109 protein-coding genes and 2 tRNA genes (2 of these 111 running past the window's edge) are annotated in these 109981 nt (G+C 65.7%); 49 read left to right on the top strand and 62 right to left on the bottom strand.

Features of this window, described 5'->3' with window-relative positions:
* Window positions 1-463, bottom strand: partial view of a Tim44/TimA family putative adaptor protein gene (locus RPPS3_RS01595; protein WP_107342546.1) — the 5' portion only. The gene continues 245 nt to the left of window position 1, outside the view; only the first 463 of its 708 coding nucleotides appear in the window; its start codon is at window positions 461-463; the stop codon falls past the left edge of the window.
* A 464-nt stretch (window positions 464-927) separates the two neighbouring features.
* Between RPPS3_RS01595 and secB the strand changes: the two genes are divergently transcribed.
* Window positions 928-1401: a protein-export chaperone SecB gene (gene secB / locus RPPS3_RS01590; protein ID WP_011155870.1), complete on the top strand. Its 474-nt coding sequence runs from the start codon at window positions 928-930 to the stop codon at window positions 1399-1401.
* Between the two features lie 79 nt (window positions 1402-1480).
* On the opposite strand, the gene dnaQ is transcribed toward secB, so the two are convergent.
* The 4 genes from dnaQ to RPPS3_RS01570 all read right to left on the bottom strand — a co-directional run bounded on the left by dnaQ (window position 1481) and on the right by RPPS3_RS01570 (window position 4355).
* A complete protein-coding gene (gene dnaQ, locus RPPS3_RS01585; RefSeq protein ID WP_107342545.1) occupies window positions 1481-2179 on the bottom strand; it encodes a DNA polymerase III subunit epsilon in 699 nt (232 codons plus the stop codon).
* Between the two features lie 35 nt (window positions 2180-2214).
* Window positions 2215-2814, bottom strand: coding sequence for a dephospho-CoA kinase (coaE, locus tag RPPS3_RS01580; protein ID WP_107342544.1), 600 nt, complete (start codon window positions 2812-2814; stop codon window positions 2215-2217).
* 96 nt (window positions 2815-2910) lie between these two features.
* Complete coding sequence (locus tag RPPS3_RS01575) at window positions 2911-3519, bottom strand: Maf family protein (protein ID WP_107342543.1); 609 nt, start codon at window positions 3517-3519, stop codon at window positions 2911-2913.
* Window positions 3516-4355: a pyruvate, water dikinase regulatory protein gene (locus RPPS3_RS01570; RefSeq protein WP_107342542.1), complete on the bottom strand. Its 840-nt coding sequence runs from the start codon at window positions 4353-4355 to the stop codon at window positions 3516-3518. The genes RPPS3_RS01575 and RPPS3_RS01570 overlap by 4 nt, the downstream gene beginning before the upstream one ends.
* A gap of 454 nt (window positions 4356-4809) precedes the next feature.
* On the opposite strand from RPPS3_RS01570, the gene hemJ reads away from it, so the two are divergent.
* The 7 genes from hemJ (at window position 4810) to RPPS3_RS01535 (ending at window position 13006) form a co-directional block, all read left to right on the top strand.
* The gene (gene hemJ, locus RPPS3_RS01565; RefSeq protein ID WP_107346380.1) at window positions 4810-5250 is read left to right on the top strand and encodes a protoporphyrinogen oxidase HemJ; all 441 of its coding nucleotides are present in this window, start codon (window positions 4810-4812) and stop codon (window positions 5248-5250) included.
* 261 nt (window positions 5251-5511) lie between these two features.
* The gene (gene rho / locus RPPS3_RS01560) at window positions 5512-6777 is read left to right on the top strand and encodes a transcription termination factor Rho (protein WP_011155864.1); all 1266 of its coding nucleotides are present in this window, start codon (window positions 5512-5514) and stop codon (window positions 6775-6777) included.
* A gap of 86 nt (window positions 6778-6863) precedes the next feature.
* Window positions 6864-8186 carry a tRNA uridine-5-carboxymethylaminomethyl(34) synthesis GTPase MnmE gene (gene mnmE, locus RPPS3_RS01555; RefSeq protein WP_107342541.1) on the top strand — a complete coding sequence of 441 codons (1323 nt, stop codon included), beginning with the start codon at window positions 6864-6866 and terminating at the stop codon, window positions 8184-8186.
* Window positions 8187-8349: 163 nt separating this feature from the next.
* On the top strand, window positions 8350-10218 hold the full coding sequence (gene mnmG / locus RPPS3_RS01550; protein ID WP_107342540.1) for a tRNA uridine-5-carboxymethylaminomethyl(34) synthesis enzyme MnmG: 1869 nt from the start codon (window positions 8350-8352) through the stop codon (window positions 10216-10218).
* A gap of 171 nt (window positions 10219-10389) precedes the next feature.
* Window positions 10390-11061 carry a 16S rRNA (guanine(527)-N(7))-methyltransferase RsmG gene (rsmG, locus tag RPPS3_RS01545; protein WP_107342539.1) on the top strand — a complete coding sequence of 224 codons (672 nt, stop codon included), beginning with the start codon at window positions 10390-10392 and terminating at the stop codon, window positions 11059-11061.
* A 28-nt stretch (window positions 11062-11089) separates the two neighbouring features.
* Window positions 11090-11944 carry a ParA family protein gene (locus tag RPPS3_RS01540; RefSeq protein WP_107342538.1) on the top strand — a complete coding sequence of 285 codons (855 nt, stop codon included), beginning with the start codon at window positions 11090-11092 and terminating at the stop codon, window positions 11942-11944.
* A gap of 171 nt (window positions 11945-12115) precedes the next feature.
* Window positions 12116-13006, top strand: coding sequence for a ParB/RepB/Spo0J family partition protein (locus tag RPPS3_RS01535; RefSeq protein ID WP_107342537.1), 891 nt, complete (start codon window positions 12116-12118; stop codon window positions 13004-13006).
* A 396-nt stretch (window positions 13007-13402) separates the two neighbouring features.
* On the opposite strand, the gene holA is transcribed toward RPPS3_RS01535, so the two are convergent.
* From holA to RPPS3_RS01510, 4 genes are all read right to left on the bottom strand, one after another.
* Window positions 13403-14434: a DNA polymerase III subunit delta gene (gene holA, locus RPPS3_RS01525; protein ID WP_107342535.1), complete on the bottom strand. Its 1032-nt coding sequence runs from the start codon at window positions 14432-14434 to the stop codon at window positions 13403-13405.
* Window positions 14435-14490: 56 nt separating this feature from the next.
* The gene (lptE, locus tag RPPS3_RS01520; RefSeq protein WP_107342534.1) at window positions 14491-15054 is read right to left on the bottom strand and encodes an LPS assembly lipoprotein LptE; all 564 of its coding nucleotides are present in this window, start codon (window positions 15052-15054) and stop codon (window positions 14491-14493) included.
* The gene (gene leuS / locus RPPS3_RS01515; protein ID WP_107342533.1) at window positions 15041-17671 is read right to left on the bottom strand and encodes a leucine--tRNA ligase; all 2631 of its coding nucleotides are present in this window, start codon (window positions 17669-17671) and stop codon (window positions 15041-15043) included. Before leuS ends, lptE begins: the two co-directional genes overlap by 14 nt.
* Window positions 17672-17877: 206 nt before the next feature.
* Window positions 17878-19551, bottom strand: coding sequence for a diguanylate cyclase domain-containing protein (locus tag RPPS3_RS01510; RefSeq protein WP_107342532.1), 1674 nt, complete (start codon window positions 19549-19551; stop codon window positions 17878-17880).
* A 170-nt stretch (window positions 19552-19721) separates the two neighbouring features.
* Between RPPS3_RS01510 and RPPS3_RS01505 the strand changes: the two genes are divergently transcribed.
* Entirely contained in the window at window positions 19722-20381 is a 660-nt protein-coding gene (locus RPPS3_RS01505; protein ID WP_107342531.1) for a YggS family pyridoxal phosphate-dependent enzyme, read from the top strand.
* 74 nt (window positions 20382-20455) lie between these two features.
* Here RPPS3_RS01505 and RPPS3_RS01500 read toward each other — a convergent pair whose 3' ends face one another.
* On the bottom strand, window positions 20456-21025 hold the full coding sequence (locus RPPS3_RS01500; RefSeq protein ID WP_107342530.1) for a L,D-transpeptidase family protein: 570 nt from the start codon (window positions 21023-21025) through the stop codon (window positions 20456-20458).
* 164 nt (window positions 21026-21189) lie between these two features.
* Here RPPS3_RS01500 and RPPS3_RS01495 point away from each other — a divergent pair, with 164 nt between their 5' ends.
* Both RPPS3_RS01495 and RPPS3_RS01490 read left to right on the top strand, forming a co-directional pair.
* Window positions 21190-21876 carry a response regulator transcription factor gene (locus tag RPPS3_RS01495; RefSeq protein WP_011155851.1) on the top strand — a complete coding sequence of 229 codons (687 nt, stop codon included), beginning with the start codon at window positions 21190-21192 and terminating at the stop codon, window positions 21874-21876.
* A gap of 39 nt (window positions 21877-21915) precedes the next feature.
* Window positions 21916-22365, top strand: a complete 450-nt coding sequence (locus RPPS3_RS01490) for a cyclic nucleotide-binding domain-containing protein (protein ID WP_107342529.1) — start codon at window positions 21916-21918, stop codon at window positions 22363-22365.
* A gap of 60 nt (window positions 22366-22425) precedes the next feature.
* Here RPPS3_RS01490 and RPPS3_RS01485 read toward each other — a convergent pair whose 3' ends face one another.
* The 11 genes from RPPS3_RS01485 to tesB form a co-directional block, all read right to left on the bottom strand.
* Window positions 22426-23238 (bottom strand): exodeoxyribonuclease III, encoded by an 813-nt coding sequence (locus tag RPPS3_RS01485; RefSeq protein ID WP_107342528.1) that lies wholly within the window; start codon window positions 23236-23238, stop codon window positions 22426-22428.
* A gap of 205 nt (window positions 23239-23443) precedes the next feature.
* A complete protein-coding gene (locus tag RPPS3_RS01480) occupies window positions 23444-24388 on the bottom strand; it encodes an outer membrane lipoprotein carrier protein LolA (protein WP_107346379.1) in 945 nt (314 codons plus the stop codon).
* A 17-nt stretch (window positions 24389-24405) separates the two neighbouring features.
* Window positions 24406-26877, bottom strand: a complete 2472-nt coding sequence (locus tag RPPS3_RS01475; RefSeq protein ID WP_107342527.1) for a DNA translocase FtsK — start codon at window positions 26875-26877, stop codon at window positions 24406-24408.
* A gap of 13 nt (window positions 26878-26890) precedes the next feature.
* Window positions 26891-28117, bottom strand: coding sequence for an aminotransferase class I/II-fold pyridoxal phosphate-dependent enzyme (locus tag RPPS3_RS01470; RefSeq protein ID WP_107342526.1), 1227 nt, complete (start codon window positions 28115-28117; stop codon window positions 26891-26893).
* Window positions 28118-28239: 122 nt separating this feature from the next.
* Window positions 28240-28629 carry a HepT-like ribonuclease domain-containing protein gene (locus RPPS3_RS01465; RefSeq protein ID WP_349626918.1) on the bottom strand — a complete coding sequence of 130 codons (390 nt, stop codon included), beginning with the start codon at window positions 28627-28629 and terminating at the stop codon, window positions 28240-28242.
* Window positions 28589-28885 carry a nucleotidyltransferase family protein gene (locus RPPS3_RS01460; protein ID WP_107342524.1) on the bottom strand — a complete coding sequence of 99 codons (297 nt, stop codon included), beginning with the start codon at window positions 28883-28885 and terminating at the stop codon, window positions 28589-28591. Before RPPS3_RS01460 ends, RPPS3_RS01465 begins: the two co-directional genes overlap by 41 nt.
* Before the next feature lie 168 nt (window positions 28886-29053).
* Complete coding sequence (locus tag RPPS3_RS01455; protein WP_107342523.1) at window positions 29054-30496, bottom strand: ammonium transporter; 1443 nt, start codon at window positions 30494-30496, stop codon at window positions 29054-29056.
* A gap of 37 nt (window positions 30497-30533) precedes the next feature.
* Complete coding sequence (locus RPPS3_RS01450) at window positions 30534-30872, bottom strand: P-II family nitrogen regulator (RefSeq protein WP_011155842.1); 339 nt, start codon at window positions 30870-30872, stop codon at window positions 30534-30536.
* Window positions 30873-31181: 309 nt separating this feature from the next.
* Entirely contained in the window at window positions 31182-32513 is a 1332-nt protein-coding gene (locus RPPS3_RS01445; RefSeq protein WP_107342522.1) for an ammonium transporter, read from the bottom strand.
* Between the two features lie 75 nt (window positions 32514-32588).
* The gene (locus RPPS3_RS01440) at window positions 32589-32927 is read right to left on the bottom strand and encodes a P-II family nitrogen regulator (RefSeq protein ID WP_011155840.1); all 339 of its coding nucleotides are present in this window, start codon (window positions 32925-32927) and stop codon (window positions 32589-32591) included.
* A 184-nt stretch (window positions 32928-33111) separates the two neighbouring features.
* Window positions 33112-33987 (bottom strand): acyl-CoA thioesterase II, encoded by an 876-nt coding sequence (gene tesB / locus RPPS3_RS01435; protein WP_107342521.1) that lies wholly within the window; start codon window positions 33985-33987, stop codon window positions 33112-33114.
* Between the two features lie 98 nt (window positions 33988-34085).
* Between tesB and RPPS3_RS01430 the strand changes: the two genes are divergently transcribed.
* Both RPPS3_RS01430 and RPPS3_RS01425 read left to right on the top strand, forming a co-directional pair.
* Window positions 34086-35447 carry a ubiquinone biosynthesis hydroxylase gene (locus RPPS3_RS01430; protein ID WP_283812321.1) on the top strand — a complete coding sequence of 454 codons (1362 nt, stop codon included), beginning with the start codon at window positions 34086-34088 and terminating at the stop codon, window positions 35445-35447.
* A gap of 133 nt (window positions 35448-35580) precedes the next feature.
* Window positions 35581-36114: a DinB family protein gene (locus tag RPPS3_RS01425; RefSeq protein WP_107342519.1), complete on the top strand. Its 534-nt coding sequence runs from the start codon at window positions 35581-35583 to the stop codon at window positions 36112-36114.
* On the opposite strand, the gene RPPS3_RS01420 is transcribed toward RPPS3_RS01425, so the two are convergent.
* The 3 genes from RPPS3_RS01420 to trxA all read right to left on the bottom strand — a co-directional run bounded on the left by RPPS3_RS01420 (window position 36111) and on the right by trxA (window position 38019).
* Complete coding sequence (locus RPPS3_RS01420) at window positions 36111-36308, bottom strand: Trm112 family protein (RefSeq protein WP_107342518.1); 198 nt, start codon at window positions 36306-36308, stop codon at window positions 36111-36113. The two genes, RPPS3_RS01425 and RPPS3_RS01420, sit on opposite strands and share 4 nt — an antisense overlap.
* A gap of 90 nt (window positions 36309-36398) precedes the next feature.
* A complete protein-coding gene (locus tag RPPS3_RS01415; protein ID WP_107342517.1) occupies window positions 36399-37076 on the bottom strand; it encodes an LON peptidase substrate-binding domain-containing protein in 678 nt (225 codons plus the stop codon).
* Between the two features lie 25 nt (window positions 37077-37101).
* Window positions 37102-38019: a thioredoxin gene (gene trxA / locus RPPS3_RS01410; protein ID WP_107342516.1), complete on the bottom strand. Its 918-nt coding sequence runs from the start codon at window positions 38017-38019 to the stop codon at window positions 37102-37104.
* Between the two features lie 310 nt (window positions 38020-38329).
* Here trxA and RPPS3_RS01405 point away from each other — a divergent pair.
* A tRNA-Gly gene (locus RPPS3_RS01405) sits at window positions 38330-38404 on the top strand.
* A 242-nt stretch (window positions 38405-38646) separates the two neighbouring features.
* Here the strand turns inward: RPPS3_RS01405 and RPPS3_RS01400 are convergent.
* The 6 genes from RPPS3_RS01400 to RPPS3_RS01375 form a co-directional block, all read right to left on the bottom strand.
* A complete protein-coding gene (locus RPPS3_RS01400) occupies window positions 38647-39483 on the bottom strand; it encodes an ABC transporter permease (protein WP_107342515.1) in 837 nt (278 codons plus the stop codon).
* The gene (locus tag RPPS3_RS01395; RefSeq protein WP_107342514.1) at window positions 39480-40718 is read right to left on the bottom strand and encodes an ABC transporter substrate-binding protein; all 1239 of its coding nucleotides are present in this window, start codon (window positions 40716-40718) and stop codon (window positions 39480-39482) included. Before RPPS3_RS01395 ends, RPPS3_RS01400 begins: the two co-directional genes overlap by 4 nt.
* Window positions 40719-40730: 12 nt before the next feature.
* Complete coding sequence (locus RPPS3_RS01390; protein ID WP_107342513.1) at window positions 40731-41594, bottom strand: ABC transporter ATP-binding protein; 864 nt, start codon at window positions 41592-41594, stop codon at window positions 40731-40733.
* A 71-nt stretch (window positions 41595-41665) separates the two neighbouring features.
* Window positions 41666-42547: a sulfurtransferase gene (locus RPPS3_RS01385; RefSeq protein ID WP_107342512.1), complete on the bottom strand. Its 882-nt coding sequence runs from the start codon at window positions 42545-42547 to the stop codon at window positions 41666-41668.
* Between the two features lie 129 nt (window positions 42548-42676).
* The gene (locus tag RPPS3_RS01380; protein WP_107342511.1) at window positions 42677-43807 is read right to left on the bottom strand and encodes an acyl-CoA dehydrogenase family protein; all 1131 of its coding nucleotides are present in this window, start codon (window positions 43805-43807) and stop codon (window positions 42677-42679) included.
* A 33-nt stretch (window positions 43808-43840) separates the two neighbouring features.
* Window positions 43841-44413 (bottom strand): OsmC family protein, encoded by a 573-nt coding sequence (locus tag RPPS3_RS01375; protein WP_107342510.1) that lies wholly within the window; start codon window positions 44411-44413, stop codon window positions 43841-43843.
* 269 nt (window positions 44414-44682) lie between these two features.
* Between RPPS3_RS01375 and RPPS3_RS01370 the strand changes: the two genes are divergently transcribed.
* A complete protein-coding gene (locus tag RPPS3_RS01370) occupies window positions 44683-45279 on the top strand; it encodes a TetR/AcrR family transcriptional regulator (RefSeq protein ID WP_234820063.1) in 597 nt (198 codons plus the stop codon).
* A gap of 8 nt (window positions 45280-45287) precedes the next feature.
* Here the strand turns inward: RPPS3_RS01370 and RPPS3_RS01365 are convergent, their stop codons facing one another.
* Window positions 45288-47225, bottom strand: a complete 1938-nt coding sequence (locus tag RPPS3_RS01365) for an acyltransferase family protein (protein WP_107342508.1) — start codon at window positions 47223-47225, stop codon at window positions 45288-45290.
* Window positions 47226-47450: 225 nt separating this feature from the next.
* On the opposite strand from RPPS3_RS01365, the gene RPPS3_RS01360 reads away from it, so the two are divergent.
* Together RPPS3_RS01360 and RPPS3_RS01355 are read left to right on the top strand one after the other, a co-directional pair.
* Window positions 47451-47873: a secondary thiamine-phosphate synthase enzyme YjbQ gene (locus RPPS3_RS01360; RefSeq protein WP_107342507.1), complete on the top strand. Its 423-nt coding sequence runs from the start codon at window positions 47451-47453 to the stop codon at window positions 47871-47873.
* A 112-nt stretch (window positions 47874-47985) separates the two neighbouring features.
* The gene (locus RPPS3_RS01355) at window positions 47986-49284 is read left to right on the top strand and encodes a RuBisCO large subunit C-terminal-like domain-containing protein (RefSeq protein WP_107342506.1); all 1299 of its coding nucleotides are present in this window, start codon (window positions 47986-47988) and stop codon (window positions 49282-49284) included.
* A 27-nt stretch (window positions 49285-49311) separates the two neighbouring features.
* Here the strand turns inward: RPPS3_RS01355 and RPPS3_RS01350 are convergent, their stop codons facing one another.
* Both RPPS3_RS01350 and RPPS3_RS01345 read right to left on the bottom strand, forming a co-directional pair.
* Window positions 49312-50397 (bottom strand): hypothetical protein, encoded by a 1086-nt coding sequence (locus RPPS3_RS01350; protein WP_107342505.1) that lies wholly within the window; start codon window positions 50395-50397, stop codon window positions 49312-49314.
* Between the two features lie 175 nt (window positions 50398-50572).
* A complete protein-coding gene (locus tag RPPS3_RS01345) occupies window positions 50573-51355 on the bottom strand; it encodes a cobalamin B12-binding domain-containing protein (protein WP_234820061.1) in 783 nt (260 codons plus the stop codon).
* Between the two features lie 851 nt (window positions 51356-52206).
* Between RPPS3_RS01345 and RPPS3_RS01335 the strand changes: the two genes are divergently transcribed.
* Complete coding sequence (locus RPPS3_RS01335; protein WP_107342502.1) at window positions 52207-52989, top strand: HAMP domain-containing protein; 783 nt, start codon at window positions 52207-52209, stop codon at window positions 52987-52989.
* Between the two features lie 500 nt (window positions 52990-53489).
* On the opposite strand, the gene RPPS3_RS01330 is transcribed toward RPPS3_RS01335, so the two are convergent.
* The 4 genes from RPPS3_RS01330 to RPPS3_RS01315 all read right to left on the bottom strand — a co-directional run bounded on the left by RPPS3_RS01330 (window position 53490) and on the right by RPPS3_RS01315 (window position 57639).
* Window positions 53490-53565: transfer RNA gene (locus RPPS3_RS01330), tRNA-Thr, on the bottom strand.
* 157 nt (window positions 53566-53722) lie between these two features.
* Window positions 53723-55423, bottom strand: coding sequence for a heme biosynthesis protein HemY (locus RPPS3_RS01325; RefSeq protein ID WP_107342501.1), 1701 nt, complete (start codon window positions 55421-55423; stop codon window positions 53723-53725).
* Window positions 55424-55431: 8 nt separating this feature from the next.
* Entirely contained in the window at window positions 55432-56841 is a 1410-nt protein-coding gene (locus tag RPPS3_RS01320) for a COG4223 family protein (RefSeq protein WP_107342500.1), read from the bottom strand.
* Between the two features lie 51 nt (window positions 56842-56892).
* Window positions 56893-57639, bottom strand: a complete 747-nt coding sequence (locus RPPS3_RS01315; protein ID WP_107342499.1) for a uroporphyrinogen-III synthase — start codon at window positions 57637-57639, stop codon at window positions 56893-56895.
* A gap of 242 nt (window positions 57640-57881) precedes the next feature.
* Between RPPS3_RS01315 and tsaD the strand changes: the two genes are divergently transcribed.
* The 4 genes from tsaD (at window position 57882) to RPPS3_RS01295 (ending at window position 61237) form a co-directional block, all read left to right on the top strand.
* On the top strand, window positions 57882-58955 hold the full coding sequence (gene tsaD / locus RPPS3_RS01310; protein ID WP_107342498.1) for a tRNA (adenosine(37)-N6)-threonylcarbamoyltransferase complex transferase subunit TsaD: 1074 nt from the start codon (window positions 57882-57884) through the stop codon (window positions 58953-58955).
* A 36-nt stretch (window positions 58956-58991) separates the two neighbouring features.
* Entirely contained in the window at window positions 58992-59981 is a 990-nt protein-coding gene (locus tag RPPS3_RS01305; protein ID WP_107346378.1) for an NAD(P)H-dependent glycerol-3-phosphate dehydrogenase, read from the top strand.
* A 2-nt stretch (window positions 59982-59983) separates the two neighbouring features.
* Window positions 59984-60397: an EVE domain-containing protein gene (locus RPPS3_RS01300; RefSeq protein ID WP_107342497.1), complete on the top strand. Its 414-nt coding sequence runs from the start codon at window positions 59984-59986 to the stop codon at window positions 60395-60397.
* 177 nt (window positions 60398-60574) lie between these two features.
* Window positions 60575-61237 (top strand): class I SAM-dependent methyltransferase, encoded by a 663-nt coding sequence (locus tag RPPS3_RS01295; RefSeq protein WP_107342496.1) that lies wholly within the window; start codon window positions 60575-60577, stop codon window positions 61235-61237.
* A 9-nt stretch (window positions 61238-61246) separates the two neighbouring features.
* Here RPPS3_RS01295 and mtaB read toward each other — a convergent pair whose 3' ends face one another.
* Window positions 61247-62518 carry a tRNA (N(6)-L-threonylcarbamoyladenosine(37)-C(2))-methylthiotransferase MtaB gene (mtaB, locus tag RPPS3_RS01290; RefSeq protein WP_107342495.1) on the bottom strand — a complete coding sequence of 424 codons (1272 nt, stop codon included), beginning with the start codon at window positions 62516-62518 and terminating at the stop codon, window positions 61247-61249.
* Complete coding sequence (dapF, locus tag RPPS3_RS01285; protein ID WP_107342494.1) at window positions 62518-63399, bottom strand: diaminopimelate epimerase; 882 nt, start codon at window positions 63397-63399, stop codon at window positions 62518-62520. Before dapF ends, mtaB begins: the two co-directional genes overlap by 1 nt.
* A 235-nt stretch (window positions 63400-63634) precedes the next feature.
* On the opposite strand from dapF, the gene RPPS3_RS01280 reads away from it, so the two are divergent.
* Entirely contained in the window at window positions 63635-64456 is an 822-nt protein-coding gene (locus RPPS3_RS01280) for a GyrI-like domain-containing protein (protein ID WP_107342493.1), read from the top strand.
* Window positions 64453-65148 carry an SIMPL domain-containing protein gene (locus RPPS3_RS01275; RefSeq protein ID WP_107342492.1) on the top strand — a complete coding sequence of 232 codons (696 nt, stop codon included), beginning with the start codon at window positions 64453-64455 and terminating at the stop codon, window positions 65146-65148. The genes RPPS3_RS01280 and RPPS3_RS01275 overlap by 4 nt, the downstream gene beginning before the upstream one ends.
* 9 nt (window positions 65149-65157) lie before the next feature.
* Here RPPS3_RS01275 and RPPS3_RS01270 read toward each other — a convergent pair whose 3' ends face one another.
* Window positions 65158-66219, bottom strand: a complete 1062-nt coding sequence (locus RPPS3_RS01270; protein WP_107342491.1) for an MBL fold metallo-hydrolase — start codon at window positions 66217-66219, stop codon at window positions 65158-65160.
* Window positions 66220-66334: 115 nt separating this feature from the next.
* On the opposite strand from RPPS3_RS01270, the gene RPPS3_RS24870 reads away from it, so the two are divergent.
* The 7 genes from RPPS3_RS24870 to leuC all read left to right on the top strand — a co-directional run bounded on the left by RPPS3_RS24870 (window position 66335) and on the right by leuC (window position 72855).
* Window positions 66335-66757, top strand: coding sequence for a hypothetical protein (locus tag RPPS3_RS24870; RefSeq protein ID WP_434006766.1), 423 nt, complete (start codon window positions 66335-66337; stop codon window positions 66755-66757).
* Window positions 66758-67162: 405 nt separating this feature from the next.
* Window positions 67163-68707, top strand: a complete 1545-nt coding sequence (gene ffh, locus RPPS3_RS01260) for a signal recognition particle protein (RefSeq protein ID WP_107342490.1) — start codon at window positions 67163-67165, stop codon at window positions 68705-68707.
* A gap of 173 nt (window positions 68708-68880) precedes the next feature.
* The gene (gene rpsP, locus RPPS3_RS01255; protein ID WP_011155812.1) at window positions 68881-69201 is read left to right on the top strand and encodes a 30S ribosomal protein S16; all 321 of its coding nucleotides are present in this window, start codon (window positions 68881-68883) and stop codon (window positions 69199-69201) included.
* Between the two features lie 12 nt (window positions 69202-69213).
* A complete protein-coding gene (gene rimM / locus RPPS3_RS01250) occupies window positions 69214-69744 on the top strand; it encodes a ribosome maturation factor RimM (RefSeq protein ID WP_107342489.1) in 531 nt (176 codons plus the stop codon).
* Between the two features lie 142 nt (window positions 69745-69886).
* Window positions 69887-70633: a tRNA (guanosine(37)-N1)-methyltransferase TrmD gene (trmD, locus tag RPPS3_RS01245; protein WP_107342488.1), complete on the top strand. Its 747-nt coding sequence runs from the start codon at window positions 69887-69889 to the stop codon at window positions 70631-70633.
* A 113-nt stretch (window positions 70634-70746) separates the two neighbouring features.
* Window positions 70747-71136 carry a 50S ribosomal protein L19 gene (gene rplS / locus RPPS3_RS01240; RefSeq protein ID WP_107346377.1) on the top strand — a complete coding sequence of 130 codons (390 nt, stop codon included), beginning with the start codon at window positions 70747-70749 and terminating at the stop codon, window positions 71134-71136.
* A gap of 309 nt (window positions 71137-71445) precedes the next feature.
* Window positions 71446-72855, top strand: a complete 1410-nt coding sequence (leuC, locus tag RPPS3_RS01235; protein WP_107342487.1) for a 3-isopropylmalate dehydratase large subunit — start codon at window positions 71446-71448, stop codon at window positions 72853-72855.
* A gap of 64 nt (window positions 72856-72919) precedes the next feature.
* On the opposite strand, the gene RPPS3_RS01230 is transcribed toward leuC, so the two are convergent.
* The 4 genes from RPPS3_RS01230 to RPPS3_RS01215 all read right to left on the bottom strand — a co-directional run bounded on the left by RPPS3_RS01230 (window position 72920) and on the right by RPPS3_RS01215 (window position 75033).
* Window positions 72920-73609 (bottom strand): hypothetical protein, encoded by a 690-nt coding sequence (locus tag RPPS3_RS01230; RefSeq protein ID WP_107342486.1) that lies wholly within the window; start codon window positions 73607-73609, stop codon window positions 72920-72922.
* Between the two features lie 123 nt (window positions 73610-73732).
* Window positions 73733-74059: a hypothetical protein gene (locus tag RPPS3_RS01225; protein ID WP_199852180.1), complete on the bottom strand. Its 327-nt coding sequence runs from the start codon at window positions 74057-74059 to the stop codon at window positions 73733-73735.
* A 111-nt stretch (window positions 74060-74170) separates the two neighbouring features.
* Window positions 74171-74452, bottom strand: coding sequence for a hypothetical protein (locus RPPS3_RS01220; RefSeq protein WP_107342484.1), 282 nt, complete (start codon window positions 74450-74452; stop codon window positions 74171-74173).
* A gap of 236 nt (window positions 74453-74688) precedes the next feature.
* A complete protein-coding gene (locus RPPS3_RS01215; protein ID WP_107342483.1) occupies window positions 74689-75033 on the bottom strand; it encodes a hypothetical protein in 345 nt (114 codons plus the stop codon).
* 103 nt (window positions 75034-75136) lie between these two features.
* Here RPPS3_RS01215 and RPPS3_RS01210 point away from each other — a divergent pair, with 103 nt between their 5' ends.
* From RPPS3_RS01210 to RPPS3_RS01200, 3 genes are all read left to right on the top strand, one after another.
* Window positions 75137-75550, top strand: coding sequence for a metallopeptidase family protein (locus RPPS3_RS01210; RefSeq protein WP_107342482.1), 414 nt, complete (start codon window positions 75137-75139; stop codon window positions 75548-75550).
* An 85-nt stretch (window positions 75551-75635) separates the two neighbouring features.
* Window positions 75636-76241, top strand: a complete 606-nt coding sequence (gene leuD, locus RPPS3_RS01205) for a 3-isopropylmalate dehydratase small subunit (protein WP_107342481.1) — start codon at window positions 75636-75638, stop codon at window positions 76239-76241.
* Window positions 76242-76962: 721 nt separating this feature from the next.
* Window positions 76963-78654, top strand: coding sequence for a methyl-accepting chemotaxis protein (locus tag RPPS3_RS01200; protein WP_107342480.1), 1692 nt, complete (start codon window positions 76963-76965; stop codon window positions 78652-78654).
* A gap of 168 nt (window positions 78655-78822) precedes the next feature.
* On the opposite strand, the gene RPPS3_RS01195 is transcribed toward RPPS3_RS01200, so the two are convergent.
* Window positions 78823-79701 (bottom strand): HpcH/HpaI aldolase/citrate lyase family protein, encoded by an 879-nt coding sequence (locus RPPS3_RS01195; RefSeq protein WP_107342479.1) that lies wholly within the window; start codon window positions 79699-79701, stop codon window positions 78823-78825.
* A 181-nt stretch (window positions 79702-79882) separates the two neighbouring features.
* On the opposite strand from RPPS3_RS01195, the gene RPPS3_RS01190 reads away from it, so the two are divergent.
* Window positions 79883-80527, top strand: coding sequence for a carbonic anhydrase (locus RPPS3_RS01190; RefSeq protein WP_107342478.1), 645 nt, complete (start codon window positions 79883-79885; stop codon window positions 80525-80527).
* A 149-nt stretch (window positions 80528-80676) separates the two neighbouring features.
* Here RPPS3_RS01190 and RPPS3_RS01185 read toward each other — a convergent pair whose 3' ends face one another.
* Both RPPS3_RS01185 and RPPS3_RS01180 read right to left on the bottom strand, forming a co-directional pair.
* Window positions 80677-81234, bottom strand: coding sequence for a TIGR00645 family protein (locus RPPS3_RS01185; protein ID WP_107342477.1), 558 nt, complete (start codon window positions 81232-81234; stop codon window positions 80677-80679).
* Window positions 81235-81393: 159 nt separating this feature from the next.
* Window positions 81394-82428: an aspartate-semialdehyde dehydrogenase gene (locus RPPS3_RS01180; RefSeq protein WP_107342476.1), complete on the bottom strand. Its 1035-nt coding sequence runs from the start codon at window positions 82426-82428 to the stop codon at window positions 81394-81396.
* Window positions 82429-82542: 114 nt separating this feature from the next.
* Here RPPS3_RS01180 and RPPS3_RS01175 point away from each other — a divergent pair, with 114 nt between their 5' ends.
* Both RPPS3_RS01175 and RPPS3_RS01170 read left to right on the top strand, forming a co-directional pair.
* A complete protein-coding gene (locus tag RPPS3_RS01175; RefSeq protein WP_107342475.1) occupies window positions 82543-83352 on the top strand; it encodes a hypothetical protein in 810 nt (269 codons plus the stop codon).
* Between the two features lie 142 nt (window positions 83353-83494).
* Complete coding sequence (locus tag RPPS3_RS01170; protein ID WP_012493995.1) at window positions 83495-83896, top strand: hypothetical protein; 402 nt, start codon at window positions 83495-83497, stop codon at window positions 83894-83896.
* Window positions 83897-84065: 169 nt separating this feature from the next.
* Here RPPS3_RS01170 and leuB read toward each other — a convergent pair whose 3' ends face one another.
* Window positions 84066-85178, bottom strand: a complete 1113-nt coding sequence (gene leuB / locus RPPS3_RS01165; protein WP_107346376.1) for a 3-isopropylmalate dehydrogenase — start codon at window positions 85176-85178, stop codon at window positions 84066-84068.
* 218 nt (window positions 85179-85396) lie between these two features.
* Between leuB and RPPS3_RS01160 the strand changes: the two genes are divergently transcribed.
* A complete protein-coding gene (locus RPPS3_RS01160; protein WP_107342474.1) occupies window positions 85397-86590 on the top strand; it encodes a YbfB/YjiJ family MFS transporter in 1194 nt (397 codons plus the stop codon).
* Between the two features lie 127 nt (window positions 86591-86717).
* Here the strand turns inward: RPPS3_RS01160 and RPPS3_RS01155 are convergent, their stop codons facing one another.
* The 4 genes from RPPS3_RS01155 to RPPS3_RS01140 all read right to left on the bottom strand — a co-directional run bounded on the left by RPPS3_RS01155 (window position 86718) and on the right by RPPS3_RS01140 (window position 89803).
* Entirely contained in the window at window positions 86718-87230 is a 513-nt protein-coding gene (locus tag RPPS3_RS01155) for a superoxide dismutase family protein (RefSeq protein WP_107346375.1), read from the bottom strand.
* A 269-nt stretch (window positions 87231-87499) separates the two neighbouring features.
* A complete protein-coding gene (locus RPPS3_RS01150; RefSeq protein ID WP_107342473.1) occupies window positions 87500-88279 on the bottom strand; it encodes a molybdopterin-dependent oxidoreductase in 780 nt (259 codons plus the stop codon).
* 94 nt (window positions 88280-88373) lie between these two features.
* Window positions 88374-89015 carry a cytochrome b/b6 domain-containing protein gene (locus RPPS3_RS01145; RefSeq protein WP_107342472.1) on the bottom strand — a complete coding sequence of 214 codons (642 nt, stop codon included), beginning with the start codon at window positions 89013-89015 and terminating at the stop codon, window positions 88374-88376.
* 212 nt (window positions 89016-89227) lie between these two features.
* A complete protein-coding gene (locus RPPS3_RS01140) occupies window positions 89228-89803 on the bottom strand; it encodes a fasciclin domain-containing protein (RefSeq protein ID WP_107342471.1) in 576 nt (191 codons plus the stop codon).
* Window positions 89804-90075: 272 nt separating this feature from the next.
* Between RPPS3_RS01140 and RPPS3_RS01135 the strand changes: the two genes are divergently transcribed.
* Window positions 90076-91587, top strand: a complete 1512-nt coding sequence (locus RPPS3_RS01135; RefSeq protein WP_107342470.1) for a malonate--CoA ligase — start codon at window positions 90076-90078, stop codon at window positions 91585-91587.
* Between the two features lie 252 nt (window positions 91588-91839).
* Here RPPS3_RS01135 and RPPS3_RS01130 read toward each other — a convergent pair whose 3' ends face one another.
* Window positions 91840-92784 carry a cation diffusion facilitator family transporter gene (locus RPPS3_RS01130; RefSeq protein ID WP_107342469.1) on the bottom strand — a complete coding sequence of 315 codons (945 nt, stop codon included), beginning with the start codon at window positions 92782-92784 and terminating at the stop codon, window positions 91840-91842.
* 371 nt (window positions 92785-93155) lie between these two features.
* Between RPPS3_RS01130 and sdhC the strand changes: the two genes are divergently transcribed.
* The 7 genes from sdhC (at window position 93156) to RPPS3_RS01095 (ending at window position 100008) form a co-directional block, all read left to right on the top strand.
* Window positions 93156-93554 (top strand): succinate dehydrogenase, cytochrome b556 subunit, encoded by a 399-nt coding sequence (sdhC, locus tag RPPS3_RS01125; protein WP_107342468.1) that lies wholly within the window; start codon window positions 93156-93158, stop codon window positions 93552-93554.
* Window positions 93551-93964 (top strand): succinate dehydrogenase, hydrophobic membrane anchor protein, encoded by a 414-nt coding sequence (gene sdhD / locus RPPS3_RS01120; RefSeq protein ID WP_107342467.1) that lies wholly within the window; start codon window positions 93551-93553, stop codon window positions 93962-93964. The genes sdhC and sdhD overlap by 4 nt, the downstream gene beginning before the upstream one ends.
* A 3-nt stretch (window positions 93965-93967) precedes the next feature.
* On the top strand, window positions 93968-95791 hold the full coding sequence (gene sdhA / locus RPPS3_RS01115; RefSeq protein ID WP_107342466.1) for a succinate dehydrogenase flavoprotein subunit: 1824 nt from the start codon (window positions 93968-93970) through the stop codon (window positions 95789-95791).
* 114 nt (window positions 95792-95905) lie between these two features.
* Window positions 95906-96688 carry a succinate dehydrogenase iron-sulfur subunit gene (locus RPPS3_RS01110; protein WP_011155784.1) on the top strand — a complete coding sequence of 261 codons (783 nt, stop codon included), beginning with the start codon at window positions 95906-95908 and terminating at the stop codon, window positions 96686-96688.
* Between the two features lie 238 nt (window positions 96689-96926).
* Entirely contained in the window at window positions 96927-97415 is a 489-nt protein-coding gene (locus RPPS3_RS01105) for a pyridoxamine 5'-phosphate oxidase family protein (protein ID WP_107342465.1), read from the top strand.
* Window positions 97416-97676 carry a hypothetical protein gene (locus RPPS3_RS24710; protein ID WP_107342464.1) on the top strand — a complete coding sequence of 87 codons (261 nt, stop codon included), beginning with the start codon at window positions 97416-97418 and terminating at the stop codon, window positions 97674-97676.
* A 268-nt stretch (window positions 97677-97944) separates the two neighbouring features.
* Window positions 97945-100008 carry an OmpA family protein gene (locus RPPS3_RS01095; protein ID WP_107342463.1) on the top strand — a complete coding sequence of 688 codons (2064 nt, stop codon included), beginning with the start codon at window positions 97945-97947 and terminating at the stop codon, window positions 100006-100008.
* A gap of 78 nt (window positions 100009-100086) precedes the next feature.
* On the opposite strand, the gene RPPS3_RS01090 is transcribed toward RPPS3_RS01095, so the two are convergent.
* Entirely contained in the window at window positions 100087-100614 is a 528-nt protein-coding gene (locus RPPS3_RS01090; protein WP_107342462.1) for a L,D-transpeptidase, read from the bottom strand.
* 386 nt (window positions 100615-101000) lie between these two features.
* Complete coding sequence (gene acs, locus RPPS3_RS01085) at window positions 101001-102944, bottom strand: acetate--CoA ligase (protein WP_164573511.1); 1944 nt, start codon at window positions 102942-102944, stop codon at window positions 101001-101003.
* A 385-nt stretch (window positions 102945-103329) separates the two neighbouring features.
* Here acs and RPPS3_RS01080 point away from each other — a divergent pair, with 385 nt between their 5' ends.
* Complete coding sequence (locus RPPS3_RS01080) at window positions 103330-104421, top strand: DNA topoisomerase IB (RefSeq protein WP_107342460.1); 1092 nt, start codon at window positions 103330-103332, stop codon at window positions 104419-104421.
* A 9-nt stretch (window positions 104422-104430) separates the two neighbouring features.
* Here the strand turns inward: RPPS3_RS01080 and RPPS3_RS01075 are convergent, their stop codons facing one another.
* Complete coding sequence (locus RPPS3_RS01075) at window positions 104431-105399, bottom strand: RluA family pseudouridine synthase (protein ID WP_107342459.1); 969 nt, start codon at window positions 105397-105399, stop codon at window positions 104431-104433.
* 28 nt (window positions 105400-105427) lie between these two features.
* Here RPPS3_RS01075 and ftsY point away from each other — a divergent pair, with 28 nt between their 5' ends.
* Together ftsY and RPPS3_RS01065 are read left to right on the top strand one after the other, a co-directional pair.
* Entirely contained in the window at window positions 105428-106375 is a 948-nt protein-coding gene (gene ftsY / locus RPPS3_RS01070) for a signal recognition particle-docking protein FtsY (RefSeq protein WP_107342458.1), read from the top strand.
* Window positions 106372-106989, top strand: a complete 618-nt coding sequence (locus RPPS3_RS01065; protein WP_164572158.1) for a septation protein A — start codon at window positions 106372-106374, stop codon at window positions 106987-106989. The genes ftsY and RPPS3_RS01065 overlap by 4 nt, the downstream gene beginning before the upstream one ends.
* A gap of 128 nt (window positions 106990-107117) precedes the next feature.
* Here RPPS3_RS01065 and RPPS3_RS01060 read toward each other — a convergent pair whose 3' ends face one another.
* The 6 genes from RPPS3_RS01060 to ccmA form a co-directional block, all read right to left on the bottom strand.
* Window positions 107118-107501, bottom strand: coding sequence for a ComEA family DNA-binding protein (locus tag RPPS3_RS01060; protein ID WP_107342457.1), 384 nt, complete (start codon window positions 107499-107501; stop codon window positions 107118-107120).
* Between the two features lie 140 nt (window positions 107502-107641).
* Complete coding sequence (locus RPPS3_RS01055; protein ID WP_107342456.1) at window positions 107642-108238, bottom strand: DsbE family thiol:disulfide interchange protein; 597 nt, start codon at window positions 108236-108238, stop codon at window positions 107642-107644.
* A gap of 16 nt (window positions 108239-108254) precedes the next feature.
* A complete protein-coding gene (gene ccmD, locus RPPS3_RS01050) occupies window positions 108255-108428 on the bottom strand; it encodes a heme exporter protein CcmD (RefSeq protein ID WP_107342455.1) in 174 nt (57 codons plus the stop codon).
* A complete protein-coding gene (locus RPPS3_RS01045; protein WP_107342454.1) occupies window positions 108428-109162 on the bottom strand; it encodes a heme ABC transporter permease in 735 nt (244 codons plus the stop codon). Before RPPS3_RS01045 ends, ccmD begins: the two co-directional genes overlap by 1 nt.
* A gap of 92 nt (window positions 109163-109254) precedes the next feature.
* Window positions 109255-109923: a heme exporter protein CcmB gene (ccmB, locus tag RPPS3_RS01040; RefSeq protein ID WP_107342453.1), complete on the bottom strand. Its 669-nt coding sequence runs from the start codon at window positions 109921-109923 to the stop codon at window positions 109255-109257.
* Window positions 109920-109981, bottom strand: the 3' portion of a protein-coding gene (gene ccmA, locus RPPS3_RS01035) for a heme ABC exporter ATP-binding protein CcmA (protein ID WP_107342452.1). Its footprint extends 541 nt past the window's final position; 62 of the gene's 603 nt are visible here — the last part of the coding sequence; the start codon falls outside the window, past its right edge; its stop codon occupies window positions 109920-109922. The genes ccmB and ccmA overlap by 4 nt, the downstream gene beginning before the upstream one ends.

The raw sequence follows: 109981 nt of genomic DNA, 5'->3' as shown, positions 1-109981 counted from the left end.
CCTTCAGGTCGTTCTTCTCGCGATCCTTGATCGCGGCATCGAAGCTCTCATAGACCTCGCTCGACAGCAGATCCCGCAGCGAGCGGCGGTCGCCATTGGCGAACGCCATCACGATCATCTCATAGGCGCTCTTGGCGCCGGCGATGAAGTGTTGCGCGTCGAACGAGGAATCGTTCTGGGCGATGGCGTTGAGGCCGTGCTCAAGTTGGGAGTCCGGCTCGGCGATGCCCTTCCAGCGATCGGAGGGCGGCACCACGTCCGCGTTCGGCGCCATCGGCGCCTGGTCGATCACGGTGCCGGGCATCGAGATCACGTTGGTGTCCTGCTTGCCGGGAATCATGTCCCGCGCGGCAGCGCGATCGAACGGCGGCCGTTCGCTGCCGGTGCGCTGGCCGAGCACGTTGCGCAGACGCAGGAAGATGAACACCGCGAGCGCCAGGAAGATGATGGTGTAAATATCCACGTCGCATTCACTTTCTGATCGGGCCGGGGCCTGCCGGCGCGCTTTGGTCTCCGGCCTCGCGACGCCAACGCGGCAGAGAGCCGGTTTGCACCATGTAGGCATCAACCGCGGCGCGCCAATGGCGCGTTTTGGCACAGCCGGTGGGGTTGGCAACCCCCACACAGCGATCTTTGGAGCTGTGGCCCGGCGAGCTTACGCGCTTCGCGCCCCGCCGGAAACCGGTGAGAGGCCCGAAAACCTGGCCGGTGGGCGGTTAAGGAGAGGTTTCGGCGGGCCGTCCCGGGACCTTTAGGCTGTGGGCGCGGTATCCGGCACCCGCCTGCCAGGCTGCGGCCGCAGCCTCTGTCTACCTTGTGGAACGCCGGGGGCGTATGATAGCCACTCGCCAAAGCACCTGCCCATTGTTGCGACGCCCTCTGCAAGTCGGCGGCCGCCATCCAAATCCGCTTCCAGGAGAACCATCGATGACCAACGGTAACGGCACGCCTCCCGAGGGTGCTCCTCCGCAACTCAATGTGCTGGCGCAGTACACCAAGGATCTGTCGTTCGAGAACCCGAACGCCCCGGCGTCGCTCGCCCCGCAGCAGCAGCAGCCGGCGATCAACATCCAGATCAACGTCGGCGCCAACAACGTCGGCGAGAACGAATATGAAGTGACGCTGTCGATCGAAGGCAAGGCCGAATCCGGCAGCAGCGTGCTGTTCAGCTTCGAGCTGGCCTATGCGGGCGTGTTCCGGGTGCTGAACGTGCCGCAGGAGAACCTGCATCCGCTGATCATGATCGAATGCCCGCGGCTGCTGTTCCCGTTTGCGCGCGAGATCATCGCCAGCGCCGTGCGCGACGGCGGGTTCCCGCCGCTGATGCTCGATCCGGTCGATTTCATCGGCCTGTATCGCCAGAACCTCGAGCGCGCCCAGCAGCAGGGCCAGCCGAGCTGATCCGCTCGCCGCTCACGTTCATGACTTCTGCAATGCCCGGCCGGCGTGCCGGGCATTGTCGTTTCGGGGAAACAAACGCTCAGGCGCCAGCGGCCAGATAGTCCGGCCAGATCGCCTTGTCGCCCATGGTGGCGATGAAGGCGCGGTGGGCTTCGAGGTCGGCGTCGGTCAGCCGGTTCGGCAGCGGCGCTGGTCGCTGGCGGCGACGGTTCTCGCTGGCAGCTCCGACCACCTCGGCCGGCACGTCGGCCAGGATGAGCTGCGACTGCCGGGCACCGATCAGGTCGATATAGACTTCGGCCAACAGCTCGGCGTCGAGCAACGCGCCGTGCTTGGTCCGGCGCGAATTGTCGATCGCGTAACGCGAGCACAGATCGTCGAGCCGATTCGACACGCCCGGATGCTTACGGCGGGCGAGCAGCAGGGTGTCGACCAGGCGATCGCGCGGCACCGGCGCACGCGACAGCCGCGACAGCTCCGCATTGATGAAGCCGATGTCGAACGAGGCGTTGTGAATCACCAGCGGCGCATCGCCGATGAATTCGAGAAACTCGTCCGCCACATGCGCGAACAGCGGCTTGTCGGCGAGAAACTCGCTCGACAGCCCATGCACCGCAAAGGCCTCGGCCGGCATATCGCGTTCGGGATTGAGATAGCGATGATAGGTGCGACCGGTCGGCATCCGGTTGAAAATCTCGACGCAGCCGATTTCGACCAGTCGATCGCCGCGCAGCGGATCGAGGCCGGTGGTTTCGGTATCGAGGACGATCTCACGCATCGCTTTTGATCAGACCGTGTTGGTCGCCGCGCGAATCAGTCGCGCCGGCGCGGCATTTTAGCAGCGGCCTCGAGGATTTCGCGGATCTGAAGCCGCACCGGGTCGAGTCCGTTGGAGGTATCCACCACGAAATCCGCGCGCTTGCGCTTCTCGGCATCGGGCATCTGCCGGGCTAGAATCGCATCGAGTTTTTCAGGGGTCATGTTGTCGCGCGCGAGAATCCGTTCGCGCTGCACCTCCGGCGAGGTCGTCACCACCACCACCGCATCGACACGCTTTTCGCCGCCGGTCTCGAACAGCAGCGGGACATCGACCACCGCGACCGGCGCGCCGGATGATTCGGCATCGTCGAGAAACTGCTGGTGATGAGCGCGCAGCATCGGGTGCACGATTGCTTCGAGCCGCTTCATCGCGGCCGGATCATGCACCACCTTTGCCGACAACAGCGCGCGATCGACCTTGCCGCCGACCGTGGTGCCGGGAAATGCCGCTTCGATCGCCGGCACGGCTTCGTTCTCGTAGATCTTATGCACGGTGGCGTCGGCGTCGTAGACCGGCACGCCGGCTTCCGCGAACAGCTTGGCGGTGGTCGATTTGCCCATCCCAATCGAACCGGTCAGTCCGAGCACCAGCATTCCGTCGCCTCCGTCTTTTTCTTCCCCGCGAGACGTTTCAGATCCGATCCCGATCAGTTCTGCGTCTCGCTTGTTGTTTGGTTCGTCGCCCGCGCGTCAGACCGCCAGCAGGTTCTGGCTACGCAGAAAACCGAGCAGCGGCAACAGCGGCAGACCCAGGATGGTGAAATGATCGCCGTGGATGCCGTCGAACAGGTGCACGCCGAGGCCTTCGATCTGATAGGCGCCGACGCTGGTGGTGGCCTTGTCGCCGACCACGTCGAGATAGGCGTCGATCTCCGCCTCGGTGAGCGGCCGCATCGTCATCCGCGCGATCGACACATCGGCAAACAACGTGATGCCGTTGCGGACGATAGCAATCGCCGAGTGCAATTCATGACGGCGGCCGGCGAGTTCGCGGAGCTGCTTGGCAGCGGCGGTGCGATCAGCGGGCTTGTTGAAACCACGCGCGCCGAGCGCCAGCGTCTGATCAGCGCCCAGCACTAGGCGGCCGGGATGATGGTTGCTGACGAACGCCGCCTTCTGCTGCGCCAGCAGCCCGGCGATCTCACCCGGCGCACTGAGGCCAGATGCGTCCGCGATGCCGCGCTCATCGATGTCGGCCGGAATCGCATCGAACGGAATTCCGGCGTTGCTAAGCACCGTCTGGCGGGCGCGGCTCTGCGAAGCCAGCACCAGCGGCTGCGGCCCAAGCCACAGCGTCATTCCGGCACCTTCTGGCGCTGCCGATCGGCAAGCAGTTTCATGATCGCCGCGGCAGTCTCTTCGATCGAGCGGCGGGTAACGTCGAGCAGAGACCAGCCATATTTGGCGCTGAGCTTGCGCGCCAGCAGCACTTCGTCGGTCACGGCCTGGCGATCAATATAAGAGTCATTGCCCGTGCCGGCGCCGAGACTGAGAAGCCGGTTCTGCCGCACCTGGATCAAACGCTCCGGCGACGCATGCAGGCTGACCACCAGCGGCTTCTTCAGCGTCTCGAGCTGATGCGGAATCGGAATGCCGGCGACCAGCGGCACATTCGCGGTGCGGATGCCGCGATTGGCCAAGTAGATCGAGGTCGGCGTCTTCGATGTGCGCGACACACCGACCAGCACCACGTCGGCTTCTTCAAGCCCTTCGACGTGCTGGCCGTCGTCGTGCATCATCGAATAGTTCAACGCATCGATGCGCTGAAAATATTCGGCATTGAGCGTGTGCTGCGCACCGACGCGGCCCATCGTCGACGCGCCGAGATACGCTTCGAACAATTGCATCACCGGACCGATGATCGACAGGCTCGGGCTGTTGATCTCCTGGCACTTCGCCTCGAGCCGGGTGACCAGCTCGGTCTCCAGCAGCGTGAACAGGACGATGCCGGGCGCTTCCTCGATCTCCTGCAGCACGCGATCAAGCTGCTTCTGGCTGCGCACCAGCGGATAGACATGCTCGACCGGGGTGACGTTGGCGTATTGCGCCGTCACCGCACGCGACACCGTGATCAGAGTTTCGCCGGTCGAGTCCGAGACCAGATGAAGGTGAAAGTAGCTGCCGTCGGTCAGCATCGTAGCCCTGTGTAACCTGTGAACAACGGGGCGAGAATCGCACCAAAGCTGACCCCCGGCCGTCGTGGTCGGGATAACCCGGCTTTTTCTTCACAGGTGTCGGGTGAGAGAAGCATTTCGGGATGGCAGTGAGGTTAGCGGGTGAATGTGGATTTGTCTCTCGGTAATGCGGCCACGATCCGGCGCAACCCTCTGATCCTGCAAGAGCCCGACGAACAGACGAGCAGTTGGGGATGGCTGTGAAGATGTGGGTCGATGCGGAAGAACTCTGGAATGCCGTTGGGTGAGTCAAATCCACGGCCACTTAGACTCAAACCTTAAGAATCTATAAATATTGATAAGAACGCGGGCGCTTGCGGAAATCTCCGCATTCGAGCATTCGATCAACGCGCGATGCGGGTCCTGCGTTCCGGATCGTCTGGCAGCCTCGCGGCACAGCGGAATGGAAGATCGAATGATCGACTGGGTGGATGTCTATCCGTGGGTGAAGACCCTGCACGTGGTGGCGGTGATCTCCTGGATGGCCGGCATGCTGTATATGCCGCGATTGTTCGTCTACCACTGCACGGCTGAAGTCGGATCGACGCAGTCCGAGACTTTCAAGATCATGGAACGCCGGCTGTACCGGGCGATCATGAATCCGGCCATGATGGTCGCGTGGGTCGCAGGTTTGGCGATCGCCTGGGAGCAGGGATATTTCACCTCGGGCTGGTTTCACGCCAAGCTCGCCGCGGTGGTGCTGATGACCGTGATTCATCTGCTGCTCGGCCGCTACGTGCGCGACTTCGCCGCTGACCGGAATACTCGGTCTCATAAATTCTATCGCGTTATCAATGAGTTACCGACGCTTCTGATGATCGCGGCGGTGCTGTTCGTGATCGTCAAGCCGTTCTGACGGCACTGGATGACGGTACGGCGTCGATCGTCTTGCGTGGACGCAACGGATTTTCTATACTGGCATTCGTCCCACCTAAAGCAGGCGAATGTGGTTGCGATCAGGTTCCTTTCTGAACCGGCCGCCGCATCGGGTCTGAAACCTCCCGCACCTTCCTTGCTCAAGACACCGTCGACCTGAAGACCTGCGGACTCCGGTTATTTCCTCCCGCTTTTTCTTCCGCTGACGAATCCCCAGTCTCGTTTCCACAGGACCACCCCCATGCGGGAAATCAAACTTCAAGACCTGAAGGCCAAGACGCCGGCCGAACTCGTTTCGTTTTCGGAAGAGCTCGGGGTCGAGAACGCCAGCACGATGCGCAAGCAGGAGCTGATGTTCGCCTGCCTGAAGCAGCTGTCGGCCAAAGAGACCGACATCATCGGCGAGGGCGTCGTCGAGGTGCTGTCCGACGGTTTCGGCTTTCTGCGATCGCCGGATGCCAATTACCTTCCCGGCCCGGACGACATCTACGTTTCGCCTTCGCAAATCCGCCGCTTCGGCCTGCGCACCGGTGACACCATCGAAGGCCACATCCGCAGCCCGAAGGAAGGCGAACGCTACTTCGCGCTGCTCAAGGTCAACTCGCTGAACTTCGAAGATCCTGAGAAGTCCAAGCACAAGGTCAATTTCGACAATCTGACGCCGCTGTTTCCGGATGAACGCTTCCGACTCGAGATCGACGATCCCACCCGCAAGGATCTGTCGGCGCGCGTCATCGACATCGTCGCCCCGATCGGTAAGGGCCAGCGCGCGCTGATCGTCGCGCCGCCACGCACCGGTAAAACCGTGCTGATGCAGAACATCGCGCACTCGATCACGGCGAATCATCCCGAGTGCTACCTGATCGTGCTGCTGATCGACGAGCGGCCCGAAGAAGTCACCGACATGCAGCGCTCGGTGAAGGGCGAGGTGATCTCCTCGACCTTCGACGAACCGGCAGTCCGCCACGTCCAGGTCGCCGAGATGGTGATCGAAAAGGCCAAGCGCCTGGTCGAACACGGCCGCGACGTTGTCATTCTGCTCGACTCGATCACCCGCCTCGGCCGCGCCTACAACACGGTGGTGCCGTCTTCGGGTAAGGTGCTGACCGGCGGTGTCGACGCCAACGCGCTGCAGCGGCCGAAGCGGTTCTTCGGCGCCGCGCGTAACATCGAAGAGGGTGGGTCGCTCACCATTATCGCCACCGCGCTGGTCGATACCGGCTCGCGCATGGACGAAGTGATCTTCGAAGAGTTCAAGGGCACCGGCAACTCGGAGCTGATCCTCGACCGCAAGGTCGCCGACAAGCGCACCTTCCCGGCGATCGACATCTCGCGGTCCGGCACCCGCAAGGAAGAGCTGATCACCGATCCGCAGCTGTTGAAGAAGATGTACGTGCTGCGCCGTATCCTCAACCCGATGGGGACGATGGACGCGATCGAGTTCCTGCTCGACAAGCTGCGCAACACCAAGAACAACTCGGAATTCTTCGACTCGATGAACACCTGAGCGAGTTGGATATCCGGCCATCAAGGGCGCCCCAGCGGGCGCCCTTTTTGTTTGCGTTCGGAACAGTGCCTCGGCAAGACAGCGCCATGCATCCGAGCGACCAGACCATCTTTGCCCTTGCGACCGGACCGCTGCCGTCGGCAATCGCCATCGTGCGTGTCTCCGGATCGCGAGCGGGCAACGTGCTGACAGCGCTGACCGGATCTCTGCCGCCGCCGCGGCGCGCCGTGCGCTGTGATCTTCGGACCCGTGACGACGAGTTGATCGACGACGGTGTGGCGTTGTGGTTTCCGGCCCCTGCGTCCGCGACCGGCGAAGACGTCGCCGAATTGCACATCCACGGCAGCCGCGCGGTGGCGGCGGCGCTGATCAAAACCCTCTCGGCGTTCGAAGGTGTGCGGCCGGCGGAGCCGGGCGAGTTCACCCGGCGGGGATTCGAAAACGGCAAGCTCGACCTGACCGAAGCCGAAGGTCTCGACGATCTGATCCATGCGGATACCGACGCGCAGCGTCGTCAGGCGCTTCGCCAGCTCGGCGGCGTGCTTGGCGACCGGGCGCGGAGATGGCGCGACCAGATCATCGAAGCGCTGGCGCTGGTCGAAGCGGGGATCGATTTTTCCGACGAGGGCGACGTTGCCGATGAGCTGATGGGGCCGGCGCGGGCGAAGATCGCGGAGCTGTCGGCAGAGATCGCCGAGGTCTTGGCCGAGCAGGCCCGGGGAGAGAAGCTTCGCGACGGGATGGTGGTAGCGATCGCCGGGCCGCCGAATGTCGGCAAGTCCACTTTGATCAATCGCCTGGCGCGCCGCGAGGTGGCGATCGTGTCGCCGCATGCCGGCACCACCCGGGATGTGATCGAGGTCCAACTCGATCTCGACGGCTATCCGGTGACGGTGATCGATACCGCGGGATTGCGGGACAGCGACGATCCAGTCGAGCAGGAGGGAGTGCGCCGCGCCCGCGCGCGAGCCGCGGCGGCGGACCTGGTGCTGTGGCTGAGCACGGCCAAGGATGCTTCTGATCCGGATGTGAGCGGTCCGGAAGTCTGGCGGGTCCGGAATAAGATCGATCTAGCGGACGGCAAGGCGGAATCCCGCCCTTCACATTCGGCTTTCAGGATTTCGGCGGCGACGGGCGAGGGGTTTGCGGAGTTGCTGCGCCAGCTGACGCGATTTGCTGCGCAATATTTTGGGTCTGCAGAAGCCGGATTGATCACGCGGGATCGCCATCGGCTGTTGCTTGCCGAAGCTTCGGCATCGCTGGAGCGGAGTCTGGTGTCGGGACTGGCCGAAGAGATCGTCGCCGAAGAACTCCGTGCTTCCGCTCACAGTCTTGGCCGATTGCTGGGGCGGGTCGACGTCGAGGACGTCCTCGGTGAGATCTTCAGCCGGTTCTGCATCGGCAAATAGGCTCACCGGGTCGCCGATCAGCGGCGGTGGTTACGATTGGTTAACCACGATACTGGGATTTCGGCACCGCTGTTTCACGTGAAACAGTCCGGTGAGGTTTAGCCGGTATCAAGGTCGGCGGACTCGCCTTCAAAGCTCCCCGGAGCTGAGCTACAACCCCACCATGCGCACCTCTTTCGACGTCATCGTCATCGGCGGCGGCCACGCCGGCTGCGAAGCTGCGGCTGCGGCGGCCCGGATCGGCGCGGCTACCGCTCTGGTCACCCATCGGTTTGCCACCGTGGGCGCAATGTCCTGTAACCCGGCGATCGGAGGACTGGGCAAAGGCCATCTGGTCCGCGAAGTTGATGCTTTGGACGGCCTGATGGGCCGGGTCGCCGACGCTGGCGGCATTCAGTTTCGGATGCTGAACCGCCGTAAAGGCCCCGCTGTTCGTGGTCCCCGCGCCCAAGCCGATCGCAAACTATATGCGGCCGCGATGCAGACCGCGATCCAGGCCATTCCGAACTTGTCGGTCATCGAAGGAGAGGCCGACGCACTTCTCTGGCAGAATGGCCGCGTGACCGGCATTCGACTCGGCGACGGCCGGGAGTTTGCGGCCGCAGCGGTTGTGATCACCACCGGGACCTTCCTCCGGGGCCTCATTCACCTCGGCGAGCGAAGCTGGCCGGCAGGCCGGATCGACGAGGCGCCGGCGATGGGGCTCTCTGGATCGTTCGAAGCGCTCGGTTTTGCCCTCGGCCGGCTCAAAACCGGCACTCCGCCACGGCTGGACGGCCGGACGATCGACTGGCGCGCTGTCGAAATGCAGCCCGGTGATGATCCGCCGGAGCCGTTCTCGGTTCTGACGCCCGCGATCACCACGCCGCAGATCGAATGCGGTATCACCCGGACGACGACAGCCACCCACGAGGTGATCCGCGCCAATGTGCATCGCTCGCCGATGTATTCCGGGCAGATTCAGTCCACCGGACCGCGCTACTGCCCGTCGATCGAGGACAAGATCGTCAAATTCGGCGACCGCGACGGCCACCAGATCTTCCTTGAGCCCGAAGGTCTCGACGATCCAACAGTCTATCCCAACGGGATTTCGACCTCGCTGCCCGAAGACGTGCAGCGTGCGATCCTGAAGACGATCCCTGGCCTGGAGCGGACCGAGATGTTCCGCCCGGGCTACGCGATCGAATACGACCATGTCGATCCGCGAGAACTGGAACCGACGCTGCAGACCAAGCGACTGCGCGGGCTGTTTCTGGCCGGGCAGATCAACGGTACGACCGGATATGAAGAGGCCGCGGCTCAGGGCTTGGTCGCGGGTATCAACGCGGCTTTGGCCGCCGGGGGAGGCGATCTGGCGGTGTTCGATCGCGCCGACGGATATCTCGGCGTGATGATCGACGATCTGGTGACCCGTGGCATCACCGAGCCGTACCGGATGTTCACCTCACGGGCCGAATATCGCCTGACCCTTCGGGCCGACAATGCGGACCGGCGCCTCACCGACAAAGGGCTAGCGATCGGCTGTGTCGGCACGGAGCGGGCGGCCTTCCATCAGGACAAAATGGCGGCGCTGTCTGCGGCGAAAGCGCTCGCCCAGTCGCTATCGATCACCCCGAACGAAGCCGCCAAGCATGGACTGGCGCTGAACCGCGATGGCCAGCGCCGCTCGGCGTTCGATCTGTTGTCCTATCCGGAGATCGAGTGGGCTCAGGTCCGTGCGATCTGGCCGGAGCTCGGCAAGGTCGATCCGGCGATCGCGGTGCATGTCGAGATCGACGCCAAATATCATGTCTATCTGGAGCGGCAGACTGCGGACGTCGAGGCGTTTCGTCGGGATGAGAGTCTGCGGCTCACCGATGTCGATTACGCAGCGGTCCCGGGTCTGTCGAACGAGGCTCGCACGCGGCTGGAACGGCATCGGCCACACACCGTTGGGCAGGCGGGTCGGCTGGACGGGATCACGCCGGCGGCCCTCGGAATTCTGGCCGCCTATCTCAGGCGTGAACAACGAAAGCGGAAATCGACGGGGTAAGCGCAGCGACCAGTGTTTCACGTGAAACACACCATCTCTAAGTTCCGTCGTGTTTCACGTGAAACTTGAGCCGTCAATTGCAGAGCGGTGCCGTATTCGATGGCCGGAATCGGTTTGCAAGAATATAATTAAAACAGGCCCGCAGCGGCCGTCTCCCCGCAGTGAAGTTCCATGCAGCGCGCTGCCAAACCTCTCGTTTCTCTCTCCGATCTCGACGCCGACAAAGCGGCGGCGCTCAAGCTCGTCCCGATCTCATCGGCGCTTGAAGCGCGGCTCGATGCTTATGTCGCCTTACTGCAGCAATGGCAGGCTAAGACTAATCTGATCGCTCCATCGACCCTGCCGCAGCTTTGGACCCGCCACGTCGCGGATTCGCTGCAGCTCGTCAGCCTCATGCCCCATGCCCGGCGATGGCTCGACTTTGGATCTGGAGGCGGGTTCCCCGGCGTGGTGCTCGCTTGCGCGATGGCGGATGTCGGTGGGCACGTCACATTGGTGGAGAGGATCGCCAAGAAGGCGGCGTTCCTGCGCGAGGCGCTCCGCGTGGCGGCCGCGCCGGGCACAGTGATGCTCGCGGACATCGGGGATAACGTGGATAGATTCCCACAGGCGCTCGATTGCATCACCGCCCGTGCGGTTGCTCCGCTACACCAACTCATCGGTTTTGCCGAACCTCTGATGATCTCCGGAACCACGAAGGCGTTGTTTCTGAAAGGTCAAGATGTAGATGCAGAATTGACGGAAGCTACTAAATATTGGAAATTCCAGCCTAAGCTGCATGCCAGCGTGACCGGTGGCCAAGGCTGGATCGTCGAAATCGACCACATCGAACGACGCACATAACCGCCACCAACCAGCCGAAGAACCTGCCATGACCGTAATTGACGAGATTTATCAAGGGGATAGGGCGAATTCAGAGCCCGGGCGTCCGCGCATCATCGCGCTCGCCAACCAGAAGGGCGGGGTCGGCAAGACCACCACCGCGATCAATCTCGGCACGGCGCTGGCCGCGATCGGCGAACGGGTGCTGATCGTCGATCTCGATCCACAGGGCAACGCCTCGACCGGGCTCGGCATCGATCGCCGCGATCGCAACACCTCGACTTACGACGTGTTGGCCGGCGAAGCGCCGCTCCGCGACGCGGTGGTCGCCACCGCGGTGCCGCGGCTGCACATTGCCGCTTCGACCATGGATCTGTCCGGCCTCGAGCTCGAGCTCGGTCATCGCGGCGACCGCGCATTCCGACTGCGCGATGCCATCGGCGTGCTCAACAAGGACATCGATCCGCCGCTCGACTACACCTACGTGCTGATCGACTGCCCGCCGTCCCTGAACCTGCTGACTGTGAATGCGATGGCGGCCGCGGATGCGATCCTGGTGCCGCTGCAGTGCGAGTTCTTCGCCCTCGAAGGTCTGTCGCAATTGCTGCAGACGGTCGAGCAGGTCCGCGCCAACCTCAATCCGAACCTGACGATCCACGGCATCGTGCTGACGATGTTCGACAGCCGCAACAATCTGTCGAGCCAGGTCGTCGCCGACGTGCGCCAGTTCATGGGCAAGAAGGTCTACGACACCATGATCCCGCGTAACGTGCGGATCTCGGAAGCGCCGAGCTACGGCAAGCCGGTGCTGGTTTACGATCTGAAATGCGTCGGCAGCGAAGCCTATCTGAAGCTCGCCACCGAAGTGATTCAGCGCGAGCGCGAACTCCGCACCACGCATTGAGGTGCGTGGCCGGCGGCGCCGACCAGGCCTCGTCATTGCGGGCGAAACAACGCGATCCAGAGCCGGGCAGGGTGCCGGCTTGCTTGCGATGCCGCTTTTCAGTGACGAAGTGAACTAACAACTTTCATTCCATCAGTGCGGAGTAGCGACGTGAATCCAAGGGAGCTGGCGATGGCCGATGAGCACCGTTCGCGACTGGGGCGCGGCTTGGCGAGTCTGATCGGCGATGTCGGCGGCGAGGCCACGCAGGCCGAACGGCCGCGGGCGCAGCGCAAGGTGCCGATCGAATTCATCAAGGCGAACCCGCGCAACCCGCGCCGCACCTTCACCGACGCCGAGCTTGGTGAACTGTCCGACTCGATCAAGCAGCACGGCGTGATCCAGCCGATCGTGGTCCGCCCGGTGAAGGGCTCCGCTGATCGCTACGAGATCATCGCCGGCGAACGGCGCTGGCGCGCGGCGCAGCGCGCCGGTCTGCACGAAGTGCCGATCGTTCCGGTCGACGTGTCGGACGCGCTGGCGCTCGAAATTGCCATCGTCGAAAACGTTCAGCGCGAAGATCTCAATCCGCTCGAAGAGGCGCTTGGCTATCAGGCACTGGCGGCCGAGTTCAATCGCAGCCAGGAAGAGATCGCCAAGATCGTCGGCAAGAGCCGCAGCCATGTCGCTAACATGATGCGGCTGATCAAGCTGCCCGACGACGTCAAGTCGCTGATCGCCTCGGGCGAACTGACCGCTGGCCATGCGCGTGCGCTGATCGGTCTGCCCGATCCGTCGGCGATCGCCAAGCGGATCGTCGCCGAAGGTCTCAACGTCCGTCAGACCGAGGCGTTGGCGCATGAAGAAGGCGTGCCGGAGCGCAAGCCGCAGAAGGCCCGCGCCGCCTCGGGTCCCAAGGCGGTGAAGGACGCCGACACCGTGGCGCTGGAAAAACGCCTGAGCGACGCGCTCGGCATGAAGGTGACCATCGACGACCACGAAGGCACCGGCGCGGTCCAGATCCGCTACGCCGATCTCGATCAGCTCGATGACATCATCCGCCGGCTCGAGGCCGGCGGTTAGTTCGCGTTGTTCGTTGATTGAAGCGGATTTGGCCCTTGCCATGGGTCCTGGAGTCCTCATCCTGAGGAGCCCGGCAAAGCCGGGCGTCTCGAAGGATGAGGGGCCCTTGGCTTGCGGCACATGGTTCGAGACGGCGCTTCGCGCCTCCTCACCATGAGGTTGTGCTTGTCGTAAGTACTCCGACGCGATGTCCCGACTCTATCTAACGCGGAACTGCTCTAGTTCGCGTTGTTCTTGGTCGCTTGAGGCGACTATCTCTCCCCGCCGAGGGCGCAGGGTTATGGATTCCGGGCTCGCGCTCCGCGCGCCCCGGAATGACGAACGAGAAGGTAGTTGTGCCGCGAGGTGCGCGTGACCTGCGCTACGCGAAGTTCCCCGCGGATCGCAACAACGAGACTAACTCCGCCGCCGCGCACTGACCGCGATCGACAGCAGCGTGCGCTGTGCGATCGCAGCGCCGAGTGTGGCTTGGCGACGGGTTTCGAGCGCGGCGCTGGCGAGTTGCTCGATGATCTGCCCGAGGCGGGTCGTTGAGAGATTGCGAAGTGCCGTCTCGGCTGCAGCCTTGCGCGAGAAATGCAGCCGCGGAAATCCGGAATCGAGAACCACGGCGGCTGGCGTGCCGCCTTCGACCACGAGGCTGGTCTTGTGCAGAAACGCCGCGTGGCGCTGTGCCGCGAGGATGATCTGACCCGGATAAGTGCCGGCAACCATCGCCTTGGCGAATTCAGTCTCGACCACGATCGGCTTACCGGAAAATGCAGCATCGACGATCGCGTCGAGCTTGAGATCGGATGCGTCCGACACGCAGGTGATCACGTCGTCGAGCGTGACCTCGCCCTTGCCGTGCGCGTACAGCGCCAGCTTCCGCAGTTCATTACGTGAGGCCTGGCGATCGCCACCGAGCAGGGTCGTCAGCACCGCCTTTGCATCCTTGGCGATCTGCAGATTCGAGCCGCGCAGTTCGTCGTCGATCAGCCGGGCGATGTCGGCTTCCGCATCCGGATAACAGCCGATCGCGACCGCGCCAGTCGTCGCCTTTTCGCAGGCCTTGCGCAGCGCATTGTCCGGCTTGATGTCGCCGGCTTCGATGACGACCCGGCATTCTTTCGGCGGCGAGGAGATCAGCGCTTCGACGCCGGCGACGAAGCTGCGCGAACCGGCGCGAACGCGGATCGCGCGGCGTCCGCCGAACATTGGAATGGCGAGGGCTTCGTCGACCAGCCGCGACGGCTCTGCGGCGAGCTCGTCGCCGTCGAGGCGAACCAATGCGAATGGATCTTTGGGGTCGTCGAGTGAGGCGGCGATCAGCGCATCTGCGCGTTCGCGCACGAGCCCCGCATCAGGGCCGTACAGCAACACGATCGGCCGGCCGGGATCGGGCCGGGCCAGAAACGAGGTGGCATCTTTGCCGCGAAGCGCAACCATCACTCAGCGCCAGAGCCGAATGTGAACCAACACCGCGTGCTCGGCGGAATCGCGGATCACATCCCGGCGTAGAAGAACGAGGCGAGCCGAGTGTTGATGTTCTCGGCGATCTCCTGCACGGCGCGATCTTCCGCATCGCGGCCGGCGCGGGTGCGGGCGAAGCGCTGCGACTGGCCGGGCACGTCGTATTCGACGCGCGAGAAGGTGTTGCCGCTCATCACCGTTTTGCCGGTGGCGATGTCCTTGAGCTGATAGCTGGCATCGATCGCGTAGTTTTCGATCGTCGGCAGCTGCGTGCTGGGATCGACGATCAGCGACGACCGCGAAGTCGAGATCGAGATCTTCAGCGTGTACAGCGGCGGCGCGCCGGTGGCGCTGCCGTACAGCTTGAACATCAGCTTATTGCGCAGCTCGACGCCGAGGCGGGAGTTGCGCGACCCGTTCGGAATATCGAGCGGCGGGACTTCGATGGCGTTCAACTTATCGCGTAGCGTCGGCGAACCGTCGCCGCGATCGGCGTACATCGGTTGGAAGCAGCCGGCGACCGGGGCGGCCAGCGCAACCGCCAGCGCCAACCGGACGACGAACTTCTTGAGCTCCGCGGGCTTAGCCGACGACATTCACGATCCTCTGCGGGACGACGATCACCTTGCGAACGGGCTTGTCACCCAGGGCCTGTTTTACCGCATCGAGCGCCAAAACGGCAGCCTCAATTTCGCTGGTCGGAGCGTCGCGCGGTACCGTCACCTCGCCGCGCTTCTTGCCGTTGACCTGAACCGGCAGGGTGATGCTGTCCTCGACCAACAGATCCGGTTCGATCTGCGGCCACAGCGCCTCGGAGACCAGGCCGGTCTGGCCGAGCACGGTCCAGCATTCCTCGGCGAGGTGCGGCATCATCGGGTGGAAGAGCTGCACCAGGATCACGGTCGATTCGCGGATCGCCCAGGCGAGATCGGGCGAGGGCGTCTGCGAACGGGCCAGCACATCACCGAGGGTATTCGAGAACTCTCGGATATGCGCCAGGCTGACGTTGAAGGCGAGCCGCTCGATGCCGGACAGCACCTTGTCGAGCGCACCATGTGCGGCCTTGCGCAAGGTGAGCGCGTCGGCGCTGAAGCTCGCCGGCCGTTCGGCCGGAGCCGACGCGGCGATCGGGGCCGCATCGTTCACCATCCGCCACAGCCGCTGCACGAAGCGCGACGCGCCCTTGACGCCTTCCTCGCTCCAGATCACGTCGCGATCCGGCGGCGAGTCCGACAGCATGAACCAGCGCGCTGTGTCGGCTCCGTAGGTCCCGATGATGTCATCGGGATCGACGGTGTTGCGCTTGGACTTCGACATCTTCTCGATTGGCCCGATCTCGACCGGGCTGCCGCCGTCGATCAACGTGGCGCGGCGCTGATCGCCATCGACCACGATCGACACTTCGGCGGGCGAGGCGAAGTGGCCGTCGACCTTCCGATAGGTCTCGTGCACCACCATGCCCTGCGTGAACAGGCCGGCGAACGGCTCGTCATGCTTGATGTCGATATGACCCGCCGCCTTCATCGCCCGGGTAAAGAACCGGCTGTACAGCAGATGCAGGATCGCGTGCTCGACGCCGCCGATGTACTGATCAACCGGCATCATCCGGTTGACGACGTCCGGCGTGGTCGGCGCCTCGGTGTTCCACGGATCGGTGAAGCGCGCGAAGTACCAGGACGAATCCACGAAGGTGTCCATGGTGTCGGTCTCGCGCACGGCCTTGCCGCCGCACTTCGGACAGGTGACGTGCTTCCAGGTCGGGTGATGGTCGAGCGCATTGCCCGGCTTGTCGAACGACACGTCCTCCGGCAGCACCACCGGCAGCTCCGCGTCCGGCACCGGCACCACGTCGCAAGTCGGGCAGTGGATGATCGGGATCGGACAACCCCAATAGCGCTGACGTGAGATACCCCAGTCGCGCAGGCGGAAATTGACCTTGCGTTCGCCGACGGGTGCGCCGCCGAGCTGCGTGGTCTCCAACCGCTTGGCAACTTCTTCCTTCGCCTCGGCGATCGTCTTGCCGTCGAGGAAGCGCGAATTGATCATCCGGCCGTCGCCGTCATAGGCGATGTCGGTGATGACGAAGCTCGCCGGGTCCTGGCCTTCGGGACAGACCACCGGCGTATTGCCGAGCTGGTACTTGTTCACGAAGTCGAGGTCGCGCTGGTCGTGCGCGGGGCAGCCGAAGATCGCGCCGGTGCCGTATTCCATCAGCACGAAGTTGGCGACATAGACCGGCAGCTTCCAGCTCGGATCGAACGGATGCACGGCGCGGATGCCGGTGTCGATGCCCTGCTTCTCGGCGGTGTCGATCTCGGCCTGCGCGGTGCCGCGCTTCTTGCAGTCCTCGATGAACGCCGCGACCTTCGGGTCCTTCGCCGCCGCGGCTTGCGCCAGCGGGTGATCGGCCGCGATCGCCATGAACTTGGCGCCGAATAGCGTATCGGGGCGGGTGGTGAAGATCTTCAGCTCGGTCTCGCCGGCCGGCGTCGTCGCACTATCGAGCGCGAACCGCACCATCAGGCCTTCGGAGCGGCCGATCCAGTTGCGCTGCATCAGCCGCACCTTGTCGGGCCAGCGATCCAGCGTATCCAGCGCGTCGAGCAGCTCCTGGGCGTATTTGGTGATCTTGAACACCCACTGGTTCATCTCGCGCAGCTCGACCACTGCGCCCGAGCGCCAGCCGCGGCCGTCGATCACCTGCTCGTTGGCCAGCACGGTCATGTCGACCGGGTCCCAGTTCAGCTTGCGCTTCTCGCGCTCGACCAGCCCGACCTTCAGGAAGTCGAGGAACATCTTCTGCTGGTGCTTGTAGTAGGACGGATCGCAAGTCGCGAATTCACGCGCCCAGTCGAGCGACAGCCCCATGGTCTGGAGCTGCTTCTTCATCGCCGCGATGTTGTCGTAGGTCCAAGCCTTCGGGGCGACCTTGCGTTCGATCGCGGCGTTCTCGGCGGGCAGACCGAATGCGTCCCACCCCATCGGGTGCAGCACATTGTAGCCGCGTGCCCGCATCGTCCGCGCCACCACGTCGCCCATGGTGTAGTTGCGGACGTGACCCATGTGGATCCGCCCCGACGGATACGGGAACATCTCCAGCACGTAATACTTCTTGCGCAGGTCGTCGTTGCGGGTGGCGAAGATCTTCGCCTCGTCCCATTTCGCCTGCCACTTCGGCTCGGATTCGCGGGCGTTGTATCGTTCGTTGCTCATGAGATCAGGATTCGAAAGATCAGAAGACGGCCGGCCGGTTCGAGCGCGGATCAGGGCGGAAAAACGGGGCGCGGCCGAGGTCGCCAACCGGTGCGGGGGCTCGGGTCAAATCGCGCGCGAAGCGCGCGGACTAGGCCATGAAACATGGTGTCGGGTCAATGGGATGGCGCAAGCCCGGCAGCTCGCCGGGCGGCCCTTGGGCGGCCTCAGCTCGCCATGGCCACCGGGCCGTCGCTGGCCCGGATGAAGCCGTGCTCGACCACGTTGTTGCGGCCGCGGTGTTTGGCCGCGTACAGCGCCGCGTCGGCCGCTTCGATCAACTCGGCAGGTGTGGCGTGTTCGCTCGGCAGCGTACAGGCGACGCCGATGCTGACGGTCACGCGTTCGAAGGCGCTGGTCCGATGCGGCAGATCGAGCTGTTCGACGGCGGTACGAACCAGCTCGCCGACCTGCAGGGCGCGGCCCATGCCGGTTTCCGGCAGCAACAGGCAGAACTCCTCACCGCCATAACGTGCCGCGAACCCGCTGGTCTGGTCGGCCACCGCCGCCAGCGTCTCGCCGATCCGGCTGAGGCAGGCGTCGCCTTCGGGATGGCCATAGGAATCGTTGAACAGCTTGAAATGGTCGACGTCGATCATCATCAGCGCCAGGCGATGCCCGGTCTGCTGGCCCTTCATCCATTCGAAATCGAGCCGGCTCTGCAAGCCGCGACGGTTGGCGAGGCCGGATAGCAGGTCCATCGAGGCCATCACGGTCAGGCGGCTGTTGCTGGCGACAAGCTCGCGTTCGCGCTGGCCGAGCTGCGCCGCCATGGCGTTAAATGCCCGCGCCAGCGGCACAAATTCCGACGGCAGGCGCTTGCGCGCGACCCGGGCCGACCAGTTGCCTTCGGCGAATTTCTTGGCGACTCCGGTCAGCACCGAGATCGGCTGCACGATCAGCCGTTCGGCCGCGATCAGCGCGCCGAGCAGCACGAACAGGCAGACCAGCGCCAGCTGTAGATAGGCGGTGCGGATGTCGCGATTGATGCCGGCCGAGACCTTGTTCTCGTCGACGGTCACCACCAGCCGCGCGCTGGTGCCGGGAATCCGGCTCACGGTCATCAGCCGCCCGGCATCGTCGTGCATGGTGATGCTGCCGCGGCCCTGCGGCGTCTCCGCCATCGCCGGCAGCAGCGACAGACGGTCGAGCTTTTTGCCGATCAGGCTGCGCTCGTCCGGCGGCGCCGCCAGTACGGTGCCTTCGCCGTCGATCAGGGCGGCGTTGACGCCGACGCGGCCGGCTAGGCTGCTCATCATGTCGGACAGCCAGTCCAGATTCATGCCGGCGACGATCACTGCCTCTTCGCCGGTATCGATCGCCGACACCGGGTAGGCGGCCAGAATGGTACCCTTCTGGGTCTGCCGGCCGACCAGGAAGTCGCTGACGACGAAATCGTGTGTTTCCAAAGCTTTACGGAAATAGGGGCGGTCGCTGATGTTGCTGCCGACGAACATCGAAGAGGTCGAACAGTGCACTACGCCGTCGGGGCCGGCGACCAGCAGCATCCGGATCGAGGGCAGATCGACACGCAGGCTGGCGCGCAGAATGCTGCAGCTTCGCCCCGCCTGGGCGGCGGCGGCGTGCACATAGGCGGCCGATTTCAGCACCGCTTCGACCGACGAAATCACCTCGCGCTCGGCGTCCGCGGTGCGTTGCGCCAGCGTCGAAAGCTCATTGGCCATCGCGGCGAGCTGAGCGGTGCGCGTCTCTTCGAGCAGACGCACCCGGTCCAGCATCAGCGGACACACCAGGATGAGCGCCAGCACCACGAGTCTGGCCCGGATGCCGAGCAAGGCCCTCAGTTTGGCTTTCTTGCGGACGATTGCGATGCGTGACATCGTTGCCCCTCGACCCCCCGCAATCATCCTAGGTGGAAGGCTTCAAGAAGCCTTTCCTCGATTCATTACAATTTGAGCGAAGCCGGAACCGTGCACAAACTCGCAGCGTTGAGCGCGCCGCCAAGGTCGCCTTTCACCCGCCGCCCACTGTCATCTGGGGCTTCGAGCCGATGAGCGCCGCCGACAATCTGGCCGCGGTCGAGGCCGAAATCGTCAATGCTTGCAAGGATGCACGGCGCGAGCGCAGCGAGGTGACGCTGATCGCGGTGTCGAAGACCTTCGAGGCGGAGGCGATCCGCCCGGTGCTGTCGGCGGGCCAGCGGGTGTTCGGTGAAAATCGTGTCCAGGAAGCCAAGGGCAAATGGCCGGCGCTGGTCGAAGAGTATCCCGGCACCGAACTGCACCTGATCGGACCGCTGCAGTCCAACAAGGCCAAGGACGCGGTCGCGCTGTTCGATGCGATCCACTCGGTCGACCGCGACAGCCTGTGCGAAGCCCTGAGCAAAGTGCTGCCGCAGGCCGGACGCAACGTCGAGTTGTTCGTGCAGATCAACACCGGGGAAGAGCCGCAAAAGGCCGGCATCGCACCGCAAGATGCCGATGCCTTTCTGGTCGCGTGCCGCGAGCGTTGGGGGCTGGCGATCGGCGGACTTATGTGCATCCCGCCGGTCGATGAAGCTCCGGCACCGCATTTCGCGCTGTGCGCCAAGATCGCCAAGCGCAATGGACTTGCGAAGCTGTCGATGGGGATGAGCGCCGACTTCGCCACCGCGATCCAGTTCGGCGCCACCCATGTGCGGGTAGGATCGGCGATCTTCGGGCATCGCTGAACCGGCGAGGGCGGGGTGCCTCGATCAGATCGAAGCTCCCGCGCTTCGCGCACGATGACGGCAGGAAACCTCGGCTACCCGATCACGATCTTCGTGTTGAGGCCGAGCCGGGCCAGCAGGCGGGCGAGGTTCGGCCGGGTCATCGCCACACAGCCGGCGGTCGGGCCGAAATTATCGCGGGCCAGATGCAGAAACACCGCGCTGCCGCGGCCCGCGACGCGCGGCCGGGTGTTGTGGTCGATCTCGACGATCAGGTCGTAGAGATGATCGTCACGCATCAGGCGGTCGCCTTCGCCGGCCGGCGACCGGTGGATCGGCCGGTTGTAGTGCCGGCTTTGCGGGTCTTCGCACCAGGCATCGTCAGGACCGATGATGCGGATCGGCAGATGGGTGCGGGGGCGTGGGCCCCGGTCGGCACGCCACCACAGCCGCAGCGGCCGAAACGTGCCGCGCGGGGTGCCGCCGTCGCCTTCGCGCTTATTGGCCAGAATGCCGCCGCGCCCCAGCGCCACCGGGATGGTTAGCCCACCGGCGACCAGCCAGCCGCGGCTGCGCTCGCCGGCAGCCCTGCACACGATCAGCCGAAGCAGTGGCCCGGTCTGCGGCGACTTTCGCGAAGGTGCTGATCTGGCTATCTTTTTCATGCGTCGAGGAAGTTTGCCGCAGGCATCATGGCGGCAAATTTAGGTCGCCGCAGTTAAATTCCGCGGAATCGCTCCCTATCTGCTGATCTGCGATACAATCGCGCGTGATTTGCGTGCGCGCCCCCACGAGAGCCGCGCCGCCAGACGACGGAAGGACAGCGCCGATGCCGAACGCCCGCAAGATCCTGATCGTGGACGACGACAATGATCTGCGCGACGCGCTGGTCGAGCAGCTGTCGCTGCACGAAGAGTTCGAGGCTTCCGCGGTCGACACCGGTGCCAAGGGCGTGCAGACCGCCAAGGCGCTGTCGCCCGATCTGGTGCTGATGGATGTCGGCTTGCCCGACACCGATGGCCGCGAAGTGGTGCGCAGCTTGCGCAAGGGCGGCTTCAAGGCGCCGATCATCATGCTGACGGGCCACGACACCGACTCGGACACCATTCTGGGCCTGGAAAGCGGCGCCAATGACTACGTGGCCAAGCCGTTCCGGTTCGCGGTGCTGCTGGCGCGGATCCGCGCCCAGCTTCGCCAGCACGAAGCCAGCGAGGACGCGGTGTTCACGGTCGGGCCGTATTCATTCCGCCCCGGCTCGAAGATGCTGACCGGCGCCAACGCCAAGAAGGTCCGGTTGACCGAGAAGGAAACCGCGATCCTGCGCTTCCTGTACCGCGCCGGTCAGGCGCCGGTGTCGCGCGAGACCTTGCTGCAAGAGGTGTGGGGCTACAATTCCGGCGTCACCACCCACACGCTCGAGACCCACATCTACCGGCTCCGCCAAAAGATCGAGCGTGACGCGGCGAATCCGGAGATTCTGGTCACCGAGGCCGGTGGCTACAAACTCGTGCCGTGATACCAATAAGGGGCCGATTCACTCGTTTCCCGGTCCCGCATGTCGATCGAAGATGATGTTGCCCTGCTCGCGCGCGTTCCGACGCTGCGTCTGCTCGGCGAGCAGGCGCTGCGGATGCTGGCGATCGGCTCCGAACAGCGCGACTTCGCGCGCGGCGACGTGATGTTCAATGCCGGCGAGCCGGCCGACGCCGGCTATGTGGTTCAGCGCGGCGCGTTTCAGATCACGATGGAAGACGGCGGCTTGCACGAGATGGTGGCGCGGCCGGGCGACCTGATCGGCGAACTTGCGCTGGTGATGCCGATGCGGCGACCGACGACTGCGGTGGCGCTGGAATATTCCTCGGCGATCCGGATCGCCCGCAGCCTGTTTCAGCGGGTGCTCGAAAGCGATCCCGGCGCAGCGCTGCGGCTGCGCGACGAATTCGCCGCCCGCACCACCCAGGTTGCCAACGACATCGTCATGGTGGGCAGTAAGCTGACGTCGTAGCGACTTCGCTGCGACCTGGATTGCCGGGGTCGCGCGACGGCCGCGCGGCGAAGCAACTAACTACAGCTCCATCGTCATCGTTACTGGGACGTGGTCGCTCGGCCGCTCCCAGCTGCGCGCGTCGCGCAGGATTTTGAAGTCGATGACGCGGTTCTTCAGCGCTTCGGACACCCAGATGTGGTCGAGCCGCCGTCCACGGTCGCCGACCGTCCAATCGGCAGCCCGATAGCTCCACCACGTATAGACCTTCTGATCGAGCGGGATGCGGTCGCGCGCGACGTCGACCCAGTTGCCGGCGCGCAGCACCCCGAGCAGCTTGTCGCATTCGACCGGCGTGTGCGACACCACTTTCAAAAGCTGTTTGTGCGACCAGACGTCGTGCTCGTGCGGCGCGACGTTGAGGTCGCCGACCAGGATGTGCCGCTGATCGCCGGACGGATGCAGCGGCTCGCAGGCTTTCATCTCGTCGAGAAACGACAGCTTGTGCTTGAACTTCGGATTGACGGCTGGATCGGGAATGTCACCGCCAGCCGGAACGTAGAAATTGTGCAGCACCAGCGGCGGTGCGGTCTCGTCGGTCTTCACCGAAACCGAGATGTGGCGGCTGTCGATGATGTCGCAGAAGGTGCGGATGTCGGTGGCGACAAACGGCAGCTTCGAAATCACCGCGACGCCGTGGTAGCCCTTCTGTCCGTTCAGCGCGATGTGCTCGTAGCCGAGGCGCTTGAACCGCTTCAGCGGAAACGCGTCGTCCGGACACTTCGTCTCCTGCAGGCACAGGATGTCCGGGCGCTGGGCTTTGAGGAATTTCGCCACCAGCTCGATGCGAAGCCGCACCGAGTTGATGTTCCAAGTCGTAAGCGTGAGACGCATGGTAGCTCGGTCGCAGGAGGGCAGGACGGCGCCGAAAGACGTATGACGCATCGTTGTTGCGCGGCATGAGGTCGGACGCAAGTCGACGGTGTGAACAACCGACAGAGCATTCAGGCCGCGCTTTCACCTACGCGTCATGCGCGGGCTCGACCCGCGCATCCACCGTCCGCGCAGCGACCATCGAGAACGGCCCGATGGAGAGTCTCTAGCCCGGCGGGGTGCCGTAATTGGTGTAGTCGATCTTGAACATCGACGGATCAGGGCGCCTCGTGGTGTCAAGATTGTACACTGCCACGGTGGTGTCGTAGCCCTGCGGGTCGGTGACGGTCCATTGCTTGAGCTGGCCGTCCTTGGTGCCGAACATCAGCAGCAAGCGGCTGGTGCCGATGACGGCGTTCTTCTCTTCGATGATGATGTTCGAATACAGGTCGTCGGAAGTGATGCTGACGACGTTGGTGTCGCGGAGCAGATCGAGCCGGTCGCTGAGCAGATAGCGCAGCGGCGTCTGCGACAGCGGATAGACATCCTGGGTCGCCAGCTTGCGATCACGCACCACCACCGACTGGCCGTCGGCGATCATCGAGATCGGGCTCGGGTCGTCATACTCGAACCGCACCCGGCCGGGCTTCATGATGTAGAAGTCGCCGGTGAGCTTGCTGCCGTCCGGCCCGACCTGGACGAACTGACCGACCAATGTCTGCAGCGACGACAGATACGCGCTGGCCTTGGCGGCCTCCGCCTTTTGAGCGGCATCGAAGGTGGTGAAGATCGAGGCCGGCACGTTGCGCCGCGGATCGGGAATCACCGGCTCGGGCGGCGTGGTCAGCTTTGCGACCGGCGGCTGGGCGGGAGTTTGCGGCGAGCGCTGCTTCGGTTCGGCGGCACTGAGCTGGGTCGCGCGCGGGGACGGCTTCGGAGCCGGCACCGGGTCGGCGGTCGCCGGCTGGACCGCGGCGCTGACGAGGGTGGCCGCAGCGGCGGCGACGCAGAGCTGCCGCAGCCCGATCCCGGTCACCCAATTCGGCATCAAGTCGTTGAATTGTTTGATCAAGCTCATGTCCTGCACGGCCGCGACGGCGTCGTCGCGGTGCCGGTCTGCCGCTACAGGGGCGCTGTGGCGATTTCGCGACCCCGCCCCGGCCGCCTGCATGACCCTGATCGCGCGCTTCAAAAGTTCGAATCCTCTTCCGCCACCAGGATCTCGCGTTTGCCGGCGTGGTTGGCTTGGCCGACGATGCCTTCGAGCTCCATCCGCTCCATCAGCGACGCGGCGCGGTTGTAGCCGATCTGCAGCCGACGCTGAATATAGCTGGTCGAGGCCTTGCGGTCGCGTTTGACGATCGCCACCGCCTGCTGGAACAGATCGCCGCCGCCGTCGCCCCCCATGCCGGTGGCGTCGAACACCGCGCCGTCTTCTTCGCTCGGCTCTTCGGCCGTGACCGCCTCGAGATATTCGGGCGCGCCCTGCGCCTTGAGGTGTTTGACGACCTTCTCGACTTCTTCGTCGGAGACGAATGGGCCGTGGACGCGGCTGATGCGGCCGCCACCCGCCATGTACAGCATGTCGCCCTGGCCGAGCAGCTGCTCGGCGCCCATCTCGCCCAGGATGGTGCGGCTGTCGATCTTCGACGTCACCTGGAAGGAAATGCGGGTCGGGAAGTTGGCCTTGATGGTGCCGGTGATGACGTCGACCGACGGGCGCTGCGTGGCGAGGATCACGTGCAGGCCGGCGGCGCGCGCCATCTGGGCAAGGCGCTGCACCGCGCCTTCGATATCCTTGCCGGCCACCATCATCAGGTCGGCCATTTCGTCGACGATGATGACGATGTAGGGCAGCGGTTCGAGGTCGAGCTTCTCTTCCTCGTAGATCGCTTTGCCGCTTTCCTTGTCGAAGCCGGTATGCACCGTTCGAGTCAGCTCTTCGCCCTTGGCCTTGGCTTCGCCGAGGCGGGTGTTGTAGCCGTCGATGTTGCGGACGCCGAGCTTGGCCATGCGCTTGTAGCGCTCTTCCATCTCGCGCACCGCCCACTTCAGCGCCACCACCGCCTTCTTCGGATCGGTGACGACGGGCGTCAGCAGATGCGGGATGCCGTCATAGACGGAGAGTTCGAGCATCTTCGGATCGACCATGATCAGCCGGCACTGATCCGGCCGCAGCCGGTACACCAGGCTGAGGATCATGGTGTTGATCGCGACCGACTTACCCGAGCCGGTGGTACCTGCGATCAGCAGATGCGGCATCCGGGCGAGGTCGACGATGATCGACTCGCCGCCGATGTTCTTGCCGAGGCACAGCGGCAGCTTGTGCACCGTCTCGTTGGTGTCCTTCACGCTGAGAAGTTCGCGCAGATACACCTTCTCGCGATGCGCGTTGGGCAGTTCGATGCCGATCGCGTTGCGGCCGGGCACCACCGCGACGCGCGCCGACAGCGCGCTCATCGAGCGGGCGATATCGTCGGCAAGGCCGATCACGCGCGACGATTTGATGCCGGGCGCCGGCTCCAGCTCGTACAGCGTGACCACCGGGCCCGGGCTTGCCTTGATGATCTCGCCGCGCACGCCGAAATCCTGCAGCACGCCTTCCAGCGCGCGCGAATTGGCTTCGAGTTCGGACTTGCTGAGCGGCTGCCGATCCGAGGCTTTCGGGGCAGATAGAACGTTGACCGAGGGCAGGTCGAACCGCGCCTTCTTGGCGGCCGGTTTCGGCGCCGCCTTCTTGCGCGGCGCGCGGGCGACCGGAGGAGCTTCCTCCTCTTCGTCGTCCTCGTCTTCGATCTCGTCGACCGGCTCGGGTTCGTAGTCGTCGTGGTGATCGACGTCCGGCGCGATCGGCGGTGCGGAGCGGCCGCCGAGCCGCGGCTCCTGCCGTTCGAAACCCTGCTTGCCGGCCGCGGGTGCACTGCTGACGAGGCCCTGATAGGACAGCTTCGCCAGCCGCCACAGCCGGGCCTTTGCACTCAGCATCGCGTGCACCAGCCAGCCGAGCGACACCGAGCCGCGGTCGGACTCTTCTTCGTCTTCGAGCGGCAGATCCTCATCGGACGTTGCCTCGTCGGGTTCGCGCTCACGCGATCCGAAACCGCCTGCGATCAGGAATGTCGCCAGCACCGCGGCGCCGAGGATGAAGCTGAGGATGACACGGAAGATCAGGCCGGGACCGAACACCAGCGACGGCGCCCGCACCAGCGCGTCGCCGACCACGCCGCCGAGTCCGGTCGGCAGCGGCCACGCGGTGTCATGCGGAAACGATGAGGCGAAGCCGGCGGCGAAGATCGTGCACAGGAACCACGCGCCCATCCGTAGCGCGGTGCGGTCGAAGGGGCGGTGATTGAGCATCCGCCAGCCCCACACCGCGACCGGCATCAACAGTCCGATCGCACCGAGGCCGAGGATCTGCATCGCCAGATCGGCGCCGATCGCGCCGGGATAGCCGAGCAGATTATGGATGCGCCGCGAGGTGGCGTGGCTGAGGCTGGGGTCCTGCACCGACCAGGTCGCGAGCGCAGCCGCGGCCACCGCCGCGAGGGCGATCAGGCTGAAGCCGGCGAGCTCGCGCAGCCGACGCGTCAGCACCTCGCGCACCGAGGGCGGCAGGTGTCCGACCAGAGGAAAGGCTCGTTCGATCGCCGGCATGCTCATGGGGCCCTGCGCATCATCCGAGAATCCGCACCAGGCGATGCAGCGCCTCTGCGGTGGTTTCGCTGTCCTGCACCATCGCGACGCGGATATAGCCGGCGCCTGGATTGCTGCCGTCGTTCTGCTGCCGGGCCAGATAGCTGCCCGGCACCACGCGGACGCCGCCGTCCTTGAACAGGCTCACCGCCGCGGCCTCGTCGCCGCCATGGGCGGAGACGTCGAGCCACAGGCAGAAGCCGCCGGCGGGCCGCTGATAACCGTAACGGGCGCCGAGGATCTGATCGGCGAGATCGAACTTCAGCCCATACAGCCGCCGGTTCTCCTCGACATGCGCTTCATCCGAATAGGTGGCGACCGCGACATGCTGCAGCGGGATCGGCACCTGCGGACCCGCGACGTTGCGCAGCTCGTGATAGGCTTTGAGAAAGTCCTTATCGCCGGCGACGAAGCCGACCCGCATGCCGGCCAAATTCGATCGCTTCGACAGCGATTGGAACACGACGACGTTGCGGAAATCGGGACCTGCGACCTGCAGCGCGCTGCCGGGCGCGACCTGGGTGTAGATCTCCGAGTAGCACTCGTCGCTGAGGATCATGAAGCCGTAGCGATCGGCGAGCTGCTTCAGATGCACGAAGTAATCGCGCGAGGCGACCGAGCCTTGCGGGTTCGCCGGCGAAGCCAGATAGATTGCCACCGTGCGTTTCAGCGTGGCCTCGTCGAGCCGATCGAGATCCGGCAGGAAACCGTTGGCGAGCGTGGTTGGAAGGAACACCGCCTCGCAGCCAGCGGCGCGCGCGCCGGCCGCATAGGCCGGATAGAACGGGTTGGGCATCAGGATCGCCGGCGTGCCGTCGCGCTTCGGCACGTAGCGCGCGGCAGCGATCGCAGCGAGGAACAGCCCTTCGCGGCTGCCGTTCAGCACCAATATTTCGGTTTCGGGATCAGGCGCGCGACCGAGCGCAAAGCGCTTGGTCAGCCAAGCGGATGCGGCTTTGCGGAACGGCTCGATGCCTTTGGCCAGCGGATAGCGGCCGAACTCGCCGGTATGCCGCGCCAACACGGCGCCGACGAAATCCGGGACCGGATGCTGCGGTTCCCCGACCGACAGATTGATCAGGCTTTGGCCCGGCTGATACGGCGCCAGCAGTTCGGTCAGCCGCGCGAACGGCGAGCGCTCGCTCTGCCCGGTAGCGTCGACGCTGCCGGCCGCACGCGCCGGTGTGGTGGAAGCGGACAAAGCCATTCGAAATACGCCAGTTTTCACCGCACCCGATCGCCGTGGTGGATCGAGCGGAAACAGATCAGCCACCATAGATACGGCGAGGTTAAGACGCGATTAACCATCGACCGGCGGCGACACAGCCTTCACTGCGGCCGCTGCTCGTCGCGGCGGGCAAGTTCTTCTGCCACCATGGCTTTCAGCGCCGGCAGAGCGCGTTGGACGGTGTCCCAGATCATCTGCGCGGCGACGTCCTCGTAATCGTGCCGGTAGACATTGCCGGATCCTGCAATCTGCTTCCAAGGGATCGAGCTGTGCCGGTTCTTGATGTCTTCGGACACGCGGCGGGACGCCTCGGAGATGATCTCGAGGCAGCGCGTGACCGCGTACACGGTTCGCAGATCGTTTTTGAATTCCGTCTCGGTCAGGCCGCGGGTGAATACGATTGCGAGTTCGATATGATGCTGGATGTCGCTTAGTGCGGTCGCCGATGCGTCAGAACGCATAGATGGCATCTTGCGCGGCGCTCGGCGCAACGGACGGCTTGAGCTGGTCGCGGTTCACGACGTCGACCGGATGGTCGAACAGGCCTGCGATGTAGTCCTTTAGCTCCACGTAGTCGAACACGGTGATGCGAGCCGTCGGATCGATCTCGATCAGCACATCGATATCGCTGTCCGGAAGGTTAGTACCACGCGCCACCGATCCAAACAGGGCAGCCCGCCGGACACCGCGCGCACGTAGCGGGGCCTCCGAATTCTTCAAGATCTCAAGTGCGGTGCGGCGGTCCATGGACGCAGTATAGCAGGTTTCGGGTTCGGAGCCTTGCGGCCGCGGGCCATAAAGAAAGGGGCCCCAGCTTGCGCTGGGACCCCTCGACGGTTCGGACATTGCCGGGTAGTTGCCCGAACCGTAGGTCTGGGCGCGGCGGTCTGGAGAACGCCGCGCCCTCGGGAGAACTTACATGTTGTAAGCGCGCTCGGTGTGCTCGACGAGGTCGAGGCCTTCGCGTTCGACTTCCACCGGGGCCCGCAGACCGACGATCACGTCGACGACCTTGTAGAGGATCGCCGAGCCGATGCCGGACAGCAGCACGGTGGTGCCGACGCCCCAGCACTGCGAGATCAGCTGGGTGGTCATGTCGTAGTCGCCGACCTTGCCGGCCACGTAGTCGTACACGCCGGTGCCGCCGAGAGCCGGGTTCACCAGGATGCCGGTGCCGATCGCGCCGACGATACCGCCGACCGCGTGGACGCCGAACACGTCGAGCGAGTCGTCATACTTCAGCGCGTTCTTCACCACGGTGCAGAAGAACAGGCAGACCACGCCGACCACCAGGCCGAGCACGATCGCGCCCATCGGGCCGGAGAAGCCGGCGGCCGGAGTGACTGCGACCAGACCGGCGACGGCGCCCGACAGCGCACCGAGCACCGACGGATGACCCTTGAAGATCCACTCGGCGAACATCCACGACAGCGCCGCCGCCGCAGTCGCGACGAAGGAGTTGGTCATGGCGAGCGCAGCGCCGCCCGAAGCTTCGAGGTTCGAACCGGCGTTGAAGCCGAACCAGCCGACCCAGAGCAGCGAGGCGCCGATCATGGTCATGGTCAGCGAGTGCGGAGCCATCAGCTCCTTGCCGTAGCCGGTGCGACGGCCGACCAGCAGGGCGCCCACCAGACCGGCGATGCCGGCGTTGATGTGCACCACGGTGCCGCCCGCGAAGTCGATCGCGCCCTTCTTGAACAGGAAGCCGGCGTCGGCGTTGACTTCGTCGAGCTTGGCCTGCGCGGCGGTCTTGGCGGCTTCGTCGGCAGCGGCAGCGAGCGCCTTGGCGGCGTCGTTGATCGCGTCCGGACCGGCCCAGTACCAGACCATGTGGGCCATCGGCAGGTAGATCAGGGTGATCCACAGCGGGATGAACAGCGCCACGGCGGCGAACCGGGTACGTTCAGCGAAGGCGCCGACGATCAGCGCGGGAGTGATCGCGCAGAAGGTCATCTGGAAGCAGACGTACACCAGCTCCGAGATGTTGGCGTCGACCGAGAAGGTTGCGGCCTTGGAGTCGGTGGTCACGCCGGCGAGGAACGCCTTGGAGAAGCCGCCGATGAAGTCCGAACCGCCGGTGAAGGCGAGGCTGTAGCCGTACAGGGCCCAGATGATGCAGGCGATACACACGGTGTAGAACACCTGCGCCAGCACCGAGAGCATGTTCTTGGAACGGACCAGACCGCCGTAGAACAGCGCCAGGCCCGGGATGGTCATCAACAGCACCAGCACCGTCGAGGTGAGCATCCAGGCGTTGTCGCCCTTGTTGACCGTTGGCTCGGCGTAGGCCGCGGTTGCGGCGAACATGCCGGCCGCAAGGACCGCCAGTCCCGCGCCGTAGGGACGTTTGAACGTCATTTGTCGTCTCCTGAGTGAAGCAATGAAGGTGAGGGGATCAGAGGGCGGCCGCGTCGGCCTCGCCGGTGCGGATGCGCACGGCGTGGTCGAGGCCGATGACGAAGATCTTGCCGTCGCCGATCTGGCCGGTCTTGGCGGCGCTGGTGATCGCCTCGATGGTCTTCTCGACCTGCTCGTTGGCAATCGCGACCTCGATCTTGATCTTGGGCAGGAAGCTCACCGCGTATTCAGCGCCGCGGTAGATCTCCGTGTGGCCTTTCTGGCGGCCGTATCCCTTCACTTCCGTCACCGTCAAACCGTGAACGCCGATGGCGGTCAGGGCGTCACGGACTTCTTCGAGTTTGAATGGCTTAATGATCGCCATAACAATTTTCATGGGTCCTATCCCCGCTAGGTCCCGACCGAACTGGCCGGGAAATGATCTCGACTGAAAATCCCCACGCGGAGCATCACTACGCGGGCACAGCCGGCCCCTTAGAATCAAATGCCGTGCCAGTCGGGCGGGGCTTTGGAATCGTTTCGGAATCAGCGCCTTTTTCGCGGTGTGGCACTGGAGCACCAGCTGCGCTATTCGGTCGCGCTCAACAGGTGGGCATGCCTGATCAAAAATCAGGCATGCCAGCTTGCGGACACAATGATTGCCCAACCGAAGGGCATAACGCTTAGTCTAAAGTCGGGCGCTGGCTTACTGCAGCGCCTCTCCATGCTGCGAAATATCCAGGCCTTCGATCTCGTGCTCGCGGGAGACGCGGAGCGCCACGAACAGGCTGACGGCTTTCAGCAGCACATAGGTGGCCACGCCGGACCAGACGAAGGTGACTAAGATACCGGCAAGCTGGGTCAGCGGCTGCATCCAGGAGCCCTCGAGCGCGCCTGAGACGCCGCCGATCGAGGCGGTAGCGAAGATGCCGGCCAGGAACGTCCCGGTGAGACCGCCGATGCCGTGGACGCCGAATACGTCGAGCGAGTCGTCGTAGCGCAGCTTGTGCTTCAGCCAGGTGCAGGCCCAGTAGCAGATCAGGCCGGCGACGATACCGATCACCACGCCATGCCAGGGTTCGACATAGCCCGACGCCGGCGTAATGGTGCCGAGACCGGCGACGGCGCCGGAGATCATGCCGAGCACCGACGGCTTGCGCCGCGCCATCCATTCGATCGCGCCCCAGGTCAGCGCGCCGGAGCAGGCGGCGAGGTGGGTGGCGGTGATGGCGAACACCGCGCGGGAATCCGCCGCCAGCGCGGAGCCGCCATTGAAGCCGAACCAGCCGACCCACAACAGGCCGGTGCCGATGACGGCGAGCGACAGGTCGAACGGCGACAGGTTTTCCATGCCGTAGCCGTGGCGGCGGCCGATCACGATCGCCGCCACCAGGCCGCCGGTGCCGGCCGACAGGTGCACCACCAGGCCGCCGGCGAAATCGAGCACGCCCATCGCGCCCAAAAAGCCGCCGCCCCAGATCCAATGCGCCAGCGGCACATAGACGAAGATGAACCAGCCGATCGAGAACAACAGGTAGGCGGAAAACCGCATCCGGTCGGCGACCGAGCCGGCCACCAGGGCCACCGTGATGACCGCAAACGTCATCTGGTAGAGCATGAACAGCGCTTCCGGGATGGTCTTGGCCGCCGGATTGACGCTGTCCATGGTCATGCCGGCCAGGAAGATTCGGTCGAACGAGCCGATCAGGCTGCCGCTGCCGGTGAAGGCGAGCGAATAGCCGAACGCCACCCACAGGATCGAAATCAACGCCACGGCCGCGAGGCTCTGGGCCATCGTGGCCAGCACGTTCTTCTTGCGCACCATGCCGGAGTAGAACAGCGCCAGACCGGGGATGGTCATCATCAGCACGAAGGCGGTCGCGACCGTCATCCAGGCGGTGTCGGCCGGGCTGATGCCGGGCGTCCCCGTGGCCGTCCCCTGCGCCAGAGCCGGCGTCACGCCGGCTGCCGCAAGGCCGAATGTTGCAAGGATGTAGCCCGTCGCGGCCGACGCCGCGCGGCGTAGCAACAAGGTCATGATGCCCGTCCTGTTGGAACTGTGCGCGGCGCCCCCCGGCTCCGCGGGGTTGGGAAATGGCTGTCGAAGGCCGGCTTACAGCGCGTCGACGTCGGTCTCGCCGGTGCGGATCCGCAACGCGCGGTCGATCGGCGTGACGAAAATCTTGCCGTCACCGATTTGACCGGTGCGGGCGCCGCGGGTGATGACTTCGACCGCCTTGTCGGCGAGGGCGGAATCGACCGCAATCTCGATCCGCAGCTTGGGCAGGAAATTCACGATGTACTCGGCACCACGATAGATCTCGGTATGGCCGCGCTGGCGGCCGTAGCCCTTGACCTCGGTGACGGTCATGCCGTGAACGCCGATCTCGGTCAGCGCCTGGCGGACCTCGTCCAGCTTGAAAGGTTTGATGATGGCGACGACCAGTTTCATGCGTTAGCCCCTCATTCGCGCAAAGCCTTTTGACACCGCCGCGGCGGTGCTCCGGTCCCGTGTATATGCCGGGTTTAGCGGCAAGGCGCGCAGAAAATAAGCTGATTGACTGCTCAGCGAGAAGGCTGAGCCAGAGGTCGTCATTGCTGGCAGCCGAGGGGGGGCCGCAGCGCCGGAGCGACGGTCAGCCCTTGGGCGCCTCGCGGCGTTCGCGCACTGAGCCTTCCTGGGCGACGGAGGCCACCAGGGTGCCGTCGGTCTTGAAGATCTGGCCGCGGGTCAGGCCGCGGCCGCCCTGCGCCGACGGCGAGTCCTGCGCGTACAGCAGCCATTCGTCGGCGCGGAACGGGCGGTGAAACCACATCGCGTGGTCGAGGCTCGCCGGCATCATCCGCTTGTCGAACAGAGTGCGGCCGTAGCGTGCCATCACCGCGTCCAGCAGCGAGAAGTCCGACGCATAGGCCAGCGCGCACATGTGCAGCGCCGGATCGTCGGGCAGCTTGGCGGCGGTCTTGATCCAGACGTGGATCCGGCCGTCATCGATTTTCTGGCCGAAATAGCGAGACAGCTCGACCGGGCGCAGCTCGATCGGCCGGTCGCTCTCGTAATAGCGCTTGATGAAGTCCGGCATCTCTTTGAAGAACGGCTGCTTGATGATCTCCTCGGCCGACAGCGCTTCGGGCGGCGGCACGTCGGGCATCTTGTCCTGGTGGTCGAAATTGGTCGGCTCGTCGTCGTGGAACGACATCATCAGCGAGAAGATCGCGTTGCCGTGCTGGATCGCTGTGACCCGGCGGGTGGTGTAGCTGCGGCCGTCGCGCAGCCGCTCGACCTGGTAGATGATCGGCACCTGCGGGTCGCCCGGCAGGATGAAGTAGCAATGCAGCGAATGCGGCAGCCGGTTCTCGACGGTGCGGCAGCCGGCGACCATCGCCTGGCCGATCACCTGGCCGCCGAACACCCGCTGCCAGCTGGTCTTCGGGCTTGTGCCGCGGAACAGATTCACCTCGAGCGGTTCGAGATCGAGAATCGAGATCAGATCGATCAGGCTCTTGGACACCGGTCGAGCTCCTTCACGGCGGTTCAGGCAGGGCGGGATAACGCGCAACAAAGCGTCGAAACAACAAGTTGGCCCGTCGCAACAGCGACCAGGGCGGAATGCCGCGCGGCCACGCAGGTGATTTCCCACCGCCGGCGTTGTCTGTTAGAAACCGCCCCAGCAACAGCGGGTTGGTCCTTGAAACCTGTTTCGCCCAGCTCCGATCCGGGCGCAAGGATCATGGCGCGAGAGTGAGAAATATGACGGCACCGCGAAGCATTGTGATTGGGGGCGGGGCGTTCGCCGGCTTGGCGCTGGCACTGGCGCTGCGCCAGGGGCTCGGGCCCGAGGTGCAGGTGATCGTCGCCGATCCGGCGCTCGCGCTGCGACCGAGCCGCGACCCGCGCGCCACCGCGATCGTGGCGGCGTGCCGGCGGCTGTTCGAGGCGCTCGGAGTCTGGGACGAGGTGGCGCCGACCGCCCAGCCGATCATCGACATGATCGTCACCGACAGCCATCTCGAAGATGCGACCCGGCCGGTGTTCCTGACGTTCGCGGGCGAAGTGCAGCCTGGCGAGCCGTTCGCCCACATGGTCGAGAACAAATATCTGGTCGAGGCGCTGGCCAAGCGCGCCGAGGCCGAAGGCGTCGAGCTGCGCGCCACCCCGGTCACCTCCTATGACGCCCGCACCGAAGCGATCGGCGTCACGCTCGGCGACGGCAGCGTGATTGATGCCAGCCTGCTGGTCGCCGCCGATGGCGCCAAGTCTCGACTGCGCCAGCGTGCCGGCATCGCCACCTATGGCTGGGATTACGACCAGTCGGGCATCGTCGTCACGGTCGAGCACGAGCGCGACCACAATGGCTGCGCCGAAGAACACTTCCTGCCAGCCGGACCGTTCGCGATCCTGCCGCTCACCGGCCGGCGCTCGTCGCTGGTGTGGAGCGAGAGCCGCCGCGATGCCGAGCGGATCGTCGCGCTGCCGGAGAAGGAATTCCAGCGAGAGCTGGAAAAACGGTTCGGGCTGCGGCTCGGCGACGTCAAGCCGCTGGACAAGCCGAAGTCGTTTCCGCTCGGCTATTTCGTCGCTCAGTCGTTCATCGCGCCGCGGCTCGCGCTGATCGGCGACGCTGCGCACGTGATCCATCCGATCGCCGGGCAGGGCCTCAATATGGGCCTGCGCGACGTCGCGGCTCTGGCCGAGGTGGTGGTCGATGCAGCGCGGCTCGGAATCGATCCCGGTCAGGTCGACGTGTTGGAGGGCTATCAGCGCTGGCGGCGGTTCGACACCATGGCGATGGGCGTCGCGACCAACGGGCTCAACTTCCTGTTTTCCAACAACTCGCCGCTGCTGCGCGGGATACGCGACATCGGCCTCGGTCTGGTCGACCGCTTGCCGCCGCTGAAGGGTGCCTTCATCCGTCAGGCCGCCGGCCTCACCGGCGAGACGCCGCGGCTGCTGAAGGGCGAGGCGCTGTAACGCGGCGCCCTTCCCAGGTTCACCGGACGGCTCAGGCCACGCGGCGCCCCTCGCGCGTTGCAAAAAGCTGAGAATATCTCAGCCGTGTCGCACGAGCTTCCTGGCTACGGTGCTGCCGCGAGGGAATCAGGGCATGGATGGACGCCATTTCGCACAACTCGCTGCCTACAACCGCTGGGCCAACGCCCGGCTCTATCAGGCCGCGTTGGCGCTGCCCGATGACGTATACCGCCGCAGCGTCGGTGTGTTCTTCGGCAGCCTGCACGGCACGCTGAATCATGTGCTGGTGGCCGACCGAATCTGGCTGAAGCGACTGACCGGCGCGGGCGAGGCGCCAACCCGCCTCGATGAGATCTTGTTCGAAGATCTTCGTGCGCTGGCTCGGGCGCGTGCCGCGGAGGACGAGCGCATCATCGAGATGATCGACGGCCACGACGCTGCGGCGTTGGCCGGAATGGTCGAGTACGCGACGACCTCAGGCAAGTCCTTCCATCAGCCGCGCGCCGAGATTCTCAGTCACGTCTTCAATCACCAGACGCACCACCGCGGCCAAGCCCACGCTTGCCTGTCGATCCTGACCGGAGCCGAGCCGCCGACGCTGGATCTGCTGGCATTTCAGCGCGGGGTGCCGGCGCCGGATCTCGCCGCACTCGCGGCGGGTCGTTAGTCGAGTCGACGTGCCTCTTCTGGAAGCATGATCGGAATACCGTCTCGAATCGGGTAGGCCAGCTTGGCGCCTCGCGAGATCAGCTCCTGGCGGGCGGCATCGAACTCAAGCGGTCCCTTGGTGACCGGACAGACCAGGATGTCGAGCAGCTTGCGGTCAACGGTGTCGGGCCGCTCGGACGGCGAAATGGTCATAGCTTCAGGCTCCAGAACAACGGGCTCGCGTCGGGCTTGATCGGACAGCAGCGCGGCGCCGTCAACGCGCCGGCGCAAATTGCTGTGTCGTCACTGCAGCGGCGGGTCGCCGCTGGTGCGCTTCTTGGCGAGGTCCATCTCGGTGACGGCGATCAGGATTTCGGCGCGGGTCTTGAGGTCGGGGGCTTCCAAGAGCGCCTGCTTCTCCGCCGGCCCATAGGGCGACATCATCGCCAGTGCGTTGACCAGGGCTTCGTTCGGCGCGCTTTCGACGCCGTCCCAATCGACCTTGAGGTTGTTAGCCTTGAGGAAGTCGGTCAGTACCGACAGCAGGGTCTCCCGATCCACCTCATCCTCGCCCTTGCGAGCGGTAAAATCGTCGACGAACGGGAAATAGTCGACCTTGCACTGCCGGTACGGCGTCAGCACCTCCAGCTCCTCGACCACCTTGAAGCGCGAGACGCCGGTCAGTTCGAGAATGTAGCGGCCATCGCCGGATTCGGCGAGCTGGGTGATTCGCCCGACGCAGCCGACGTTGAACAGCGACGGCTTCTCGGCGGTCTCGGATGAATGCGCCGTATCCGGCTGAATCATGCCGATCAGCCGATGGCCGTCGCGCAGCGCATCGTCGATCATCGCCAGATAGCGTGGCTCGAAGATATTCAGCGGCATCTGGCCGCGCGGCAGCAGCAGCGCTCCCGCTAGCGGAAACACCGGAATCACTTCGGGAAGATCGGCTGGCCCGCGATAGGCGGCATTGATCGGCATCGCCGGCTCCGCGCTTTGAATTCGATTACGAGAACAGAATCGTCGACAGCCGCTTGCGGCCTTCGACGGTGGCGTCGTCGGTCGGTCCCCAGGCGTCGAAGAACTGCACCAACTGCTTGCGGGCGCCGTCGTCGTTCCATTTACGGTCGCGCTTGACGATGTCGAGCAGGTGCGTGGTCGCATCCTCGCGCCGGTCGGCGGCATTCAGCGCGATCGCCAGATCAAATCGCGCCTGATGATCGAGCGGATCGGCCGCGACCTTCTGTTCGAGTTCGGCAATCGGGCCGAGCGACTGTGCCTGTTCGGCAAGATCGATCATCGCCTGCACGGCCTTGACGGAGGCATCCTCGCGCTTGGCCTCGGGCACCAGCCCGAGCGTCTTCTTGGCCTGTTCGGTGGCGCCGGTCTGCATATAGCAGCGGGCCAGCCCGGCGATCGCCTGGATATTGGTGCCGTCGGCCCGCAGCACTTCGGCATAGATCGAGGCCGCGGTCTGGACATCACCCTCCGCCAGCACCGCCTCGGCTTCCTGCAGCAGCTCGGCGGCGGTCGGCGCACCGCCCGGCATGCCGGCGGTCAGTTTCTCGATGAAGGCGTTGACCTGGCTCTCCGGCACCGCGCCCATGAAGCCGTCGGCCGGACGGCCGTCCACGAAGGCAATGACCGCCGGAATCGACTGAATGCCCATCTGGCCGGGAATCGACGGATGCTCGTCGATATTCATCTTGACCAGCTTGACCTTGCCGTTCGCAGCCCGAACCGCCTTTTCCAGGATCGGGGTGAGCTGCTTGCACGGGCCGCACCACTGCGCCCAGAAGTCGATCAGAACCGGCTGGCGCTTGGATTCCTCGATCACATCGCGGACGAAGGTCTGGGTCGTGGTGTCCTTGATCAGATCGGCGGCCTGAGGCGCCGCACCGCTGCCCTGCTCCAAAATCGTCACGTCGTCCTCGCTGTTGTCCGTCGGGTTCGCCGTTTTAGCACGGCCCCCGCTCTAGATGGCGCCAGAAGTTCAATTTGCAACGGGAACCGGTGCTCCGCCGGCGTTCGCCAGCGAGCCGGCCGGATCGTTTTATGCGGTGGCTGTCGGCGCCGTACGCCGCGCGCTTGGTCGCATTTGAGGCAAAATCTCTCAGGCGGTCATCGATCCGCAAAAAGCCGGCACATGAAATGTCGAACGGCTGTTGCAATCGCTCGCGGCATTTGGCATACGACTGCCCACGGTCGTGCCCACGGCGCGCCGTTTCTCGGATGCGGGTGTAGCTCAGGGGTAGAGCACAACCTTGCCAAGGTTGGGGTCGAGGGTTCGAATCCCTTCGCCCGCTCCAGAGATCCGCCAGACTAGGCGATTGCTTTTTCAGTCTATTGAGCCACTTGCCGTGACGGTAGTTGTTCGCGCGCGCAATGCGCCGGGCAGACTTCTGATTCGCTCGACGCTCGCCTGAACTTTAGATCGCCGCAACGAAATCGGGCCCCGAACGGGATGACACCGCGCGGAGCCCGCTGCATCGCCGGCGCAGGGGCCCGGCGATAAACGGTGGCCGGGCGTGTGCCGCTCGGCCGATCCGAATTACTCCTCTCGCGCCCAACTGGCGCGGCGGACGGCACGTTCGCAGAGAAAGTCGAGCGTGAAGCCGATCAGGCCGATGATCACCACGGTGGCGGCGAGCCGGTCGTATTCCAGCGTGTCGCGGGCGTCGTTGATGGCGTAGCCGAGCCCCGAGGTGACGCCGAGGAATTCGGCCGGCACCAGCACGATCCAGGCGACGCCGACGGCGAGCCGGATGCCGGCAAGTGCGTCCTGCAGGATTGCCGGCACGATGATGGTGAACAACATGTGCCAGGGCTGGGCGCCAAGATTACGGGCGACCTTGAACCAGGCCGGATCGATTCGCCGGAAGCCGTGCGCGGTCGAGAACAGGATCGGCCAGATCGCCGCGACGCCGATCAGGAATACGATCGCGCCGTTCCAGCTCGAAAATGCCATCACGGCGATCGGCATCCAGGCGAGCGGCGAGATCATCCGCAGAAACTGGAACGGCACCGAACTGGCTTGGCGCATTCCTTTGAACCGCCCGACCAGGATGCCGAGCGGCACGCCGAGCACGATCGCCCAAGCCAGCCCGCCGCCGATCCGCGCCAAGCTCGGCAGCGCCATCTTGGCTGCTTCGCCCGACGCCAGCATCGACCACAGCCTTTGAAAGGTCGGGAGCGGCGCAAAGTCGGCAAAGCTGGCGGTGCGAGGATTGGCGGCGATGAGCGCCCCACCGATCCACCATACCGCGAGCAGCGCGGCGATGCCGAGCAGCACATAGCCGAAGCTGCGTGCATGGCCGGCGAGGTGTTCGCCGGTTCGCCGCGATGGCTCAATCGCGGCGGTGTCGTCGAGGGTCAGGTCGAGACTCACAGCGCCAGCACCTCGGTTCGGGTGAACGGGTCGGCCGGATCGACGCTCGGCGAGTTCTTCCAGTCCGGATGTTTGGTCATCGCCTGCTTGACGAACGCATAGTCGACCAGATCCTTGGTGACGAAATCCGGATCGAGCTTTTTCAGGAACGTCTTATCACCGGCCACGACGGTGTCGTTCATCGCCTCGACAATCAGCCGAGTGGCCGATGGATACGGCCACGGCTGAAAGTCGATGCGGCCGAGCTTCCACTCGGGGTGAGTGATGGCGTTGGTCTCGCCATAAGCCTTGTCGTCGTAATAGGTTATCGCCCGCTCGATCACCTCGGCCGGCAGCGGCAGATAGCCGGCGCCGTCCTTCGACAGCAGCTTGGCGACCTCCTTTTTATTGGCGCTTGCGTAGATCTCGGCGCGGACCAGCGCGTTCATCACCTTCTGGGTCCATTCCGGTTTCTTCTTCGTCACCTCCTCGTTCATGCACAGCACGCAGCAGGGGTGATTCTTCCAGATGTCGCCGGTGAAGCGCAGCATCCGGCCGCCGGCCTTGGTTTCGCCGAGCGCGTTGAACGGTTCGGCGACGATGTAGGCGTCGATCTTCTTGGCGGCGAGCGCCGGCGGCATGTCGGACGGTGCCATCACCTGGAGATTGCATTCGTCGGCGGCGAGCGGCTCGCTCTGGCCCTTGATCACCGGCTTGATGCCGGATTTGCGCAGCGCGTATTGCAGCACGATGTTGTGCATCGAGTACCAGAACGGCACCGCGACCTGCTTGCCGCCGAGGTCCTTGAACGACTCGATCCCGGTCTCCTTGCCGACCACGACGCCGGAGCCGTTGGTATGAGCCCAAGCCATGATCTTGACCGGGAAATTGTTGTTATATCGCATCCACACCGGGATCGGCTTGAGCAGATGCACCAGATTGAACTTGCCGGCCGCGAAGCTCTCCACCAGCGGCGACCAGCCGCGGATCAGGGTCGGGCGCTCGGCTTCCAGCCCTTCGTCCTTGAAGTAATCCATGCCGTGCGCGACCAGGAGTGCGGTGGCGTCGGTGATCGGCAGATAGCCGATCCGCACCACTTCATCGTCGGCCGCACGCGCGGCCTGGCCGAAACCACCGAGCATCGTGCCGAGCGCGGCGAGCCCGCCCGCGGCCAGCATGTCGAGCGTCTGCCGGCGGGTGATCCGAAAGCGGTTGTCTTCGGGATGGACGATGTCATCTCCGCAATTGATGCACATGGAGGTCTCCTGTTAGCGGGCGCCGGCGGCGACGATCTTGAGCGGGGCGGATTCAGCGAGGGCCGGGCTTGGGCCGCCGTGTAGCGCGCGGCCGGTTGCGCGCTCGAAGGCGACCTGCAGCTTCGCCTGCGCGGCGGCGACGCTGGTGGCGCGGCGCTCCGGATCAGGATCGCGGCGGTCAATCTCGATTGCCACCGTCTCGGCGATCCGTCCGGGATCGGACGCCATCACCACCGCGCGGTCGGCCATCGCCACAGCTTCCGGGATGTCGTGGGTGACGATCACCAGCGTGATCTTCATGTCTTCGGCGATGCGGCGGACGTCGCGCTGCAATGCGCGGCGCGTGACGGCGTCGAGTGCGGAAAACGGCTCGTCGAGCAGCAGCACTTCGGGTTCGACAGCGAGGGATCGTGCCAGTGCAACGCGCTGCTGCTGCCCGCCGGACAGATCCTGCGCGTTGCGGCTGCCGTAGCCGTCGAGTTCGACGAGGTGCAGCAACTCTTCGACGCGGGCGGCAATCTCTTTCTTCGGGCGGCCGGCGAATTTCAAGCCGAGCCCGATGTTCTGCGCCACGCTCATCCACGGATACAGGTTGGGCTGCTGGAACATCACGATCCAGTGCGGTGACGGGCCTTCGACCAGCGCGCCGTCGATACGGACCTCGCCGGTCGTCGGTTTGGTCAGGCCGGCGATGATGTGCAGCAATGTCGACTTGCCGCAGCCGGAACGGCCGACCAGCGCGAGCTGCTCGCACGGCTTGATCTCGAGATCGATGGTGGTGAGCACCTTGTTGCTGGAGCGGCGATAGCGATGGCTGACTCCCTGAATCGTGATGTGTGCGCCGGGCCAAGACTTCTTCGACTGATATGCCGGCATGCGGCCGCCGCTCCTTCGTATCGTGGAGATCGGGAAGGGACGGCACCGGCCACGGCCGGTGCCGGGGGCGATTACTCCGCTGCCATCAGCGGCTGTGCCGCGTAGGGCAGACCCTGTTCGATCGGCAGCGACGGATCGCGCGACCATTCATTCCAGGAGCCGAAGTACAGGCTGACGTCCTTGATGCCGGCCTCCTTCAAGGCGACCAGGGTGTTGGAGGCGCGCGCCCCTTTGAAGCAGTACAGAACCACTGGTGTGTCCGGCGTGATGCCGACCGTGGCGCATTCGGCGAGGATCTCGTTCGGTGATTTGAACATCGGACCGGCTGCCGACGGCTTCATCATTCGGTACCACTCGATCCACACCGCGCCGGGGATGCGGCCTTTGCGCGGGCAGAAATCCTTGCCGTAGGGCGAAGAGCTTTCGCCGACCCATTCGTCGACGTCGCGGGTATCGAGCTTCACCTTGCTGGAATCGCCGACCGCCGCCTTCATGCCTTCGAGATCGACCAGGATCGATGCGGCGGCCGGGTCGACCTTGAAGGTCTTCGGCGCCGGTGTCGGCACGTCCGTGGTGGTCGGCAGACCGGCGGCGACCCAGGCGCTAGTGCCGCCGTGCAGGATCTTGACCTTGGGATAGCCGAGGTAGCTCAGCAGCACATAGCCGCGGCACGACTGGCCGAAGCCGGTGTTCATCGACTGCTCCGCGATCACCGCGGTCTCTTCGCCGGACAGGCCTGCGGCGCCGAAGATCGCCGCGAACTTGTCGCGCATCTCGGCAATGCCTTCTGGGGTCGAAGTGGCGAGATAGGTGAAGATGTCGTGGACATTGACGGCGCCGGGAATGTGTCCTGCCGCGTAAGTTGCCGGGTCGCGGGTGTCGATCACCACGGTGCCGCCGGCGGCGATCATCTCGGAGAGTTCGGCGGGCGATACAAGAACCTTGTCAGTCATCAGTCGCTCCAGTGCTCGTTGTTGGGTCAAGACGTCGTTGTCTGAGTGCTCTCCAGGGCGGTTCCCTGGAGCCGAGCGTTGAAGGTGCAGCCCGCGCCTGGCGCGGGCCGCGCGATGGCGTCTCGCGGGCTAGTGCGCCATGTCCGCGAGCATCTTGCGGAGTTGCTTGGTGGCCGGGGTGACGATGGCGACGAAGTAAGCCTCGCGCAGCCGGCGCTGTGCGACGGCACCGGCCACATAGCCGCGCGCCCCACAATGCAGCATCGCCGCATGCGCCGCCGCGACCGAGGCATCGCCGGCGGCGAGCCGGGCCTCGATCACTGCGCGCCAATAGCCGAGGTCGTCCTCGAACGGGGTCGCGGCGAGGCGCGCGACCTCGACCTCCATTGCTTCGAGCTGTTCGGCAATCGGCTCGGGCTGCACGTCGAGGTATTTGTTGACGTGGCCGAGCGGCGCCTTGGTCTGCTGCATCAGCCGCAGACAGTCCCGGATCAGGCCGAACGCCATACCCGCCTGCAGCAGGATGAACCCGGCGCGGATCCGCTTGATGAACGGATCAACCGGATCGGCTAGCACCCAAGCTTCGGGCACCACCACGTCGCGCATCTGCACCGCGAAGGTGCGGGTGCCGTCGAGCGCGGTGAACTTCGCATTGTCGGCAAGGCTCACACCTTCCGCGTTGCAAGGAATCACCGCCATCACGTTGCGCGTGTTGCCGCCGTCCTCGACTTCGAAGATCGCGCCGAAGTAATGGTCGGCGCCGAGGTTGGAGACATAAGGCAACAAGCCCTTGACGATGTAGCCGCCGTCGCCGCGGCGGCCCTTCAGCCGCATCGGCTCGATCCCGAATAGCGACTTCATCGGGTTCGACAGCGCGGTGCCGCCGAGTGCTGCGCCGCTGGCGATCTGCGGGCCGACACTGGTCCGCAGATGCTGGTTGTCGGACGCATAGATGTACCAACCCAGCGCGTCCTGGCACCACATGCAGAACGACGTCGACAGGCAGTGCTCGCCGGCCGCCGCCATCGCGTTGATCGCGGTCATCAGATCGACGCTCGGGCTCATTCCCGGCAGATGATGCGCGTAGGCGCCGAGACGCCCGAAGGCGCGCATCTGAGCTTCCGGATAATGGCCGTCGACGTCGATGGTGTTGACCAGCGGCGGCAGTTCGCGCGCCGCCAGCGCGCGCACCGCCTCGACGACTTCGGCGCCGGGCAGCACCGTGGCGTCGCCTTTACTCACTGACTGGACATCCAACATCGTTGTTCTCGTCCGTTTGGTGGGGCTGCTTGGTCAGGCCATCGCAACGTCGAGATTGACCGGGCGGGAGAAGGTGTTGGCCACCGGCGACCACAGCCGCGCATGCGCGACCAGCGCTTCCAGTTCTTCGCGCGGACGGTCGGCTTCGAAGCTCACCTTGGCGCGCACATCGGTGAAGCCGACTGGCTTGTCGGACAGGTCGCCGGTGCCCCACACCGCGGTGATGTTGAGGTCGCCTTCGAGCTCGATCTCGAGCTTGTAGACGGTGATGCCCTTAGCGACGGCGTTGGCGTGGATGCCGACTGCGAGGCACGAGCCGAGCGCGGCGAGCGAGGCTTCGGACGGGTTCGGCGCGGTGTCGTCGCCGAGCAGGCCCGGCGGCTCATCGACTACGTAGGGCGGCAGCGAGCGGATGAAATTGAGGTGTCGGAAGCGGCCTTCGGCGATGGTCTTGCACTTCAGCGTCTTGATCACCGTCGGGTCGGCCTTGCCCTTGGCGATCAGATCGTCGAGGCCGGCCTTGTCGATCGGCGTAAGGCAGCCGGTCAGGGCGGTCGGGCTGTCGGGGGTCAGGCAGGCGGTCACGGCGGTGGCGGCTTTTGTCATGGGATCTCCTCTGCTGCCAATCGGCTGACAGCGCTTTTGGATACAGACCGTTCTGTATCAGCACGAAGCGTGCCAAAGTCCCGCACTGCAAAAACCACAGCGGAATCAGGGGAGGAGGCGTTAATGCCACGTGCCCATTCTAGAGGCGGGGCGCATTTGCGATCACATGGCGCGGCAAATGCCTGCTTCAGCGGCAAATCCTGGGCTGTGAACAGACCATTCGGTTTCCTCGATTGCGCAGTCCGAAATGTCGCGGTATGTGCCGAACCATGGCAGACGCTGCGCACCTCGTGATCGATCCCGCCGTCGAGGCGAAGCTGTCGCCGCGCGAGCGGCTGATCGACAGCGCCCGCAGTCTGTTCTGCCGCTACGGCATCAATTCGGTCGGCGTCGACGCGATCATCGAACAAGCCGGCACCGCTAAGACCACCCTCTACAAGCTGTTCGGCTCGAAGGATGGCCTCGTCGAAGCTGTGCTGGAGCGCGAGGGCCAGAGCTGGCGTAGCTGGTTCTTGGAGTCGATCGATGGGCCAGGCGGAACCGCGCGCGAGCGGCTCGGACGGATCGGCCCGGCGCTGAAAGAATGGTTTACCCGCGGCGACTTCTACGGCTGCCCCTTCATCAATGCGGTCGGCGAATCCGACAAGAACGACGATCGGATGCGGAGTCTGGCGATCGCGCACAAGACGATCGTGCTGGATCGTCTCACCGCTCTGTGTGCCGAAGCCGGGATCGAACAGCCGACCGAAGTCGCCCACACGCTCGGTCTGGTCATCGACGGCGCGATCGTGATGGCGCTGGTGACGCGCGATCCGTCGGCGGCCGATGTCGCGGGCCGCGCCTGCGCGGCGGTCCTGCCCGCCTGAGGATTAGACTAGCGGCCGAGCAGCTCTTTCGCGAACTGCCTGACGAAGAATTGCGACGACGCAATCGTCAGGTGGCTGCCGTCGAACGTCACCGGCGTGCCGCTGCCGGGCACGGCGAGCAGACAGCCCTGATCGTTGCAATAGACCGGCGTCGGCGAAATGAACTCGACGCCTAGCGCGGCGAAGAAAGCGCGCAGCTGTTCATTGGCTTCGGCTTCCGAGCGATCCAGCCGGGGCGGGCCGTCGCGCGTCGGGATCTCGGATGCGGAGATCAGGCCGGCGGCCTCGGACCGGTAGGCCTGCGCCAAAATCCGCTTCGGCGGCGTTCGCCAGCTCGGAAATTTCCCCACCACGACGATCCGCCGGACGCGGATGCTGCGCAGTTCAGCGAGCGTCGCCTTGATCATCGCGTCGATCGCCGCGGGATCGCGGTCGGCGCCGTCGTAATCGTGCCACTGCCGCGCCACCAGGATCACCGTGTCAGGCTTGATCGCGTTCAGCCGCTCGCGCGCATTGGCGTTGGCGGCGGTGCAGCCCGGTGTCTGAGCACTGACGTAGCCGAAGATCGGCGGACAGCCCGCGGTGGTGTATTGCGATAGCACAAAGCCGCCTTCGCTCTCCTGCAAGGCGCGCAGCCCAGGATAGAGATGGGCGGCGTGGGAATCGCCCCACAGTGTGATTCTCGGCACACCGGGCAATGCGGCGTCATCGCACTCGCGCGCGAAGGTCGAGCCCGAGCCGAGGAAGCAGCTCTTCAGCCGATATGCCAGCATCGCCTCGGCCTGGTGATCGCGGGTGACGATCTGCACGCTCGGGCTGAAGCGTGCCGGAAAGCCGCTTGCCAAGTAGATACCCGCGCCGAGAAGCCCAACAAGCGCGACGCCGGCGAAAGCGGCGGCGGTCTTGGCGCGGGTCGCCCGATAGCGAATCTTCGGCTCGACGAACCGGTAAGTGAAATCGGCGAGCCCGAACGCCACCACGACCGCGATCAGCTTCATCAGCGGCGGCGGCTCCTCGCCGAGCCGCACGATCCTGATCGCGGCGAGCACCGGCCAGTGCCACAGATACAGCGGGTAGCTGATCAGCCCGACATAAACCATGGCGCGATTGCCGAGCAGCCGCCGCCCGACCCAGGTGCTAGGGCCTGTGCCAATTAGCAGCGCGGCGCCGAGCACGGGCAGCACCGCCCACCAACCCGGAAAAGCGCGGCTGCGGTCGATCAAGGCAGCACCGGTAGCAATCAGCGCGAGACCGGCGATCGCCCCGATGTTGCGCAGCGTGACGGCGTGCTGCGCAAATGGCGCCGCGCGGTTCGCCGTGGCGATCGCCAGAAGGCAGCCGGTCATCAGCTCCCAGAACCGGGTCACCGGCAGATAGAACGCGGCTGATTGATGAGCCGGTGTCAGCAGCAGATTGGTGACGAACGAAGCCAGCAGAATCGCCACTGCGGCCACCACTGCGCCGTTCCTCCAGCGCCACGCCAGAATGATCACCGGCGGCCACAGCAGATAGAACTGCTCCTCGACGCCGAGCGACCAGAGATGCAGCAGCGGGTTCAGCTCGGAGGCGGTGTCGAAGTAGCCGGCGTCATGCAGCAGCGCGATGTTGGCGAGGAATGCAGCGCCGAAGCCGATCGCCTTGCCGGCGTCGCGATAATCGACGGGAAACAGCAGGAACCAGCCGCCGATCGCGCAGGCCGCCAGCACCAGCAGCAGTGCGGGGAAGATGCGGTTGATGCGGCGGGCGTAGAACGTGGCGAAGCTGAAGTCGCCGCGGTCGAGCGCCTGGCAGATGATCGACGTGATCAGAAAGCCCGAGATGACGAAGAAGACGTCGACGCCGATGAAGCCGCCGCGGATCTCGGCCGGAAAGGCGTGGAACCCAACCACCAGCAGCACTGCGATCGCGCGCAGGCCATCGATATCGCTGCGATAGGCCGGTCTCATCGGGAATCGTGGTCCTGGCGGGGCAAGAAGATCGAACTGGGCGCTGCGGGCTCCGTCAACACGCAGGGATGCAAACAGCGCGTCATCGCGAAGCCCTCCCGCACTGTCAAGTTACGGTCGTGCCAGGTTGCGAGCGGATCGCATGTCGCGCATGCGGCAACGGCTTGCGTTGCCCCGACGTGGGCACCGGGCTAACACTCGGGTGGTTCCAGTCAGGACGTCGCCATGCAGATTCAACGTCACCGTATCGAACTCGCCACCACCGCGCCGATCCAGCTGATCGACATCACCGATCAGGTCCGCCGCTTCGTCACATCGAGCGGCATCAAGGATGGTCTGGTTACGGTGAGCTGCCTGCACACCACCGCGCGGATCAACGTCAACGAGCGCGAGGAAAAGCTCGAGCGCGACATGCTGACGTTTCTGAAGCGGTTCGCACCGCGCGACGGCGACTATCTGCACAATCTCGATCCGGTCGACGGCCGCGACAACGCGCACTCGCATCTGATCGGGCTGTTCATGAATTCGTCGGAGACGATTCCGGTCGCCAAAGGCGCCATGGTGCTCGGCGAATGGCAGTCGGTGTTCTTCATCGAGCTCGATGGTCCGCGCGAGCGCCGCGGCGTCGAGCTGCAGATCATCGGTTAAGCTAGGCGCTTCGCGCGCCTGCGCCTCCACCGAAAGAACGGGGTATTCCGGATAGATACGCGGGCCGTGCCCGCGTATGACCGCAGCGGTATCACCAGACAGGTCATCAGCCATGACGCCGGACGACATCGCAGGCTTCCACGCCAAGCGCACGGATCTCGACCTCGACCAATACATCGAGCTGGATTTCGATTTCGAATGCGCCGGCGATCCGCGCGAGGCCGCGGCGCATCTGTGCAGCGAGCAGTCGACGGCGCAGTGGCGCCGGGTGGGCTTCGACGAAGATTTCCGTCCGCGCTTCGCCGCCAAGGTGCTGGAGCTGTCGGCGGAGCCGCGTCCGTCGGGCTTCAGCATTCCGGTCGAGTGCGCAGCGCGCGGCGAGGTGCATGCCTGCCGCGTCACCATTGCGCATCCGCACGGCAATTTCGGCGCAAAGATTCCCAACCTGTTGTCGGCCGTGTGCGGCGAGGGCGTGTTCTTCTCGCCGGGCATTCCGCTGATCCGGCTGCAGGACATCCGCTTCCCCGAATCGTATCTCGCAGCGTTCGATGGTCCGCGCTTCGGCATCGCAGGCTTACGCGAGCGACTGCAGGCGTTCGATCGTCCGATCTTTTTCGGCGTGATCAAGCCGAATATCGGCCTGCCGCCGCAGCCGTTCGCCGAGCTCGGCTATCAGAGCTGGACCGGCGGTCTCGATATCGCCAAGGACGATGAGATGCTGGCGGATGTCGATTGGTGTCCGCTGGCCGAGCGCGCCGCACTGCTGGGCGATGCCTGCCGTCGGGCCGCTGACGAAACCGGTGTGCCGAAAATCTATCTCGCCAATATCACTGACGAGGTTGATCGGCTGACCGAGCTGCACGATGTCGCGGTCGCCAAGGGAGCCGGCGCGCTGCTGGTCAATGCAATGCCTGTCGGGCTGTCCGCAGTGCGGATGCTGCGTAAGCACGCGACCGTGCCGCTGATGGCACATTTCCCGTTCATCGCCGCGTTCAGCCGGCTGGCGAATTACGGCATTCATTCGCGGGTAATGACGCGACTGCAGCGCTTGGCTGGCTTCGACGTCGTGATCATGCCGGGCTTCGGTCCGCGGATGATGACGCCGGAGCGCGAGGTGCTCGACTGCATCCGCGCCTGCCTGGAGCCGATGGGACCGATCAAGCCGTGTCTGCCGGTGCCAGGCGGCAGCGATTCAGCGGCGACGCTGGAGACTGTGTATCGCAAGGTCGGCAGCGCCGATTTCGGCTTCGTGCCCGGCCGCGGCGTGTTCGGCCACCCGATGGGACCGGCCGCGGGGGCGGCATCGATCCGGCAGGCTTGGGACGCGATCGCTGCGGGCATCCCGGTAGCTGATCACGCCGCCAGCCATCCTGAATTGGCGGCGGCGCTGAAAGCTTTCGGCGGGCGCTGATCAGCACCCGCCGCGTTGGTCCGCGCCTTAGCGCGGCAGTTCGGTGAAGGTGACGATCACGGCGCTGCGCCGGCCCTGGCTCGGCGCGCCGTCGCGGTGGATGCCGGCCGGATCGTAGAGCACCGCGTTGCCCTGGCTGCTGGTCACCGCAACTTGGTTCTCGGCGATGGCCGCCGTGAAGTTGCTGTCGGCGACGAGATCGGTGCCGAACGTCGCCTTGCGCTGCAGGCCGGCCGGCAGCGCGTAGAACGTCTCGCGCGCGGCCGGCAGCGTCGACGACAGACCGCACAGATCATTGGCGCGGCGGATCATCGCGTCCCAGAACCGGCGGCCGGCACGATTGCTGCCTGCCACATAGGTGAGCGGGCCGTTCGCGGCGCCGGTCTCGCCGAGATACACCACCATCTTCAGCACGTTGTAGCCGGTGTCGACCTTGAAGCCGTCGCACGGCGAGGCGTCGACGCTGACATCGGCGAATGGGCTCGACAGTGCGCCGCTCGATGCTTCGGTCACCTCGGCGGCGATCCGGCCGATGCCGACCGGCCGCTTCAGATAGCCGCTGGCCGCCTCGGTCAGACCGGCGTCGGCGGCGATCTGGTTGAGCCATTTGTAAAGGTCGGGAGCAGCAGCCGGATCGATCGCCACGCGGGTCGAATCCGGATCGCCCGGAATCGCCACGCGATGTTCGAGTGTCTTGAACGCGGCGTCGAGCTGGTTGCGCAGTTCGACGATCTTGTCGGGACCGAGCTGCACGGCGGCAAAGCCGTCGCGGGCGAGCGGGACGAACACCGCGGTGCCGCGCTCGGTCTTCGGCGCGTAGGCGGAGCCCGCACTGAACCGGCCGAGCCGCTGCAGCATGATCAGGCGCAGATAGGTCGGCAGGCTGCGCAGCGTGGTGACGAAGCGGTTGCCGGCCTCGGCGGGGCGCGGCAGGTGCTCGACGTCGATCATCCGCTGCGCGGTGGTGAGACAGAATCCGTAACCGAAAATCGTGATCGCCTTCAGCCGCGCGCCGAGCATCGGCATCGACATCACGCGCCCATAGGCCGGGTGGGCGTCGTAGTCGATCATTGGCAGGTGATCGAACGGATAAGATTTCGTTTCGGATTGCATGACCAGCCCCTCTGAAGGCATCACCGATAGCACGGACGCACGATTGGAATATGGCGGTGGGGCGCGAGTCGGGCGAGTTGGCAATCCGGCCAACACAGATGCCTGGTGCGACTCAACGCAACGGCCGCCTCGGTAACCGAAGCGGCCGTGAGATGAATGAAAGGTGCGGCGAAGATCAGATCCAGGCGAAGTTCGCCGCCGGACGCGCGGTGCGATTGAGCAACGAGCGCATCAGGCAGCGCTCGATCTGCACCGACGAGATCGTCGCGGCATCGGCCCCGACGAGAGCAACGGCGTCGCTGCGTTCGGCGAAGACGCGGCCGCTGGCGACCACCGCCAGTGCGGGGTTACGGGACGCGGCGCGCAGCTTGCGGATGGTCTCGGCCATTCGCGGCAGCCAGTGCTCGCGGCGCAGCGCCGGCGACAGCGAGATGTTGACGGCATCGAACCAACCGTTGGCGACCAGATCCGACAGCGCGCGATCGGTGTCGGGGAATTCGCTCACGGTGTTCCAACCGGCTTGTCGCAGCAGCTCGGCATGCAGCGCCGCACAGAACGAATGCGGCTCCCCGGGCTGCGACACCAGCAGCACGCTGCGCGGCTGCGAGCGCGCCAGCGGCGCCGACAACAGATCGAAGCTGATGCGGCGCATCGCCGTCTGCAGATGGCAGAGGCCGATCGTGACTTCGAATTCGCTGCAGGCGTCTTCGCTCCACAGATTGCCGAGGCTGCGGGCGGTCGGTTCAAACAGTCCGGTGAACAACGCGGTCGGCGACGACGCCCGCGCCAGTGATTTGTCGATCAGGTCGAACGCATCGGCGAGGTTCGGCGCGATCAGGAGTCGGGCGAGTTCCGCGGCGCGCGCTTCCGCTGGATCCTGCGCAACGCGGGTCCTGGCGGAGGTGTGTTTGACGACGAGATGCGGAATAACAGTCGAGACAATGCTTTCAGTATGCACGGCACGCACTCGATCTGGTTGCCCTCGACCAAAAAAGCAGATTGCTGAACGAGTGCGATGAGACCATGGCCGCTGCCGAGGGGAAGCAGGGATTGGATCGCCTCGCGCGGCTGTTGGCCCGTCGAAAAGCCGGCAGCGCCGTTGCCGCGGTGCGAAGGGAGCCCCGGAAACGGAGACTCGTCTTTGCTCTGGATCAAAACGAAGCATTCGCATCTGTCGCCACGTTCGGGCGGTGGCGCCGGACCGCGGCGCAGCATGGCCAGCGGCATAGGGTCGCGGCGCGTCAGCTGGCCTGCGCGGGCGGAGCGTTCGCCGAATGAAGGCGCCCGGATCGGCCTCCAGGCGATGACCATGAGCTTCGCGTGACTGCGCAAGCCGCGAGGCAGCGCTGTCGCTGATTGTTACTTCGGCATGACCGGTGACCGGCGGAGCGGTATGTCCGGTGTCGGGAATTAGTAAACGAACACCGCTCGATCATTGCTCCGTTAAAAGAGTGAAGCTCGCGTACTCCTATTGTCGCGGGGCAAGCGCCGGTACTGACTTCTCTGTATATTTACAGCCGCGCGAATCGGAGCAAAACTGATTCCACGGATCGTGTTTTACTGAGCAACTACCTGTTTAATCAAAGAGTTAGACGGCTAATTGGCTCATGGTGATTCGCGATTCTCTCGAACGAGTGCCTGGTTACCAGCGCTCGTTCACCGTTCCAGCGTGAGGCGTTTTCTTAGCGTGGTCCCAAGCAGGTCTACGCGGGAGTTAGCAAATCGTTAACGTTAATAAGTAAAGCGTTGTTCACGCTGTTCACCTTAGGGGGCAAGCCGCCCCTAATTGAAGAAAGCTGGAGAACTACGATGCAATTCGATCTGTCCAACCGAAACCTAGCCCAGAAGATCTCGATCCTCGTCTTGGGAATTACGCTGTTCGCCTCGGTCGCCATCGGTGGTGTCGGCGAAATGGTCTTGCACAAGGTCACCGATAGCCATGCCAAGCAGGCCGCGAGCGTTGCGTCGCTCGACCGCTTGGTCGGCCAAGGGGGAGCGACGCTGTCGCCAGTCCGCGCCGCGGACGGCAGCATCGTCGGCATGCTGGTGATGCAGCAGGATGCCGGGCCGGTGGTGATGCCGGCGTCGTACGAAGGTCAGGGTCTGGTGGTTCAGGCTTCGGAGACGGTGGTCACCTCGACTCCGGATTACGGTGTCGGCGCTGCCCGCACCATGCTGCTGCTCGCCGGTGTCGTGGTGTTCGCGGTGGTCGGTCTGGTCGGCACCCGGATTTCGCGCGGCCTGCTCGCCCCGCTCGGCGAACTGGAGAAGGACGTGGAACGCCTCGCCTCTGGCGACACCAGCGTTCGCATCCATGCGCTGAGCCGCTCGGATGAAATCGGCCGGATCGCGCGGTCGATCGCCAAGATCCAGCAGTCTCTGATCGAGCTGGCCAAGCTGAAGAGCCATCGCGTCCTCGACGGCACGAACGGTATTCTGGCCAATCTCAAGGAAATGTGGATGGATCTGAAGGGGGCCGTCAGCAACGCCCGCGAGATGCTGTTCACGGACGGCCGGACGGTCAGCGAGACGCTGTCGCGATCGTGGAGCAGCTGGCTGCACAACGGTTTGGGCGTTCCGAAGCGCGCCTGATCGGCGCCTCTCCACGACCCTGAACGCGCCTCCTCGAGTCATTGAAGGCGCGACGATCAAAACCAAGCGTTGAGATCATCACATTGAGGCTCACCCTGGCGGGTGAGCCGGTACCAACAAAAGCCCGCGCATCGCGCGGGCTTTTCTATTTGGGGCAGGCGAATGTCTTGAGGTTGTGCTTGGCCAAGATACAGAGCGTCGCCCCCTGCCCCGTCCAACGCAGTCCGATGTGTCGACTATGTCTCCGAACGCTCCGCTGGGCGTTCGATGCAGCCAGACAGGTGTTCGCTCCAAGGCATGCCTGGTCGTGCCAAGCGCTTGAGCGAGCCAGGATGGAGACCTGCTCGGCGTCTAGATTACACCCGGGACAACAGAGATGTTCCGCTGGACGCGATTGCTTCGGAAGTGTCCCGACCAAGCCCTTGAAGCCGAGGCATGGCTGCACCCAAACTCACGCGTGGCGTGGCGGATCAGGATCGGTGCGGGTGAAGGAAGAAAGGTGGTGCCGCAAGAGGGATTCGAACCCCCGACCCCGTCATTACGAATGACGTGCTCTACCAGCTGAGCTATTGCGGCGACCGCGAGCGCGCTGACGAAGCGGCCCGAAACGTCGGCTCCTGATATCGGGCGGCGGCCTGATTGGCAAGAACCAGGGTGCCTGAACCGGCGGTCGGAGCGGCCGCCGGTGTGGTTTTGTTGAACGTCGTCCCAATAACAGAAGCGCGCCGTGGGCTCAGCGCGGCGGCCGGTAACCCCGCCAGCCAGTGCTCTGCCCTGCCGCAGGCGCCTGCGAGCGTTCGGCGAACTCTTCAGGTGCCGCGTCTTCGTCGACACCTGGATCGTCGGGAGCCCGCACGATCGGAATCACCGGGGCCGCCTCCTTGCGGCGGTGGAACAGCGGCGCCGCAGACGACGCCGGTGCGGTCGCCACCTCAGTCGGAGCCTCGGTCGCCTTGGCGGGCTTGTCCAGTTTTGCTGGCTCATCGGCCACAACGGTGGTTTCTTTCGGCGTCACGATCGGTGCTTCCGGGGCCGCCTCCACCGTGACGGTGACGGCTTCCGCCGTCGTGCTGGCGGGAAGCGCTTCGCCGGCCGCCGAGGCGATCAGGGCGTCGTGGAACTTGTCGTCGATCACCTCGACCTTGTTGGACGGCAACGCCGACACCGGCACTTGCCACTGGAACGCGTCGAGCCGTCCGGTGACCGGCGACACCGGCCGCCAGTGATCCGACACGTAGCCGTCGGCGGTCCACACCGGGTCGTGCAGCGCGCGTACTGCCCGCAGCGTCCAAGCCCGCGCTTTCGCGGTGTCGCCGCGATCGCCATGTTCGATCTCGGCCATCAGCATCGCGACGCGCTGGGTCGGCATGTCGAGATAGGGCTGCAGTGCGGCGCGGGCGCGGCTGAACGAGCCAGCGTCGATCGCAGCGCGGGCGATCGCAACCGCGCTCTCGAGTTGCTGCGGACCCTTGGCGACCAGATTCTCGACCCGGCCGAGCCGCGCAGTCGCGGTGTCGCCCGGTTTCAGGTTGGCGTAGGTCGAGGCCAGATCCGGATGCGGCTGCGCCTGCCAGGCGGCCTCGATCACCTTCATGGCGCGCCGAACCTGATGGGCTTCGGCCAGATATTTCGCTGCCAGCACCGCCGCCGGCACCAGGGTCGGCGCCAGCTTGTTGGCTTCCAGCGCGCTGTCGCGGGCAAGGCTCTCGTCGCTTTCTTCCAGATCGGTCGCTCGCGCGGTCAGCAGCACCGCACGCTGCCGGCGAAACGCCTTCTTGTCGATCAGGCCAGCCGAGAGATTGCGCTCGAGAATCTCCAGCGCGCCGGTCCAGTCCGAGCGGGCGCAGCGGAACCCGAGCACCGCCTGCGACGCCCAGGCACAGGTCGGCTGCAGCCGCAGCGCTTCTTCGGCGATCGCCAGGGCCGCATAGGGATCGTCGGCGCGCTGCGCCTCGATATACAGCCCGCGCATGCCGAGCGACTTGGTGTCCTTGCGGGCGGCCATTGCCAGGAACGCACGGCGGGCGCCTTCGCGGTCGCCTTCGAGCTGCGCCGACTGCGCTTGCAGCAGCAGAGCGAGCGGATCGTGCGGGGCATGGCGCCGCGCCGCGTTGGCGTGGGCACGGGCGGCGCTGCTGTCGCCATGGCCGACGGCGAGCAGGCCCTGGGTGATGGCGTTGCGGGCGCGGGCGCTGCGCCGCGAGCTGCGGCCGCGCTTCATCCAGCCGGGTGCGCGCAGCACGCCGAGGATGACCGCCCAGGCCAGCATCACGGCGACGACGCCGGCGCCGAGCACCAGCGCGAACACTGGTAGCGTCATCGACGCCTTCCAGTCGTTCCACGACAGCACCACTTCGCCGGGCTGTTCGGCCACCCAGGCAGCGCCCGCCGCCGCGAGCGCGATGATCACGAGAAACAGAACGATGCGCAGCATGGGCAGACCTATGGCGACGGTTTCTGCAGCGACCCGAGCGCTGCGGTGGCGAATTGATGGGACGCGGCGAGCGCTTGGTCGCGCGCCTCGGCCTTGTCGATCCAGGATTGAACAGGAGCGCGGTCACCCGGCGCAAGCGCTTTCAGCTCCTTCAGCGCGGCGGCGATGTCGCCCTGCTTGCCGGCCGCGGTCAGCCGGCCGACGATCGCGGTGCGATCGATGCCTTCGACCGCGTCCGAACGCTGAATCTTCACCAGCCGCTCGGCGTTGGCCTGAAACCGGTCGATGAAGTTGGCGTTCGTGGTGCTCTTGTCGGGCAGCAGGCCGGGCAGCTGATCGACCAGCTCCTGGCCGAGCGCACGGGCGCTCGGCACGCCGGTCGCAGCGAAGCGGTCGAGCGGCTTCAGCGCGGCTGCATCGGGCGCCAGCGGCGCCGCGGCCTTCAGCAGTGCCTGAAACGGTTGGCCCTGCGTCACCGCGAGGTCGAGCAAGGTGGCGGCGACCGCGCGGCGCAGCGCGCCGTCTTCGGCTGGAGCCGTCTTCGGCGCCGGTTTCTCCGCCTCGGCCTTGGCGGCAGTTTCCAGTGCGCCGAGGCGCCGATCGATCGCCGCCATTGCGGCGGTGGTCTGCTCCAGCGCGGCCGTTTTGTCGGCGGCGGCGGCGTCCGCAGTCGGCTTGGCCTCGCCCGCGCTGGCGTCCGGAGACGCCTTCAGCTCCTTGATGGTCGCGGCGAGCTGATCGGTCTGGCCGCGTAGCGCGGTCAGATCGTCACGCAGCGACGCCACCGACTTCTCCAGCGCGTCGATCCGGCCGGTAGCGGCGGGATCGGAAGTGGCAGCGCCATCGGCTGCCGCCTTTGGCCGCGCTTCGAGGTTGGTGATCCGGATCGCGAGCGCTTCCAGCGCCGCGGTGTCGCTCGGCGCGGCTGCGGCGCCGCCGGTTGCGGGAGCGGCTTCGAGCTTGGCGATCCGTGCGTTCAGCGCGTCGAGGGCCGTCGGGTCGGCCTGCGGGGCGGTGACGCTGGTCGACGACAGGAACTGCGGCAACAGCTCCATCTTGGCGGCGCCGACCACGAGGCCGGTGGCGATCGCGATCGTCAGGACCGGCGGCAGGATCAGCGACGCGATGCTGTTCCGCGGCGCTGCGGAGCTTTGCGCGGTCGCCGACGCATCGGCTGCAGCCGTGGTGGTGGCAAATTCCGGTTCCGGCAGCCCGGCAGCCTGTTCGGCTTGCTCGCGCTGATCGGCGGCGATGTCGAACGCCTGCTCCGGTCCCCGCGCCGGTTCGGCCTCGGGTGCTGTCTCCGCTGCGGCTTCCGCCTCGGCACCGGCGGGCGCGGCACTGATCTCCTCGCCGGTCGGCTGAGCCAGCTCGGCCGGTTCCGCAGCCTGTTCGTGTTCGGGCCTGTTCTGGACCATCCCTGGATTTTCCTCGTCGCTACCTGTCGGCGCCGGCGGTCCGGCGCGGCATCAATTCACTTTGGCCGGGCTGAGCGCCCGATCCAGCGCTTCGAGCAGCGCCTTTTCGTCCGGCTTGCGCGCCACCATCACCTGGTTGGCGCCGGCTTCGCGCACCACCTCGGAGACCGCCTCCGACAGGCAGCATTGCGGAATCGCCAGCGCCGAAATCTCGATGCCGGAGGTCCGCGTCGCGTCGATGAACGCCCGGGCGCTGCGCCGCGAGTAGTGCAGCACAGCCTCGATGCGATTAGCCGCGAAAGCGTCGCACACCTCGGCCGGCAGGCTCGGCACCGGCACCATCCGGTAGGCCGTCTGCATCACCACCTCGAAGCCATCTTCGCGCAATTCGCCGGCGAGGTCGCGCGACAGATCGGCGCCCGCCAGATACAGCAACGCGCCAGCGCGCTTGTCTTTCCCGCTGAAGGTGTCTCGGATCTTGATCCTGAGCTTGGCCGCATCGCCGTCGGCGATGATCACGTCGCTAAAGCCGGCGTCCTGCGCCTTGCGGGCGGTGTGCTTGCCGACCGCGAACAGCGGCAGTTTCAACAGCCGCGCCAGCACCGGCTGGTCGTCCAGCGCACGCAGCGCATTGGCGCTGGTGACGATCACGCCGGTGTAGTGCGCATCCGGATCGTCGGGGAAAGGCACCGGCTCGAACCGCAGCATCGGCGCCAGCAACACGTCATAACCCTTGGCGCGCAGCGTCTTCGCAGTCGCGTCGCCGTCGGGTTGCGGGCGGGTGACGAGCAAAGCCACGCGTTACGTCCTCGGCTGTCGATTGATGAGAGTGAATCCGAAGTAGCCCGGCCGCATGACCCTGAGCCGCGTGAAAACCGGTCGCGCCGCAGCACCCCGCTTCGCCGCTCCCACGCAATCTGCCGGGGCCGCAGGGCGCCAAGGGGATGATTGCATTCCAAGACCCCGCAATGCTACGCGAGGCAAGGAGAACGCCGGTTCGGGCGCAAACGCAAGGGCTCAATTTGACTAGTGAACAAGCCTTGCTGGTGCTGGGGATCGAGACCACCTGCGATGAAACCGCAGCCGCCGTGGTCGAGCGCCGCGCCGACGGCAGCGGCCGGCTTCTCTCCAATATCGTACGCTCTCAGACCGACGAACACGCCCCGTTTGGTGGCGTCGTCCCTGAGATCGCCGCGCGCGCCCATGTCGATGTGCTCGACGGCATCATCGCGGCGGCGATGAACGAAGCCGGCGTGGCATTCGCCGGGTTGTCGGGCGTCGCTGCGGCCGCCGGGCCCGGACTGATCGGCGGCGTCATCGTCGGGCTGACCACCGCGAAGGCGATTGCGCTGGTGCACGGCACGCCGCTGATTGCGGTCAATCACCTCGAAGCCCACGCGCTGACGCCGCGGCTGACCGACGCGGTGGAGTTTCCCTACTGCCTGTTCCTCGCCTCCGGCGGCCACACCCAGATTGTCGCGGTGCTCGGTGTCGGTAACTACGTCCGGCTGGGGACCACGGTCGACGACGCGGTCGGCGAGGCGTTCGACAAGATCGCCAAGATGCTCGGCCTGCCCTACCCCGGCGGCCCTCAGGTCGAACGCGCGGCCGAAGCCGGCGATCCCAACCGGTTCGCATTCCCCCGCCCGATGCTCGGCCGGCAGGATGCCAATTTCTCCCTGTCCGGCCTGAAGACGGCGGTGCGCAACGAGGCCGGCAAGCTGACGCCGCTCGATCCGCAGGACATCGCCGATCTATGCGCCGGCTTCCAGGCGGCGGTGCTGGAGTCGGTGGCCGACCGGCTCGGCGCCGGCCTGCGGCTGTTCAAGGAACGGTTCGGCCCGCCGAAAGCGCTGGTTGCGGCCGGCGGCGTCGCCGCCAATCAGGCGATCCGGCGGATGCTGCGCGAGGTCGCCGCGAAAGCGCAGACCACGCTGATCGTGCCGCCGCCGGCCCTGTGTACCGATAATGGCGCGATGATCGCCTGGGCCGGCGCCGAACGGCTGGCGCTAGGCCTCACCGACACGATGGATACCGCGCCGCGCGCGCGCTGGCTGCTCGACGCCAACGCCACCGCGCCGGCCAAATTTGCCAACACGCGTGCCGGGTTCTAAGGCCGGGCTCAAGTCGGTGGCTTGGATGATGTTGCGATGAGTTCGTTGAATTCGATTGCCGTGCTCGGAGGCGGAGCCTGGGGCACGGCGCTGGCGCAGACCGCCGCGCGGGCTGGCCGAAACGTGACGCTGTGGGAGCATGATGCCGGCAATGCCGAGCATCTGATTGCGGCGCGTGAGAGCCGCTTCCTGCCCGGCGTGCGGCTCGAACCCTCGATCCAGGTGACGCGCGACCTCGCCGAGGCGGCGCGCGCCGACGCGCTGTTGCTGGTGGTGCCGGCACAGGTGCTGCGCCAGGTGGTCACGTCGCTGCAGCCGCTGATCGCGCCGCGAACCCCGCTGGTCGCCTGCGCCAAGGGCATCGAGCACGGCACCCACCGGTTCATGACCGAGATCGTTGCTGAAGCGGCACCGGCTGCGATCCCGGCGATCCTCTCGGGGCCGAGCTTTGCGGCGGACGTGGCGCGCGGACTGCCGACCGCGGTGACGATCGCCGCCACCGATGCGGCCTGCGCACAGGCGCTGGCCCAGGCGATGAACTCCGGCAGCTTCCGCCCGTATCATTCGACCGATGTGCGCGGCGTCGAACTCGGCGGCGCTACCAAGAACGTGCTGGCGATCGCCGCCGGCATCGTCGAGGGCCGTCAGCTCGGCGCGTCAGCGCTGGCGGCGATGACGACGCGCGGCTTCGTGGAGCTGGTGCGGTTCGGCAAGGCCTATGGGGCGCGAATCGAAACCATGCATGGCCTGTCGGGGCTCGGCGATCTGACGATGTGCTGCTCGACGCCGCAGTCGCGCAATTTCTCGTTCGGCATGGCGCTCGGCCGCGGCGAGCAGATCGAAACCGCCGCGCACGGCAAGCTCGCCGAAGGCTACTACACCGCGCCGGTGCTGCTGGAGATGGCGCAGGCGAAAGACATCGACATGCCGATCTCGACCGCGGTGGCGGCGGTGCTGAGCGGCAAGCTCAGCGTCGATGCCGCGATCGAAGGGCTGCTGACGCGGCCGCTCAAGGCGGAGGAATAGACGTGGCGTATTGGCTGGTGAAATCCGAGCCGTCGGTGTGGTCGTGGGACCAGCAGGTCGCCAAGGGCGCCGAGGGCGAAGCCTGGACCGGCGTGCGCAATCACTCCGCCAAGCTGCACATGGTGGCGATGCGGCGCGGCGACCGCGCGTTCTACTATCACTCCAACGAGGGCAAGGAGATCGTCGGCATCGCCGAGATCATCCGCGAAGCCTACCCGGATCCAACCGATGCCAGCGGCAAATTCGTCTGCGTCGATATCAAGGCCGAGAAGCCCTTGAAGACGCCGGTGACCCTCGCCGCCATCAAGGCCGAGCCCCGCCTCGCCGAAATGGCGCTGCTGAAATACTCGCGCCTGTCAGTGCAGCCGGTCACCGCCGAGGAATGGAAACTGGTCTGCAAGATGGGCGGGCTTTAGGGGACGGACAGCAGGACAGATCATGGTTCGAGACGCCCGGCTCCGCCGGGCTCCTCACCATGAGGCCTTGCCTGGAGCCTAGGCACCTCATCCTGAGGAGCGGCCATTTGGCCGCGTCTCGAAGGATGAGGATGGTGATCGCTTTACATCTCTCCGCCGCTCGCCCATCACCGCGCGATGAGCAGCTCCGCCATTACCGATCCCATCGCCTTCATCCATGCCAATACCCGGCTGCGCGAGGTGCCGCTCGTGCCGGAGGTGATGCTGCACGTCGCCGACGAGGCGTTGCCGCTGTGGAGCAAGACTGAAGAAGAGCTTGGCGAAGCCGGGTTGCCGCCGCCGTTCTGGACGTTCGCCTGGGCGGGCGGACAGGCGCTGGCGCGCTATGTGCTGGATCATCCGCAGGACGTTGCCGGCACGGATGTGATCGATCTCGCTTCCGGCTCCGGGCTGGTGGCGATCGCGGCTATGAAGGCCGGTGCGCGCCGCGTCACCGCGTTCGATATCGATGGTTTTGCCCGCGAGGCGATCCTGGTCAATGCCGCGGCCAATGGCGTCGTGATCGAGGTCTGCGGCGACGATCTGCTCGCCGGGCCGCATCCGCTGCCGGCGCAGGCCGTGCTGGCCGGCGATATCTTCTATCAGCAGGACATCGCCGGGCTAGCCTTCACCTTCCTGCAAGGCCGTGCAGCACAGGGCGCGCAGGTGCTGATCGGCGATCCTGGACGCTACTACTTGCCGAAAGATCAACTCGTGCAGCTTGCGAGCTACGGCGTGCCGGTGACGCGCGAATTGGAAGATTCCGAAATCAAACACACCGGCGTGTGGACGCTGAAGTAATTGGCGCCGCTATACGGTCAGCCGCGCGCCGTCGTTCCCGGTGATCCGCAGGGTCTGCACATCTCCGGGCGTCGCGCCTGAGATCGCGACCGGGAGGAAGTGCTCGGTGCGGCCCTGCGTCGGGCTCTCGATCAGCACCGCGCGGGTCGTGCCGATCTCGGCGGCCAGCCGCCGCTGCAGCGCTGCATCGCCGGCGGCGCGGAGCCGGGCGGCGCGATCGCGGATCACGCGGCCATCGAGCTGCGGCATCCGCGCGGCCGGCGTGCCGGGCCGCGGCGAATATGGAAACACATGCAGAAACGTCAGGCCGCATTCCTCGACCAAGTCGAGCGAGCGCTGAAACATCTCGTCGGTCTCGGTCGGAAACCCGGCGATCAGATCGGCGCCGAGCGTGATGTCCGGCCGCAGCCGCCGGGCCTCGGCGCAGAATGCGACCGCGTCGGCCCGCGCATGCCGGCGCTTCATCCGTTTGAGGATCAGATCGTCGCCGGCCTGCAGTGACAGGTGCAGATGCGGCATCAGCCGCGGCTCGGTGGCAAGCGCATCGATCAGGTCGCGATCGGCCTCAACCTGATCGATCGACGAGATCCGCAGCCGCTGCAGCTCCGGCACGTGCCGCAACACTTTCTTAACCAGGGTGCCGAGCTTCGGCGTGCCCGGCAGGTCGGCGCCGTAGCTGGTGAGGTCGACCCCGGTCAGCACGATCTCGCCGTGGCCGCGCTCGGCCAACCGCCGCACCTGCTCGACCACCGCCCCGACCGGTACCGAGCGGGAATTCCCGCGGCCATATGGGATGATGCAGAAGGTGCAGCGATGGTCGCAGCCGTTCTGCACCTGCACGAACACCCGCGGCAGTCCGCTCTGGTACCCGTCCAGCAGATGCGGCGCCATCTCGCGCACCGCCATGATGTTGGCGACCGCGATTTTCTGCTCGGTTTCGAGCCCGAAGCTGGGGCCCGCCTTAAGCGCGCCTTTGGCTGCATGCCAGGCCTCGCTGCGGGTCTTGTCGTCATTGCCGATCACCCGGTCGACTTCGGCCATCGCGGCGAATGTCGCCGGCTCGGTCTGAGCCGCGCAGCCGGTCACGATGATGCGGGCCTCGGGGCGCGCGCGCTTCAGCTTGCGGATCTGCTGCCGCGCCTGCGCCACCGCCTCGTTGGTCACCGCGCAACTGTTGACCACGATGGTGTCCGAGAGACCGGCGCCTTCAGCCTCGCGCCGGATCAGCTCGGACTCGAACGCGTTGAGGCGGCAGCCGAAGGTGACGACCTCGACGGCCATCAGGCGCCAGTCGGGTCGAGCGCGCCGGTGAACAGCGCCGGATCGAACCGGCCTTCGAACTCGAATTCGGCGCCGCCGGTCATCAGCACGTGGTTGTCGCTCTCGCGCCACTCGATGCTGAGCTGGCCGCCCGGCAGCGTCATGTCGACGGTCCGTTCGGCGCGCTTCAGCCGCGCCGCCGCGACCGCGGTCGCGCAGGCGGCCGAGCCGCACGCCTTTGTCAGCCCGGCGCCGCGCTCCCAGGTCCGCATCGTGATGTGCTGGCGATCGACGATATGGGCGAGCGTGATGTTGGCGCGCTCCGGGAAGATCGGATGGTTCTCCAGCAATGGTCCGAACCGGCCGAGATCGTAGGCGTTCACATCGTCGACCCAGAAGATCGCGTGCGGGTTGCCCATGCTGACGACCGACGGCGTGTGCAGCACTGGCGCGTCGATCGGGCCGATCTGCAATTCGATCATCCGGGTGTCGCGGAATTCCTCGGCCAGCGGAATGTCCTGCCAGCCGAACTTCGGCTCGCCCATGTCGACGGTGAAGAGGCCGTCGGCCGGGCCGCGCCAGCAATTGAGCAGGCCGGCGCGGGTCTCGAAGGTCAGGCCGTTCTGGTCGCTGCCGGCAAACATCTGCCGCGCGACGCAGCGCATGCCGTTGCCGCAGGCGCCGGATTCGGAGCCGTCGTTGTTGTAAATCCGGACGAAGGCTTCGGTGCCGGGCAGCCGGGCCGGCTGCAGCAGCATCAACTGATCGTAGGGCACGTGAGCCGCCACCGCCCGCGCATCGGCCGGCGTCACCGGCGCCGGCTGATCGCGCAGGTCGACCACCACGATTTCGTTGCCGATGCCGTTCATCTTGGCGAACAGGCGGTTGTCCAGCGCGCTCATGCTCTCGTCCTCGCCGCGCCTATATGGCGAACCCGGTCCGGTTTGGCCAGTCTGCCGCCCGCAGCGCCGCACGGCCACAGGGAAGCCACACCGTCATCGCATGGCTCGCCAGGACGGGACGAAATCGCGGATCGGATGTTATGAGGAGCCGCTCGACTCGGTGATTGGCGCAAGTCCGATGCTGCGCCACGCGGGAAGGTCGGGCGACGTTCGCGGTGGCCTTGGGAGAGATGGAATGGAACGCCCCTGCCTGTTTGGTGTTACGCGCGTCGGGCTGATGCCGGCGCTGGTGCTGACGCTCGGCATCGCCGGCGCATCAGCCCAGACCGCCCCCGACGCCAGCAAGGACACCAAGGACAAGCCGGCAGCCGCAGCACCGGCGCCGGCTCAGACTGCGCCGACCCAGCCGGCACCGGCTCAGGCCACGCCGGCACCTGCCACCCCGGCAAATCCGTCGACCTCTGCGCCGTCGACCTCTGCCCCAGCGACGCCGCCGACGGCGAGCGAGACACCAGCTGTGACGCCGGCTCCCGCCACGCCCCCGTCAGCGGCCCAGACCCCCGCGGCGCCGTCCACGCCGGCGCCGGTGCAGACCGCCGATCCGTTCGGCGAGGAGACCACGCTGGAGCCGAAGACGGTGGTGATCCTGAAGGGCAAGGCGAACTGGGATAACGCATTCGACAGTTTGATGGACGCGTTCAAGTCGCTGACGGCGCTGCTCGACAAGCAGGGCATCGCGCCGAACGGCAACCCGATGATCGTCTACACCTCGACCGACGATACCGGCTTCACCTTCCAGGCTCAGGTGCCGGTGCCGCAGGAGCCGAAGAACCTCGCCAAGTCGATGAGCATCGGCAAGTCGCCCGACGGCAAGGCGCTCAAGTTCGTCCACCGCGGCTCCTACGACAACATGGACAACACCTACGAGGCGATCACCAACTTCCTCGACGACAAGAAGCTCGAGGCCAAGGACACCTTCATCGAGGAATACATCACCGACCCGCTGAAGACCGCCGAAGACAAATTGGTGATCAACGTTTACGTGCCGATGAAATGAACATGCTCCGCTCTGTTTCCGTTGCTGCCGCTTGCTGCCTGCTCGTCGCGTTGCCGGCGCGTGCCCAGGACGCCCCGCCGCCGGGTATCGTCGTGCGCGGCGAAGCGCAGAAGTCGGTCGCGCCCGACACCGCCATGATCGAAGCCGGGGTGTCGAACTTCGCCAAGTCCGCCCGCGCGGCGGCGGAAGCCACCAATTTGGCAATGGGCAAAGTGCTGCTGGAGTTGAAGAACGCCGGCATCGACGGCAAGGATATCCAGACCTCGCAGTTGTCGTTGCAGCCGCAATATGCCGACCGCCCCGGTCCAAGCGAAGTCACCGGCTACGTCGCCAAGAACATCGTGTCGGTGCGGGTGCGCGACATCGCGGCGGTGGCGGGGATTCTCGATCGGCTGATGGTGGCGGGCGCCAATGAGGTGCGCGGCATCAGCTTCACCGTCAGCGATGCATCCAAGCTGCTCGACGAAGCGCGGACCGCAGCGGTCGCCGATGCGCGCCGCAAGGCCGAGATCTACGCGCGCGCCGCTGGTCTCACGCTCGGTGCGCCGCTGTCGATTGCCGAAGATTCCGCCCCCGGCATGGTGCCGATGCGCAAGATGGCGGCGGATCTGTCGACCGGCGCTCAGGTGGCGCCGGGCGAGCAGACCTTGAACGTGTCGGTCACGGTGAACTGGGGCATCAAGGCGCAGTAAGCGCGGCGCTCACAGCTCGAACACCTGCCCGGGCTTCAGCACCGGAAACCGCTCGCGCGGCACGCTTTCGGCATCGAGCGCCGCATACAGAGCTTGCTCGGGGGCGTCGATCGCCTCGTCGGTGAGCTGGAAGGTGCCGTGGTGATTGGCGAGTGCCCGCTCGGCGCCGCAATCGGCCAGCGCCTTCACGGCGTCGGCCGGATTCATGTGCTGATCCTGCATGAACCAGCGCGGCTCATAGGCGCCGATCGGCAGAATCGCCAGCTTCAGCGGCGCATGGGCGTCGCGAACGCGGCGGAAGTGCCGGCCATCGCCATAGCCGGAATCGCACACCACGTAGATCTTGCCGGCGGGCGTTTCGAGCACGAAGCTGGCCCACAGCGCGCGGTTGCGGTCGAACAGGCCGCGCGCGGTCCAATGCCGGGTCGGCACCAGCGTCACTGCGACGCGATCATTCAGCTCGACGCGGTCGCTCCAATCATAAGCTTCGGCGCGGATCGTGGCATCGTGCGCCGTCATGGTCAGATCGTTGCCGAGCGGCGTGATCACCCGCGGCGCATGCGCAGCAGCAAGCCGCGACAGCGTGGTAAGGTCGAGATGGTCGTAGTGGCCGTGCGACACCAGCACCACGTCGATCTTCGGCAGCCGGTCGAACGCGATGCCCGGATCGTTGTGCCGTTTGGGCCCGGCGAAGCTGACCGGCGACACCCGCTCCGACCATACCGGGTCGATCAGGATGTTCAGTCCGGCGGTCTGGATCAGCCAGCTCGCATGGCCGACATAAACCAGCCTGACGCCGGCGCCGTCGACACGCGGCGGCGGAGTGTCGGCGAACGGGCTCGGAGCCCATTCGGGCCATTGCGCCGGCTTGTGGCTGAATCGCCAGCGCATCACCTCCCAGAAGCTCTTCGGCGGCGCCCCATCGGGATCGAAGAAGCGCGTGCCATCGAAGTGATCGGTGACCGGGCCTTGGTAATAGCTCATGCGGGAGATCCAAAGGGAGGAGAGCCCGGCCGTGGCGGCAAGGCCGGCAGCGGCCGCCAGCAGGCGGCGGCGCGTGATCAACGTCATGCAGTCACGTGCCGATCAACCGAGCCGCGAGCTTGTGAAGCTGCGCCAAGCGCATCACGGAGCCCGGTCCGGCAGGCAAACGATCGTCAAGGGCTGATGGAGGGAGAAGTCAGGATTGGCGCCGGTTGTTCCGGCGGCCTTGCGAAGGTTCATCACGCTCGACCCGTGTGTGGACTGGTCATCTAAGCGCGGTCGCTCGGACGGCAAGGTTTACCGGTCGTCAGATCCACCGGATCGGCGCGGTCCGCCGGCCGCGGGCAGCCTTTCGCTGTTCCTCGCGCCATTGCAGCAGGTCTTCAATCGAGGCGAGGCCGGCGCCCTTTTTCAGGTCGCGAAGGTCCTGCATCGCGGTCCGCCATTGCTCCTGCGGCTCGCCGGCTTTGCGGCGGGGCGGACGCCGCGGGTGATGATGATCGTCTCACCGCGTTCGACCTCGTCGAGCAGCTGCTCGATCGCAGCGCGGGCATCTGCAAGCTTCACGAATTTCATGTCGAGATTAACCGGAAAGCAGCAAGTTCAGAGCGGGGCGGCGCTATAGCAGCCGTCCCGAGGTCCGGGAGCTTGTAGAACTACGGGGAGCGGCGGCGTGGGCGGCGACTTGCCGAAATTCGCCTTAAGCGGGCCTTGCGAATTCGACCGGTCTGTCTCGCTATGGGACCCGGACGCCTCCGGCCCTACACAATAGTACCCTCGCCGAGGGAGGTGCCGGCCGCGCGCACGGGGTGCCTTGCAGGAGACGAAACCGCGCGCCGGCGGACCAGTCTTGCGCTTCGCCCGTCGAGCGCGTATGGATCGCCGAATTCTCGAAAGGCTTGTCTTTCGATCCGCCGCCCGGTCCTAAGAGGCCGGAGGTCAACGTCCGACAGCGCGATGCGCCCTCGGGCGCCATAAGTGTTTGGTTTTGTAGGCCTTTCGCCGGAAGGCCGTCGCTGGAATTGGGCCGATGTTCGACAATCTGTCGGAAAAGCTGGGTGGCATTCTCGATCGGCTGACCGGGCGCGGTGCGCTTAGCGAGGCCGATGTCGATGCGGCGATGCGCGAAATCCGTCGCGCGCTGCTGGAAGCCGATGTCGCGCTCGAAGTGGTTCGCTCGTTCACCGAGCGGGTCCGCGAGCAGGCGGTCGGCGCCACCGTCGTCAAGTCGGTCAAGCCCGGCCAGATGGTGGTCAAGATCGTCAATGACGAGCTGATCGCCACGCTGGGGTCCGAAGTTCAGTCGATCGACCTCAACGCCGTGCCGCCGGTGCCGATCATGATGGTCGGTCTGCAAGGCTCAGGTAAGACCACCACCACCGCCAAGCTGGCGCGCCGCATGACCGAGCGCGACAAGCGCAAGGTGCTGATGGCTTCGCTCGACGTCTATCGTCCGGCCGCGATGGAGCAGCTCGCGGTGCTCGGCCGCGATCTTTCGATCGACACGCTGCCGATCGTCGCCGGTCAGCAGCCGCCGGATATCGCCCGGCGTGCGATGGAAGCCGGCAAGCTCGGCGGCTACGACGTCGTGCTGCTCGACACCGCCGGCCGCACCACGCTCGACGAAGAGATGATGACCGAGGCGGCCGAGATCAAAGCTGCCGCCAATCCGCACGAAGTGCTGCTGGTCGCCGACTCGCTGACCGGTCAGGACGCCGTCAACCTCGCCCGCGCGTTCGATCAGCGCGTCGGCCTCACCGGCATCGTGCTGACCCGTATCGACGGCGACGGCCGCGGCGGTGCCGCGCTGTCGATGCGTGCCGTCACCGGTAAGCCGATCAAGCTCATGGGCACCGGCGAAAAGACCGACGCCCTCGAAGACTTCCATCCGAGCCGGATCGCCAGCCGCATCCTCGGCATGGGCGACATCGTCTCGCTGGTCGAAAAGGCTGCTGCGACGCTGGATGCCGAAAAGGCCGCCGCCGTCGCCGAGAAGATGCGCAAGGGCAAGTTCGATCTGACGGACTTGCGCGATCAGCTGCTGCAGATGACCAAGATGGGCGGCATCGGCGGCCTGATGGGTCTGATGCCCGGCATCTCGAAGATGAAGAACCAGATCGCGGCTGCCGGGATCGACGACAAGGTGCTCAAGCGCCAGGTTGCGATCATCGATTCGATGACCCGCGAGGAGCGCAAGAACCCCGACATCCTCAAGGCCAGCCGCAAGAAGCGCATCGCCGCCGGCGCCGGCATCAAGGTCGAGGACGTCAACAAGCTGCTGAAGATGCATCGCAACATGGCCGACATGATGAAGGCCGTGGGTCGCGGCAAGGGCGGCCCGATGGCTGGCTTCGCCAAGGCGATGGGCTTCGGCGGCGGTCTGCCCTCGCCGGACGAGATCAGGGCGATGCAGGAAAAGATGAAGAGCGGCGACATGCCCGAAGGGCTGCCGGAGTTGCCGAAGGATCTGCCGGCGTCGCTGCGCGGCGGCATGCCCAATCTGCCGGGCCTTACCGGCCTGTCCGGCAAGCCGACGTTGCCGGGCCTCGGCGGCTTCCTCGGGAAGAAGAAATGAGCCCGAGCACTCCCTCGCTTTTGTCATTCCGGGGCGCCGCGCAGCGGCGAACCCGGAATCTCTCTCTCCCAGAACAGCTCGGGATTCCGGGTTCGCGCTTCGCGCGCCCCGGAATGACGAACTAATCATTTAGTCACAAACACACACACGAACCCCCACCTAGGAGATCCGCAATGTCCGTCGTCATCCGCCTCGCGCGCGCTGGTACCAAGAAGCGCCCGTTCTATCACGTCGTCGTCGCCGACTCGCGCTTCCCGCGCGATGGCCGCTTCATCGAGCGTCTCGGCTACTTCAATCCGCTGATGGCGAAGGACAACGAAGCCCGCCTCAAGCTCGACCTCGACAAGGTCAAGGATTGGCTCGCCAAGGGCGCGCAGCCGTCGGACCGCGTGGCCCGCTTCCTCGACACCGCCGGTGTCCGCAAGCGTGAAGCCCGCAACAACCCCGAGAAGGCGGTGCCGCGCAAGGAGCGCAAGGCCGCTGACGGCAAGTAAGCGGGGCGGTTGATGCCGTCCGGGCTCATCTGCGTCGCCCGGATCGGCGCGCCGCATGGCGTGCGCGGTGCGGTGCGGCTGTGGAGCTTCACCGCCGATCCGTTCGCCGTGAGCGACTACGGTCCGCTCGTGACCAAGGACGGCGCGCGCCAGTTCGAGATTGCGAGCGCGCGCGAGGCCAAGAGCCATCTGGTGGTGACGCTGAAAGGCGTCACCACGCGCGATGAGGCCGAACGGCTCAACGGCGTCGAGCTCTATGTGGCGCGCGACAAGCTGCCGCCGACCGAGGCCGACGAGTACTACCACGCCGACCTGATCGGGCTCGCCGCGGTCACCACGACGGGCGATCCGCTCGGCAAGGTGGTGGCGATCCATAATTTCGGCGCCGGCGACATCATCGAAATTGCGCCGCCGTCAGGTCCGACGCTGCTGCTGCCGTTCACCAATGCGGTGGTGCCGACCGTCGACCTCGCCGCCGGTCAGGTGGTGATCGAACCGCCGAACGAGATCGAAGGCGACACGCCGAACCATCCGGAGGCGTGAAGGCGCGTCGATCGGTCCGGCCGAACGCTGCTACATTCTCTGTGGTCATCGCCGGGCCCGACCCGGCGATCCATCGTCTCGCGAAGATGATGGATGCGCGGGTCAAGCCCGCGCATGACGCCTCACCTGTTGCAGGCCCTGCATGACCTGGCGCGCCACTGTCCTCACCCTGTTTCCGGAGATGTTTCCCGGCCCGCTCGGCGTCAGCCTGGCGGGGCGGGCGCTGGCGTCCGGGCTGTGGGGCCTGGAGGCGCGCGATATCCGGGACTCGGCCACTGACCGACACCGCAGCGTCGACGACACTCCGGCGGGCGGCGGCCCCGGCATGGTGCTGCGGGCGGACGTGCTGGCGGCCGCAATCGACGCCGTGGACGCATCCGCGGACCGCCCGCGTTTGGTGATGAGCCCGCGCGGTCGGCCATTGACCCAGGCGCGCGTTGCCGAGCTGGCGGCCGGCCCCGGGGCGCTGATCGTCTGCGGCCGGTTCGAAGGCATCGACCAGCGGGTGATCGACGCGCGCGGGCTGGAGGAGGTCTCGATCGGCGATTACGTGCTGTCGGGCGGCGAGGTCGCCGCGATGGCGCTGATCGATGCCTGCGTCCGGCTGCTGCCGGGCGTGATGGGCAAGCTGGAATCCTCGACCGACGAGAGCTTTTCGGCCGGTCTGTTGGAATATCCGCAATACACCCGGCCGCAGACGTTCGAGGGCCGGCCGATCCCCGAGGTGCTGCTGTCGGGCGATCACGGCAAGGTCGCGGCGTGGCGTCTGGGCGAAGCAGAGGCCCTGACCAAGGCCCGGCGACCGGATTTGTGGGCTGCTAGGCCGGCGCAAACCATTCGGGCAAAGGGCGAATCGCAAAAAACGCCAAAAAACAAGACGGACGGGTGACAAACCCCCAAGATTGCCGTATAGCACCGCCAAATCCGTGCAATGGCAGGACAATGGATCTTTGCGCAGCCCGCGCCGGGATGGTCGGGCGCGCCGCCGATGGAGAATTATCGATGAACCTGATTCAGACGCTCGAAAAAGAGCAGTTCGACAAGCTGTCGGCCGGCAAGACGATTCCGGAGTTCGGTCCCGGTGATACCGTGATCGTCAACGTGAAGGTCGTCGAAGGCGAGCGTTCGCGCGTGCAGGCCTACGAAGGCGTCTGCATCGGCCGCTCGGGCGGCGGCATCAACGAGAGCTTCACTGTGCGCAAGATCTCGTACGGCGAGGGCGTGGAGCGCGTGTTCCCGCTGCTGTCGCCGATGATCGATTCGATCAAGGTTGTGCGCCGCGGCAAGGTGCGTCGCGCCAAGCTGTATTACCTGCGCAACCTGCGCGGCAAGTCGGCCCGCATCGTCGAGAAGAAGCAGGACCGCACCGTCGCGGCCGCTGCCGCCGAGTAATCGGCGCTTCGACATTTCGGATTTCGAAAGCGCGGCCTTCGGGTCGCGCTTTTTTGTTGCGCCTGCGCCGTGCGCCTGTCTGCTCGGCGAAGCGTTGTGGCCCTGCCGCGACGTGCTATATGGATGGAATGTTTCCAAACCGCCGCCACGCCTCGAAGATTGTGCTCGACGACCGCAGCCGCCTGCCGTGGCGGTTCTTCGGCCGGCTGACCACGGCCGCGCTGATTAGCTGATCAGCCGACGGCGCATTGGCGCCGCGCGATCCTGCTCACTTCGACAAATCAAAGATCCTTCCGAAGGACCGACACCATGTCCGCTAAGCCCACCACGCTGTACGACAAGATCTGGAACGACCATCTGGTCCACGAGGCCGAAGACGGCACCTGCCTGCTGTATATCGACCGCCATCTGGTGCACGAAGTGACTTCGCCGCAGGCGTTCGAAGGTCTGCGCACCGCCGGCCGCAAGGTGCACGCGCCGGAGAAAACGCTGGCGGTGGTCGATCACAACGTGCCGACCACGGATCGCTCCAAGCCCAATCCCGATCCGGAAAGCGCCGAGCAGATCGCCGCGCTGGCGGAGAACGCCCGCGACTTCGGCATCACCTACTACAACGAGTTCGACAAGCGTCAGGGCGTGGTCCACGTCATCGGCCCGGAGCAGGGCTTCACGCTGCCCGGCACCACTATCGTTTGCGGTGACAGCCACACCTCGACCCACGGCGCGTTCGGCGCGCTGGCGCACGGCATCGGCACCTCCGAGGTCGAGCATGTGCTGGCGACCCAAACGCTGATCCAAAAGAAGGCCAAGAACATGCGCGTGACGGTCGACGGCAAGCTGCCGGACGGCGTCACCGCCAAGGACGTGATCCTGGCGATCATCGGTGAGATCGGCACCGCGGGCGGCACCGGCTACGTGCTGGAATACGCCGGCGACGCGATCCGCTCGCTGTCGATGGAAGGCCGCATGACGGTCTGCAATATGTCGATCGAAGGCGGCGCCCGCGCCGGCCTGATCGCGCCCGACGAGCGCGCCTACGAATTCCTGAAGGGTCGTCCGCTGGCGCCGAACGGCGCTGCCTGGGACGCCGCGCTGCGCTATTGGGAGACGCTGCGCTCCGACGACGGCGCGCATTTCGATCACGAGCTGAAGCTCGACGCCGCCGCGTTGCCGCCGATCGTCACCTGGGGCACCAGCCCCGAGGACGTGATCTCGGTCACTGGCCGCGTGCCGAACCCGGCTGACATCGCCGATGAAGCCAAGCGGCTCTCCAAGGAGCGCGCGCTGGCCTATATGGGCCTGACCCCCGGCACCAAGATCACCGACATCAAGATCGACCGGATGTTCATCGGCTCCTGCACCAACGGCCGCATCGAAGACCTGCGCGCCGCCGCCAAGGTCGCCGAGGGCAAGACCGTCAACGCCAACGTCAACGCCATCATCGTGCCGGGCTCCGGACTGGTGAAGGAACAGGCCGAGGCCGAGGGTCTGGACAAGATCTTCATCAAGGCCGGCTTCGAATGGCGCGAGCCGGGCTGCTCGATGTGTCTCGCCATGAACCCCGACAAGCTGGCGCCTGAAGAGCGCTGCGCCTCGACCTCGAACCGCAACTTCGAGGGCCGTCAGGGCTTCAAGGGGCGCACCCATCTGGTGTCGCCCGCGATGGCCGCCGCCGCCGCGATCGCCGGCCACTTCGTCGACATCCGCGACTGGCACTAAGCACCGGTCGAACTGACAACCAAACAGGCGCCCCTCGGGGCGCCTGTTTTGCTTTTGAGATCGGTCAGTACCCGCGCCAGTGGCGATGGTGATGATGGTGGCGGTGATGATGCCGCCAGTGCCGGTGCCAGTGGTGACGCCAGTGTCGGACATGGCAGATGCGGCGCGGGCCGTAATAGGTCCACACCACGCGGCAGACCCGCGGCCGGTAGTAGCCGTAGGCCGGGTAGTAGTAGGCGGAGCCGTAATAAGCCGGCCCGTAATAGCCGTAGACGCGCGGCCGATAGTAACGACGGTGGAAGCCGTAGTGACGAGCGCCGAAGTAACGCGGCCGTCCGTAGAAGCGCGGTGCGCCATACACCCGCGGGCCGCCGTAGAAATGCCGTCCGCCGCCATAGAACCGTGGTCCAACCGCCGGTCCGCCGCGGAAGCCGCCATGGAATGCAGGTCCTCCCCGGAAACCACCGCCCCGGAAACCGCCGCCATGGAATCCGCCGACGCGGGGACCGCCGCCGCCATGGCCGAAATGATGTTGCACCTGGATCGGCTGTGTTGCAGCAGCAGAGCTGATGGATTTGGTCGCGGGAGTAGCCGGGGACAGCGCCAGCGCTGGGCGCGGTGTGATCGCTGAAATCGTCAGCGCCGCGGCTGCCATCAGCGCCGCCGCACCGATCCGGCGAACCAGCCGCAGAGGCCCCGGCGAAGGTCGCAAGGATTGAGTTGCAGGCAAATGGATCACGCGCAGATCCGCCATCTCACCTCTCCCTGCGCCGCAGGCGGCGCATTGTCGTTGCACCAGAATCGCGACGCTAGGGCTGGCTGACTGAACGCGTGATGAATGCGCCGAAGGCCGCCTGCAGCGGCAGCGCCGCGGCGCTTACCACGACGGCCCGAGGCCCCAGCCGTAGCTGAACGGGAAGAACGGCGACACCGGGTCTGGCCGGTACCAATGCGGGCGGGCGTTATAGTCGTAGCTGCCGCGCGGCCCATACACATAGGTGCGGTGCGGCGGCGCATGGCGCCGGACGTGGCGATGCTTGGCGTGCGGCTTGCGCTGCCGCGCGCTGATATCGGTCGCCTGCGATGTCGTCACGCCGGGTGCCGTCACGCTGGGTGCCTGGGCGGTGCTTACAGGAGTTGCGCCCGCGGGACCGGCGACGCCGAGCGCCGTCGCCACAATGGCCGCTCCGATCCATGTCCGCATCGTCACCTCCATCGGCTGTTGCTGGCCATCATGTCGGCGCAACCCGCCGAAATGCAACCGCCGCAATGAAAACGGGCCCGCGTTTGCGGGCCCGTTGGTAACCGATCCGTATCAGCGCCAATGGCGGTGATGATGATGCCGGTAATGATGATGGTGGTGCCGGTGGCCGTAGTGCCGACGAATGTGGTGGTGACGGTGCCCACGGTAGTGATGGCGGTGCATGTGCCGGTGATGCCGGTACTGCACTTCGGTCGCCTGCGGGATGGCGTCCCGCTGGACCGCGGCGGCGATACCCGGGGTCGACAGCGGCGCCGCCTCGGCGCGTTCGCCGGGGGCAGCGATCAGCAACAGACCGGCGATCGCAGCCAGGCCCGACCATTTCAGAATCTTCATCCAACAGCTCCTTGGTTGGCGACGCGCGTCCGGCCGCTTGCTGGCGGTCGGCGGGCCGCTCGGCATGACCCCCTGACAATCAGGCTGACGCGCACGACGTGAATGCGGAGTGAATGCGCCACTCGCCGCACAGCAATGCGCGATCAGCGTGCGAAGTTCCGGAAAGACCTCGGATTTGCTTGGTACTTGGCGTACCAACGCGGCGTCGCTGCGAAGCCTTCAGGCTAAGGCGAGGCTCAACCGCGGCGCCAGAAGCAGTTCATCCGCGGCACGATCACGGTGCCGCTCGGGCGATATTCCTGGACGTAGCTGGCGGTACAGTCACGGACCGCGTTCGGGCCCGGGTTGTAGCGCGGGATGACGTCGTCGCCCTCATCGCGCGGATAGACCGGCACCCGCCGCGGCGCCCGGCGAACCCGCTCCTGCGACGACACGTCGGTGAGGCGATCAGCCGCTGGGCGCTCGGTGGCGGCCACCGCCTGCTGGGCCCCCGCCAGAACGGTCGCCGTCAGGCTGACAGCCAGCCCCAGTCCCAGCGTTGCCGCTGCGATCGTAATCCGCCCCTTGCTGCGCTGGTCCATGCCATCCGCCCCCTCAAAGCCCCGCGGCAACGTCCCCGATCACGGCGCTGTCGTCAACCGCAAGCCGCTTGCCGCCCCCACCCGATCGCGTACAACGGCCGGTATGTGGATCAATGCCAAAGCCCCCTCCCTCGCCGAGCTCGAACAGATGGCGCACGAGATGTTCGCCCGCCTGCCCGGCGAGTTTCGGTCGCTGTGTGAGGACGTCATCATCCGGGTCGACGATTTCGCCACCGAGGAAGTGCTCGAAGAGCTCGGGGCCGAGACGGAATTCGACGTGCTCGGGCTGTTTCAGGGCATCGGCCTGCCGCAGCGCTCCAGCCAGGACGTCGCCCCGATGCCCAATATGATCTGGCTGTATCGCCGGCCGATCCTCGACTATTGGGCCGAGCACGACGACAGCCTGGGCGAAATCGTCCGCCATGTCCTGGTGCACGAGATCGGCCACCATTTCGGCCTGTCCGACGACGATATGGAAGCGATCGAGGCCAAAGCCGACGAGCTGGCCGAGGATTGAGCCTGCCGCGCGCGGCCCTGCGGTTTGCCGGCTTGACCGCCGGCCAAGGGGCGTTAAGACCATTTGAAACCCCGGAGACCTGACGATGGACAAGTTCACCACGCTGGAAGGCGTCGCGGCGCCGCTGAAGATCATCAATGTCGACACCGACATGATCATTCCCAAGCAGTACCTGAAGACCATCAAGCGCACCGGTCTCGGCAAGGGCCTGTTCTCGGAACAGCGCTACAAGGACGACGGCAGCGAGAACCCGGATTTCATCCTCAACAAGCCGGCCTATCGCAGCGCCAAGATCCTGGTTGCCGGCGACAATTTCGGCTGCGGCTCAAGCCGTGAGCACGCCCCCTGGGCGCTGCTCGATTTCGGCATCCGCTGCGTGATCTCGACCTCGTTCGGCGACATTTTCTACAATAACTGCTTCAAGAACGGCGTGCTGCCGATCCGCGTGTCGCAGGCCGAGCTCGACAAGCTGTTCGACGACGCCGAGCGCGGCTCCAACGCCACGCTGACGATCGACTTGCCGGCGCAGGAAATCCGCGGTCCGGACGGTGGCGTGATCAAGTTCGAGATCGACCCGTTCCGCAAGCACTGCCTGATCAACGGTCTCGACGACATCGGCCTGACGCTGGAAAAGAAGCCGTCGATCGACGCCTACGAGACCAAGCTGAAGACCGAGCGCGCCTGGGCGTAACGCCCCGGCCTCCTGGTCCGGCGCGGGGAGACAAGCGGCGATGAATGTCGCTGCTTTTGCTCAGTCGGACGGTTCGCTGATCAAGCTACGTGATGGCCGGGTTCGACCCGGCCATTTGCGTTTTTGGCGTCACGTCGGCTTCAAAGCAGGGATTCTGGGGTTGTCCGAGTCCGCCGCGGCGAGAGTAGGCGTTCGGCATCGCGAGCTCCGCGGAGCGGTGGCTTCGATCCATCGATGAAGCGCGCTATGCGACCACGCGATTGCGTCTCCGCTTACTTCAAGCTTCTCAACCCGCAATGCCGACGCTTGCATCGCATTGAGGCGCTGCCTTGATTTTGATCGTTAGCAATGACGGTGCCAAGCGCGGCGCGGATCCGATCCGCGACCCTGCCACGATGGTCGTATGGACTCGCGCGCCGCATCGTCGCAATGCATGCGTGCTACGCGTCTCGAAATTTGCGTTCGTAACGACGGCTGTCTGCACCCCGCCCGTCTCGAACTAACGACGCAGATGTGACGCGGATTCATCTGATTGGAAGTAATCTAAAAGCGGTTCTGCGTTGCGTAGAATCGTGCCTTCGCGTGATTGTTGAATGACGGGAGTATGTCGTTTTCGCCTCGTGTGATTACGATCTTTGGATACGGATTCTCCCGTGGCGTAACGTCGTCTTAAGTCGGTGGAACTAATCAGATCGAAACTGATCCACCCGAGACTAACGTCATGAAAATTCGTCTTTCGATCACATCGATGATCGTCGCTTTCGCCGTGGTTGTTTTGGTGAGCCTCACGGCGATGCTGACGACCAACATCATGGCGCTCAATCAATTGCGGGTCGGCGGGCCCCTGTATTCGCAGATCAAGCTTGGCAACGATCTGGTCGCCGACATCCTGCCGCCACCGGCCTATGTGATCGAAGCCTATCTGGAAGCGACGCTGGCGTTGCGCCGTCCGTCCGAATGGCGCGCCCATGCGGCAAAGCTCGAGCAGCTGCACCGCGACTATCTCGATCGGCAGAAATACTGGTCGGGCTCCCAACTCGATCCGGCTTTGAAGACGCGGCTGACCGTCGACTCTGACGCGGCGGTGCAGAAGTTTTGGAGAGCGGCCGAACAGGAGCTGATCCCGGCCTTGAGCGCAGGTGACGAAGCGGCGGCCGAAGCCGCCTACACCAAGCTCGATTCAAGCTATGCGGCGCATCGCGCCATCATCGACGACATCGTCAAACGCGCCAATGCCGAGAACGCCGAACTCGAAACCGAAGCTGCGCGCCAGGTCGGCAGCTACTCGACCATCGTGTGGATTTTGTCGGGCTTTGCGGCGCTGCTGATCGCGCTCGGCGTCGCGGGTCTCGCAGTCGGCATGGTTCGTCCATTGGTGCGTCTCACCGCCGCCATGCAGGCGATGGCCGCCGGCATGCTCGACGTGGTGATCCCAGGGGCTGGCCGCAGCGACGAGATCGGCGGCATGGCCAAGGCGATCACCGCGATCAAGGCCAACGCCGAGGAGAAGGCGAACCACGAGGCCGCCGAGAAGAGCCGGCAGGAGCACCTCGCCGCCGAGCAGCGCAAGGCCGATATGGCGCGGCTCGCCGACGGCTTCGAAGACGCGGTCGGCGAGATCATCAAGACCGTGTCGTCGGCCGCCAACGAACTGGAAGCCGCCGCGCACTCGCTGTCCTCGACCGCGGCGCGCTCGCTCGAACTGGCGGTGGGCGTCGCCTCGTCGTCGCAGGAAGCCTCTGCCGGCGTGCAGTCGGTGGCCTCGGCCAGCGAGGAGCTGACCGCGTCGGTGCACGAGATCGGTCGGCAGGTGCAGACCTCCGCCAACGTGGCGAACGAGGCGGCCGATCAGGCGCGCCGGACCAATGAACGCGTCAGCGAATTGTCGGCCGCTGCGGCCCGGATCGGGGACGTCGTCGAGCTGATCAGCAATATCGCAGGCCAAACCAATCTGCTGGCGCTGAACGCGACGATCGAAGCCGCCCGGGCCGGCGAAGCAGGCCGCGGCTTCGCCGTGGTGGCGTCGGAGGTCAAGGCGCTGGCCGAGCAGACCGGCAAGGCCACCGGCGAGATCGGCCAGCAGATCAACGGCATTCAGGCGGCGACCGGCGAGTCGGTGGCGGCCATCAAGGAGATCTGCTCGATCATCGGCCAGATGTCGGAGATCTCCTCCTCGATCGCCTCCGCGGTCGAAGAGCAGGGCATGGCCACCCAGGACATCGCGGTCAACATCCAGCACGCCGCCCATGGCACTTCGCAGGTCGACGAGGACATCGCCCGCGTCCAGGCCGGCGCGCGCGAGACCGGCGCAGCCTCGGTGCAGGTGCTGTCGGCCGCCAAATCGCTGTCGAGCGAGAGCAGCCGCCTCCGCGCCGAGGTCGGAAACTTCCTCGCGTCGGTACGGGCGGCCTGATCGGAAGGCTTAGGCCCAAGCTCCGTCATTCCGGGACGCCGCGAAGCGGCGGACCCGGAATCTCGACGTTCAAAGCACCGCCGGTCGCACAACAATCTCGGGATTCCAGGTTCGCGAGCTATCGCTCGCGCCCCGGAATGACGCCCGACTGAGTGATGTCCCTGGCGCTTAGTGGCCCGCCGTTTCGATCGCATCGGCGATCGCGATCGTCTTCTTGGCAATTTCGGCGTGCAGGCGTTCGACCATGCGGCCATCGAGCTGGATCGCGCCGCGGCCCTGGTTCTCCGGCCGCTCGAACGCCGCCAGGATCTTGCGGGCCTGGGCGACGTCATCAGGCGGCGGCGTGAAGGCCGCGTTGCAGGCGTCGATCTGGCCGGGGTGGATCAGGGTCTTGCCGTCGAAGCCGAGATCGCGGGCCTGCGCGCACTCTTCCGAGAGACCATCGACATTGCCGATGTCGCTATAGGGACCGTCGAGCGCGATCAGGCCGTGGACGCGAGCGGCGAGCACGCAATGCGTGATCATCGACAGCATGGTGGAGCGGCCGGGCAGCATCCGGATCCCGGTTTCGCGGGAAATGTCGTTCGGGCCGAACACGAAGCCTTCCAGACGCGACTTCGGATCCTGCTTCTGAGCCGCCAGCTCTTCGGCGTGCAGCACGCCGCGCGCGGTCTCGATCATGATCCAGACCCGGATCGATGGATCGGCGCCGAGCTCGGCGAGCTTGTTGCCGACGGTGGCGATGTCTTCGATGGTCGAGACCTTCGGCACCAGAATGCCGTCCGGCCCCGCCTTCGCCGCCATTGCGATGTCGTCCTGCCACCACGCGGTGTCGAGGGCGTTGATCCGCACCAGGATCTCGCGCTTGCCGTAGCCCTTGGCGGCCACCGCCGTGGCGATCTGATCGCGCGCCGTATCCTTGGCGTCCGGCGCCACCGCGTCTTCGAGGTCCAGGATCAGGCCGTCGGCGGGCAGCAGCCGGGCCTTTTCAAGCGCCCGCGCGTTCGATCCCGGCATGAACAACAGGCTGCGGCGCGGTCGAATCATGGTTCCCCCTTCGGCGTCATAAAAACGTCCGAGCCGATAGCATCTGTATCATCCGGTCGGAAGGCTTGTTCGCGGACCCGTCCTGTGATTATGCGAGCGGCATCAGGCCGCGCGCGTTGTGACGTCGGTATCGTTCGCTGACGCGCCTCACCCCCGCACCCCGAAGGAGGGAACTGCGCCGATGACATCCTTTCCGAAGTCACTGATCGACGGTTACGAGGCGTTCCGGACGCAGCGGCTGCCGACCGAGCAGAGCCGCTTCCGCGAACTCTCCGAGCGCGGTCAGTCGCCGGAAGTGATGCTGATCGGCTGCTGCGACAGCCGGGTCTCGCCGGAGGTGATCTTCGACGCCGGACCGGGCGAAATGTTCGTGGTGCGCAATGTCGCCAATCTGGTGCCGGTGTACGAGCCGGACGGCGGCGCCCACGGCGTCTCGGCGGCGCTGGAGTTCGCCGTGCAGGTGTTGAGGGTGAAGCACATCGTGGTGCTCGGCCACGCGCTGTGCGGCGGCATCAAGGCGTTCACCGACAAGACCCCGCCGCTGACCGAAAGCGACTTCATCGGCCGCTGGATGCAGATGTTCACCAAGCCTGGCGAAGTGGTCGAAAAGCGCGACCACGAAACCGTGCAGGACTTCCGCACCCGGATCGAAAAGGCGGCGGTGTTCCGCAGCATCGAGAACCTGATGACATTCCCCTGCGTCAAGATCCTGGTCGAGCGCGGCAAGCTGCAACTCCACGGCGCCTATTTCGGCGTCGCCGACGGCGATCTGTTCGTGCTCGATCAGGAGAGCAAGCAGTTTGTGCCGGCCGTGAAGGTGGTGTGAGGCGGGCGCGACGCCATCGCCGGTCTCGGCTCGGAAATCCGTCGCGTCGTGACAGCTCTTGGCTCTCTTCACCGCGGTGCGCGCGGGATGGATGCGCGGGTCAGGCCCGCGCATGACGCTGTGTCGGGAAGTAGCCTAGCGGAAGGCGGCTAATGGCCGCCTTTGTCGTCGGCGTGATGACCGAGCCGGTCCGACAGCGCAAGGATCAGCGTCGAGGCGACGAACACCAGATGGATGCCGACCAGCCAGGCGAGCTTGGTCTGGTCGTAGCTGTCGATGTTCATGAACGCTTTCAGCACCTGGATCGCCGAGATCGCGACGATCGAAGCCAGCAGCTTCTGTTTCAGCCCGGCGAAATCGACCTTGGTCATCCACTCCGGCCAGTCCGGGTGATTGCCGGGATCGATCCGCGACACGAAGTTCTCGTAGCCGGAGAACACCACGATCAGCACCAGATTGCCCGTCAGCGACACGTCGATCAGGCTGAGCACGCCGAGGATGATATCGGCTTCCTTCGCGATCGTGGCGTGCACGATGAATTCGTACAGCAGCATCACGAATTTGTAGAGCAGCACCGCGAGGCTGATGACGAGGCCGAAATAGAACGGCGCCATCAGCCAGCGGCTGTTGAACAGCACGGTCTCGAAGCCGCGCTCGACCCGGCTGCCGGGCGCGCGGGATTTTGCAGGATGAGGTTGATCGGTCATGGCACGCATCAAGGCTGGTGAAGCGGAAAACAGCCTAGCGTCTCGCCGTGACTTCGTCAGTACCGATCATGGCCCTGATACGCCAATGGCCGGGGCGAGCCCCGGCCATTGTTGATTTCGAGCAAAGCGAACCGCGCGGTTCGCGCAGGCTGCCTGATATTACGCCGCCTGCTTCTTGGCGGTGATCAGCTTGCGGTTGATCAGCACTTCGGCGATCTGAATCGCGTTCAGCGCCGCGCCCTTGCGCAGGTTGTCTGAGACGCACCACAGCACCAGGCCGTTGTCCACCGTCGCATCTTCGCGGATGCGGCTGATGTAGGTGGCGTCCTCACCGGCGGCTTCGTACGGCGTGACGTAGCCGCCCGGCTCGTGCTTGTCGATCACCAGGCAGCCCGGCGCCTTGCGCAGGATTTCGCGAGCCTCGTCGGCGGTGATCGGGTTCTCGAACTCGATGTTGACCGCTTCGGAATGGCTGACGAACACCGGCACGCGCACGCAGGTCGCGGTCAGTTTGATCTTGGGGTCGAGGATCTTCTTAGTCTCGACCACCATCTTCCACTCTTCCTTGGTAAAGCCGTCTTCCATGAAGACGTCGATCTGCGGGATGAGGTTGAAGGCGATCCGCTTCGGGAATTTCTTATTCACCAGCTCGTCGTTGGTGTAGACGGCCTTGGTCTGCGAGAACAGCTCGTCCATCGCATCCTTGCCGGCGCCCGACACCGACTGATAGGTCGATACCACGACGCGCTTGATCTTGGCGGCATCGTGCAGCGGCTTCAGCGCCACGACGAGCTGCGCGGTCGAGCAGTTCGGGTTGGCGATGATGTTCTTCTTGGTGAAGCCGGCGGCGGCCGCGGCGTTCACTTCCGGAACGATCAGCGGCACGTCCGGATCCATCCGCCACGCGCTGGAATTATCGATCACCACCGCGCCCTGCGCACCGATCTTTGGCGACCATTCGGTCGACACGCTGCCGCCCGCCGACATCAGGCAGATGTCGACGTCGCTGAAGTCGTAGTGCTCGAGCGCCTTGCATTTCAGGGTTTTGTCGCCGTAGCTCACCTCGACGCCGACCGAGCGGCGCGATGCCAGCGCCACCACCTCGTCGGCCGGGAACTTGCGTTCGTCCAGAATGGCGAGCATCTCACGCCCGACATTGCCGGTCGCACCCACTACCGCGACTTTGTAACCCATCGTTCACTCTCCGAAGGAATTTGCTCCGCTGCGGCATGCCGCAGCAAGGAGAAGTCAGCGCTTCTATGCGAGAAACGCCTCGGACACAACGTAATACCCGTTCGAGCCCACGCAATGCGAAGCACCCCAGCCCTCCGCGCCGCAGCCTCCCGGCACCGGATTCATCCGGCGCTGGATAGCTTCGTCGACGAGTGCCGTGACGCGGTATTGCGGGTGATGGCCTATGTGGGCGCGCTGGCGCTGATCGGCCTGATTGTATTCTACACCGCCAATCCGCTGACCGACGCCGCGATCACCGCGGCGACCACCGCAGAGGCCGGCCCGGGCTGGAGCGTGGCGACGCGGTCGCAGCCGGCCTACGCGCTCAGTCAGCTCGATTGGCCGGGCAAGACCGAGACCACCGAAATCCTGCATCACCCGGATGGCGGACGCAAAGACATCCTGCGCCTCGCTACGCCAGGCGAGCCGGTGGCGGCCGAGATCGAGATCTACCGGGTCGGTCGTGAGACGTCCCGCGCCACGGCCGAAGCCGCTCTGGCGGCCCGGATGGACCCGGGCGGGACCGCGACGATCGAGACCGCCGGCGTGATCGACACCAAGTTCGGCCCGATGCCGCTGTTCAGCCTTGCTGGCAGCGACCGTCCGGCCGGTTCTTGTCTGGGCTTCGTCAAAGCGATCGATGTCGCGAGCTTGCGGATTTCCGGCTTCTCCTGCCGCGGCGACACCGCGCCGCAGCGTCGGGCCGCGGTGGCTTGTCTGCTCGACCGGCTGGTGCTGCTGAGCGGTGATGCGGCGACGGCCGCGGCGTTTGCCCAGGCCGAGCTGCGGCGCGGCAGCTGTGGGCCGAATCAGTCCGCGGCTTCGGCGGCGTCCGCCGACTGGCTGACCGGTCCGCAGGACCCGTCGCTGCGCGGCCGGCTATGAGCTGGAGACCTGTCGGGGCGGCGTAACGCCCTGGAGTTGATGCAACATTTTGGCGACGGCCGGATTGAATGATTGTCGGCCGGTGTTGCCGGATTGATCTTGTGGCCGGTGTGCGGCGGCGGCTACAAAGGACGAACCTGGAATGCGCCTGCCGATGGGGACCCCGATGTTCGTGAAATCCACTGCCGCCAGACTGTTGCCGGTGCTGCTCGCGGCAGCCGCCGTCGCCGTGATCGGCGTCAGCAATGCCGATGCCGCGCCGAAGAAGAAGCGGGTTTACGGCACCTCCGACCAGATCCGCTACGGCTCCCGCGGCCCGAACGTGGTCTATCAGGCCGGCCCCCGCACACGTGTGTACGTCACCAAGCGGTCCTGGCTCGACGCCGGCACCGAAGTGCAGCCGGGCGAACGCCACTTCTCCGACTACGCCTTCCCGCCGGGCTACTCGTTCGCCCGCGAGAACGGCCAGCGCCCGCTCGACCGTTGGCCTCTCAATCCGGCCTCCGATCTCGGCGGCTCTCCGACCGGTTTCCCGCTGTACTGATCGGCCCGCGGCACCTGCCGCCGCCCGCGACAGCGCCAGAAACGAAAACGCCCGCCGAATTCGGCGGGCGTTTTTTGTTTTAGCTCGACGTGACCGCCGGGGCTGGCCCGGCAGTCCATCGGATTTCTTGGAGACGGTTTTCGCGGAGCAGGCCCGCGAAAACCGTTCGTCAGGCGTGCAGCGCCTGCAGTTCGGTGACGATCGCTTCGCCCATTTGCGAGGTCGAGATCACCGTGGTGCCTTCGCTCTTGATGTCGGCGGTGCGCAGGCCCTTGGCCAGCACCGCGGCGATCGCTTCGTCGAGCTTGTCGGCGAGCGCGCCCATGTCGAGCGAGTAGCGCAGCGCCATGCCGAACGACGCCAGCATCGCCACCGGATTTGCCATGCCCTTGCCGGCGATGTCGGGCGCCGAGCCATGCACCGGCTCGTACATCGACTTGCGCTTGCCGGTCTTGGCGTCGAGTTCGCCGAGCGAGGCCGACGGCAGCATGCCGAGGGAGCCCGTCAGCATCGCGGCGATGTCGGACAGCATGTCGCCGAACAGGTTGTCGGTGACGATGACGTCGAACTGCTTCGGCCACTTCACGAGGTTCATGCCGCCCGAGTCGGCGAGCTGGTGGTCGAGCTGGACGTCCTTGTATTCGCGGTCGTGCACGGCGGTGATCACTTCGTTCCAGAGCACGCCCGTCTTCATGACGTTGCGCTTCTCCATCGAGGTGACCTTGTTGCGGCGCTTGCGGGCGAGGTCGAACGCGACCCGGCCGATCCGCTCGATCTCGTAGGTGTCGTACACCTGGGTGTCGACCGCGCGCTTCTGGCCGTTGCCGAGATCGGTGATGGTCTTCGGCTCGCCGAAATACACGCCGCCGGTCAGTTCGCGGACGATCATGATGTCGAGGCCTTCGACCACGTCGCGCTTCAGGCTCGAGGAATCCGCCAGCGCCGGGTAGCACACCGCCGGCCGCAGATTGGCGAACAGCCCGAGATCCTTGCGCAGCCGCAGCAGGCCGGCTTCGGGGCGTGCGTCGTACGGTACGCCGTCCCACTTCGGGCCGCCGACCGCGCCGAAGATCACCGCGTCGGAGGCTTGCGCCAGCGCCATGGTGGCGTCGGTGATCGCGACCTTGTCGGCGTCATAGGCGGCGCCGCCGACCAGGCCGTGCTCGGTCTCGAAGCTGGCAATGCCGGCCTTGTTGAGCCAGTCGATCAGCCGGCTGACCTCGGCCATCACTTCGGTGCCGATGCCGTCGCCGGGAAGAAGAAGCAGATTGTGCGTTGCCATGATCGGGTCCTTGCAAGCGTCATCGCCGGGCTCGACCCGGCGATCCATCGTTTCGAGAAGGATGGATGCCCGGGTCAAGCCCGGGCATGACAGGAAGAAATGAATTCGCGGGCCGAGTGCTAGATCGCCGGTGCGGGCTTGGCAAGACAGTGTTGCCGCCGGTGCGTGTTGCGGGTGGGGCGCATTCGCTGTCACAATGACCGTGCCGGAGACCTTCCTTGACCCTGCTCGACCGCACCGAGGCGGCGCCCGCTCATCCCGCGCGCCTGATCCTGATCCTGTCGCTTGCGCCGACCGTGGGGCTCGGCATCGGCCGTTTCGCCTATTCGCTGCTGCTGCCCGACATGCGCGACAGCCTCGGCTGGTCGTATTCGGCGGCCGGATTCATGAACACCATCAATGCGGCCGGCTACCTGGCCGGCGCGCTGGTGACGTCCCGGCTGGTCGCCCGGTTCGGCATGGCGGCAATCGTGCGGGTCGGCACGCTGGCCTGCGTCGCCTCGCTGGTGCTGTGCGCGATCTCCGGCAATTTCGCGCTGCTGTCCGCCGCCCGGCTGATCGCCGGGATCGGTGCGGCGTTGGCATTCGTGGCCGGCGGGGCGCTCGCCACCACGATCGCCCAGGCGCAGCCGGCGCGGTCGGCGTTTCTGCTCAGCCTGTTCTATGCCGGTCCCGGCATCGGCATCCTGTCGTCGGGGTTGATCGCGCCATTCCTGCTGCAGGCGGCCGGACCCGGCTCGTGGTGGCTCGGCTGGCTGGTGCTGGCGGCGCTATCGGCCGCGATGGCGCTGCCGGTGCTGCTGGCGCCGATCGGGGTCGATGCCGGTCTCGGCGGCGGCCGCGCCGCGCCATTCCGGATCGCTCCGGTGCTGATCTATCTGGCCGGCTACTTCATGTTCGGCGCCGGCTACATCGCCTACATGACCTTCATGATCGCGTATGTGCGCGACGCCGGCGACGGCGCGGCGGCGCAGAGCGCGTTCTGGTGCCTGATCGGGATCAGCGCCTTCGTCACGCCCTGGGTCTGGCGCCGGGTGATGGCGCTGCATCGCGGCGGGCTGTCGACCACCATTATCCTCGCCGTCAATGCAGTCGGCGCCGTGCTGCCGCTGTTCAGCCTGTCGCCCGTGATGCTGGCAACCTCGGCGCTGGTGTTCGGGGTGTCGTTCTTCGCGGTGGTGGCCTCGACGACCGCATTCGTCCGCTTCAACTATCCGCAGGCCTCCTGGCCCGGCGCGATCGCCGCGATGACCATCGCGTTCGGTATCGGCCAGACGCTCGGCCCGCTGGTGGTCGGCGCCATCACCGACGCGATCGGCAGCCTGTCATCCGCGCTCGCCGTCTCCGCCGCAACGCTGGCGCTCGGCGCCGCGCTGTCGGCGTTTCAACGGCCGCTGCAGAGAAGTAACTAACATCGTCATTCCGGGGCGCGCGCAGCGCGAACCCGGAATCCCGGAGTTGGGGCGACGTGTGCCCGCGCAGAACACGTCGAGATCCCGGGTTCGCGCTACGCGCGCCCCGGGATGACGGTGCGGGTGGCTACTGTTCGATCACGCCGCAGGCGATGCGGTCGCCGGCGTTGCCGGCGGGGTCGGTTTTGTAGTCGTCGGCCTTGGCGTGGATCACCAGTGCGGTGCCGCCGTCCTTGAACACCGAGTTCGGCTTGCCCTTGGCGAGCGTCACCGCGTCGTTGACGACGTCGATGCTCAGCGCGCCGGAGGCCGGCACATCGAGGTTCGGCATGTCGCCCGCATGGGCGCCGCCCTCGGCCATCTTGCCGTGCTTCTTGTTGTCCGGATTGAAATGGCCGCCCGCCGAGGTGAACGGCGGCTCGCATTTGCCGACCGCGTGAATGTGGAAAGCGTGTTCGCCCGGCGGCAGGCCCTTCAGCGCCAGCTTGATGGTGACGCCCTTGCTGCCCTCGGTCAGCAGTGCGGTGCCGACCTCGGCGCCTTCGGCGTTCTTCAGCGTCGCCTTGGCGCTGTCCGCCGCCATCGCCGCCGTGGTGGCGCCGAGCAGCGCGCCGGTGCACAACAAAGCTCGCAGGATCATCAGGACCTCCCGTGACGTGTTCTGAAACGTGATGCGCGACGCTAACACCGCGGCTGCCGCAACGCCAACACGCGATTGGCCGCGGATCATGCGTGGAACCATTTGAGATTGTTGGGGAGACAGAACTCCCACGAGTCATTCCGGGGCGCTCACGCAGTGAGCGAGCCCTGAATCGCGACGTGCGAGGCACGTGCCGGCCCACAACAGCCGCGATATTCGGGGGTGACGTGCGTTGCGCGTGTCCGGGATGACGGGCGGGTGAGAGGCGACTACAACCCGCTGAACGAGTTGTAGCCCTGGTCTTCCCAATAGCCGCCTTTGTAGTCGTTTGTGACTTCCATCGACACGACGTATTTGGGGTTCTTGAAGCCTAGCTTGGTCGGAATCCGGATCTTCATCGGATAGCCGTAGGCGCGGGGCAGCACCTCGCCGCCGAACTTGAAGGTCATCTGGGTCTGCGGATGCAGCGCTGTCGGCATATCGATCGGCGAGGTGTAGTCGTCGGCACAGCGGAACCAGACGTAGTTCGCCTTGGTGTCGGCCCCGATCAGTTCGAGGAAGTCGCGCAGCCGAACGCCGCTCCAATGGCCGATCGCGCTCCAGCCTTCGACGCAGACATGCCGGGTGATCTGCGACACCTCGGGCAGCTGCGTTAGTTCCTGCAGCGTCCAGCTCTTCTTGTTCTGGACCAGGCCCGACACCTCCAGCTTCCAGTCGCTGCCGTCGATCGTCGGCGCTTCGTCGAGCGAGTAGTAGGCGTTGAACGGAAACGGCCGGGTGATGTCCTTCTCGCTGAAGGTCGGCGCCAGCGTGTTCGGGTTGAAGATCGCCGCCTGCACCGCGTCGTTGAACTTCGACACCTGGGCCAGCAGCGTTTCGGCCGAGGCGCCGTCGACCACGTCGCAGCCGGTCAGTAGCGTCAGCGCCCCGAGGCTGGCACCCCCTGCGAGGAAACGCCGCCGCGACACGTCGGGCATCAGCTTGGCCGCATCGCGGACCAGCAGCTTCTTGTCGACGCCCGGGATCAGCAGTTTGTTGATGCGCAGCATATCTTTGTCCTCTTGGCGTCAATGGGAGGAGCGAAGTGCACCGTGTTCTGGCTTCTTCGCCGCACTCGTCATGACGGAGAAACGGCTTCGTGGGTCAGCGCCCGATAATCATCGCCCGCAGCGCCTTCGGCACCAGGGCGGCGAGCAGGATATGGATGGCCGAGAACGCGACGATGGCGCTCATCGCACCGAAATGCACGTAGCGCGCGGTGTCGTAGCCGCCGAGCAGCGCGGTGAGTGAATGGAATTGCACCGGCTTCCAGATCGCGAGGCCCGATGCGACCGACAGCGCGCCGACGATCAGGACGCCGACATAGAGCAGCTTCTGCACTGTGTTGTAGCGGCTGAGGTCGTTGTGGGAGAGCCGGAGCCGGATCGCCTGTGACAAATCGGAGGTGATGCCAGACAACGTGATCGGCCACAGCTTGCGCCGGAATCTGCCAGTGGCGAAGCCGAGAATGACATACAGCACGCCGTTGATCACCAGCACCCACATCGCTGCGAAGTGCCACAGCAGTCCGCCGCCGAGCCAGCCGCCGAGCGTCAGCGCCCGCGTGAACTGAAAGTCGAACAGCGGCGCGGCGTTGTAGATTTGCCAGCCGGACAGGATCATCGCCAGCATCGCGGCGGCGTTGATCCAATGCATCACCCGCACCCACACCGGCTGCAGGGTGGCGCGGGGCTCGGCGATCGCCGCGGTGGTCGGGGCAGGTTCATTCAGGATGGTGGTAGACATCGGCCCTATTCCTGGAAGCCAGCGGTTGCACCGGACATTACGGGCAATGCGCCGATTTCGTTACTGCCGATTATCGATCATTGCGGCTTCGCACGCGAGCGGGATCACGAAAGCGCGAGCCGGTTGCCCGGCCCGCGCCCTCGCTCGCGGCAGCTTGCCGCAGCCTCCGCGGCGCCAGGGGGACATCATGCGCCGCGGAGGTGAGCCCGCAATTACGACGGCAGCAGCACGGTATCGATCACGTGGATCACGCCGTTGGACTGATTGACGTTCGGGATGGTCACGGTCGAGCTTCCGCCCTTGGCGTCGATCAGCATCACCTGATCGCCCATCCGCTTTACGGTCAGGGTCTCGCCTTCCACCGTCCTCAGCTTCTTGCCGTCGGTGAGGTCCGCGGCTTCGAGCTTGCCGGGTACCACATGATAGGTGAGGATCTTGGTGAGCTGCTTCTTGTTCTCCGGCTTCACCAGCGTATCGACGGTGCCGGCCGGCAGCTTGTCGAACGCCATGTTGGTCGGCGCGAACACGGTGAACGGGCCCTTGCCCTCCAGCGTCTTGACCAGGCCGGCGGCCTTCACGGCGGCGACCAGCGTGGTGTGATCCTTGGACTTGACGGCGTTCTCGACGATGTTTTTCGACGGATACATCGGCGCGCCGCCGACCATCACGGTGTCGCCGGAGCTCTTCATCATCTTGCCGGATTCGGCGGAGGCCGGGACGCTCACGGTGGCGGCGAGCGCCAGAGCGCTGAAGGCGGCGGCGGTCAGCAGAGCAATTCGCTTCGTCATGGTTCGTCTCCCGAGAGTGATGGCAGCCCGCGATCGCCGCGGGCCGGTTGAGTGACGCTGGCGTGCACCTTCAAGGGCTCGGCGCCTCGTCGCGGCGAGCTACGGGAGGTTTTCAGCGCCGTTTCAGGAATTCTTTTTTGTCGCAGGCTGAAACCGAACGCGACTTTGTTCGTTTAGGCGCGCCACGGACCGGTTCTGGCGTTGCGCTGGTCGGAGCGTTCTTGCTAATCAACGGCGCTTTCCCGACAACCTGACGCGACCGGAACATCGACATGAACGCCAACCTGTTCGCCCGCCTGTTCGATAAGCTCGACGACCCGCACAAACTCGCGATCGAAACAGCGGCAGGCGACAAGATTAGCTACGCCGATCTGGTGGCGCGGGCAGGGCGCGTCGCCAACGTGCTGGTGGCGCGCGGGTTGAAGCTCGGCGACCGTGTTGCGGCGCAAACCGAGAAGTCGGTCGAGGCGCTGGTGCTGTATCTCGCCACGGTGCGGGCCGGCGGCGTGTATCTCCCGCTCAACACCGCCTATACGCTGCACGAGCTCGATTACTTCATCACCGATGCCGAGCCGAAGATCGTAGTGTGCGATCCCTCCAAGCAGGGCGGCATCGCGGCGATCGCCGCCAAGGTCGGCGCCACGGTCGAAACGCTCGGGCCGGATGGCCAGGGCTCGCTGACCGACGCGGCCGCGCAGGCCGACGAGGCGTTTGCCACGGTCGAACGCGGCGCCGATGATCTTGCGGCGATCCTGTACACGTCGGGCACCACCGGCCGCTCCAAAGGCGCGATGCTGAGCCACGACAATCTCGCGTCGAACTCACTGACGCTGGTGGAGTTCTGGCGCTTCACGCCGGACGACGTGCTGATCCACGCTTTGCCGATCTATCATACGCATGGATTGTTCGTGGCCAGCAACGTCACGCTGTTCGCGCGTGGGTCGATGATCTTCCTGCCGAAGTTCGATCCCGACAAGATCCTGGACCTGATGGCACGCGCCACCGTGCTGATGGGCGTGCCGACGTTCTACACGCGGCTGCTGCAGAGCCCGCGGCTGACCAAAGAGACGACCAGCCATATGCGGCTGTTCATCTCCGGCTCGGCGCCGCTGCTCGCGGATACCCACCGCGAATGGGCGGCAAAGACCGGTCATGCCGTGCTCGAACGCTACGGCATGACCGAGACCAACATGAACACTTCGAACCCGTATGACGGCGACCGCGTCCCCGGCGCGGTCGGGCCGGCACTGCCCGGCGTGTCGGCGCGGGTGACCGATCCGGAAACCGGCAAGGAGCTGCCGCGCGGCGAGATCGGCATGATCGAGGTGAAGGGCCCGAACGTGTTCAAGGGCTATTGGCGGATGCCGGAGAAGACCAAGTCGGAATTCCGCGACGACGGATTCTTCATCACCGGCGACCTCGGCAAGATCGACGAGCGCGGCTACGTCCACATTCTCGGCCGCGGCAAGGATCTGGTCATCACCGGCGGCTTCAACGTCTATCCGAAGGAAATCGAGAGCGAGATCGACGCGATGCCGGGCGTGGTCGAGTCCGCGGTGATCGGCGTGCCGCACGCCGATTTCGGCGAAGGCGTCACCGCCGTGGTGGTGCGCGACAAGGGCGCCAGCATCGACGAGGCGCAGGTGATCAAGGGCCTCGACGGCCAGCTCGCCAAGTTCAAGATGCCGAAGAAGGTGATCTTCGTCGACGACCTGCCGCGCAACACCATGGGCAAGGTCCAGAAGAACGTCCTGCGCGAGACCTACAAGGACATCTACAAGTAATCGCGCGCCGCACCTTCACCATCACCTTACACACCGTCATTCCGGGGCGCGCGCTGCGCGAACCCGGAATCCCGAGATTGTTGCGTACCAAGTCGTTTCCACCACGTCGAGATTCCGGGTTCGCTCGCTGGCGCGAGCGCCCCGGAATGACGGTAGATGGGGCGGCCGAGCTAACTACGGCTTTGATGGTGCGAGGCCCTCGTTAAAGCCCTCCCCAGTGCGGGAGGTCGGCTGAGCGAAGCGGAAGCTCGCCTACACCACGTGATCCGGCGCCAGGGCGCACACGGTGTTGGGGTCGGTCTCGATCTGCACGGTGGTGTGCGCGATGCCGAAATCGTGCTGCAGCTCGTGGGCGAGGTCGACCAGGAATGGATCGCCCGGCGAGCCGCTGGGCATCACCAGATGGCAGGTCAGCGCGACTTCGGTGGTCGACATTCCCCAGATGTGCAGATCGTGCACCTGGGTGACGCCGGGCAATTTCGACAGGAACGCTCGAACCGCCGTCGGGTCGATGCCCCGCGGTACCGCGGCGAGCGACAGCGCGGTAGAGTCGCGCAACAGGCCCCACGTCCCCCACACGATCACCACCGCGACCAGCAGGCTGACGGCCGGATCGATCCAGTACCAGCCGGTGAACAGGATGATCACGCCGGCCACCACCACGGCCGCCGACACCGCCGCATCGGCTGCCATGTGCAAGTAAGCGCCGCGGATATTGAGGTCGCTGTGCCGGCCCGATGCGAACAGCCAGGCGGTGACGGCATTGATGACAATGCCGATGCCGGCCACCACCATCACGGTGATACCTGCGACCGGCTCGGGCGTGAACAGACGCACCACCGCTTCCCAGCCGATCGCGCCGACCGCGAGCAGCAGGAAGACGGCGTTGAACAGCGCTGCGAGAATCGAGGAGCCGCGTAGCCCATAGGTATAACGCGCCGACGGCGGCCGCTTCGCCAGCCCGGCCGCGATCCACGCCACCACCAGTCCGGCGACATCGGACAGATTGTGGCCGGCGTCTGCGATCAGCGCCATCGAGTTGCTGAAGTAACCGAATGCCGCTTCGGCAACCACGAACACCAGGTTCAGGGTGATACCGATCGCAAAGGCGCGGCCGAAATCCTGTGGCGCGTGGCTGTGACCGCCGGCGCCGTGCGCGGCGCCGGGCCCGTGATGGTGATGATGATCGTGGCTCATGCAGACTGAACACGGTGCTGCGGGACAGGGAAATCCCCGGCGATGATGGCCAAACTGTCGCATGCGGCGGCTGGTCGTGAAAGCGGGCGCGCAAGCTGCCGATCAGAATTCGTCCAGTTTGCACCGAGCAGTCGGCTCGCCGTGGCAACTCGGCGCCGGTCTCGGGTTGTGAATCGACCTTCAGCGCTCGAACCACCAGGGCACCGGCGGAGGGCAGCCAGGGCCTTGCATCGACGCGACTTCAAAAAATGAACTGAAATTCTGTGGATGTCATTTCATCGTTGCGCTCAATCAATGAGCTCCGTAAATAGAGGCACCTTCGCGAGCCTCTCCCCGGGGCCCTGTCCGCTCGCCGCCAACCGATTGAGCCGATGACCGCCAGGATCGAACGACCGCTTTCGCCTCACATGCAGGCCTACCGCTGGAGCCTGACGATGACGATGTCCATCGTCCATCGTGCCACCGGCGTTGCCCTGTATTCTGGAACCTTGTTGCTGGCGTGGTGGCTGATCGCCTGCGCCGCCGGCCCGACCGCCTACGCCAATGTCCAGGCCTTTACCGGCTCCTGGATCGGCCGGCTGATCGTGTTCGGCTACACCTGGTCGCTGATGCACCATATGCTCAGCGGCGTCCGCCATTTCGTCTGGGACCTCGGCTACGGCTTCAAGACCGCCGACCGCGAGTGGCTGACCTGGGCGGCGCTGATCGGCGGCATCGTGCTGACCGTTCTGCTCTGGGTGATTGCCTATTCGATGGGGGTGGCCCGATGAGCGGCGACGCACACGGCGCGCGCACGCCGTCCTCGATGCGCACCCCGATCGGCAAGGTCCGCAAATTCGGCCCGGCCGGTTCCGGAACTTCGGATTTCTGGCGTCAGCGCATCACCGGCGTCGCCATGACGCTGCTGATCCTGCCGACCATCGTGGTCATCATGATGCTCCTCGGCCGCAACCAGGCGGCCGCCGCGCAGATCCTCGGTTCGCCGCTGATCTCGCTGATCATGATCCTCTTCATCATTGCCTCCGCGATCCACATGAAGATCGGCATGCAGGTGGTGATCGAAGACTACGTCCAGAACGAAAAGCTCAAGTTGGTCACGATCATGGCCAACAACTTCTTCTCGATCGCCGTGGCGCTGGCCGCGATCTTTGCGATCTTCAAAATGGCATCCGGAGTTTAAGGCATGGCGGCGAACGTCAACGGCGCCCCGGCGGCGGGCGGCTACGCCTATCCGATCGAGGACCACACCTATGACGTCGTGGTGGTCGGCGCCGGCGGCGCGGGCCTGCGCGCGGTGGTCGGCTGCAGCGAGGCGGGCCTCCGCACCGCCTGCATCACCAAGGTGTTTCCGACCCGCTCGCACACCGTGGCGGCGCAGGGCGGCATCTCGGCCTCGCTCGGCAACATGCACAAGGACGACTGGCGCTGGCACATGTACGACACCGTGAAGGGGTCGGACTGGCTCGGCGATCAGGACTCGATCGAATACATGGTCCGCAACGCGCCGGAAGCCGTGTACGAGCTCGAGCATTGGGGCGTGCCGTTCTCGCGCACCGAAGACGGCAAGATCTATCAGCGTCCGTTCGGCGGCATGACGATGGATTTCGGCAAGGGTCAGGCGCAGCGCACCTGCGCGGCCGCCGACCGCACCGGTCACGCGATGCTGCACACGATGTACGGCCAGGCGCTGCGCCACTCGGCCGAGTTCTACATCGAGTTCTTCGCCATCGACCTGATCATGGACGATCAGGGCTGCTGCCGCGGCGTCGTGGCGCTGAAGCTCGACGACGGCACCATCCATCGCTTCAAGGCGCAGACCACCATCCTGGCGACCGGCGGCTACGGCCGCGCTTACGCGTCCTGCACGTCGGCGCACACCTGCACCGGCGACGGCGGCGCGATGGCGCTGCGAGCCGGCCTGCCGCTGCAGGATATGGAGTTCGTTCAGTTCCACCCGACCGGCATCTACGGTTCGGGCTGTCTGGTGACCGAAGGCGCCCGCGGTGAGGGCGGCTATCTGGTCAACTCCGAAGGCGAGCGCTTCATGGAGCGCTACGCGCCGTCGGCCAAGGATCTCGCCTCGCGCGACGTCGTTTCGCGCGCGATGACGATCGAAATGCGCGAAGGTCGCGGCGTCGGCAAGAAGAAGGACCACATCTTCCTGCACCTCGACCATCTAGCGCCGGAAGTGCTGCACGAGCGGCTGCCGGGCATCTCGGAGTCGGCGCGGATTTTCGCCGGCGTCGACGTCACCCGCGAGCCGATCCCGATCCTGCCGACCGTGCACTACAATATGGGCGGCATCCCGACGAACTTCCACGGCGAAGTCGTCACCAAGAAGGACGGCGACGACAACGCGGTGGTGCCGGGCCTGATGGCGATCGGCGAAGCCGCCTGCGTGTCGGTGCACGGCGCCAACCGCCTCGGCTCCAACTCGCTGATCGACCTCGTGGTGTTCGGCCGTGCCGCGGCGCTGCGCTGCGCCGAGAAGCTGGTGCCGAACGGCAAGCAGCCGGAGCTGCCGGCGAGCTCCGCCGACATGTCGCTGTCGCGGCTCGACAAGTATCGCTACGCCAAGGGCGGCACCCCGACCGCCAAGCTGCGCGAGCGGATGCAGCACGTGATGCAGAACAACTGCGCGGTGTTCCGTACCGGCGAAGTCCTCGCCGAGGGCAAGGAACTGATCGCCAACGTCCATGGCAGCGTCGGCGATGTCGGCGTATCGGATCGCTCGCTGGTGTGGAATTCGGATCTCGTCGAGACCCTGGAATTCGACAACCTGATCGTCCAGGCGGTGGTGACGATGAACTCGGCCGCCAATCGCACCGAGAGCCGCGGCGCGCACGCCCGCGAAGACTTCCCGGATCGCGACGACGCCAACTGGATGAAGCACACGCTGGCCTGGATCGGTGACAAGGGCGAAGTGACGATCGATTACCGGCCGGTGCACGACTACACGATGACCAACGACGTTCAGTACATTCCGCCGAAGCCGCGGGTGTATTGATCGCCAGAGAACGAACTGTCATGCCCGGGCTTGACCCGGGCATCCATCATCTTCGCAAGAAGATGGATTGCCGGGTCAAGCCCGGCAATGACGCGCAGAGCCAGAGGCAACGAGATGGTTGAATTCGCACTTCCGAAGAATTCGAAGATTGTCGGCGGCAAGACCTGGCCGAAGCCGGAAGGCGCGACCGAGGTTCGTGAATTCCGCGTCTATCGCTGGAATCCGGACGACGGCAAGAACCCGAGCGTCGACACGTACTACGTCGACAAGCACGACTGCGGCCCGATGGTTCTCGATGGCCTGATCTGGATCAAGAACAACATCGATCCGACGTTGACCTTCCGCCGCTCTTGCCGCGAAGGCGTGTGCGGCTCGTGCGCGATGAACATCGACGGCGAGAACACGCTGGCCTGCACCAAGGCGATGGACGACGTTCGCGACGACGCGGTGAAGATCAACCCGCTGCCGCATCAGCCGGTGGTGAAGGATCTGGTTCCCGACCTGACCAACTTCTACGCGCAGTACGCCTCGATCCAGCCGTGGCTGCAGACCGTGACGCCGACCCCGCAGAAGGAATGGCGTCAGAGCCACTCCGACCGCGAGAAGCTCGACGGCCTGTACGAGTGCATCCTGTGCGCCTGCTGCTCGACCTCGTGCCCGAGCTACTGGTGGAACTCGGACCGCTTCCTCGGCCCGGCCGCGCTGCTGCAGGCGACCCGCTGGGTCGAAGACAGCCGCGACGAAGCCACCGGCGAGCGCCTCGACAATCTCGAAGATCCGTTCCGGATCTATCGCTGCCACACCATCATGAACTGCGCCAAGGCGTGCCCGAAGGGTCTCAACCCGTCGGAAGCGATCGCCAACCTCAAGCTGAAGCTGGTCGAACGCCAGATCTGACGCGCGCAAGTTATCGTCGATACCAACGGCCGGGCGAGAGCCCGGCCGTTTTGTTTTGATCGCGGATCTCTCCGTCGTCATGGCGAGCGAAGCGAAGCAATCCAGCCCTTTGCACGAGGTTTCTCGCTTGCTTCGTCGCTGCGCTCCTCGCAATCACGGCGCAGCCTCGTCGCCTCGCCCCCGCGGAACATCGCCGCAAAGCGATCGTTATCGCCGCTGACGAACAAGGGAGAGCGAGATGGCGGCGACGATGAACGAAGGCAATGCGCAGCACGCCTGGGATCTGATGAAGAAGATCACCTTCGCGATGCTGGCGACGCGCGACGGCGAAAAGATCCGCTCGCGCCCGATGGCCGCCTATGTGAGGCCCGAAGAAGGCGCGATCTATTTCCTCACCGACGTCCGTCGCCACAAGGATGAGGAGATCGCGCAAGATCACCACGTCAATCTCGGCTTCGCCAACGCCAGCGCGCAGAAGTATGTCTCGGTCACAGGCTACGCGGCGATTAGCAACGACCGCGCCAAGATCAAGGAGCTGTTCGGCACCGAGGCCAAGGCGTGGTGGGACAGCCCGGATGATCCAAACATCCGTGTGCTCAAGGTGACGCCGGAGGAAGCCGAGTATTGGGATTCGCCCGGCACCCTGGTGAGCTACGCCAAAATGATGGTGGCGGCTGCGACCGGCGGCCGGCCTGATCTCGGCGAGAATGCCAAGGTGGCGATCTAAATGGCGCCCGGCGAGCCTCAGGAAGTCCCGAACAATCCCGGACCCGCGACGCCTCCGCCGGAGGTGCCGCCGAGCACGCCTGGTACGCCGACCGAGCCGCCGCTGGAGCAGCCGCCGGGAAATCCAAATCCGGATATCCCACCGCCGATCACTGAGCCGGGCGCGCCACCGCCGCCGGACGAACTCCCTGGACAGATGCCGGACGAACTGCCGGTGCGATCGCCTCCCGGTCCCGGCGCTCCCAATCCTGGCGTGGCGTGAGGTCGGCGCTCGCTGATCGTCAGGACGTCACCGCGCGCGTGTTAGTACGCTGTGTACCAAGCAACGATCTGTCGCCGTACTGCTTATCCCGGTCCTGAACTCCTGATGAATACCGCCGCGTTCGAGCCTCGCACGCGGCGGAATTTTTTCTTCTCGGCTGAAGCCGGTTGCCACAATTGAGCCTCACGCCTTGTCGTTCATCGGAACACGGCGGATCAAGTTCGACTGCGTCGCGCGACATCCGCCTGCTCCATTGAGGGTCTGTTTGATGACGAAGCTAAATGTTGCACTGCTCGCGACCACGGCGCTGACGCTCGGGTCGCTGATCGGTCATCCCGCGGCGGCCGAGAGCGCGTCCGCACCGATGCGGCTCGCGCAAGCGGTGCAGGGCGGCCCAGCGCCGGCCCCGTCCGAGGAAAAGAAGAAGGAAGAAGCGCCGGCCCCGCGCCCTGTGCCCGCGCCGCCCAAGGCAGCTCCGCCCCCGCCGCCGCCTCCCCCGGCCGCTGCCCCGCCACACGCTGCTCCCCCGCCGCCGCCGCCCGCCCCGCCGAAGGCTGCGCCGCCACCGCCACCTCCTCCGGCTGCCGCCCCGGCGCCCGCTCCTAAGCGCGCCGAACCGCCGCCACCTCCGCCGCCGAGCCACAGCGCTCCGCCGCCGGCTCCCCCGCATGCGGCACCGCCGCCTCCGCCGGCTCCGAAGCCCCCGGCTCCGCCGACGGCTGCGCCCGCAGAGCGTCCTGCTGCGCCCCCGCCCGCCGCTGCTACGGGCCGTCCGCCCGCGCCGCCGGCCGGCGAACCGCCGCAGCGTCGTGGCCCGCCGCCCGGCGCCACTCCGCCGAACGCAGCCGCTCCGGATGCTGCCAAGCAGCCGCCCGCCGGTGAAGCGCCTCAACGCCGTGGCCCGCCTCCCGGCGCGCCGGGTGCTACCCCGCCGAATGCAGGTGCACCGGGAGTGACTCCGCCTTCGGGGGAAGCGCCCCGCCGTGGCCCGCCGCCACCGCCCGCTTCTGCCAATCCGCCGCCCGCCGCCGCGCCGACGCCGGCCCCCTCGGCTCAGCCGCAAGCTGCGCCGACATCGCCGAATCCGTCGGGTCCAGCCGTTGCGCCAGGCGCTCGTCAGCCGGGTGAACGGGGCCCGCAACCGGGCGCTCCTGCGGGCGGTCCGCCGCCGGTGCCGAATCATGCCGGTCCGGGTGCTCCCGGCGCCGGCCCGGCTGTTGCCCCGCCGCCCGGCCAACCGCAGCCGGCTCAGCCGCAGCCCGGTCAGCCGCCGGTGCCGAATCACGCCGGTCCCGCTGTCGTGCCGCCGCCACCTCCGCCGCCGGCCGTGACGGCGCCAATCCCTGCCGCGCCACCGCCGCCGCAGGCGCTGACTCCCATCGCTCCCGGCGCGCAGGCGCCCGGGCCGCGCAACCTGTCCGACTTCCGTAGCCAGCGCCGCGAGGTCAACGAGAACGGACGGATCGTGATCACCGAGCCGGGTCGTATCATCGTGCGCGACCCGAGCGGTCAGGAGTTCATCCGCCATAACGAGGTGGATCGCTTCCGCTACGGCGCGCGCGACATCCGGGTCGACGATCGCGGCGACGAACGGCGCACCATCGTGATCCGTCCCGATGGCAGCGAGATCATCAATGTCACCGGGCGCGACGGTCAGCTGCTGCGGCGTATTCGCCGCGACCGCGACGGCCGCGAGATCATCATCATCGACAACAGCTACGGTCCGCGCGACCGGGCGAACTTCTATGTCGACCTGCCGCCGCCGGTGATCCGGATTCCGCGCGATCGCTACATCGTCGACTACGAGGACGCATCGCCGGAGCTGATCTACGAAACCCTGGAAGCACCGCCGGTCGAACGGATCGAGCGTCGCTACACCATGGACGAGATCCGCTATAGCCCGGCGGTGCGACAGCGGATGCCGTCGATCGACCTCAACACCATCAACTTCGACACCGGCTCGTGGGACATCCCCCCGGATCAAGCTGCGAAGCTGCAGGTGATTGCGGACGGTCTCAACCGGGCGATCCAGCGTAACCCGCGTGAGGTGTTCCTGATCGAAGGCCACACCGATGCGGTCGGCAACGACACCGACAATCTGTCGCTGTCAGATCGTCGCGCCGAGGCGGCTGCCGCACTGCTGACTCAGCAGTTCGGGGTGCCGGCCGAGAACCTGACCTCGCAGGGTTATGGCGAGCAGTATCTGAAGATCCAGACCCAGGCTCCGGAGCGTCAGAACCGCCGCGTCACGATCCGGCGCATCACGCCGCTGCTCAATGGCGGTCAGGCCTCGCTGCCGCCGCCGCCTCCGGGCGTGGCACCGCGGCGCTGAGCCGACGCGGAACCTCACGACAACAAAAAAAGCCGCGGACCCGTCCGCGGCTTTTCCTTTTTGCCTGGGCTGTTGTGCTCAGCGCATCACCACCACCTGAGTGCCGACCGGGACGCGCTCGTACAGATCGGTGATGTCGTCATTCAGCATCCGGATGCAGCCATAGGACACGAAACCGCCGATCGACTGCGGCCGGTTGGTGCCGTGGATGGCGTATTCGCCGCCCGCCAGCGTCATCGCCGCGACGCCCATCGGGTTGGCGGGCGATCCGCCCGGGATCACGTCCGGGATGGTCGGGACATCGCGCTTGACGTCGGCCGGCGGAGCCCAGGCCGGATTGCGATACTTGCCGTCGATTTTGGTGGTGCCGGCCCACTGCTTGCCGGCCTTGCCGACGCCGACCGGATAACGCACCGCGTGGCCCGGCTCGACCACCAGGTACAGCCGCCGCTCGCCGGTCCTGACCACGATCGTCCCCGGCGAATAGTCGCCGCGGAAGACGACCAGATCGGGCCGCGCCTCGGCCCGCGGCGCGGTCAACACGCCGGCGCCCGTGAAGACCGCGACCGCCATGGCCAATTTCGCCGAACGAGATCCAAAAGACATTCAGTCTCTCCAGTTTCCTCGCACCGGACAGCTTCGCTCCGGCGCCCCTCAGCGCCCGCGATGGTCGCAGCGTGAACTAACCAACAGGTGTGTGCTGGACGACCGAAAAAATGAACGCGGGCGTACCATTGAAGAAAAATCCGGGGAACAAAGTAAATGTCCAGCAAACAACACCCGCCGGCAAAATGGCCGCGGGGCCGCGTTCATCGCTCGGATGTGATCGAATCAGCACAGGTTGACCGGATCGAAAAACGCCCCGACGCCGCTGTGTATCGACGTCCACGTGATCCCGGCGCGCATTCCCGCCAGACGCGAAAAGGCCCCGCCTGCGAATCACAGGCGGGGCCTTTGGAGAGTGGATACGTCGCTGGGCTCGGTTAGCCGGCCTAGTGGTGCTTGTTCTGGCGATGCTCGACCAGATCGTCGACCACCGCGGGATCGGCCAGCGTCGAGGTGTCGCCGAGCGAGGACGGCTCGTCCTCGGCGATCTTGCGCAGAATCCGGCGCATGATCTTGCCGGAGCGGGTCTTGGGCAGGCCGGGCGCGAACTGGATCAGGTCGGGCGAGGCGATCGGGCCGATGTCCTTGCGGACCCAGGCGACCAGCTCCTTGCGCAGCTCCTCGGTCGGCTCTTCGCCGGCCATCAGAGTGACGTAGGCGTAGATGCCCTGGCCCTTGATGTCGTGCGGATAGCCGACCACGGCTGCTTCCGACACTTTGGGATGAGCCACCAGCGAGGATTCGACCTCGGCGGTGCCCATGCGGTGGCCCGAGACGTTGATGACGTCGTCGACCCGGCCGGTGATCCAGTAGAAGCCGTCGGCGTCGCGCCGGCAGCCGTCGCCGGTGAAGTACTTGCCCTTATAGGCCGAGAAATAGGTCTGCTCGAACCGGGCATGGTCGCCGTACACGGTGCGCATCTGGCCCGGCCATGAGCGGGCGAGGCAGAGGTTGCCGGTGCATTCGCCCTCCAGCACGTTGCCCTCCGGATCCAGGATCTCGGGCACCACGCCGAAGAACGGCCGTGTCGCCGAGCCGGGCTTCAACTTGGTGGCGCCGGGCAGCGGGGTGATCAGGATGCCGCCGGTCTCGGTCTGCCACCAGGTGTCGACGATCGGGCAACGGTCCTCGCCGACGACGCGGTGGTACCACTCCCAGGCTTCCGGATTGATCGGCTCGCCGACCGAGCCGAGCAGGCGGAGCGACTTGCGCGAGGTCTTCTTCACCGGCTCGTCGCCGGCCTGCATCAGCGCGCGGATCGCCGTCGGCGCGGTGTAGAAGATGTTGACCTTGTGCTTGTCGATGACTTCCCAGAACCGCGAATTGCTCGGGTAGTTGGGCACGCCTTCGAACATCAGCGTGGTCGCGCCGTTGGCCAGCGGTCCATACAGAATGTAGCTGTGGCCGGTGACCCAGCCGACGTCGGCCGTGCACCAGTAGATGTCACCGTCGTGGTAGTCGAAGACGTACTGGTGCGTCATCGACGCGAACACCAGATAGCCGCCGGTGGTGTGCAGCACGCCCTTCGGCTGACCGGTCGAGCCCGAGGTGTAGAGGATGAACAGCGGGTCTTCGGCGTGCATGTGCTCGACCGGGCATTCGGTCGTCACCATCTCGGCCGCTTCGTGGTACCAGAAGTCGCGGACGTCATCCATTTCGACCGCGGCGCCAGTGCGCTTGACCACCATCACCCAGTCGACGCCGTCGCACTTCTTCAGGGCCGCGTCGACATTGGCCTTCAGCGGCACCTTGCGGCCGCCGCGCAGGCCTTCGTCGGCGGTGATCACGATCTTCGACTTGCAGTCGTTGATGCGGCCCGCGAGGCTGTCGGGCGAGAAGCCGGCGAACACCACCGAGTGGATCGCGCCGATCCTGGCGCAGGCCAGCATCGCGAACGCGGCTTCCGGGATCATCGGCAGATAGATGGTGACGCGGTCGCCTTTGCCGACATTGCGGTTGCGCAGGATGTTGGCGAACTTGCAGACTTCGTCGTGCAGCTCGCGATAGGTGATGCTGCGCGACTGCGAAGGATCGTCGCCTTCCCAGATGATCGCGACCTGGTCGCCGCGCTTGTCGAGGTGGCGGTCGATGCAGTTGTAGGCGGCGTTGAGAACGCCGTCCTCGAACCACTTGATCGAAACATTGCCGGGCGCGAACGACCAGTTGTCGATCTTGGTCGGCGCCTTGATCCAGTCGACCCGCTTGGCGTGCTCCGCCCAGAATCCGGTCGGATCCGTCACCGAGCGCTCGTACATCTGGCGATATTTGGCGTCGTCGACGAAGGCGCGGCTCGCCCACTCTGCGGGCACGTCGTAGATCTTCTCGGACATTTGTTCCTCCACAAAAACGCGGTCGATGCCGCACCCGCCGTCGGTGCTCGACCGCAACCCCGCTGCAACCGGCGACTCACCCGCCAACGAGTCTGGCTTCGCCGATCGTTGATCCTGCGATCCGGGCGAAGTCATGGAAACGCTACGGGGGAGCATCGCCGGTGAAGAGACGTGCGATCGTCTCAGCCTCCGGCTGTTGTTGTTGAGACAATTATGCGTCGGCCCGCCGGGCCGCGACAAGCGGTGCAGTCATCCGACTTTCGGCGCTGATCGCGCGCATGTGCAGAGCCGTGATCGCGATGCGTGCGCCGCGGCGGCGCGCCTGCCGGAACGAGTGTGGGGCTGGCGCATTAGCGATGGGCTCTGGCGCGGGAATGTTAACGGCATGATCGATCGGCAGAATTTCGAACTTCCCGAAACCGTGACGGACTCGGGCAGCACGGCCGGAGAGCCGGTCAGTGTTGCCGAGCTTGCCGAAGACCTCGGTCTGCATCTTGGCGAAGTCGATCATCTGACGATCCGCCGCATCAAGCGCGGCAAGCGCTGGCAATATCTGCGCGCCGATGGTTCGCAGGTGAAACAGCAAAGCACCATTCGTCGGCTGAATGCGCTGGCGGTGCCGCCGGCCTACCAGGATGTCCGCTACGCCGCCGATCCGGCCTCGCATCTGCAGGCGGTCGGCCGCGATGCGGCCGGTCGTCTGCAATACCGTTACCACTCGGATTGGGAGAAGGTCAGAGAAGCCCGCAAGGCGCATCGGTTGGCGCAGCTTGTCGGAGCGCTGCCGAAGATCCGTCGCGCCGTTGGCAAGCACCTGTCGGGTGATGAGCCGACCCGGGAGTTTGCGCTTGCGGCGGTCATCGAACTGATCGCCCGCACAGCGATCCGGCCCGGCAGCGAGTCCTATGCGCGGCTCAACGGCACCCGCGGCGCCGCGACGCTGCTGAAGTCCAACGTGGCGATCGAGGACGACTGCGTGACGCTGTCGTTCAAAGCCAAGGGCGGCAAAGCGGTGCGCAAGGAATGCGGCGCGGCCCGGCTGGTGCGGGCTATCGGCATCTTGCGCAAGCTGCCGGGCAAACGGCTGTTCCAATACGTCGGTGTCGACCGGGAGGTGCATCCGGTTTCGACCTCTCAGGTCAACGTCTTCCTGCGCGACCTCGCCGGCATCCGGATTTCGCTGAAGGACTTTCGCACCCTGATGGCCTCGGCGGTGGTGCTGGAATCGCTGGCGCGGATCGAGCCCGCGACCAGCGCCCGCGGCCGCCGCAAGCAGGTGCTGGAGGCGGTGCGGATGGCCGCCGACGAGCTCGCCAACACCCCCTCGATCTGCCGCAAAAGCTATGTGCACGCCACCATCGTCACCGCGTTCGAGGACGGCATTCTCGAACGGTTCGCTTCGACCCTGAAGGGCACCCGCTCCCAGGCTAAGCGCGAACAGCTGCTGGCGCAGGTGGTGATGGCGGCTGCAGCCTGAGGCCGCCCGTCAGTTCGGTGTCCAGCCGCAGGCAGCGAGCCGCGGGTGCATATGCGCGGGCGGCGGCGCGGTGACCACCACCGGCGGTTTGTTACGTGACAGCGGGATGACGATCTCGCGGGCATGCAGATGCAGCCTCGGTTCGCCGAACCGCGGGCCGTTACCGTAGATGTTGTCGCCGAAGATAGGCCAGCCCATCGCGGCGCAATGCACCCGCAGTTGATGGGTTCGGCCGGTGATGGGCTCGAGCGCCAGCCAGGTGAGGTGCGTCGGCGGAGTCGCACCGGATTTGGCGCCCGGCTTTCGAGACAGATCGTCACTCTCTGCCCGAGCAGAGTGAACTCCCTCTCCCGCTTGCGGGAGAGGGTTGGGGTGAGGGCGCCCCAAGGATGGCGTCTCGTCGTGGACCCCCACCCCCGACCCCTCCCCGCAAGGGGCAGGGGAGCCGCTTGCCGCGGCGCCGGGGGACGGGGCGGATGCTGCGGACGCGATCCTCGCGGCGGTCGGCAAAACTCCCGACCGCCCCATCACCCGCCACTTCGTCAGCGACGGCAGCCCTTCCGGATCGACCTTCTGCCACCAACCGCGTTCGGCATTGAGCTTGGCGATCGGCAGGTCGATGCTGCCTTCGTCTTCGGCCGGGCCGCCTTCGACGATCGCCCAATAGGTCTTGGAAATCCGCGAATGCTTGAACAGCAGCCCGAGCGTGGCGGTGGCCTTGCGGTGGCGGCCGAGCACCAGGCAGCCGGAGGTGTCGCGGTCGAGCCGATGTGCCAGCACGGGCGGGCGCGGCAAACCGTAGCGGAGCGCGTCGAACGAAGCCTCCAGATTCGGACCGCCTTTGGGCCCGCGATGCACCGGCAGGCCCGGCGGTTTGTCGATCACCAGCATCAGCCCGTCGCGATACAGCACGCGCGCCTGGATCTCCTCGGGGGTCAGTTCCGGCGGCTCGAATTGATCTGGGTGGCTTTCGTTCATGGCGCGAAACGGCTAACACAGCGCCCTGATGAGCGACACTCCGGAAAATTCGAAACAGAGCTGGTGGCGACGGCTTTCCAGCGGACTGAAGCGCACCTCGAGCTCGATCGGGACCGCGCTGTCGGAATTTGTTTCCAAGCGCAAGCTCGATCGGGCGATGCTCGAGGAGATCGAGGACGTGCTGCTGCGCGCCGACCTCGGCACCGAGGTGGCGGCGCGGATCGCCAAGGCGGTCGGCGAGGGCCGCTACGACAAGATGATCTCGGCCAGCGACGTCAAAGAGATCGTGGCCGCTGAGGTCGAGAAGGTGCTGGCGCCGGTGGCGCAGCCGCTCGACATCGACGCCGGCAAGAAGCCGTTCGTGATCCTGATGGTCGGGGTCAACGGCTCCGGCAAGACCACCACCATCGGCAAATTGTCGGCGCGGTTCGCTTCCGAGGGCCACAAGGTGATGCTGGCTGCCGGCGACACCTTCCGGGCCGCGGCGATCGATCAGCTCAAGGTCTGGGGCGATCGCACCGGCACCCCGGTGGTGGCCGGCGCCCAGGGCTCGGACGCGGCAGGCCTCGCCTTCAACGCGCTCACCGAGGCCAAGCAGCAGGGCCGTGACGTGCTGCTGATCGACACCGCCGGCCGGCTGCAGAACCGCACCGAGCTGATGAACGAGCTCGAGAAGGTGGTGCGGGTGATCAAGAAGGTCGACGCCACCGCGCCCCATGCGGTGCTGCTGGTGCTCGACGCCACCGTCGGCCAGAACGCGCTGTCGCAGGTCGAAGCCTTCACCAAGACCGCCGGCGTCACCGGCCTGGTGATGACCAAGCTCGACGGCACCGCCCGCGGCGGCATCCTGGTGGCGATCGCCGAGAAGCACAAACTACCGGTGCACTTCATCGGCGTCGGCGAAGGCGTCGACGATCTGGCGCCGTTCACGGCGCGGGATTTCGCCAAGGCGATCGCCGGCACGGAGGCGGCATGACGGACGACCTGCTGAAGCCCAACCGGCCGCACCCGCTGTTCAAGCTTGCGACCGAGCTCGGGCCGCTGCTGGTGTTCTTCATCGTCAACGCCAAGTTTCATCTGTTCGCCGCGACCGGCGCCTTCATGGTGGCGGTGGTCGCCGCCGTGATCGCGTCCTACGTCGTCACCCGTCACGTGCCGGTGATGGCGCTGGTCACCGCCGTCGTAGTGCTGGTGTTCGGCACCCTGACGCTGGTGCTGCACGACGAGACCTTCATCAAGATGAAGCCCACCATCGTGTACGCGCTGTTCGGCGCGGTGCTGGGCGGCGGGCTGCTGTTCGGCCGCAGCTTCATCGCCATCATGTTCGATCAGGTGTTCAACCTGACGGCGGAAGGCTGGCGCAAGCTGACGCTGCGCTGGGCGCTGTTTTTCTTTGCGATGGCAGTGCTGAACGAAGCGGTATGGCGGACGCAGTCGACCGACTTCTGGGTCAACTTCAAGGTGTTCGGCGTGGTGCCGCTCACCATGCTGTTCGCGCTGCTGCAGATGCCGCTCACCAAGCGCTACGCGGCCGAGCCCGCCACGCTCGAACAGAGCGCCGCCGACGAAGGCGACGTGTCGGGGCGCTGAGTCTGTTTGGCCCCAGGTCGTCATTGCCGGGCTTGACCCGGCAATCCATCCTCTTCTGGTGATGGATGCCCGGGTCAAGCCCGGGCATGACGTGTTACTTCGGGGCAGGCGCCCCGGCCTCACTTCGATTATTTCTGCTTGGCGATGATCTTGTCCTTGATGCCGTCGTAGGTCTTCTGCGGCACGATCTTCTTCTGCACCAGCTCGTCCTTGCCCTTGTAGGGCCGGCCCTTGATGATCGCGGCGGAGTAAGCCTTGCCGACGCCGGGGAGCGCGTCGAGCTGTTCGGCGGTCGCCGAGTTGATATCGAGCAGCTCGACCTTCTCCGACTTCGCCGGTGCAGCCGCCTTGGTTTCGGCTTTCGGCGGAGGGGCCATCTTGTCGGATTTGGCGGTCGGCGGCGTGGCCGGCTGTGGTGCCTGCGCCATCGCGGGTGCGGAGACGAGCAAGCCCAGCGCGACGGCAGCGGCGAGCGGGGCGAGCGTGAGACGACGGAAAGTCGAGGTACCCATCGGATGTCCCTCCAAAGGACGTTGTTAGTAACGCCCGAAGCTCATCCGGGATTCATGGCGCCGCAATGGCGGCGCGATGAACGGCCGATAAACGGTCCGATTTATTTTCGAGGGCTTTTTTAGCAGTGCTAACAGGTCGGTCAGCTCTGCGGCGCCGCCAGCGCCTTGCTGATTTCCGGCTTCAGCACCTTCTCGATGTTGTCCGGGGTGATCGGCCCGACCAGCTTGTAGGCGATCTTGCCGTCGCGCCCGATCACGAAGGTCTCCGGCACGCCGTACACCCCCCATTCGATCGCGGCACGCCCGGAGGCATCGACGCCGACGGCCGCGAACGGATTGCCGTACCGGCCGAGGAAGCGGCGGGCATTGTCGGGCTTGTCCTTGTAGTCGATCCCGACGAGTTGAATGCGGGTGTCCTGCGCCAACGTCATCAGCAGCGGCGCTTCGTCATGGCAAGGTACGCACCACGATGCCCAGACGTTGACGACGCTGACCTTGCCTTTGAACATCGCCGGATCGAGACCCGCGACCTGGTTGCCGTCACGGCTCAAGCCCTCCAGCGGCGGCAGCGGGGTCTGCGGCGCCGGCCGGCCGATCAGGGCCGAGGGGATCCGCGACACGTCGCTGTCGCCGAGCCGAAACCAGAACAACACCGCCAGCCCGGCGAACAGCAGCGCCGGCAGCACCACCAGCCAGGAGCGGCGCTTCGGCGAGGCGGGATCGAAGGTGTCGCTCATGATGATCCGTGGGTTGTTAGTCATCGGTGGCGCTGCGGCCGGAGCGGCGGACGGCGCCGCGAGCCTCGAGATCGCGCAGCCGCGCCTTCTGCTTGCGATAGTCCAGCACCACCCAGCCAATCAGCAGCAGCACCACGATCGCGGTCGCGGCGTAGGACGAGACGATGAAGTCCGCGTATTTCCCGAACATCACGCTGCCTCGGCCCGGCTGGCCTGCATCATCTGCAGCGAGCGCACCCGCCGGCGCAGGATCTCGTTCCGCATCGCCGCCAGATGCAGCGTCAGAAACAGCAGCGAAAACCCGATCGCGGTGACCAGCAGCGGGACCAGGAACGCCTTGTCGAGCGTCGAGCCGCCCATCCGCACCACCGAGGCCGGCTGGTGCAACGTATTCCACCAATCGACCGAGAACTTGATGATCGGCAGGTTGATGGCACCGACTAGGGTCAGCACGGCGGCGGCGCGGGCGGCGCGGGACGGGTCCTCGACCGCGCGCCACAGCGCGATCAAGCCGAGATACATCAGAAACAGCACCAACATCGAGGTCAGCCGGGCGTCCCATTCCCAATAGGTGCCCCACATCGGCCGGCCCCACAGCGAGCCGGTGACCAGCGCCAGGAATGTGAAGGCCGCGCCGATCGGCGCCGCGGTCTTGGCCGCGACGTCGGCGAGCGGATGCCGCCACACCAGCGTGCCGAGCGAGGCGACGCTCATCACCCCCCAGACGAACATCGCCAGCCAGGCGTTCGGCACGTGCACGAACATGATCTTGACGGTGGCGCCCTGCTGGTAGTCGTCGGGCGCCAGCATGCCCTGGGTCAGCCCCGCCGCCAGCGCCAATGCGGTCGCGGCCGCCAGCCAGGGCAGCAAGCGCCCCGCGAGCGTCAGGAACCGGGTCGGATTGGCGAGTTCGGTCAGCTTCATGACGTTCCTGATAATGGCCGGGACCCGCACAGGCAATGACGTGACGCAGGTCGGCGGCGACTTCCGAAGGAGTTGATCGGCGGTGATTCGCCCTAATCCAGCCCCTGGCGCAGGCTGGCGGCGGCGGCGAACGGGCCGATCACCAGGCTGAGCAGCGAGATCGCGCACAGGATCGAGAACGGCGTGCCGAACGACACCGGGCCGACGATCGCCGCCTGCGAGGCGGAAACGCCGAAGATCAGCACCGGGATCGACAGCGGCAGCACCAACACGGCCAGCAATAGGCCGCCGCGGCGCAGCGTCACCGCCAGCGCGGCGCCGATCATGCCGGTGAAGGTCAGCGCTGGGGTACCGGCCAGCAGCGTCGCCATCACGGCGAGCGAGGCGCTGCCGTCGAGGTTGAGCAGCAGGCCCAGCACCGGGGTTGCCACGATCAGCGGCAGGCCGGCCGCCAGCCAATGCGCCAGCGCCTTGGCGGCGCAGGTCAGCTCCAGCGGGGTCCGGCTCATCACGATCAGGTCGAGCGAGCCGTCCTCGGCGTCGGCGGTGAACAGCCGGTCGAGTGTCAGCAGGCTGGCGAGCAGCGCGCCGAGCCACAGGATCGCCGGCCCGAGCCGCTTCAAAAGCGCAAGGTCGGGGCCGACCGCGAACGGCATCAGCACCACCACAGTGAGGAAGAATAATACGCCGATCAGCGCCCCGCCGCCGACGCGGAGTGCGATCTTGATATCGCGGCGAATGATGGCGCCGAGCGCGGTCATGTCGCGGCTCCGATCCGCTGCTCGCGCACCGGAATGCCGAGCGGCGCGTGGGTGGCTG

Source organism: Rhodopseudomonas palustris (assembly GCF_003031265.1).
GTDB classification, from domain to species: domain Bacteria; phylum Pseudomonadota; class Alphaproteobacteria; order Rhizobiales; family Xanthobacteraceae; genus Rhodopseudomonas; species Rhodopseudomonas palustris_H.
Note: the sequence above shows the minus strand (reverse complement) of the source record. Positions and strands in the feature narration are given on the sequence as shown.

What these genes read in the sequence shown, in the direction of transcription:
- secB (WP_011155870.1), top strand. Translation starts at nt 928, where the DNA reads ATGACCAACGGTAACGGCACGCCTCCCGAGGGTGCTCCTCCGCAACTC.
- dnaQ (WP_107342545.1), bottom strand. Translation starts at nt 2,179, where the DNA reads ATGCGTGAGATCGTCCTCGATACCGAAACCACCGGCCTCGATCCGCTG.
- coaE (WP_107342544.1), bottom strand. Translation starts at nt 2,814, where the DNA reads ATGCTGGTGCTCGGACTGACCGGTTCGATTGGGATGGGCAAATCGACC.
- RPPS3_RS01575 (WP_107342543.1), bottom strand. Translation starts at nt 3,519, where the DNA reads ATGACGCTGTGGCTTGGGCCGCAGCCGCTGGTGCTGGCTTCGCAGAGC.
- RPPS3_RS01570 (WP_107342542.1), bottom strand. Translation starts at nt 4,355, where the DNA reads ATGCTGACCGACGGCAGCTACTTTCACCTTCATCTGGTCTCGGACTCG.
- hemJ (WP_107346380.1), top strand. Translation starts at nt 4,810, where the DNA reads ATGATCGACTGGGTGGATGTCTATCCGTGGGTGAAGACCCTGCACGTG.
- rho (WP_011155864.1), top strand. Translation starts at nt 5,512, where the DNA reads ATGCGGGAAATCAAACTTCAAGACCTGAAGGCCAAGACGCCGGCCGAA.
- mnmE (WP_107342541.1), top strand. Translation starts at nt 6,864, where the DNA reads ATGCATCCGAGCGACCAGACCATCTTTGCCCTTGCGACCGGACCGCTG.
- mnmG (WP_107342540.1), top strand. Translation starts at nt 8,350, where the DNA reads ATGCGCACCTCTTTCGACGTCATCGTCATCGGCGGCGGCCACGCCGGC.
- rsmG (WP_107342539.1), top strand. Translation starts at nt 10,390, where the DNA reads ATGCAGCGCGCTGCCAAACCTCTCGTTTCTCTCTCCGATCTCGACGCC.
- RPPS3_RS01540 (WP_107342538.1), top strand. Translation starts at nt 11,090, where the DNA reads ATGACCGTAATTGACGAGATTTATCAAGGGGATAGGGCGAATTCAGAG.
- RPPS3_RS01535 (WP_107342537.1), top strand. Translation starts at nt 12,116, where the DNA reads ATGGCCGATGAGCACCGTTCGCGACTGGGGCGCGGCTTGGCGAGTCTG.
- holA (WP_107342535.1), bottom strand. Translation starts at nt 14,434, where the DNA reads ATGGTTGCGCTTCGCGGCAAAGATGCCACCTCGTTTCTGGCCCGGCCC.
- lptE (WP_107342534.1), bottom strand. Translation starts at nt 15,054, where the DNA reads ATGTCGTCGGCTAAGCCCGCGGAGCTCAAGAAGTTCGTCGTCCGGTTG.
- leuS (WP_107342533.1), bottom strand. Translation starts at nt 17,671, where the DNA reads ATGAGCAACGAACGATACAACGCCCGCGAATCCGAGCCGAAGTGGCAG.
- RPPS3_RS01510 (WP_107342532.1), bottom strand. Translation starts at nt 19,551, where the DNA reads ATGTCACGCATCGCAATCGTCCGCAAGAAAGCCAAACTGAGGGCCTTG.
- RPPS3_RS01505 (WP_107342531.1), top strand. Translation starts at nt 19,722, where the DNA reads ATGAGCGCCGCCGACAATCTGGCCGCGGTCGAGGCCGAAATCGTCAAT.
- RPPS3_RS01500 (WP_107342530.1), bottom strand. Translation starts at nt 21,025, where the DNA reads ATGAAAAAGATAGCCAGATCAGCACCTTCGCGAAAGTCGCCGCAGACC.
- RPPS3_RS01495 (WP_011155851.1), top strand. Translation starts at nt 21,190, where the DNA reads ATGCCGAACGCCCGCAAGATCCTGATCGTGGACGACGACAATGATCTG.
- RPPS3_RS01490 (WP_107342529.1), top strand. Translation starts at nt 21,916, where the DNA reads ATGTCGATCGAAGATGATGTTGCCCTGCTCGCGCGCGTTCCGACGCTG.
- RPPS3_RS01485 (WP_107342528.1), bottom strand. Translation starts at nt 23,238, where the DNA reads ATGCGTCTCACGCTTACGACTTGGAACATCAACTCGGTGCGGCTTCGC.
- RPPS3_RS01480 (WP_107346379.1), bottom strand. Translation starts at nt 24,388, where the DNA reads ATGCAGGCGGCCGGGGCGGGGTCGCGAAATCGCCACAGCGCCCCTGTA.
- RPPS3_RS01475 (WP_107342527.1), bottom strand. Translation starts at nt 26,877, where the DNA reads ATGAGCATGCCGGCGATCGAACGAGCCTTTCCTCTGGTCGGACACCTG.
- RPPS3_RS01470 (WP_107342526.1), bottom strand. Translation starts at nt 28,117, where the DNA reads ATGGCTTTGTCCGCTTCCACCACACCGGCGCGTGCGGCCGGCAGCGTC.
- RPPS3_RS01460 (WP_107342524.1), bottom strand. Translation starts at nt 28,885, where the DNA reads ATGGACCGCCGCACCGCACTTGAGATCTTGAAGAATTCGGAGGCCCCG.
- RPPS3_RS01455 (WP_107342523.1), bottom strand. Translation starts at nt 30,496, where the DNA reads ATGACGTTCAAACGTCCCTACGGCGCGGGACTGGCGGTCCTTGCGGCC.
- RPPS3_RS01450 (WP_011155842.1), bottom strand. Translation starts at nt 30,872, where the DNA reads ATGAAAATTGTTATGGCGATCATTAAGCCATTCAAACTCGAAGAAGTC.
- RPPS3_RS01445 (WP_107342522.1), bottom strand. Translation starts at nt 32,513, where the DNA reads ATGACCTTGTTGCTACGCCGCGCGGCGTCGGCCGCGACGGGCTACATC.
- RPPS3_RS01440 (WP_011155840.1), bottom strand. Translation starts at nt 32,927, where the DNA reads ATGAAACTGGTCGTCGCCATCATCAAACCTTTCAAGCTGGACGAGGTC.
- RPPS3_RS01430 (WP_283812321.1), top strand. Translation starts at nt 34,086, where the DNA reads ATGCCGCGCGGCCACGCAGGTGATTTCCCACCGCCGGCGTTGTCTGTT.
- RPPS3_RS01425 (WP_107342519.1), top strand. Translation starts at nt 35,581, where the DNA reads ATGGATGGACGCCATTTCGCACAACTCGCTGCCTACAACCGCTGGGCC.
- RPPS3_RS01420 (WP_107342518.1), bottom strand. Translation starts at nt 36,308, where the DNA reads ATGACCATTTCGCCGTCCGAGCGGCCCGACACCGTTGACCGCAAGCTG.
- RPPS3_RS01415 (WP_107342517.1), bottom strand. Translation starts at nt 37,076, where the DNA reads ATGCCGATCAATGCCGCCTATCGCGGGCCAGCCGATCTTCCCGAAGTG.
- RPPS3_RS01395 (WP_107342514.1), bottom strand. Translation starts at nt 40,718, where the DNA reads ATGTGCATCAATTGCGGAGATGACATCGTCCATCCCGAAGACAACCGC.
- RPPS3_RS01390 (WP_107342513.1), bottom strand. Translation starts at nt 41,594, where the DNA reads ATGCCGGCATATCAGTCGAAGAAGTCTTGGCCCGGCGCACACATCACG.
- RPPS3_RS01385 (WP_107342512.1), bottom strand. Translation starts at nt 42,547, where the DNA reads ATGACTGACAAGGTTCTTGTATCGCCCGCCGAACTCTCCGAGATGATC.
- RPPS3_RS01380 (WP_107342511.1), bottom strand. Translation starts at nt 43,807, where the DNA reads ATGTTGGATGTCCAGTCAGTGAGTAAAGGCGACGCCACGGTGCTGCCC.
- RPPS3_RS01375 (WP_107342510.1), bottom strand. Translation starts at nt 44,413, where the DNA reads ATGACAAAAGCCGCCACCGCCGTGACCGCCTGCCTGACCCCCGACAGC.
- RPPS3_RS01370 (WP_234820063.1), top strand. Translation starts at nt 44,683, where the DNA reads ATGGCAGACGCTGCGCACCTCGTGATCGATCCCGCCGTCGAGGCGAAG.
- RPPS3_RS01365 (WP_107342508.1), bottom strand. Translation starts at nt 47,225, where the DNA reads ATGAGACCGGCCTATCGCAGCGATATCGATGGCCTGCGCGCGATCGCA.
- RPPS3_RS01360 (WP_107342507.1), top strand. Translation starts at nt 47,451, where the DNA reads ATGCAGATTCAACGTCACCGTATCGAACTCGCCACCACCGCGCCGATC.
- RPPS3_RS01355 (WP_107342506.1), top strand. Translation starts at nt 47,986, where the DNA reads ATGACGCCGGACGACATCGCAGGCTTCCACGCCAAGCGCACGGATCTC.
- RPPS3_RS01350 (WP_107342505.1), bottom strand. Translation starts at nt 50,397, where the DNA reads ATGCAATCCGAAACGAAATCTTATCCGTTCGATCACCTGCCAATGATC.
- RPPS3_RS01335 (WP_107342502.1), top strand. Translation starts at nt 52,207, where the DNA reads ATGCAATTCGATCTGTCCAACCGAAACCTAGCCCAGAAGATCTCGATC.
- RPPS3_RS01325 (WP_107342501.1), bottom strand. Translation starts at nt 55,423, where the DNA reads ATGCTGCGCATCGTTCTGTTTCTCGTGATCATCGCGCTCGCGGCGGCG.
- RPPS3_RS01320 (WP_107342500.1), bottom strand. Translation starts at nt 56,841, where the DNA reads ATGGTCCAGAACAGGCCCGAACACGAACAGGCTGCGGAACCGGCCGAG.
- RPPS3_RS01305 (WP_107346378.1), top strand. Translation starts at nt 58,992, where the DNA reads ATGAGTTCGTTGAATTCGATTGCCGTGCTCGGAGGCGGAGCCTGGGGC.
- RPPS3_RS01295 (WP_107342496.1), top strand. Translation starts at nt 60,575, where the DNA reads ATGAGCAGCTCCGCCATTACCGATCCCATCGCCTTCATCCATGCCAAT.
- mtaB (WP_107342495.1), bottom strand. Translation starts at nt 62,518, where the DNA reads ATGGCCGTCGAGGTCGTCACCTTCGGCTGCCGCCTCAACGCGTTCGAG.
- dapF (WP_107342494.1), bottom strand. Translation starts at nt 63,399, where the DNA reads ATGAGCGCGCTGGACAACCGCCTGTTCGCCAAGATGAACGGCATCGGC.
- RPPS3_RS01280 (WP_107342493.1), top strand. Translation starts at nt 63,635, where the DNA reads ATGGAACGCCCCTGCCTGTTTGGTGTTACGCGCGTCGGGCTGATGCCG.
- RPPS3_RS01275 (WP_107342492.1), top strand. Translation starts at nt 64,453, where the DNA reads ATGAACATGCTCCGCTCTGTTTCCGTTGCTGCCGCTTGCTGCCTGCTC.
- RPPS3_RS01270 (WP_107342491.1), bottom strand. Translation starts at nt 66,219, where the DNA reads ATGACGTTGATCACGCGCCGCCGCCTGCTGGCGGCCGCTGCCGGCCTT.
- ffh (WP_107342490.1), top strand. Translation starts at nt 67,163, where the DNA reads ATGTTCGACAATCTGTCGGAAAAGCTGGGTGGCATTCTCGATCGGCTG.
- rpsP (WP_011155812.1), top strand. Translation starts at nt 68,881, where the DNA reads ATGTCCGTCGTCATCCGCCTCGCGCGCGCTGGTACCAAGAAGCGCCCG.
- rimM (WP_107342489.1), top strand. Translation starts at nt 69,214, where the DNA reads ATGCCGTCCGGGCTCATCTGCGTCGCCCGGATCGGCGCGCCGCATGGC.
- trmD (WP_107342488.1), top strand. Translation starts at nt 69,887, where the DNA reads ATGACCTGGCGCGCCACTGTCCTCACCCTGTTTCCGGAGATGTTTCCC.
- rplS (WP_107346377.1), top strand. Translation starts at nt 70,747, where the DNA reads ATGAACCTGATTCAGACGCTCGAAAAAGAGCAGTTCGACAAGCTGTCG.
- leuC (WP_107342487.1), top strand. Translation starts at nt 71,446, where the DNA reads ATGTCCGCTAAGCCCACCACGCTGTACGACAAGATCTGGAACGACCAT.
- RPPS3_RS01230 (WP_107342486.1), bottom strand. Translation starts at nt 73,609, where the DNA reads ATGGCGGATCTGCGCGTGATCCATTTGCCTGCAACTCAATCCTTGCGA.
- RPPS3_RS01225 (WP_199852180.1), bottom strand. Translation starts at nt 74,059, where the DNA reads ATGCGGACATGGATCGGAGCGGCCATTGTGGCGACGGCGCTCGGCGTC.
- RPPS3_RS01220 (WP_107342484.1), bottom strand. Translation starts at nt 74,452, where the DNA reads ATGAAGATTCTGAAATGGTCGGGCCTGGCTGCGATCGCCGGTCTGTTG.
- RPPS3_RS01215 (WP_107342483.1), bottom strand. Translation starts at nt 75,033, where the DNA reads ATGGACCAGCGCAGCAAGGGGCGGATTACGATCGCAGCGGCAACGCTG.
- RPPS3_RS01210 (WP_107342482.1), top strand. Translation starts at nt 75,137, where the DNA reads ATGTGGATCAATGCCAAAGCCCCCTCCCTCGCCGAGCTCGAACAGATG.
- leuD (WP_107342481.1), top strand. Translation starts at nt 75,636, where the DNA reads ATGGACAAGTTCACCACGCTGGAAGGCGTCGCGGCGCCGCTGAAGATC.
- RPPS3_RS01200 (WP_107342480.1), top strand. Translation starts at nt 76,963, where the DNA reads ATGAAAATTCGTCTTTCGATCACATCGATGATCGTCGCTTTCGCCGTG.
- RPPS3_RS01195 (WP_107342479.1), bottom strand. Translation starts at nt 79,701, where the DNA reads ATGATTCGACCGCGCCGCAGCCTGTTGTTCATGCCGGGATCGAACGCG.
- RPPS3_RS01190 (WP_107342478.1), top strand. Translation starts at nt 79,883, where the DNA reads ATGACATCCTTTCCGAAGTCACTGATCGACGGTTACGAGGCGTTCCGG.
- RPPS3_RS01185 (WP_107342477.1), bottom strand. Translation starts at nt 81,234, where the DNA reads ATGACCGATCAACCTCATCCTGCAAAATCCCGCGCGCCCGGCAGCCGG.
- RPPS3_RS01180 (WP_107342476.1), bottom strand. Translation starts at nt 82,428, where the DNA reads ATGGGTTACAAAGTCGCGGTAGTGGGTGCGACCGGCAATGTCGGGCGT.
- RPPS3_RS01175 (WP_107342475.1), top strand. Translation starts at nt 82,543, where the DNA reads ATGCGAAGCACCCCAGCCCTCCGCGCCGCAGCCTCCCGGCACCGGATT.
- RPPS3_RS01170 (WP_012493995.1), top strand. Translation starts at nt 83,495, where the DNA reads ATGCGCCTGCCGATGGGGACCCCGATGTTCGTGAAATCCACTGCCGCC.
- leuB (WP_107346376.1), bottom strand. Translation starts at nt 85,178, where the DNA reads ATGGCAACGCACAATCTGCTTCTTCTTCCCGGCGACGGCATCGGCACC.
- RPPS3_RS01155 (WP_107346375.1), bottom strand. Translation starts at nt 87,230, where the DNA reads ATGATCCTGCGAGCTTTGTTGTGCACCGGCGCGCTGCTCGGCGCCACC.
- RPPS3_RS01150 (WP_107342473.1), bottom strand. Translation starts at nt 88,279, where the DNA reads ATGCTGCGCATCAACAAACTGCTGATCCCGGGCGTCGACAAGAAGCTG.
- RPPS3_RS01145 (WP_107342472.1), bottom strand. Translation starts at nt 89,015, where the DNA reads ATGTCTACCACCATCCTGAATGAACCTGCCCCGACCACCGCGGCGATC.
- RPPS3_RS01140 (WP_107342471.1), bottom strand. Translation starts at nt 89,803, where the DNA reads ATGACGAAGCGAATTGCTCTGCTGACCGCCGCCGCCTTCAGCGCTCTG.
- RPPS3_RS01135 (WP_107342470.1), top strand. Translation starts at nt 90,076, where the DNA reads ATGAACGCCAACCTGTTCGCCCGCCTGTTCGATAAGCTCGACGACCCG.
- RPPS3_RS01130 (WP_107342469.1), bottom strand. Translation starts at nt 92,784, where the DNA reads ATGAGCCACGATCATCATCACCATCACGGGCCCGGCGCCGCGCACGGC.
- sdhC (WP_107342468.1), top strand. Translation starts at nt 93,156, where the DNA reads ATGACCGCCAGGATCGAACGACCGCTTTCGCCTCACATGCAGGCCTAC.
- sdhD (WP_107342467.1), top strand. Translation starts at nt 93,551, where the DNA reads ATGAGCGGCGACGCACACGGCGCGCGCACGCCGTCCTCGATGCGCACC.
- sdhA (WP_107342466.1), top strand. Translation starts at nt 93,968, where the DNA reads ATGGCGGCGAACGTCAACGGCGCCCCGGCGGCGGGCGGCTACGCCTAT.
- RPPS3_RS01110 (WP_011155784.1), top strand. Translation starts at nt 95,906, where the DNA reads ATGGTTGAATTCGCACTTCCGAAGAATTCGAAGATTGTCGGCGGCAAG.
- RPPS3_RS01105 (WP_107342465.1), top strand. Translation starts at nt 96,927, where the DNA reads ATGGCGGCGACGATGAACGAAGGCAATGCGCAGCACGCCTGGGATCTG.
- RPPS3_RS24710 (WP_107342464.1), top strand. Translation starts at nt 97,416, where the DNA reads ATGGCGCCCGGCGAGCCTCAGGAAGTCCCGAACAATCCCGGACCCGCG.
- RPPS3_RS01095 (WP_107342463.1), top strand. Translation starts at nt 97,945, where the DNA reads ATGACGAAGCTAAATGTTGCACTGCTCGCGACCACGGCGCTGACGCTC.
- RPPS3_RS01090 (WP_107342462.1), bottom strand. Translation starts at nt 100,614, where the DNA reads ATGTCTTTTGGATCTCGTTCGGCGAAATTGGCCATGGCGGTCGCGGTC.
- acs (WP_164573511.1), bottom strand. Translation starts at nt 102,944, where the DNA reads ATGTCCGAGAAGATCTACGACGTGCCCGCAGAGTGGGCGAGCCGCGCC.
- RPPS3_RS01080 (WP_107342460.1), top strand. Translation starts at nt 103,330, where the DNA reads ATGATCGATCGGCAGAATTTCGAACTTCCCGAAACCGTGACGGACTCG.
- RPPS3_RS01075 (WP_107342459.1), bottom strand. Translation starts at nt 105,399, where the DNA reads ATGAACGAAAGCCACCCAGATCAATTCGAGCCGCCGGAACTGACCCCC.
- ftsY (WP_107342458.1), top strand. Translation starts at nt 105,428, where the DNA reads ATGAGCGACACTCCGGAAAATTCGAAACAGAGCTGGTGGCGACGGCTT.
- RPPS3_RS01065 (WP_164572158.1), top strand. Translation starts at nt 106,372, where the DNA reads ATGACGGACGACCTGCTGAAGCCCAACCGGCCGCACCCGCTGTTCAAG.
- RPPS3_RS01060 (WP_107342457.1), bottom strand. Translation starts at nt 107,501, where the DNA reads ATGGGTACCTCGACTTTCCGTCGTCTCACGCTCGCCCCGCTCGCCGCT.
- RPPS3_RS01055 (WP_107342456.1), bottom strand. Translation starts at nt 108,238, where the DNA reads ATGAGCGACACCTTCGATCCCGCCTCGCCGAAGCGCCGCTCCTGGCTG.
- ccmD (WP_107342455.1), bottom strand. Translation starts at nt 108,428, where the DNA reads ATGTTCGGGAAATACGCGGACTTCATCGTCTCGTCCTACGCCGCGACC.
- RPPS3_RS01045 (WP_107342454.1), bottom strand. Translation starts at nt 109,162, where the DNA reads ATGAAGCTGACCGAACTCGCCAATCCGACCCGGTTCCTGACGCTCGCG.
- ccmB (WP_107342453.1), bottom strand. Translation starts at nt 109,923, where the DNA reads ATGACCGCGCTCGGCGCCATCATTCGCCGCGATATCAAGATCGCACTC.